The following is a 112,439-nucleotide window of genomic DNA, read 5'->3' as shown; positions in this document are numbered from 1 at the left end:
CGGACGCGTGGCGATCCGCCTCAAACGGGATAACCGTCAGCACCGACATGAACAGCACTGCCGCCGCACGCCCCAAGTGGACTCCTGAACTCGCCGAGCGCTACACCGACCTCAGCGCGAAGCTCGAGCAACTGGTTCCCTGCCTGGAGGTGCCGCTGCACCTGCCTTGGATCGACGCGATCAACCGCCTCAAGCGCGAGCGCGGCGCCAGGATCATGGCGCACAGCTACCAGTCGCCCGAGATATTCCACGGCGTGGCCGATGTCACGGGCGATTCGCTGGCGCTGGCGCAGGCCGCCGCCGATTGCGATGCCGAGATCATCGTGCTGTGCGGCGTCCATTTCATGGCGGAGAGCGCCAAGATACTGGCTCCGGACCGCCGGGTGCTGATCCCCGACCTTGAGGCTGGGTGCTCGCTGGCCTCATCGATCACCGCCGATGACGTGCGTGCCCTGCGCGCGCAACACCCGGGCGTGCCGGTGGTGAGCTACGTCAACACCTCCGCGGCGGTGAAGGCCGTGTCCGATGCGTGCTGCACGTCCGCCAACGCGGTGCAGGTGGTGGAGGCCATGGGCAGCGAGAAAGTGATCTTCCTGCCGGACCGTTTCCTGGGTGCGTACGTCGCATCGCAGACCGACGTGGAGCTGGTGCTGTGGAACGGCGCGTGCGAGGTGCACGAGCAGTTCACCGCACAGCAGGCGCGCCACACCCGCGAGCGGTTCAACGCCCGGCTGGTCGCCCATCCCGAGTGCCCGCCCGATGTGCTGGCCGAGGCGGACTTCGTGGGTTCCACCAGCGCGATGGGCCGCTGGCTGGAGAAGGAAAAGCCCGAGCGCGTGGCCCTGATCACCGAGTGCTCGATGGCGGACAACCTGAAGGCGCAGTTCCCGGCCATCGACTTCGTCAAGCCATGCAATCTGTGCCCGCACATGAAGCGCATCACGCTGGAGAACATCCACGCATGCCTGCTTGAGCTGAAGCACGAAGTGCATGTTCCCGCCGATGTCGCGGCCGACGCACGCCGTGCCCTGGAGCGGATGCTGGCGGTGGGCCGCCGCGAACGGGTGTGACCGTGCCCGCCCCGATCATCGTGGTGGGCGGCGGCATCGCCGGCCTGGCCACGGCGTTGGCGGCCGCGCCGGCACCGGTGCTGCTGCTGACCCGTAGTGCTGGCAGTCGCGGCGCCGCGAGCGCGCTGGCGCAAGGGGGCATAGCGGCCGCCGTGGGCGCGGGCGACAGTCCGGCGGCCCACGCCCATGACACCTGCTCCGCAGGCAGCCACCACAACGACCCCGCCATGGTCGATGTGCTCACCTGCGGTGCAGCCGATGCCGTGGAATGGCTGCAGCAGCTTGGCGTTGCCTTCGATCGCGACGCGGGCGGCGGGCTGCAACTCGGCCGCGAAGGCGGACACGACCGTCCGCGCATCGTCCACGCCGGCGGCGACGCCACCGGTGCGGCGGTGATGGCCGCACTTGTCGGGGCCGCGCGCCAGGCCCCGCACATCGAACGCCAGTCCGGGACCGAGGTGGATGGGCTGATGCTCCGCAGTGGTCACGTCTGCGGTGTCTGCGTCACCCGCGCCGATGGCTCGCAGTCGGCACTGGAAGCCCGCGCGGTGGTTATGGCCACCGGCGGCATTGGCGGCCTGTTCGCGCATACCAGCAATCCTGCCGACGCCGATGGCAGCGGACTGGCGCTGGCCATTGCCGCGGGAGCCGCTACGCGCGACCTGGAGTTCGTGCAGTTCCACCCCACCGCGCTGGCCGTGCCCGGCCTGCACAGCCTGCCGCTGGTAACCGAGGCGCTGCGCGGTGCCGGTGCCCGCCTCCTGGATGCGCACGGACAGCCGTTGATGGCGGGAGTGCATCCGCTGGCCGATCTGGCACCTCGCGACATAGTGGCGCGGCAGGTGGGCGCCGCATGTCAGGAAGGCGGTGCCTGGCTGGATGCGCGCAACGTCGGCGATGCCTGGCCGCAGGCATTCCCCACCGTGCTGGCCGCCTGCCTGGCGCATGGCATCGATCCGCGCGTCCAGCCCATTCCCGTCGCGCCGGCGGCGCATTTCCACATGGGCGGCATCTCTACCGATGCCGATGCCCGGACGTCGCTGCCGGGGCTGCTTGCGGTAGGTGAAGTGGCGTGCAACGGCGTGCACGGCGCCAACCGCCTGGCCAGCAACTCACTGTTGGAAGGCGTGGTGTTCGGCCGCCGGCTAGGCGAACGACTGCATGGGTTGGCGGAAGCGCCGACGGGCGGCCGTTCGTTCAAGTTCCTGCATCGCGGGCCATCGCTGGATACCCCCCAACTCACGCGACTGCGTGACCTGATGACGCAGGCCATGGGGCCAGTCCGCACCGGCGCGCTGTTGCAGGTCGCACTGCGGGACTGTGATGCCCTTGCACACGTCGGCTGGCAGGGGGCCTTGGCCCGCGCACTGGTCGCGTCCGCGCTGCGCAGGCAGCGCAGTCTCGGCGCGCATTTCCGTGACGACGGCCCCACGGCCGGGTATGCGACCAAAGGCGCGTGGCGCGCGGCCTGAACGGCGCCTCCCCAGGCGGTACTGCGTGAGAGTCAATGCCGGCGCGGCCTGTAGCAGTACAGTTGTGCAGAAACTGGAAAAACAAGCGTTTGACCTACGCATCCGTACGGAAACTGGCCATTGACGCAAGTCAGTACGCCCTAGAAAGTTTGTCGCCAGAATCGCGTCTTTCCACGGTGAACTCCCCCATGACCAGACCGTCCTCGCTCGACCGCGAGCAGCTGCTTTCCTGTGCCCGCGGCGAGATGTTCGGACCCGGCAATGCGCGCCTGCCCGCGCCGCCGATGCTGATGTTCGACCGCATCACCCACATCGCCACCGAAGGCGGCCAGTACGGCAAGGGCGTGATCCGCGCCGAACTGGATATCACTCCGGACCTGTGGTTCTTCGAATGCCACTTCCTTGGCGACCCGGTCATGCCGGGCTGCCTGGGCCTGGATGCCATGTGGCAGCTCACGGGCTTCTACCTGCCGTGGCTGGGCGCCCCGGGCCGCGGCCGAGCGCTGGGCGTGGGCGAAGTGAAGTTCAGCGGCCAGGTGCTGCCCGACGCCAAGGTTGTAAGCTACGAGATCGACATCCGCCGCGTGATGCGCGGCAAGCTGGAGCTCGTGATCGCCGACGGCCGCACCCTGGTGGACGGCCGCGAGATCTATGTCGCGAAGGACCTGCGTGTGGGCCTGTTCTCCTCGACCGAGGGTTTCTGAAATGCGTCGCGTCGTCGTAACCGGCCTGGGCATCGTGTCGTGCCTGGGCAATGACCTGGACAGTGTGTCGGCCTCGCTGCGCGACGGGCGCGCGGGCATCACCTTCCAACCTGACTATGCCGAAATGGGGCTGCGCAGCCACGTTGCCGGCGTGCCAAAGATCGACCTCGATGCCGAGATCGACCGCAAGCAGAAGCGTTTCATGGGCGATGCGGCGGCCTATGCCACCGTGTCCATGCGCGATGCCATCGCCGACGCCGGCCTCACGCCGGAGCAGGTGAGCCAGGTGCGCACGGGCGTGATCGCCGGCTCCGGCGGTGGTTCGCCGCAGTGGCAGATCGAAACCGCGGACCTGATGCGCAACCGCGGCGTCCGCAAGGTCGGCCCGTACATGGTCCCGCGCACGATGTGCTCCACCGTGTCGGCAGCGCTGGCCACCGCGTTCGCGATCAAGGGCGTCAGCTACTCGCTGTCGGCCGCGTGCGCCACGTCGGCGCATTGCATTGGCGCGGCCGCGGACATGATCCGCTACGGCGCGCAGGACATCGTGTTCGCCGGCGGCGGCGAAGAAGTGCATTGGGGCATGACCTGCCAGTTCGATGCGATGGGCGCGCTGTCCACCTCGTTCAACGAGACGCCGGCCAGTGCCTCGCGCCCGTACGACGCCGACCGCGATGGCTTCGTCATCGCCGGTGGTGGCGGCATGCTGGTGCTGGAAGACTACGAGCACGCCAAGGCGCGCGGCGCGAAGATCTACGCCGAACTGCTGGGCTACGGCGTCACCTCCGATGGTGCCGACATGGTCGCACCGTCGGGCGAGGGCGCCGTGCGCTGCATGCAGATGGCGATGACCGGCGTCGACCGCCCCATCGACTACCTCAACACCCACGGCACCTCCACGCCGCTGGGAGACGTGACCGAACTGGAAGCGCTGCGCAAGGTGTTCGGCGATGCCGTGCCGCCGCTGTCGTCCACCAAGGCGCTGTCTGGCCACTCGCTGGGCGCGGCGTCGGTGCATGAGGCGATCTACTGCCTGCTGATGATGCGCGATGGCTTCGTGGCCGGTTCGGCCAACATCAGCACCCTCGACGAGCGCGCGGCCGGCTACCCGATCGTGCGCGAGAGCCGCGATGCCAAGCTGGACACCGTGATGTCCAACAGCTTCGGCTTCGGCGGTACCAACGCGGCCCTGGTGTTCGGCCGCGTCTGATGGCTCAGGCGGCGACCGGGCGCATGCCCGGCTCGCCGTGCCAGTACCCGTTGCGATGGCCGATGCGCGGCGGCGCCGTCAGGCTGTTGCGCGCCAGGTCGAAGTGGCGCACCACGGTTTCCATGCCCTCGGCCTGCGGATACAGGCGCAGGACGTCCACGCCCAGTGCACGCAGGTCCGGCAGTTCCGGGCCCAGGTCGGTGATCTCCTCGCCCTGCACCTGGATGCCATTGATGCGCAGGAAGGGGCGTCCCTCGCGCGTGGCCAACGGCAGCCCGTCCGGGTAGTCGATGCAGCGGAAGCCGCACTGGTCCTTGGCGATGTCCAGCGCGCGCGCGGTGAAGCAGCGTGCCGAATACGACAGGGGCAACCGGCCCCACGCGATCACCTCCAGCTCGGGCATCGTGCGGCCGTCCTGCGCATACGCGTCTTTCAGCTCGCGGATGAGCGTGTGGCCCTGTTCCACGCCCGGCACCCAGCGGCGCAGCCCATCCTCGGCCAGCATCGCCAGCGCGCGGTGGTTGTACACGTTGAGCGCCGGCCCGGCGACGAATGGCGTGCCGCGCTCGCGGCACAGCTGCACGGCCGACAGGTCGTTGGCCTCCACCCAGAAGCCGCCGTGCGAGATGAGCCGGTTGAGCACGCTCAACTCCGACTCCGCCTCGATCAGTGCCAGCGACGACAGCACGATCTGCTTGCCGGACGCGGCCAGCTCTTCGGCCAGCCCGATCCACTCGACGGTGCGCAGTTCGCGCCGCTTGCTGCACACGGTTTCGCCCAGGTAGACGATGTCCAGCGGCCACTCGATGGCCTCGCGGTAGAAGGCGAGGGTGCGCTCACGCGGCCAGAAGTACTGCATCGGGCCAAGGCTCAGTTTCATCATGTCGTCCTCAATGCCACGCGCGGTGGTACGGGCCCAGCGTGGTCTGGTGGCCTTCGGCGTGGCGCGAGAGCTCGGCTTGCCACTCCGGCTGCAATTGCCAACGCGCCTCGTCGGCGGCCAATCGGTCCAGCGCCTTGCGCCAGGTGCGGGTGACCGAGGTGACGTAGGCCACCCCACGCTGCCGCCCCTCGATCTTCAGCGCGGTGACGCCCGCCTGCTTCAGGCGCGGCAGCAGCTCCATGGTGTTGAGACTGGTCGGCTCCTCCAGCGCGTGGAAGATTTCGTTGCCGACATCGAAGCGGCCCTTGCAGACCGTCGGGTAGCCGGCCGGCTCTTCCGGCTTGAATTCATCGATGAGCACGTCGTTGAGGCGCACGCTGCGACTGCCATCGACGTGCTCGTCCCAGCGCACGAACTTCGCCGGCGAGCACACGCCGTGGCGGTTGGGCGAGGCGCCGGTTACGTAGCTGGACAACTGGCAGCGCCCCTCCACCATGATGCACAGGCTGCCGAAGGCGAACACCTCGATCGCCACGGGTGAGTTCTGGCACAGCCGCTCCACCTGCTGGATGGACAGCACTCGAGGCAACACGGCGCGGCTGATGCCGAAACGCTCGTAGGCGTAGCGCAGTGCCGGCGCGGTGGTGGCCGATCCCTGCACCGAAAGGTGGCGAGGCAGCCCGGGATGCGTGCGCGCGGCGTAATCCAGCACGGCCATCTCCGCGGCGATGATGGCATCGCAGCCCAGCGTGGCGGCCTTGTCCACCGCCGCATGCCAGTCCTTCAGCCGCGCGCTGTCGGGGTAGGTGTTGAGCGCCAGGTACACCTTGGCGTTCTTCGCGTGTGCATAGCGGATGCCCGCACCCAGTTCCTCATCGCTGAAGTTGAGTCCGGGGAAGGCGCGCGCGTTGGTCTGGTCGCGAAAGCCCGCGTAGACCGCGTTGGCACCGGCATCCACCGCGGCCTGCAGGGCCGGCAGGTTGCCGGCGGGACACACCAGTTGCATGTGGGGCTTCCAGCTGGGGAAGCATGCATGGTCTTGCGCGGGGACAGCGGCGTCATTGATTTGCGTCAATCGCGTGGACGCCAACTGAACGGGCCCGAAGCCACCGGCCTGGCTTAAGCCGTCCATAAGGCGGCCGCGGTGGAATGCGCTCGTGGGCAGCCCGCCCGCTTCTGGAGAGATGACATGAAAGCTGCTGTTGCCACGCTCGCTCCGCTCCTCGCCGTAGTCGCCGCGCTGGCCGCCCCCAGCGCCTTTGCCGGGCCCAAGTGCACCGATGCGCCGCGGGGCAAGTGGATGTCTGAGAAGACCATGCAGGACCGCATCACCAAGGCCGGCTACACGATCGACAAGTTCAAGGTGTCCGGCACCTGCTACGAGATCTACGGCAAGGACAAGGCCGGTCGCAAGGTGGAGATCTACTACGACCCGACCGACGGCCGCGTGGTCAAAGAGCGCGACGACGACTGACGGAGGCCCACGATGAGCACCATCCTGCAACACGGTGCCGGCCAGCAGGCGGGCACCCCCGGACGCACCGTCAAGGTCTGGGACCCGTTGGTCCGGCTGTTCCACTGGTCGCTGGCCGCGTGCATCTTCGGCGCGTTCCTGGTGGAGGAGGGCGATACCGCGCACCAGTGGTTGGGCTACACCGCGCTGGGGCTGATCGCCTTTCGCGTGTTGTGGGGCCTGGTCGGCACGCGGCATGCCCGCTTCAGCGACTGGGTGCGCGGCCCCCGTGCCGTCGGGACTTACCTGCGGGAGCGACTGAGCGGTCGCTCGCAGCGCCGGCTGGGCCACAACCCGGCTGCGGCGGTGATGATCCTGCTGCTGATGGCCGGCGTCGCCGCGGTGGGCCTCACCGGATGGATGCAGACCTGGGACGCCTACTGGGGCGCCGAGTGGCTGGAAGAACTGCACGAGGCGCTCGCCTACGGCCTGCTCACCCTGATTGGGGTCCACGTCCTCGCCGCCATCGTGGAAAGCCTGCATTACCGGGAGAACTTGATCGCCGCGATGGTGCACGGCCGCAAGCGGGCGCTGGACGATGACGCCCAATGAGCTGCAGCGCTTTCCGCGGCCCACAGCCACCCGCGCGTGCCTTTCGCCCGCCCATCGCGGCGGGCGGAGGCAGGCGCGGCCAATTGCGCCAGATCAAGGCAGCCTGCGGACCGCAGGCCTAGCGTGACCCCATGCGCATTCTCCTCGCAGAAGATGACCGTGCCCTCGGCCAGGCCCTGGCCGACGGCCTGCGCCACCTCGGTCACGCCGTCGACTGGGTGGAGGACGGCCAGCACGCGCTGCACGCGTTCGACACTGCGCCTTATGCGGCGGCGGTACTCGACTGGAACCTGCCGCGAATGAGCGGCGTGGACGTCATCGCCACGCTGCGGCGCCGCGGTGACCGAACCCCCGTGCTGCTGCTGACCGCGCGCGATGCCATCGATGACCGCATTGCCGGGCTGGACTGCGGCGCCGACGACTACGTGGTCAAGCCCGTGCACCTGGCGGAGCTTGCGGCCCGCGTGCGTGCGCTGCTGCGGCGCTCCGGTGGTGATGCGGCACCGCTGCAGAAGCTGGGAGCACTTGAACTCGATCCCTCCACCCGCAGCGCGCGACTGGCCGACGCCCCGTTGGAGCTGTCGCCGCGCGAGTACGCCCTGCTTGAATCACTGGCCGCGCATCCGGGCCGTGCACTCTCGCGCGCGCAATTGGAGGAGGCGGTCTACGGTTGGGGCGAGGAAGTGGCCAGCAACGCCATAGAAGTCCACGTGCATCACCTGCGTCGCAAGCTGGGCCCGGGTTGGGTGCGCACCCTTCGCGGCGTGGGCTATGCCCTGTACCCGCCCGATGTCACACATGCAGATGACGAGGGCGTGCAGTGAAGCGCCCGTCGCTCCAGCGCCGCCTGTTGTGGTTCGTGGGGCTGCCCGTGGTGGCCCTGTGGCTGGGCGCGGGCCTTTGGCTGGCCCAGGGCGCCCGGCATGAAACCGCCGAGATGTTCGACCGGGAGCTGGAGCGCACCGCCGCCAGCGTGCTCGCGGTGATCGCCTCGATGCCCGATGCGGCCCTCATCCAGCATGATCGGCTGGACGTGTTGGAAGATGACGACGAAGGCCCGCGCCCCGAGATCGTGGTCCGCGATCGCAACCGCCGCGTGCTGCTCGACGCCTCAAGCCTCCCGCCGCTGGATGTCGACCACGGCGAGGCGCATTTCCACACCCTCCAGCACGATGGCGAGACCTGGCGCGTGCACCAGCGCTGGGACACCGCGCGCCGGCATTGGATCCAGGTGGCGGCGCCGCTGCACGATCGCGACGAGCTGCTGTGGGCGTTGGCGCAAGCCACGCTGGTGCCGCTGCTGGGGCTGCTGGTCCTGCTTCCGCTGGCGACATGGCTGGGACTCCGCGGCGGCCTGGCGCCGCTGCGCGCCGTGTCGCGCGCGATCGACGCCCAGCCCGCGCGCACGCCCACCCTCAGCCGCGATGACGTTCCCGGCGAATTGCTGCAGCTGACCCGCGCCATGGATGCGCTGGTCGGCACGTTGAACGCCGCGCTTGCGCGCGAACGCCGCTTCACCGCCGACGCCGCGCACGAACTGCGCCACCCCTTGTCGGTGCTGCAACTGGAGCTGGACCTGGCCGAAAGCGCCGCGGATGACACCGTCCGCCAGCAGCACCTGCAGCGGGCACGTGATGGACTGCAGCGCATGGAGCGGCTGGTGGCGCAACTGCTGACCCTTGCGCGCGTGGAGTCACTGGAGGCGCTGCCGGATGCCGCCGCGCTGCCGCTGGCCGCGCTGGTCCGCAAGGCGGTGGCCGAGGCCGGTGAGCGCGCCATCCCCCGCGGCGTTTCGCTCGCGCTGTCCGTTCGCGATGGCCGTGCGGCGCCCGACCTCGGGCGGGCCGTCGCGGAACCCGGCGACCTCACCCAGGACGCAATCCGCGTCCAAGGCAGCGACGGTCTGCTCGGGATCGCCGTGTCCAACCTGATCGACAACGCCATCACCCACGGACGCAAGCCCGGTCGCGTGGAAGTGGGCGTGAGCACGACGGAAGGTTGGGCCGAAGTAGCCGTCGAAGACGATGGCCCCGGCATTCCCGAAGAACAGGCCCAGCGTCTGGGCGAACGGTTCCTGCGCAGTGCCGGCAGCGGCAGTGGGCTGGGCTTGTCGATCGTGCACGCGATTGCCACCTTGCATGGCGGTTCGCTGGCGGTGGGGTCGTCGTCGCTGGGCGGTGCGCGCCTCGTGCTGCGGCTGCCGCTGTACGGCCGGTCGCGTTGATTTGGGTCATGGCCCGCCCTGTGGGCTCGTGACATGTTGGTAACAGACGTGGGCAGCGAGCCCACCCGAAATTGGAGGTTCACGATGTTGTCTCCACTCCGCTTCCGCCGTGCCACGTTGGCGGCGCTCGGCATGGCCATCACGGTCGCGCTGTCCGCCGGCCCTGTGCTGGCTGCGCCCGCTCCGCAGGATGGTCATGCCGCACACGCGCAGCATGCAGCCGCCCCGCCGGCCGACGCGCATGCCCAGCACGCGCACGACACGGCGGCGACGCCCGTACCGCCCGCCGGCCAGCGCTGGGCCACGGACGCCCCGCTGCAGGACGGCATGGGCCGCATCCGCCAGGCCGTGACCGCGCTGGAGCACTACCAGCACGGCCACCTCGACCAGACGCAGGCCACCAATGCCACCCGCCTGATCGACGCGGCGGTCCAGGACATGATCGCCAACTGCAAGCTGGCGCCCGATGCCGACGCCGCGTTGCACGTACTGATCGCGAAGTTCGTCCGCGGCGCGGATGCCGTGCGCTCCGGGCGCGACGTGTCCGGTTCCATCAAGTCCATGCAGGACGCACTGGCGCAATACCCGACCCAGTTCGACGACCCCACGTGGGACGTCAACCCCGAGGACTGAGCGGGCAGGGGCGGGCCGTGGTAGGTGCCACGGTCCGCCCTGCTTCATCTGCCGATGCCGGCCGCGTGCAGCCAGGCCGACGCACGGCGACCCGTCGCGCCTTGTTCCGGCTCAGCCGGTGACTGCCGCCTCCGGCGCGCGCATCACCGCTGACCACAAGCCATCCACCCGCTTCTCCACCGCCGCATCCAGCTGGATCGGCTTGCTCCACGTGCGCGTGGTCTCGCCCGGCCACTTGTTGGTGGCGTCCAGCCCCAGCTTCGAGCCCAGGTTCGGCACCGGGCTGGAGAAATCCAGGTAATCGATCGGCGTCTTGTCGATGATCACGCTGTCGCGCGCCGGGTCCACGCGCGTGGACACCGCCCAGATCACCTGCGACCAGTCGCGCACGTCGATGTCCTCGTCGGTGACGATCACGAACTTGGTGTAGGTGAACTGCCGCAGGTACGACCAGATGCCCATCATGATCCGGCGCGCATGGCCGGGGTACTGCTTGCGGATGCTGACCACTGCGATGCGGTACGAGCACGCTTCCGGCGGCAGGTAGAAGTCCACGATCTCCGGGAACACCTTGCGCAGGATCGGCACGAACACGTCGTTCAGCGCCATCGCCATCACCGACGGTTCGTCGTGCGGCGCGCGGCCCATGTAGCTGCCCTGGTAGATCGCGTCGCGGCGCAGGTGCATCCGGGTGATGGTCATCACCGGGAAGTGGTCCTGCGCGTTGTAGTAGCCGGTGTGGTCGCCGAAGGGGCCTTCCAGCGCGGTGTCGTCCGGCGCGATGAAGCCTTCCAGCAGGATCTCGCAGCCGGCCGGTGCATCCAGCCCGGTGGCGGCGCTGTGCCACACCCGCGTGCGCTCGCCGCGCAGCAGGCCGGCGAATTCGTATTCGGACAGCGTGTCCGGCACCGGCGCCACCGCAGCCAGCGTGGTCGCGGGGTCGGCACCGATGGCCACCAGCAGCGGGAAGGGCTTGCCCGGGTGCGCGGTCTTCCAGTCGGCGAAGTCCAGCGCCCCGCCGCGGTGCGGCAGCCAGCGCATGATCAGGCGGTTCGGCCCGATCACCTGCTGGCGGTAGATCGCCACGTTCTGGCGCTTCTGCCGCGTGCCGCGGGTGATCACCAACCCCAGCGTGATCAGCCGCGCTGCATCCTCCGGCCAGCAACGCTGGATGGGCAGGCGCGACAGGTCGATGTCGTCGCCCTCAAGCGTCTCGTACTGGAACGCCGCTTCGCGCATCCGCTGCGGTGCCACGTGCGCCAGCTGCGCCAGTTCCGGCCAGGTGCCCAGCGCCTCGCGCAGGCTCGACGGCCAGCGCGGCTCCTTGATCGCGGCCAGCAGCTCGCCCAGCTCGCGCAGGCTGGCCAGCGGCCGCCCGGCGAGTGCCGCCTCGATGCGGTCGCGGTGGCCGAACAGGTTGCCCAGGTACGCATGCTGCGCGCCCACCGGCTGCTCCATCAGCAGCGCGGGACCGCCGGCCTGCAGCGCACGCAGGCTCAGCGAAGTGGTTTCAAGTTCGGGATTGACCGGCTCGCTGACGCGGCGCAGGCGCCCCGTGCGTTCCAGTGCGCCGAGGAATCCGCGCAGGTCGTGGAAACTCATGAACTGGCTCCCGGAATGTTCCGCGCGCCAGTGGCTGCATCCGAACATTCGGAAAGGTCCATACGCGGAACAAGACCAGACGCCGCGCCGGTAGATTCCGGTACCACCAACGTGCCCGTGGCCAGCACCTCACTCAGCGCCCGCTGCCACGGCTCTATGTCGACGCCACGCGCGACACGCCACGCCGGATCAAACAACGTCTGCTGATAGCGCGTGCCACGGTCGCACAGCAAGCTGACGATGCTGCCGCGCTCGCCGCGCGCACGCATGTCGCTGGCCAGCTGCAGGCAGGCGACGAAATTGGTGCCCGACGAACCGCCGTAGCGGACCCCCAGCACCTCCTCCAGCAGCAGCGCCGCCGCAATCGAGCCGGCATCCGCCACCTCGACCACTTCGTCCACCACGTCAAACAGGAAGCCCGGCTCGACCCGCGGCCGGCCGATGCCCTCGATCAGCGTCGGCTGGCTGGCCACCGCACCGCGGTCACGCGTGCGCCAGCCATGCACGTAGCCGCTGCCGGTCGGCTCGGCCACGCACAGCCGCGTGTCCAAGCGCCGGTAGCGCAGGTAGCGGCCGATGGTAGCGGAGGTGCCGCCGGTGCCCACGCCACACACGATCCACGTCGGCTCCGGCTGCGGCTCACGACGCAGCTGGCCGAGGATCGACTCGGCGATGTTGTTGTTGCCGCGCCAGTCGGTGGCGCGTTCGGCCAGCCCGAACTGGTCCAGGTGGCACGCGCCATTGGCCGCATGTTCGGCTGCGCGCGCGTGCACCTGCGACGGGTCGTCCACCAGGTCGCATTGCCCACCCAGCGCATGCACGTCGCGGATCTTCTGCGGTGCGGTGCAGGCCGGCATCACCGCAACGAACGGCAGCCCCAGCAGCCGCGCAAACCACGCCTCGGAAATCGCGGTGCTGCCCGACGAGGCATCCACCACCGTCTGCCCCGGATGCAGCCGCCCATTGCACAGCGCGTACAGGTACAGCGAGCGCCCCAGCCGGTGCTTCAGGCTGCCCGTGGGGTGGCTGGCCTCGTCCTTGAAGTAGAACGCGATGTCCGGGAAGCCCGGAAAGTCCAGCCGCAACAGGTGCGTATCCGCCGAGCGCGTCGCCTCCTGCTCCAGCAGGGCTAAGGCGTTGCGTACCCACGCGCGGTCGTCAGCGGGGCTTGCAGCAGCGGCGATGTTGTCCATGTCGTGGTGGTGTCCGTGCGATGGCAGAACGTCGTGGTTGCCGTTCAATCCATGATGGGCCTGATGCCGTGCGTCTGTGGCGTAGCCTCAGCCCTTCGCCAGCAACGCCCGCAGGCGCGCCGCCAAATGGTCGAAGTACAGGTCGATGTAGCTGATGTCGTTCTCGCGGTCGATCAGGTACGGGTTCATCAGCGTGTGGCGCAGGATCATCAGCTTGTCGTTGCCCTCGCCATCCAGCGTCGCCACGTCCAGCCCCAGCGCGTCGAGGATGCGGTGCGTCTCTTCCTCGCCCAGCGCCTCCGGCCGCAGCGTGGTCACCGAGCCGAAGAACTGCTTGTTCTGCAGCGGCTGGCGCGGATCGCAGCGCAGTTCGTCATGCACGCGCCGCACGAAGGCATTGGCCACCGCCACGTCGCGGTTGCCCGCCGGGTTCAGCGCGAAGCACACCAGGTTGCTGTCCGGCGGGAACGGCACCACCGCCTGCACCACGCCCGCCATCTCCTCGGCAAAGCGCAGCGCCCGCGCATGGAACGCTTCCGCCGAGCGGATGGTCTGCGCCGGCAGCAGGCCGAAGTGAGCGTGATCCAGCGGCAGCACCTTGTGCGTCACGTATACCCCGGCCACCGCAGCACCGGACTTCGAACCTTCGGGGATGAACTGCCCGAGGCTGCGGTAACGGCCGAGATAATCCTTGGGCGCATCGCCGTGGAAGACGTAATCGGCTTCCTCCGACAGCAGCGCCACCGCGCGGTGGTCGCGGCAGATGAAAGCGCCCGCGCCATAGGGCAGGTAGCCCAGCTTGTGCGGGTCAACGGTGACCGAGTCGGTGTCGCCCAGCGCGGCCACCGCCGCATACACATCGGGCGAGGGGAAGGCGCTGAAGCCTGACGCCACCTCGTCGCGCGTGCGCAGGCTGCCGTCCTCGTTGCGGAACAGCGTGGCCAGGTACCCGCCCCACGCCGCGTCCACGTGCACGCCAAAGCCCAGCCCGCGCGCGGCAAAGCGCTCGCGTGCCGCCACCAGGCCATCGATCGGGTCCACGGTGCCGTACTCGGTGGTGCCCATCACGGCCACCGCCAGCAGCACCGGCTGGCGCTCGCGCAGGCAGCGCTCCAGCGTTTCCTCCAGCGCATCGGTATCCACGCGCATGCCGCGCTCGGGCAGCAGCTCCAGTTGCGCACGGCCCAGGCCCAGCAGCTTGCAGCCCTTGCTCCACGAGTAGTGCGCGGTGATCGGCGCCAGCACCTTGGGGACCTGCAGCGTGGGGTGGGTGGCGAAGAAGTCCGCCAGCCCGCGCTGCTCGATGCGCTCCTCGCGCACGCGCGCCTGCCACAACTTGCGGTCGGCCGGCGACGCCTGCGCCAGCCACTGCTGCCACTGCTCCACCAGCAAGGTGGATTCGCGCGGGGCGAGGTTGAACGCGCCCCAGGTATCGTCCGGCAGCGCCAGGTCGGGCACGCCCGCCGCCTGCAACGCCACCGGGAACGCCTTCAGCGCCAGCGCCAGGCGCAGCGCCTGGTAGTTGGCCACCGTGCCACCCGAGGTCAGGTGGCCGAAGGCGCAGTCCGGCCGCGCCGGGTCATGCACGTAGCCCAGCATGCGCGCCAGCTGCAGGCCCACCTGTACCTCCAGCTCCACCGTCACCGGCGCCGCATCCTCGGACACGTTGTTGGGGTTGTAGGGCAGGGTCAGGATCTGCGCCGCCAGCCCTGGCAGCAGCAGGTCGCTGGCCATGTGGCCGATGTAGCGCGGGCTGTGGAACGGCACCGACTTCTTCAGCGCCGCCGACAGCTGGTGCAGCTCGCGGCGCATGCGCGCCTCGAACGCCAGGTACTCCGGGTGCTGCGCCGCCGCCGTGGAGATCGCCGGCGGATCTTCCGGGTGGAAGTTGCGGCGCCAGTACACGTGGTCGCGCAGGAACTCCACCACCAGCTTTTCCAGCAGGGTGTCGTTCTCGCCGTAGGGGCCCAGGAAGCAGGCGTCGATGGTGTGGCGGCCGTCGCTGGCCGCCTCGGGCGCCTTCAGTTGCGCACTCATGACAGCACCTGCTGCAGCCAGCCCAGCGGATGGTGCGCGCGTGCGATGGTGTACATCGTGCCGTAGGTGGCCAGCGCGCCCAGGTAGAAAAGAACGCGGCCGCCCAGGGAGCGGGCACGCGTCAAAGCGAAAACACCGAGCACGATGTAGACCACCAGCAGGATGACCTTCACCGTCAGCCAGCCGTTGGCGAACATGCCCGTGCCATGCAGGATGGTCAGCAGCATCAGCGCCGCCGTCAGCAGCGCGGTGTCGATGGTGTAGCTGGCCCACTTCACCGGCAGCGACAACGGCCAGCGCATGCCGGCCAGCACGAATGCGCCGCGCAGCGCGAACAGCGCACCGCTCAGCATCACCAGCCCGATGTGGGCGGCCTTGATCTGCGGATAGAACTCGATCATGGAAACGTCAGTCCCTTCATCAATCCGTGCCGGCGCGTCCCGCCGGCGAGCCCTTGCTTTACAGCGGCCTCAGCCCGGCTTGCCATCGGCGCGCGGCGCCAGGTAGATGCGGCCGATGCGCGCCACCCACGGCACGAAGGCCAGCAGCCAGCCCACCGCCGCCGCGGCCTGCCAAGCGGAGCCATCGGGCATGACCTCGGCGAACACGCGCACCACCGCCACCGCCTGGATGGCCCAGAACGCGTACCAGGCCACCCCCGGCATCACCATCGGCCGGCCGGAGTGGCCCTGCGTGACCCGCGTGACCATGGCGATCAGCACGCTGCCGAAGAACCCGATGAACAACGCATGCGCCGGCGCCCGGCCCAGCATGTACACGCCCGTGAGCAGGTAACCGATGCTCTGCGTGGCATACAGCGCCACCGCCACCGGCAACCACGCCAGGCCAATGAACAGCACCGACAGGATCCGCGGCGCCTCGCCGCGCGGCCACCAGCGCCACAGCGCCAGCACGAACAGCCCCAGCAGCGGCACGTCCGCCACCCACAGCCAGCCGTAGGCGTGCACCAGCTCCAGCGCCAGGTGCAGCAACAGCAGCGGCCACGCCGCCGCCAGCAGCCACAACGGCCGCCACGCCACGTAGCCCTTGACCACGTTGCCGGCAAAGAACGGGAACATGCGGTGCGCCACCGTGAAGTACACCGGCAGCAGCAGCCCGAACGTGCCCATCTTGATGCTGACGAAGGCCCACAGGGGCGACGCGCCCAGCATGAAGCCCAGCCACGCCAGCATGCCCACGAAGCCCAGCACCAACCCCGCGAACGCCGAACGCGCGTGCCACGTGGTGCCCTTCTCACGCCACAGCAGCGGGCCCAGCGTGGTCAGCCCGGCGGCCCAGCCGCCCAGCGTCAGCCACAGGCCCACGGTGATGCCCACCTCCCAGCCCATGACGCCCAGCAGCGTGGCCAGCTGGCCGCCAAACAGCCCCAGCCCCACCGGCCGGAAACGCCAGCGTTCGAACTCCGGCTGGCCCATCCACTTGGGGAAGGTGGTCAGCAGGAACCCGAAGATGAAGCTGGGCAGCATCTGGTACTGCATGACGAAGGCGTGCATCCATCCCGCGTACGGCTGCGGCTGGTGCATGGGCAGCAAGGCCGGCCAGCGCGTGCCGACCAGCCACAGCGCCCACCACAGCATGGCCAGCAGCAGGTTGCTGGACCCGATGAAGAACATCAGCCGATGGGGCGCCCAGACCAGCGCCTTGGGCGACAGGGAGGAAAGGGCAGGGGCGGGATGGGTGTCCATGGGCCCAAGTTTGGGCGCGGGGGAGGGGGGGTGCCTTGATGCAGGTCAGATTGGGAGTGGGGGTGGGCGTGCTATCCGGCAGTTCTGCGGGGATAACCGGATATCGTTGCACTTCGTCGGAGTGGCTTGGCTGGGGCCTGTGGTCGCAAAGCCAAGCGTTGAGGGTAATCTGCTGATCTGCAGAGCAATTTTCGCGTTGACCCGAGACAGGGGCGCGCCAACCATCCGCTGATATCAACCCAAACCGGGTTCTAGATTGTCTTAGCTACGCAACGGACTTAGTCGGGATCATGGATAAAAGCCAAGCACTTTCCCTGCTCAAAGGCGCGCTCTCAGAGATTGCCGACAATCGGGGCTTTGCCAAGACAGACCATTTCTCTGGCCTTCGTGAAGTCGACGCAAAGGTCCGAGAGGTGCGCATGGTTCTTGAGGGTATAGACAACCTGCCAAGGTCACTGCTTGATTCGATGTCCAATGACCTGGACTTCCAAGCAAACAGTCGTCGCGTTCGCTTAGAAGCACTAGCTGGTTACGTTAGGAGCGCGATTAAGTTCACTGATACGGGAGCGTTTGAAAAGCCAAAGAAGGTCATTCATGCGCCACCGGACTTTTCTCCCCTCACATCGTCAATGCCTGGACTCACGGAGGAGATCAGTCGGCGCTGGCGAGAGGCCCAAAAGTGCGTTCATGTCGAGGCATTCACCTCTGCCGTGATCCTGATGGGTAGCATTCTTGAGGGTCTGCTTCTTGCTCGCGCCCAGCGCTCGGCATCAGTGGCTTACCAGTCTGCTCGGGCACCTAAAGACAAGAGTGGCACTGCCATTGCCATTCCAAACTGGACGCTTAGCACCTTGATTGACGTAGCAACGGACGTGGGCTGGGTAAAGACCGATCGCGGCAAGTTTGGCCATGCTCTGCGCGAGTCTCGAAACGTCGTCCATCCATGGCAGGCTGTTGCGAGCCGAGCTGACTTTGATGCAGCCACATGCAAGACTTCTTGGCATGTGCTGGACGCATCGGTGGCCGACCTCTTGGGGTCGCTTTGAGTGCAGCTAATGGTTTTCCCAAACCGAAGCCGCTTCCCGGCTCGGCTTAACTGATGAATTGAAACTGAGCTATGACATCACAGGCATTCCAGGCGTTCGAGTTCGCCATTCAAGACGCCAACGACCTACTCAGTCACTTCGATTCCCTCAACAAACAGCCTCCGCCGCCTAACGCAGAAGTCCTCAAGCGCGCCAGTTTGGTGATGGCATTGGCCGCCCTTGAGACCTACATTGAGGACCGAATCGTTGAGGCGGCTGGTATGGTTTCTGGCGGGACGGCCAACGGCGGCCGGCTAGCGGAGTTCTACATCTCGTCGTTGCAGAACGACCTCAAGTACTTTCATACCCCAAGTACTGACCGCGTCCGCGCCATCTTCGACAAGTTCTTGGGGATTGATGTAACCGAGGGTTGGGTCTGGAACCACTACGATCCTTCCAGAGCACGGGCCGAACTGAATCGCCTTGCCAAGAAGCGAGGAGATATTGCCCATCGTTCGTTGCGGCCACGGGCTAGTCAACCTGACGCCCACGCAGTAACTCGCGAGGATCTCCGCAAGCACATTCGGTTCATCTGTGATTTGGTTGCCGCAACAGACAAGTATCTGGCGGCAAAGCTCTAGCGCTTGACTCGGATTGCGCCCGTATCCATCGGTCGAGACGCTGCCATCCCCGCGACGCGGTCATGGTGAACGGCGGGGTGCCCTACCTCAACGGAGGAGTCCCCGACCCCATCGAGGCAACGGCCGACGGGGTGCGAGGCAGTTGCCGACCGGATACGAGGGAGTCGTGAACTGGGTGCGAGGCAGTGGTCGACTGGGTCGAGGCAGTCCCCGACCGGGTGCTAGGCAGTCTTGGACTGGGTGCAAGGCAGTCGCCCACCGGGTAGGAGGTAGTCGCCGACTGGGTGCGAGGCAGTCCCCGACTGGGTGCAACGCAGTCCCCAACCGGTTACGACTCAGTCGCCGACTGGGTACGACCCAGTCACCGACCCCATTCCCCCCAACGGCCTATGCTGTCCGTCCACCGCGCCGATGGGGTTCGCCATGCAAACGATGCTGCAAGCCGAGATTCCCGCGTTCCTGGTTGAGCTAGAGGACGCCTTCAACCAAGCCATGGTCTCCAATGACGTCGAGCAGATCGCCCGCTTCGTCACCGACGACTGGATCCTGGTGACGCCCGAGGCCGGTCCCATCCCGGGCGCCCGCGTCCTGGGCGTCATTGGCTCGGGCATGTTGACCCACGCCACCATGACCAAGGTGGCCACGCATGCGTGCGTGGTCGGCGACGTGGCGTGGATCACCGGTCGCGGTCAGAACACCGGCACCTTCAAGGGCGAGCCCATGGCGGCCGACGAGTACATCACCGACATCTACCGCCGGGTCGATGGGCAGTGGCGCTGCATGGTGACGCACCTCACGCCGGCGGGTCGTGGACCGCAGCCGGGGGCCTGACGGTCCAAGGGGAATTGGATATCCCGAGGCCTCGCGGACCCTGGCGAAGGGGTCGTCGACCTCAGCGGCACCGGCGAGGGCCTTCACCCATGCAGGTGAGCGAGGACGGCCGCCCCCGCGGGTAAGGTCACCCCGACGGGAACGGCAGCGCACCCGCATGGGAGCCCCCACACCCCGGCAGCCAGGAGGTGGTCATGTTTAAGCACCTGTACGTTGCAGCGTCCCTGAGCATGCTACTGGGCAGCGGGGCGGCCCTCGCCCAAACGCCCGAGGGTGAGCGGGCGCTGGCATGGGCGCACGAGGACGCGGGTCTTACCTGGGCGCCCTGTCCGGAGTTCCTCCCCAAGGGCTGCGCCATCGCGGTGCTTCATGGCGACCCCACGAAAGACAACGCGGACATTCTGATCCGGGTTCCCGCAGGCGCCCAGATTCCGCTCCACTGGCACACGTCCGCGGAGCGCATGGTGATGGTGTCCGGGGAACTTGAGGTCACGTATGAAGGCCAGGAGGCCACGACGCTCAAGCCGGGTACCTATGCTTACGGACCCGCCAAGCGGCCGCACAAGGGGCGTTGCACTGGCAGCGTGTCGTGCGTGCTTTTCGTTGCGTTTGAGTCGCCGGTAGACGCGGTGCCTGTGAACGGTACGGCAAAGTAAAGTCTTGCTGTCAGTTGATCAGGTGGGGGCCCCGCAGCGCGGGGCCCTCCGATTGCCATCTCACCGCAGCCCGCTGTTCGCTCGGTTGAATTTCAGCGGAGGATCGGTGGCTGCTCCTTGTCCTCGCGGTGATGGCACATGCGCTTTGCGCAATGTCGCAACTGATCCACGTCGATGCCGATGCGCTTTGCAAACTCGGCGAACCGGCCAGTAAGCACGCGTTCGCTAAGCAGGCAGCACAGGAAATCCTTCACGCCATCCCCGTCCCGGCCTGGACCGCCGTCGCCCGGTCGCGGATCGCCCGGCTGTGGGACGCGGCCGATCACCGCCGAGAGCAGTTGCTCGCGCGTGAATCGTGCCCCGCGTGAGGCATGGCCCTCGGCGACCAGATGGAATCGGTGCGCGCCGTTCTGCGTGGCCACCACCGCCGCCTCGAACAACCCGACATCGGTCTCATGCAGCGCCACCACGGTGGTCGACTGGTCCGGGAGCGTCACGGTCGCGTTGATGGTCGGGTGCGTGGCCAGCGGCCGCCCATACTCCGTGAGCCGCGCGCGCAGGTACAGCGTCGAACCGGGCGCACTGCCGGTCTGGCTCAGTCTCGCGCGCATGTTGAGGTTGGAACGCGCATGGAACAACGCATGGAACGGCAGGCGCGGGGCCTGGCCAGGGGCCGAAATCGCGCCGGGCATGTGCGTCAGTTTGGCGGCGTCGCCCCGGCCCATCAGCGCCAGCAGCAGTTGCCACTCGCCCTCCCAATGCTCCTTGCCGTCCACCAGGACCGGAAGCGTCACGCGCAGGCTGCGCGAGGCGGAGCCGGGCCGATAGGTGTCTGGCGGGAGCTGGGGTACGCCGACAATGGTTCCGTCCGGGGCCTGCAAGGCAATCGCAAGGAACTGCGGCGCCCGGGTCAAGGCGACGGCATCGAAGGCAATGTCGGAACGGGTGATCGAGAAGGGCACGCGCGCAATCTCGCCGAAACCCACCGAGCCCTCTGGATCGCGGACGATGTCGCGATTGAGGACGCCGGCGAGGATCTGGATGAAGAACTTCTCCAGCAGGAACTCATCGTCCTGTGCAAGGGCGCCGGTGACCAGCATGAACCCGCCCGAGTCGTCGGCGATGGCGCGGAGGATGTCGTTCTGGACATTGGCCGCGTCGGCAACGCCCACGGCATAGACCCGGTCGGTGATCAGGTCCTGGACCTCGGCGATCCGCGGCGAGCGATCCTCGATGCCGTCGGTGAAAACGACGATCGAATTGGTGTCGAAGTCGCCTGCGATCGGCGAGGCCCCGATGAGACTTGTCGCCTGCTGGATGCCGGCGCCGATGCACGTGTGGGGATAGGCGTCGGGCGGGCCGTGCTGGGTGATCTTCAGCCGGACATCGTTGCGCACGCCCGATGTGAGCGCACCGGCGACCTCGAGGTCACGGACGGTCTGGGCGGCATCGGAAAAGGCGACCATCGCCACGCCATTGTCGTCGTACAGCTGGTCGACGAAGGTGGTGGCGGCGTACTGCAGTACCTCGAGGCGCATGCGGTTGTTGCCGGCATTGGCGAGCATGCTGCCTGACTCGTCCAGCACCAGGGTCACCGAGGCCCGCGGCCGCCGGACGGAGTTGGCGACGATGGGGACATCGTCGTCGCGCCAGACCTCGTCGCCGAACGCGTTGTGTGCGACGACACTCATCGTGCCCTGGTCGAGCGTCCCGGGTGCCTGGCCGGTGTATTGCACCCACACCCTGAACTGGTCCGTCGGAAAGTCGCTGCCGGGGAACGAGTAGGGGCTGGGGTCTGCCAGGGTGAAAGGCCCCGATGTGATGCTTGCCTGGAACATCAATGTGCCGCAGCCCGTGATCCGGAACAGCGCTGCGCGGTGGGTCGTATCGCCCTCCGGCACGTCGTTGAAGATGACCTGCGGCGTTTCGAGCGCAATGGTGAGCGGATCGCCCGACACGAATCCCGCCATGCCCTGTGCCTGGGCACCGGCCAGCAACAGGTCGTCGGGGTGGTACACGTAGCCCAGCGCGGTGTGGCTGAGCATCGACGCGGGCGTCGCGCCGCCGTGCATCGGTGAGTTGAGGTCGACGAAGGCGTGGCTGCCCTCGTCGCAGCTGGTCGAGGCCACCGAGTACTGCTCGAACGTCGGAGCCGGGTGGTTGAGCTGCCAGATGGCCCACAGGCGGTCGACATTGCAGTGGTGGAGATAGAACAGGGGATCGTCCGGGGAACGGCCGCCCGCCATCGATCCGCCAGTCCAGGTGTGGCCGGGAACGTGTGTGCCGCATTCGATCGCCCGGAATGCAGTGAAACTATTGGTGTTGAGCTCCGCCAGCACGTTGGCCAGGCTTGGGAGGACGACGCCGGCGGAGTCGCTCCGCCGCGTATAGTCCCAGTGGTCGAAGCGGCCGCCGCTGTTGTTGCGCCCGCCGAAGAAGGATTTCCACGGCTCCACGTCCAAGTCGCGTGAGTCCGAGCGGGTCCAGTCCCAGTACGGCAGACTGACCCTGTCGTCGAAAAGCCGCAGCTCCGTCTCCAGCCGGAGCAGGAAATGGCGATGCCACGGCAGGAAGGCGGGTCCCCAGTGGATACCGTGATTGAAGTGCTCGTCATGCTCCCCCGCGAAGTTGGAGATGACACCGCGGCTGAAGACGTCATTGAACGCGTCCGCGAGCCGTTCGCGCTCGACCGGGGTCAGGTCGACGAAGTTCTTTCGGCAGCGCATCACCGCTCTCCTTGCTTCTTGCCCGGCTTGGCGCCCTCGGCCTGGCTCAGGTACGCCTTCGCTGCTTCGAGCAGGGAATCACGCGCCGGCACATAGGCGTTCTCCGCGAGCACATACCCGCCCGAGTTCTTGAAGAAGCGGCGACGGGTGCCGTCGATCCATAACTCCTCATGGTCGGGCCCATGCACGATCCGGACGGTGTGTCCGTCCACTTCGTGTTCGCTTGAATCTTGCTTGTGCGTCTTGCCAGCCATGGCTCGTCTCCGCCCTAGTGCTCGCCTGGTCTACCGGAAGCGCGGTGCCCGGCCAGGCGCATAGTCCTGGGCATCGCACGGGACTGCCGCCATCGCGGCATTCAAGGGCACTCGAAGGCAACCGCATCGCACAGGCACTGCCGGGTCCTGCGGGTGCGTCTAATCCAGAACCACGTCCTGCAACCAAGGCGCCGGTCAGTCTCTACTGCCAAACAATGTTGAACGGCGGTATCGCACCGGGGGGCCTTGAGCGGTTCGTCGCTTGAGGACGACGCGCGCGCGATACCAATAGGGCGCCGATCCGCACTACTTTTGGTGCCTGGGTGAAGATCGATCACTCCCGCGCGGACGACGGCCGGGTCACCGTGCTCGACCGCACAGCAACCGTTTCCGCCCCGCCCGTATCTCTTCTCTTCATCGACTGGAGGGGAGTCAGGCATGGACCGAGCTGGGCAGGTAAAGGGAGTGAACGCGTGCAGGGGGACGGGTACGGCATCCGTCTGCTGGCTCGCCAGCGCTCTGAGCTTGTGGGGTGCGGTGGCGTTTTGGCCTCTGAGCGCCTATGCCACCGCCCCCGACGACGAGTGCCGGCTCGCCAAGGCCGTAGACGAGGCCCCGCTGGTACAGGTGCCCTTTGAAGTGGTGGACGGCCGCATCTACGTGCAGGCCCACGTCAACGCGCGCGGCCCGTTCCGCTTCGCCGTGGATACCGGCGCCAGCGGGGTAGGGCGCGCCGACGCCAGCCTGGTGGCCGCGTTGGACTTGGCGGTGCATGGGCAGACGACCACCTCCGATGGCGTGCAGTCAGCCACCGTCGACACCACCCACTTCGACTCCCTCGCGTTGGGCGGACTGGTCCGCACCCACGTGGAGGTGATCACGCGCGATTACGGCAGCCGCTCATCGGTGCAGGCGCGCTTTGCCGGCATCCTGGGCCGGGAGTTCTTCGCCGACGGGCTGCTGGTGATCGATTACCCGCGCAAGCGCCTGTCCTTCAGCCGCACACAGGGTATTTCCCCCACGGACACCAATGCGCTTGCGTACGAGCGCGCCTTCCGCGTGCCGGTGACCATCGGTGACGTGCAGACGCTGGGCAACCTGGATACCGGCGCCAACGTGGCGTTCGTGCTGCCGCAGTCGTTGTACGAGCGCGTGGGCGGCGGCCCGCTGGAACCGGGCGGGCAGGGGCAGCTGACCAACGGAACCATTGCGATGCACAAGGCCACCTTGGCGGGACCCATCCGCATCGGCAGCGTGAACTACGCCAACGTGGAGGTGCGCGTGTCCGACCGCTTCCCCGAGCTGCTGGTGGGCGCGCATGCGCTGCAGGATGCGGTGTTGATGATCGACCAGCGCTCCCAGCGGGTGGCGCTGTGCAGGTGACCGGCCTAACTGCGGACCCTTTGTTATTGTCGCCACTGCACGCCCCGGACCGGGGCGTGCCCAGGCACGCAGGGGGCGCTTCATGGATGCAGTGGTGTTCGCATTGGGGTTTGGTGTCATCGCCTTCGCGGTGGCGGCGGTGGCTACGCGGGCAGACCGTCGGCTGACGCTGGCCTCCGCGCTGCTGTTTGCGGTTTACCTCGCACTGGATGACCTGGTGACCGGGTTGCCGTCGGCAGTGCCGGCGCTCAACTTCCTGCCCGGTGACTGGAACTGGGAGGGCAAGTTTTTCAGCATCGCGCTGGCGGTCGGCGTCATCGCGATCTTCGGCCTCAGTCGCGACGCGGTGGGGCTGACGCTGCGCCAGCGCAACCTCAAGTCTTCGCTGGTGGTGGCGGCGTTGTACCTGCCGTGGGCCGCCGCGCTGGGGCTGATGTTCAAGCCCGGCCTGTCGGCGGAGACGCTGGCCTTCCAGGCCACCATGCCCGGCATCGCCGAGGAACTGGCACTTCGCGGCGTGGCGCCAGCGTTGCTGCTGGGGTTGTGACGCGGCAAGCCCGGCGTGGTCGGCGTGCCGTGGGCGGTGGTTGCGGTCAGCGGCATCCTGTTTGGGGTGTGGCATGCACTGGGCTACTCGGACGGCGCATTCTCGTTTGATCTCACGTCCGCACTGCTGACCGGTTTCGGCGGGCTGGTGGCGTGCTGGCTGCGCTTCAACAGCGGCAGCCTGCTCCTGCCGGTGCTGTTGCATGGCGCGGCGAATGTGTTGTTTCACCTGATGCCTTGGATGGTGGCGTGATGGCAGGGACAAAGTGGGCTCTGGGTGTGCGAGCGCTTGCCTTGCTGCTGATGGTGCTTGCCGTGTTCCTGGTGTCGGCCGCCACGCCATACCAGACGCAGAGCATCGTGCTGCTGCAACCTGATTTCGTGTTGAAGGAACGCGTTCCTTCCATCGACTCGTTGAGCGGCTATATCAAGTCGGTGCAGGCGGCGACGGAAGCGACGATGGGCCGTGAGGCGCCGATCCCGGCCAATGGTTTCGTGGTGCTTGCCGTGCGTCCAGGTGGGCGCTCGATGGTGTGGTTGGACTTCCAGCCGGAGCTGCCAGACGCCGTCGCGGCGCGGCTAACCCAAGCGATCCAGGCGGTGCCACCGTTTGAGGCACGCGGGGGCGTAGTGGTGTTTGCGCTGAATGCAACGCTGTGGGATGCGCCTGCCGCGCAGGGTTTCCCGAATCCCTCCGCATGGCGCAAGGCCATGGAGGGCCGCAGCGAACCGATGGAGATTGGCGATCTTGTTGACAAGGTGTGGCCCTGAAGCCGAGCCGTCACGCGCGAGGGGGGAACCGCCGTCCTGCGGGGCAGGGGGGCTCGCACGGACCACCCCGGCCATGGCAGAGTGGCTCCGGGGCCGGGCCTTGGTATTCAGGGTCCCGGGATTGCCGGAAATCGATGCGCTAGGGGGCGCGAGGTTTCGGGTATAAGGCAACACTTCGGGGAAACAATGGGCAATCGTTCTTCACGCAAGTTCGGCATGACCCGGACCATCAGTCTGGCGCTTGCGACGTTGGCCAGCTCGGCCGTGCTTTACAGCGTTTATCAGGTGGCCGCGGGCCACAGCGCGTTCTCTTGGGCGTGGCTGGTGGCGCTGCTGCCTGCGGTGTACGGGACGTACCTGCTTGGCACCTGCGCACTGGAAGGACGCCGGCCGATGACGGTTCAAGCCACGCCCGAACCGGAAGCCGCGGGCTGACGCGGCGGCCCTGCCGATGGCGACAGGGCGGTGCTATCGTCGCCCGTCGCCGGCAATGGATGCCGGGCAAGGGAGAAACACCGTGAATTCATGGAGCCGCCCGCTGGGCCTGGCCCTCATCGCGCTTGCCTCGGGCCTGCTGCCCGCCCACGCCGCGCACAACGACCCGAAGGACGTCGCGGCCATCCACCAGGTGATGGAGCAGTTCCGCACCTCCATCATCAACAAGGACAAGCCGACCTTCGTCAGCCTGTTCTATTCCGACAACCCCCAGCACGTGGTGTGGCAGTTCGTGGTCGACGATGCGCGCCTGGCACACGTCAAGCAGACCAAGCCCGACGCCATCAAGGCGCGGCACATCCCGGACAACAACTACCTCACCTTCATCGACGGCATCACCAAACCCGGTGCCCGGCCAGTGGAGGAGACGTTCGACAACGTCGTGGTCGACACCGACGGTGAGGTCGCGTCGGTCGCCTTCGACTACGCTTTCCTGGCCGAGGGCAAGCAGACCAACTGGGGCCGCGAGATGTGGCACCTGGTACGCGTCGAGGCGGGTTGGAAGATCATCTCGGTGATCTACACCATCCGTGATCCGTTGCCGAAGTAATTCCCGCAGCCCACCCCGGAGCACCCATGAAGCGCGTGACTGGCATTGGCGGCATCTTCTTCAAGGCCCAGGACCCCAAGGCGCTGGCCGCCTGGTACAAGGCGCACCTAGGCATCGACGTGCTGGACTGGGGCGGCGCCGCGTTCCAGTGGAAAAATGCGGACAACCCCGATGGGGTGGGCACCACGATCTGGAGCCCGTTCGCGGCGGACACCACGTACTTCGGGCCCAGCCAGTCGCCTTTCATGGTCAACTACCGCGTGGACGACCTGCATGCGCTGATCGCGGCGTTGCGCGAGGAAGGCGTGCAGGTGGAAGGCGAGGTGCAGGAATCCGAGTACGGCACGTTCGGCTGGGTCATGGACCCGGAAGGCAACAAGCTGGAGTTGTGGCAGCCCCCTGCGGGGCAGTAACGGAGACGCGTGATGAAGAGGAATGTCGCCCGCGGTGCCTGCCTGTGCGGTGCGGTGCGCTTCCGCGTCGAGCTGCCGTCCACGTGGATGGCGCATTGCCATTGCACCTATTGCCGACGCGCGCATGGTGCCGCGTTCGTAACGTGGGTGGGTTTCCGCAGCGTGCAGTTCGCCATCGAGTCCGGTGCGGAGCTGGTGACGTGGTATGAGTCCAGTCCCGGTGCGCAACGCGGGTTCTGCAGCCGCTGTGGCAGCCCGATGTTCTTCCACTCCACGCGCTGGCCGGGTGAAATGCACGTGGCGCGCGCGCTGTTCGCCGATCCGCTGGACCGCGAGCCCGCCAGGCATGTGTTCTATGACACGCACGTGCCGTGGGTGCAGCTGGGCGATGACCTGCCGAAGAAGGACGCGCCGCCGAAGTCCAAGTAGTCGTCTGCGGCATGCGCAGCGCGGATAATCGCCGCCTCGCCACTATCACGAGGTGCCCATGTCAGGTCCCGCCCGCGCTGGTCTGTTCGTCTACGCCAAGGACGTGGAGCGCCTGACCGCGTTCTATGCCGAACTGCTCGGCATGGTCCGGGCGCACGCCACGCCCCAGATGACTGTGCTGCGTTCGTTCGACCTGCAGTTGGTGGTGCACGCCATGCCACCGGAGCGCGCGGCGCAGGTCAGCATCGCCACGCCACCCGTGCCGCGTGACGATGCGGCCATCAAGTTCTTCCACACGGTGCCCAGCCTGGCGCAGGCGCGCGAAACCGCCGCGGCCTCGGGCGGTGCGGTGTGGCCGGAGGAATATCGTGGCCCGGGCTTCACCGTGTGCAACGCGGTGGACCCGGAGGGCAACATCTTCCAGGTGCGCGAGAACGCCACGACCTGAAACCAGAAAGGCCCCGCATCGCGGGGCCTTTCTCTTTACAGCTCAGGTGCGGTCAGCCCGGCATCCGTCCAAACTTGCCGCCGTTTAAATCGGCGATGGCCTGGATGATCTCCTGCTGGCTGTTCATCACGAACGGGCCGTAACCCACCACCGGCTCGTCGATCGGCTCGCCCGCCAGCAGCAACAGCTTGGCGTCGCTGTTGGCCTCGATGCTCACGCCGGTGCCGTCGGTGGCCAACGTCACCATCTGGGTTTCGCGCAGCACGGCCACGCCGTTGACCTGCACGGTGCCGGCCAGCACCACCACCTGCACGGTCCAGCCCTCGGGCTGCGGCAGCTCGATCGTCTTGCCGGCGTTGAGCCGCACGTCCCACACGTTCATCGGGGTGAACGTGTTGGCCGGGCCCTTCGCGCCGTCGTACGCGCCGGCGATTACACGCACGCGGCCCGCATCACCCGCCAGCGCCACTTCGGGGATGGTGTCGGCGGTGATCGCCTGGTAACCCGGCGCGGCCATCTTGTCCTTGGCCGGCAGGTTGACCCAGAGCTGCACCATTTCGAACGGGCCGCCGCTCCTGGCGTAACCGGTGGAGTGGAACTCCTCGTGCAGGATGCCGCTGCCGGCGGTCATCCACTGCACGTCGCCGGCGCCGATGACGCCGCCCTTGCCGGTGGAGTCGCGGTGTTCCACTTCGCCGGCATAGACAATCGTGACGGTCTCGAAGCCGCGGTGCGGATGCTGGCCCACGCCGCGCCGCTGGGTGGTCGGCTCGAACACCGTGGGGGCGGCATAGTCCAGCATCAGGAAGGGGCTGCGCTCGGACACGTCACTTCCCGTGTAGCCGAACAGGCCGTGCACCGGGAAGCCGTCGCCAACCCAGTGGCGGGCGGGGGCGCTGCGGGTGCCGAGGACCTTCTTCATGGGGTGCTCCTGTGTGGGGCGGACTGGAGTCCGATGGAGTTACTTTAGTTGACGACGGCGGTGGTGGTAGTCGGTCAAATTCAATCGGATCGTTCCACTACGGCAACGATGGAGCGCACGCCCCGGACGACGGAACCAACGGCCGCCGGATTGCAGGCGGCAGAACCCGCGCTGTACCCTGACGCCCGCATGCTCCGCCGTCTCCGCCACCTCGGTCTGTTCAGAACCACACTGCTCGTGCTGCTGGCACTGGGCATGGCGGTGCAGCCGATGCTGGGCGCGGTCAGCAAGCTGCACGGCGCCGAACATGCGGCCATGGCCGACCTGGCGCCCGATCACGGCCATGCCCATGCCGACGATGCCGACCACGGGCACGACGACCAGACGCCCGACCCCGACCATGTGAAAGGCACGCACGTGCTGATGCACCTGGATGCGGGCTTGGCGGTGGCTTTGCCGGATTCCGTGGTCCGGGTGCCGGCGCGCATCCTGGCCTCGCCGCCTCTCGTCCTGGGGGCCGTTGACGACCTGCCGGTCGCCGCGCCCCACCTGCCGTTCCGTCCACCGATCGCCTGACGCTGTCCTGCAGCCGCCCTGCGGCTGCGTCGTCGTGTGTGTTCATCGGCTCCGGACGGAGGTCATTCCGTGTTGTCTCTACATCGTTGCAAGGGGCGGTGCCTGCTGGCGCTGTCCTTGGCTTGCTGGGCGCTGTCCAGCCCTGCCCAGACCCGTCTGACCGCCGACGAAGCGGTCAGGCTGGCTGCGTCCCAACCCCATGTGCGCGCCGGGCTCGAGGCCGGCGTGGAGCGAGCCCGCAGCGACGTGCTGGCCGCGCGCACGTGGGAGAACCCCACGCTCGAGCTGGAGCAGGAGCGGGAGGACAGTGCGGCTGGCGCACCCGCTCGCGAAACCAGCGTGCTGCTGTCGCAACCATTGGAACTGGGAGGGCGCCGCGGTCTGCGCCGCGATGCCGCCGAGCAGGGGGTGATAGCGGCCGAAGTGGCGGCGGACCAGGAGCGCGCCCGGTTGCGCGCTGACGTGCTGCGCGAGTACTACGCGGCGGTCGCTGCCGAGCGGCGGGGACGCTCGCAACAACGGATGGCCCAAGGCCTGGAGGCATTAGCCACCACCGCAGGCCAGCGGCGCGCGGCGGGAGACCTGTCCGGTTACGAGAGCCGCCGCATCGCGCAGGCCCACGCGCAGGCGCAGGCACGCGCCGCCGAGGCCGCGGCAGACGCACAGGCCGCGCGTGCACGCCTGGCCGGGCGCGTGGGCGAAACCGCGCTGACCGCCGAACTGGATCCGCAGCTGCCGCGGCCGGTGTTGCCGAGCGTGCAGGACGAGGCCCGCAGCGCCGAACTTGATGCACTGCGCGCGCGCCGCGACCACGCCGAAGCCCAGGCCCGTGCCGAACGCCGCTTCGCGCTGCCGGTGGAAGTGGGCGTGGGCACCAAGCGCACCGAACACGGTGGCGTGCGCGACGAGGCGCTGCTGCTGCAGGTCGGCGTGCCGTTGCCGCTGTTTGACCGCAACCAGGCGGAGCGGGCGCGCACTGCCGCCGAAGCCCGCCAGGCCGACGCCGACTACCAGCGCGTGCTGCTGGAAACACGTGCGCGGCGCGCGGCAGCCGTCGAGCAGGCCACGCGTCTGTCGGCCTCTGCGCGCAGCCTGCTCGATACCGCCGTGCCCGAGGCCGAGCACCTCACCGCCATCGCCCGCGCCAGCTACGCCGAAGGCGAGTTGGATCTGGTCGGTCTGCTCGATGCCTATGCCGCCGAGGCGGACGTCATCGACCAGGCGCTGCAGCAGCAGGCCCGCGCGCTGGACGCGCAACTGGAGCTGGAGCTTCTGGCGCCAGTGACCCCTTCCCAATCCGAACCATCCTTCGAAGGAACCCAACCATGAAGCTGCACACCCTGACCGCTGCCCTGGCCGCCACCCTGCTGCTGGCCGCCTGCAACGACCCGGCCCCGACCGCCGCCACTGCCGAGCCGCCCAAGACCGAAGCCGCCGCGCCCGCCGATGCCGCCGCGCAGACCGAAGCCGTGTACGGCGACGAAGCGCCGGTGGCCATCGAGGCCGAAACGCCCGCCGGACACACTGACGACCACGCGCACAACGCGGACGGCAGCCACCCGGAAGGTGTGGAGCACGCCGACGCCAAGTCCCAGGACGACCACAGCCACGCCGAAGGCGAAGGCGAGCACACCCACTGAGTCCGCTTGAAGGTCCCGCCCGGCACGGGCGGGTCCGCCCCCTTTCTTCTCCCGGTACAGCCATGCGCCGCATGTCCCTTTCGATGAACCCTTCCTCCTTCCGCGTGCGGTTGCGCGTGCTGCTGGCCACTGGCCTGGTGGTGCTGACGCTGGGTGCTTGCCAGCGCGATGCGACGACTGCGCCGGCCGCGCCGGAGCCGCAGGTGTACACCCACGCGGGCCCGCAGGCGGAACTGTTCGTCGAGTTCGCGCCGCTGGTGGCCGGCGGCAAGTCCACCTTCGCCGCGCACTTCACCCGCTTGTCGGACTACAAGCCGGTCACCGAGGGCAAGGTGGACGTGATCCTCACCGGCGGCGGCGCGCCCACCGAGCGTTTCCGCATTTCCGCGCCGCGCGCGCCCGGCATCTTCGCGCCGACCGTGGTGCCGCGTGCCAGTGGCCGTCGCAACCTGACCCTGGTGCTGGCGGCACCGGGTCTGCAATCGCGCCATGACCTGGGCGAGGTGGTGGTGCATGCCGATGCCGCCGCCGCGCTGAAGGCCGGTCACGCGCCCGGCATGCAGGAAGGCGAGATCGGCTTCCTGAAGGAGCAGCAGTGGACCACCGATTTCGCGGTGGAAGCGGTGCAGCCGCGCGAACTGCGCGAGTCGGTGAGCGCGCCGGCCACGGTGCAGGCGTCAGGCAACGGCGCTGCCGAGGTGGTGGCGCCCGCGTCCGGCACGCTGCGTGCGGCAGGAGCGTTCCCGTCGCTGGGCATGCGCGTGGCGCGTGGTCAGACGCTGGCGATGCTGGTGCCGCGCCTGGGGGGCGACGCCGACGTGGCGTCCTTGCAGGCGGCGTTGTCCAGCGCGAGCAGCCAGGCCACGCTGGCCGATGCCGAGGCCGCGCGCATGCAACGTCTCCACGCGCAGGAAGCGGTTTCGCTGCGTCGTTTGCAGGAGGCACGTGCCACCCAACAGGTCGCGGCGGCGGAACTGCGCGCGGCGCGGCAGCGCTTGTCGCAGCTGGGCGATGGCAGCAGCGGCATCGCATTGAAGGCACCGGCCAGCGGCACGCTCGCATTGGTGAAGGTGGCCAACGGCGCGGCGGTGGAGGAGGGAGACGCGCTATTCCACATCGTTGACCGACGCGAGCTGTGGCTGCAGGCCAACGTCGCCGAGGTCGATGCGGCGCGACTCGAGCGCCCCGATGCCGTGGCCTTCGACGTGCCCGGCTTGGATGCGCCGGTCGAAATCCGCGCCGGCGTCAACGGCCGCCTGGTAGGCGTGGGTGGGATGATCGACCCCGAGAGCCGCAGCGTGCCGGTGATCTTCGCGTTGTCCAACCCGGATCCGCGCATCGCGCTGAACCAGGCTGTGCAGGCGCGTGTGTTCACGGGTAGTACGCGCTCGGCGCTGAGCGTGCCCGCGAGCGCCGTCATCGACGACGGCGGGCAGCGCGTGGTGTACGTGATGCGCGGTGGCGAGTCGTTCTCGCGCGTGCCGGTGCGGCTGGGGCTGCGCGACGGCGACCGCTACGAAGTGCTGGAAGGCGTGAAGGCCGGTGACCGCGTGGTCAGCCGCGGTGCGATGCAGGTCCGGCTGGCGGCGGCGACACCCGAGGCCATGGGCCACGGCCACGCGCACTGAGGGCGCTGGAATGATCGCGAAACTGATCGAGTGGTCGCTGCGCAACCGCGTGTTCGTGCTGTTCGGCGCCTTGTTGCTGCTGGGCTGGGGCGCGTATGAGGCCCGGCGCATGCCGGTGGACGTGTTCCCCGACTTGACCGCGCCGTCGGTGACGGTCGTGGCCGAGGCGCACGGCATGGCACCGGAGGAAGTGGAGACGCTGATCGCGTTCCCGCTGGAAACCGCGCTCAACGGCGCGCCCGGCGTGCGCCGCGTGCGCTCCAACAGCAGCATCGGCATCGGCGTGGTGACGGTGGAGTTCGACTGGGGCACGGATGTGTACCAAGCGCGCCAGATCGTGGCCGAACGGCTGGCGACGGTGCGCGGGCAACTGCCGCCGGACTTGCCCGAACCCACGTTGGCGCCGATCACCTCGATCATGGGCGAGATCATGTTCATCGCCCTGCACTCCGACCGGCACACACCGATGGAGTTGAAGACCACCGCCGACTGGGTGCTGCGCCGGCGCTTGCTGGCGGTGCCGGGCGTGGCCGAGGTCATCCCCAATGGCGGCGAGACGCGCCAGTTCCAGGTGGTGGTGGACCCGCTGCGCTTGGCCACGTTCGGCGTGACCCTCGACCAGGTCATGGAAGCGGTGGGGCAGAGCAACGAGAACACCTCGGCCGGCTTCTACGTGGAGAACGGCCAGGAGTTCCTGATCCACGGCCGAGGTCGGGTGCGTGAGGCGGCCGAGGTGGGCGAAGTGTTCGTCGCCCAGCGCGGTGAACGCCCGGTGCTGGTGCGCGACGTGGCCGAGGTGCGCGTGGGCGCCGCGCCGACGCGTGGCACCGCGGCGTTCAACGGCCGGCCCGCGGTGGTCGTCGGCATCCAGAAGCAACCCGGCGCCAACACGCTGGCACTGACACAGGACATCGACCGCGTGCTGGGCGATATCCAGGCCTCGCTGCCGGAAGGAATGAAGGTCAGTGCCAACCTCTTCCGCCAGTCCGACTTCATCGAAGTGGGCATCGGCAACCTCGGCAAGGCCATCGTCGAGGGCATGGTGCTGGTCATCGCGATCGTCTTCGCGTTCCTGCTCAGCGCGCGCGCCACCGGCATCACCCTGCTGGCGATTCCGTTGTCGCTGGTGGCGGCCATCCTGGCGATGAAGGCGGCTGGCATCGGCATCAACACGATGACCCTGGGCGGCATGGCCATCGCGCTGGGCGCGCTGGTGGATGACGCCATCATCGTGGTGGAGAACATCGTGCGCCGCCTGCGCGAGAACGCGTCGCTGGCCGAGACCGAGCAGCGGGGCGTGATGCAGGTGGTGTTCGCGGCCACCCGCGAGATCCAGGGCTCGGTGGTGTTTGCCACCATCATCATCGTGCTGGTGTTCCTGCCGATCTTCTTCCTGACCGGGGTGGAAGGGCGGCTGATGCAGCCGTTGGGCTTCGCCTATGTGGTGTCGCTGCTCGCTTCGCTGGCGGTGGCGGTGACCGTGACGCCGGTGCTGTCCAGCCTTTTGCTGCCGCGTTCGCGGATCATGCGCGAGACGCGTGAGCCACGCCTGTCGCAGTGGATGAAGGCGAAGTACCAGCCCATGTTCGAGGCCAGCCTGCCGCGCTGGCGCGCGATCGCGATCGTGTCGGTGGTGGGTACGGTGCTGACGCTGGTCGCGCTGCTGGCGGCGGGCCGCGCGTTCCTGCCGGACTTCAACGAGGGCAGCCTCACCGTCAACGTGACCACGCTGCCGGGCACGTCGCTGCCGCAGTCCGACGCCTTGGCCGGGCGCGTGGAGAAGATCCTGCTGGCCCAACCGGAGGTGGTCGCTACCGGCCGTCGCACCGGCCGCGCCGAACTCGACCCGCATGCGCAGGAGATCTACGCGTCCGAAATCGAGGTGACGCTGAAGATGGGCGATCGAAGCAAGGAGGAGCTGCTGGCGCACCTGCGGGGCGAGTTCTCCGGCATTTCCGGCGCACAGGTGGTGATCGGCCAGCCGATCTCGCACCGCATCGACCACATGCTCTCGGGCACCCGCGCCAACATCGCCATCAAGCTGTTCGGCAAGGACCTGTACGAGCTGCGTCGGTTGGGCCAGCAGATCGAGGACCAGGTCAAGGCCGTGCCCGGCGCGGTGGACGTCAACCTGGAACAGCAGTCCGAGTTGCCGTTCGTGACCGTGGACTTCGACCGGCAGGCGCTTGCGCGCTACGGGCTGACAGTGCGCGAAGCCAGCCACGTTATCGAGACCGCGTTCTTCGGCAGCACCGTCTCCCGAGTGCTGGAGGGTGATGCCAACGTCGACCTGGTGGTGTGCCTGCCCGACAGCGCGCGCGCCAGCGTCGAGACCATGAAGGCGCTGCCGATCGCCACCCCGGAGGGCGCCAACGTGCCGCTGTCGGCGCTGGCCAGGGTGGAGCGCAACCGTGGCCCCAACCAGATTGGCCGCGAGAACGTGCAGCGCCGCATCGTGGTGATGGCCAACGTCGCCGGGCGCGACCTGTCCGGCGTGGTGGACGACGCCCGCGCCCGCATCGAGCGCAACGTGCCGCTGCCCGCGGGTTACCACGTGGAATACGGCGGCCAGTTCGAAAGCGCGGCCGCCGCTTCGCGCACGCTGTTGCTGCTCGGCGCGGTCGTGGTGGTGGGCATCTTCCTGCTGCTGTACCTCGCTTTCTCCAGCACGCGCGACGCCCTGCTGGTGATGCTCAACCTGCCCCTTGCGCTGCTGGGCGGCGTCGCGGGCGTGTGGCTCTCCAACGGCGTGCTGACCGTGGCGTCGATCATCGGCTTCATCACCCTGTTCGGCATCGCGACGCGCAACGGCGTGATGCTGATCTCGCACATCCACCACCTTGCCCGCGAGGAGGGCGTCACCGACCCCGTGGCCCGCGTGCGACGAGGCGCCGAAGAACGCCTCGTCCCCATCGCCATGACCGCCCTCGCGACGGCCCTGGCCCTGGTCCCGCTCGCCTTGTCCGCTGGCCAACCCGGCAGCGAGATCCAGGCCCCCATGGCCATCGTCATCCTCGCCGGGCTGCTCAGTTCCACCGTCCTCAACATGCTGGTTCTCCCCGCCCTCTACCTGCGCTTCGGCGAGTACGGCGCTAACCACCAAGGCAAGGCCCTTGCTTCTACCGATCGCAGATAACGCTGGGTGAGGAGGCGGGGCGCGTGGGGTATTGCGTAGAAGCCGGCCATGGATGGCCGGCGGCGCGACTCGCGGCAGGATGCCGCGACGGAGCGCCGAAGCAATGCCCCGCGCGCCCCGCCTCCGTCCCCCTCACTCAAACCGCACCAACCGCCCAAAAAGAAACGGGGCCCAAAGGCCCCGTTTCCCTACCACTCCTGAATCGTTGAATCAGGCAGCTTCGCGAGCCGCAATGGCCGCACCCGCCTTCTCACGCTGCGGCAGCACCCACTGCCGGAACACGAACCACGCCATCAGGCCAGCGCCGACCGCGAAGATCGTGTCGCCCGGCACGCGCATCCACACCAGCATGTCGACGATCGGCTTGCCCATAAAGTCGGCCGAGCGCGCATACCAGTAGCCATTCTCCAGCACCGCCTGCAGCTGCAGCACGCCCAGCGGCAGCAGCGTCAGCAGGGCCATCAGGCTCAGGCCGATGTTGAACGTCCAGAAGGAACTGCGCAGCAGGCTTTCGCTCCACAGCGACTCCGGCTTCAGGCCACGCAGGCAGAACAGCATCAGGCCGATGCCGAGCATGCCGTACACGCCGAACAGCGCGGTGTGGCCGTGCAGCGCCGTCAGGTTCAGGCCCTGCATGTAGTACAGCGCCAGCGGGGTGTTGATGAGGAAGCCGAACAGGCCCGCACCCACGAGGTTCCAGAAGCTCACCGCCAGGAAGAACATGATCGGCCAGCGGTAACGCTCCATCCACGGGGTCGAGCGGCTGTGGCGCCAGGTCTCGAACGCCTCCATGCCGATCAGGGCCAGCGGCACCACTTCCAGCGCCGAGAAGCTGGCGCCCAGCGCCACGACCGCAGTGGTCGTGCCGGCGAAGTACAGGTGGTGGAACATGCCCAGCACGCCGCCAGCCATGTACACGATGGTGGCGAACAGCACGTTGATCGTGGCGGTCTTGCCGCGGATCAGGCCCAGCTTGACGAACAGGAAGCTGATGACCGCGGTGGCGAACACTTCGAAGAAGCCTTCCACCCACAGGTGCACCACCCACCAGCGCCAGTAGGTGACCAGCGAGATGTGGGTGTGTTCGCGCCACATCAGGCCGGCGCCGTACAGCAGGCCGATGGCCACCACCGACATGAACAGCAGGCCCACGATCGACGACATCTCGTCCTTGCGCTTCAGTGCCGGCCACAGGGCGCGGCCCATCAGCACCAGCCACAGCAGCAGGCCGATGAACAGGAAGATCTGCCAGAAGCGGCCGATGTCGGTGTATTCCCAACCCTGGTGGCCAAACCAGAAGTTGTACTGGATGCCCATCTTCTGCATCACCGCGAACCACTGGCCCGCGAAGGCGCCGACGACGATGACGATCAAGCAGGTGAACAGGAAGTTGACGCCAAAGCGCTGGAACTTCGGCTCATGCCCGGAGATCGCCGGGGCGATGTACAGGCCGGTGCCCAGCCACGCGGTGGCGATCCACAGCACGGCCAGCTGCGTGTGCCAGCTGCGGGTCAGCGAGTAGGGCAGGATCTCGGCGATGGCGAAGCCGTAGGCTTCCTGGCCTTCCACCTGGTAGTGCGCCGTGGTGGCACCCAGCAGGATCTGCACCAGGAACAGCGCGATCACCACCCAGAAGTACTTGGCGGTGGCCTTCATCGACGGGGTGATCTTCAGGCCCTTCAGCGGGTCCTGGGCCGGCGGGACCGCATGCTCTTCCTTGCTGTGCCAGGAGGCGTAGTGCCAGGCCAGCAGACCGATGCCCGCGATCATGAACAGCACGCTGAACACCGTCCACATGAACGAGCTGGGCGTGGCCGTGTTGCCCACCAGCGGATCGTACGGCCAGTTGGCCGTGTACGACTTCACGTCATCCGGACGGTTGGTTACCGCGGCCCACGAGGTCCACCAGAAGAACGCGGCGAGCTTCTCGCGGCTCTCCTGGTCGGGCACCGTGTTGTTCTTCATCGCGTAGGTTTCGCGAAGATCGGCGGTGGCCGGATCGTTCGAGAACACGCTGCTGTAGTGCGCGGCCACCGTGGCGATGGCCTGGGCGCGCTGGTCGCTCACCGTGATGGTGTTGGTCGCCGGGTCATGCGTGTTCTTGCGCAGTTCCGGCTTGACCAGCGCCTGGATGCGGGCCTGGTCGGCCTCGTCCAGGTTGGCGTAGGGCAGGCCGGTCTCGGCGCGGGAGCGCAGTTCCAGCATGGCCACCGCTTCGCGGTGCAGCCAGTCGGCCGACCAGTCCGGGGCGACCAGGGCGCCGTGACCCCAGATGGAGCCCAGCTGCTGGCCGCCGGTGGTCTGCCAGACCTGGCGGCCACGTTCGAAGTCGGCCTTGGTGAACAAGGTCTGGCCGCTTTCGGTGACCACCTTGTCCGGCATCGGGGGTGCCTTCTGGTGGATGTCGCTGCCCATGTAGAGCAGCACGCCGAAACTGGCGAGCAACAGCGCCGCCAGCCCCAGCCATAACTTACGGGTGGTATCCATGAAACAACTCCTTTGCGAAGTGGCGCCATGGTCGGCTTGGGGGCCTCCCACGGCACTGACCTAGATCAATCCGGACTAGTTTCAGACCAATTCGGGGGCGTAGGCATGCGCGCGTGCCCCATCACACGCGAGCGTGCGATGGAAGCAGTTGGCAGTTCGAAGGACCCTGGGCGCACCCCGCGGAGCGCGCCAGGGCCGAGGTTAGCTGCGCAGGACGGGCGCAGCCAGTGTCGCCAGCCGCACCATGTCGAGGATTTCCATCTCGCGGCGGTCGACGTTGATCAGGTTTTCCTGCTGGAAGCGGCGCAGGACCCGGCTCACCGTTTCCGCGGCCAGGCCGAGGTAGTTGGCGATGTCCGCACGCGGCATCGGCAGGTGCAGGCGCGAGGCCGAGTAGCCGCGCGCGGCATAGCGTCGCGACAGGGACACCAGGAAAGCGGCCATGCGCTCGTCGGCACTGAAGTCGCCGGCGCGCACCGCCGCCTTGCCGATGTCGGCCGAGAGCAGCTTGAACAGGTGCTGCTGCAGGCCCGGCATGCGGGTGGCCAGCAGGGCGATCTGCGGGAACGAGAACCGGCACAGGGTGACCGTGTCCAGCGCCACTGCGTCGCACGGGTAGCGGTCGTCATGGATGCCGTTCAGGCCGATGACCTCGCCCGGCAGGTAAAAGCCCAGCACCTGCTCGCGGCCGTGGCCATCGACCATGCTGGTCTTGACCGTGCCGGCACGCACCGCGGCGATGGCATTGAAGGCATCGCCTTCACGGAACAGGGTGGTGCCGGCGTGGAACGGGCCGACGTGCTCCACCAGCACGTGCAGGTCGCGCAGGGCGGCCTTGTCGTAGCCCTGGGCCATGCACGCGCTGGAGAACGCGCAGGTGCCGCAGAACTCGACGGTGTCGTTGTCGTCCGAGATTGGCGCGGCGGCCACCGGACTGGTGCGCGGCGGCCGGTTCAAGCCGGAACTCCCACGGTCAGATGGCGCGCGAGAATCGCGCGGGCGCGGCACTGGGTTGCTGGAGGTATCGGTCGAAGCACATGGCAATGATACGCAAGAGCAGCCGCCCTGAGGGAGTGGCACGGATCCGGTGGGCCTCGATCCGCACCAGGCCATCGTCCACCAGCGGCTGCAGGCGCTCGTAGGCGTCGGCGAAGTACTCGCGGAAATCGATGTCGTAGCGGCGTTCCAGCGAGGTGATCGGGATCTCGCCCTGGCACATCAGGCACTGGATCAGGTCGGCGCGCAGCAGGTCGTCCTCGCTCAGGCGCATGCCGCGCCAGACCGGGAGGCGGCCCTCGTCCAGCGCGATCTGCCAGCTCGGCAGGTCGCGCGGGTTCTGGCTGAAGCTGTCGCCGATGTGGCTGATGGCGCTGACGCCCAGGCCCACCAGGTCGCTGTCGGCGTGGGTGGTGTAGCCCATGAAGTTGCGGTGCAGGCCGCCACGCTGCTGCGCCAGCGACAGTTCGTCATCGGGCAGGGCGAAGTGGTCCATGCCGATGTAGTCGTAGCCGGCCGCGGTCAGCTTCTCGATCGCCAGGCGCAGCAGGTCGAGCTTCAGCTCGGCGCTGGGCAGGTCTTCGGCGTTGAGCTGGCGCTGCGGCTTGAACATCTCCGGCAGGTGCGCGTAGCTGTACACGGCCAGGCGGCTGGGGCGCGCCTGCACCACGGTGTCCAGCGTGCGCTCGAAGCCGGCGAGGTTCTGCTTGGGCAGGCCGTAGATCAGGTCGACGTTGACCGAGCGCATGCCGTGGTCGCGGCAGGCGTTGATGATGGCGACGGTCTCTTCGACCGACTGGATGCGGTTCACCGCTTCCTGCACCTCGGGGTCGAAGTCCTGCACGCCGAGGCTGGCGCGGTTGAACCCAGCCGCCGCGAGCTGGGTGACGTCGTCGGGCTTGATGAAGCGCGGGTCCAGCTCGATGGAGATGTCGCGGTCGCGCGCTTCGCTGAAGCGGAAGTTGTTCCGCAGCACGTCCACGGTCTCGTGCAGCTGCGCCGGCGAGAGGAAGTTGGGGGTGCCGCCGCCGAAGTGCAGTTGGATGACCTCGCGGTCGCGGTCGAACAGCCCGGCCACCAGTTCGATCTCGCGGTACAGGCGGGCCAGATAGGCCGCGCCACGCGCGAGGTCGCGGGTGATGATCCGGTTGCAACCGCAGTAGAAGCACGGGCTCATGCAGAACGGCACGTGCACGTACAGCGACAGGCGGCGGGGAATGGGGTCCCCGTTGCTCAAGGCAGCCGCGTCGCGCAGTTGTGACTCGCCGAAGTTCGCGTTGAACTGCGGGGCGGTGGGATACGACGTATAACGCGGACCAGGCCGGTCGTAGCGGCGCAGGAGGTCGGCGTCAAAGGGCGGGATCACGGGCATGGACCGTACGCTAAGCGCTTGAAACGCGGGGTGCTTTGATTTGGGTCAAACCGGTTGGTTGGGGGTGCCTCCAGGCACCCTGTCGAATCATCCAGCCCGGGTTGGGTGGCGCCACCGTTCGGTGCTGCGGGCCATGAGCCTGGCCACGACGGCTTCCGGGCGCTTCAGCCAGTGGAAGTGGTCGGCGGTGGCACCCAGTTGGGCGCCGTCCAGCACGTCCGTGCTCACGTGCGATGCGGCCAGCTTGGACAGCAGGAAGCCCAGAGAGGAGGGTGGCGCCAGTGGGTCGCGGGCCATGACCACGGCGTGAACCTCCAGCGCCGAGGCGGCCAGCGCCTGCTCAAGGTCGGCGTCCAGCCCCCGGGCCGCATAGCGTCCGGACAGGCCGCTGCGGGCCCAGTCACGAATCAGCCCACGCGCCTCGTTGCCGCCAAAGCCGATGCGCCGCCCGGGCAGGGCGCCGAAACGGTTGGCCAGCCATGGCAGGAATCGATAGGCAAGTGGCAGCCACCAGCGCATGGGCACAGGGAAGGCGCGCCAATAGGGGGCCCCACTGGCCACCAGCCACAGGCGGTGAACCTGATGCGCGGTCAGGCCGGCATAGCAGCAGGCGAGCTGCCCGCCAAGGCTGTGCCCGCCCACGATCCGCTCCACGCCGGGCACGCGAACGACGATGGCGGCTTCACTGGCGGGAATGTCGTGGGCCAGCAGTTCGCGGTAGCCCCAGTCCTGCGTGCGGCCGGCGCGCAGCGAACTGGTGCCGTGGCCACGCCATTCGTGCACGAACACCGCAATGCCCTGTGCCGCCAGCACCTCGGCCAGCGGTACGTAGTGACGGGCGGCAATGCCCAACGCGGGCAGCCACAGCAGCGTGGCTACCGGCTTCGCGGGCACGCGCGCAAGCAGAGTCCACGCATGGCCGTCGGTGGATTGCACCGGGAGTTCCTGCGCATCGACAGTTGGGGCAGCGCTGGGCAGCACCGGGCTCACCCCGCGGCTGCACCGAAGTGGTCGAGCACGATCACCTCACCCTTGCCCGGGCGGTAACCCCGAACCAGCGCGCGATGCACGTAGTCGGATGCCTCGCGGCAGGCCAGGGCCAGCGGCTTGCCAAGTGAAAGGCCTGCCGCCATGGCCGAAGCCAACGTGCACCCGGTGCCGTGGGCCTCCAGTTGCAGGCGAGGATGGGGGATCTCATGCACGCCGTGGACGTCGGCCAACAGGTCGATGATGGCGTGGGGAGCCGCCTGCACCGGCAGGTGGCCGCCCTTGAGCAGCACGGCGCGAACACCCGCATCGAGAAATTTCGCGCAGGCGGCGTGCATGGTTTCGATGGTCCCGATGGGCTGGTCCAGCAGCAGCGACGCTTCCGGCAGGTTCGGCGTGATCACGCTGGCCAACGGCAGCAGGCGCTGGCGCATGGCATCCAGCGCATCCGGCTGCAACAGCCGCGCACCGGAGGTGGCGACCATCACCGGGTCCAGCACCAGGTGAGGCGGACGGTGGTGCTCCAGCGCGTCAGCCACGGCGTGGATCACGTCGGCGGTGGCGAGCATGCCGAGCTTCACCGCCTGCACGTTGAAATCGTCGAAGCACGCGTCAATCTGCGCGCGCAGGAAGCCCAGCGACGGCACTTCCACCGCGGTAACCCCCCGGGTGTGCTGCGCGGTGAGTGCGGCGATGGCACTCAAACCGTGCACGCGGTGCGCCGCGAAGGTCTTCAGGTCGGCCTGGATGCCTGCGCCTCCGCCGGAATCGGAGCCGGCAATGGTCATGGCGCAGGCGGGACGCGGGTCGGTCACGCAGTCTCTCCGTTGGGGCAGGTGCCCATGATGCCCGGTTCGACTGCCAATATCAGGCCGGCGCGCTCAGTCGCCCGCGTCGTAAGCACGCTCCCGCAGCGCCCACAGATAGCGGTAGGCCACGTACCCAAGACCCGTCACGCCGGTCAGCGCGGCGGGCACCAGCAGCGCGTCGTAGCCCATTCTGGTGAACAGCAGGGCCCCAATCACCGCGCCGGTGAAGAAGCTGCTGATGATCAGGATGCACAGCAGCAACCTGCGCCTCTGCAGGTGCATCCCGCGCAGCGCGTGGCCGAGGCCGATGCCCAGGTCGGTGAACATGCCGCTGAGATGGGAGGTGCGGATCACCGCACCGCTGTAGGTGGTGGCCATTGCGTTTTGCACGCCGCACGCCATCGCGGCCAGCAGCGCACCGATGATCTGCTGCTGCTTGAAGAGCGGGATGGCCGCCAGCAGCAGCACCGATTCGAGCGCCAGCGTCACCCCGTAGCGTCGCCCCAGCCGCAGCGTGCTGTCCTGGATGATCATGCCGCTGAGGGCGGCGCCCGCCATGAAGGCCACGGCAACGCCGCCCAGGTGCATCGCCGCGCGCAGGTCCCCGCGCGCGAGCGCGGCGCCGAGCAGGGTGGTCGTGCCGGTGAGGTGGGTCACCGCCTGGTGTTCGAATCCGAGGTAGCCGACCACATTGACCATGCCCGCGACGCCGGCCAGAAGGCCGGCGCCCAACCACACCCAGCGTGGCAACTCGATCCCCATTCCGCGTGGCCCGCTAGAGCACTTCCGAGGCGTAATCCGCCAAGCGTGAGCGCTCGCCACGACGCAGGGTGATGTGCGCGCTGTGCGGCCAGTGCTTGAACCGGTCGACCGCATACGTCAGGCCCGACGTGGTCTCGGTCAGGTATGGCGTATCGATCTGCTCTACGTTGCCCAGGCAGATGATCTTGGTGCCGGGGCCGGCGCGGGTGATCAGGGTCTTCATCTGCTTGGGCGTGAGGTTCTGCGCTTCGTCCAGGATCAGCCAGCGACTGAGGAAGGTGCGGCCACGCATGAAGTTGAGCGAGCGGATCTTGATGCGGCTGGCGAGCAGGTCGTTGGTGGCTGCCCGGCCCCAGCTGCCGCCATCCTGGTTGTGGGTGAGCACTTCAAGGTTGTCGGTGAGCGCGCCCATCCAAGGCGTCATCTTTTCCTCTTCGGTGCCGGGCAGGAAACCGATGTCCTCGCCCACGCTGACCGTGGCGCGGGTCATGATGATTTCGCGGTAGCGTTGCTGGTCCATGGTCTGCGCCAGGCCCGCGGCGAGCGCCAGCAGGGTCTTGCCGGTGCCGGCGGTGCCCAGGAGGGTGACGAAGTCGATCTCCGGGTCCATCAGCGCGTTGAGCGCGAAGTTCTGTTCCCGGTTGCGCGCGGTGATGCCCCACACCGAATGCTGGTTGTGGCGGAAGTCGTCGACGATCTGCAGCACCACCTTGGCGTCGGTGACGCGGGCGACTTTCATCTCCGACTCCCCGTCACCTGGCAGGTACAGGAACTGGTTCGGATACCAGTCGTCGTCAGGGTTGCGCGTGATCTCGTAGTAGGTGCGACCCTTCTCGGTCCATGACTTCAAGTCCTTGCCGTGGCGTGACCAGAAATCCTCCGGCAGGGCGGTGGCGCCGGTGTAGAGCAGGCTGAAATCGTCCAGCGCGCGATCGTTCTCGTAATCCTCGCTGGCGATGCCCGCGATGGACGCCTTGATCCGCAGGTTGATGTCCTTGGAGATGAACACCACCGGCACGCCGGGGTTGCCTTCCTTCAGCGACAGGATCGACCCAAGGATGTGGTTGTCGGGAATCACCGCGCCGAAGCGCTTGCCAGCGTCGAAATCACGGGTCTGGAACAGGAGGCAACCCGTGCTCTGGTCGCCACGCAGCTGCAGTCCCTGTGGGTGCACCAGAGGCACGCCTTCGTGGATGTCGGTGGCTCCTGACGCCTCGATCACCTCGTTGAGGAAGCGGCTGACCTGGCGGGCGTTGCGGCTGGCTTCGGAGTTGCCCTTCTTCGCGTTGTCGAGTTCTTCGATGACCTGCATCGGCAGGAACACATCGTGCTCGGCAAATTTGAACAGCGCGGTCGGGTCATGCATGAGCACGTTGGTGTCGAGCACGTAGATCCGCTTGCTTCGTGTCATTCCAGGCCTCGTGGCGATGGGCGGCTGCGCGGTAGGCAGCGTCGCGTTATGGCAGTGGGGTCTTGCAGGTAGGGCAGTGCACTTCGGGACGGGCGCGTTCTCCTGGTCCGCGCGCACGACAAAGCCACCACAGGCCCGCGGGGCGGGGTGGTGGGCTGATGTGGACAGGCGAGGTCACTTCGTTGCGGAACCCTTGGTTTTGGTGCCCGGCTTCATGGAGCCTTGCAGTGCGTCCAGGACGGCCTGGGCATGGCCGGCGACTTTGACCGGTCGCCATGACTGCACTATTACGCCATTCGGGTCGATCAGGAAAGTACTGCGTTCGATGCCGACGTACTCCCGCCCATAGAGCTTCTTGGGCTTGATCACGCCAAAGGCGTTGCAGACGGCTTCGTCCGGGTCGCTGACCAGGTCGAACTTGAAGCCTTGTTTGGCGCAGAAGTTCTGGTGCGACTTGAGAGAATCACGCGAGACGCCCAGCACGGTGGCGCCGAGCTTCTGGAACTTGGGCAGCAGGGCGTTGAAGTCGAGGCCCTCGGTGGTGCAACCCGGCGTGCTGTCCTTCGGGTAGAAGTAGAGCACCAGCCACTGGCCCCGGTAATCGCCCGTGCGGGCAGGCGCGCCGCTGGACAGCGCAAGGGGCAGGTCAGGGATGCGGTCGCCGGTATCGAGCATGGCCGTCCTCAGAACTTCATCGGGTCCATGATGGCGTCGAGGTTCAGGTGGTCGCAGAACTCGAGGAAGTCATCGCGCAGCGCGGCGATGTGCATGCTCGCCGGGACGCCGATCGTCACCTGCGCGGAGAACATGTCGGCACCCGTCTGCATCGCGCGGTAACGCGAGCAGTGCAGGCTCTCGATCGTGATGCCCTGGCGGTCGAAGAAGTCCGCCAGCTGGAACAGGATCCCCGGCTTGTCCGCCGCCACCACCTCGACGATGTACGGCAGCAGGTTGGACTGAATCTGCTTGGGGCCGGTGCGGTACCACACCAGCTTGATGCCTTCCTCGCGCTCCAGCCGCGACAGCATGGCCTCGAGCTTGGCGACGGAGTCCCACGAGCCGACGGCCAGTGCGGTCACGGAGACATCGCGGCCGACGGTCGAAAGGCGCGCATCGACGAGGTTGCAGCCACTGTCCGAGATCCGCCGGGTCACTGACAACAGCGGCGACTCCGGATGCGTCGTGTAGGCGTTGATCAGGAGGTGGTTTTCGTTCGGCGACGGCCGGGCGGCGGAATCGGTCAAGGCGGCGCCTGCTGGGTGAGCTTGGGCTCGGGTGGCTGAACGGCAGCCCGAAGGGCGCCGCATATGGTGGAGCAGGATACTTGCCCGCGCTTGAGGGTCGCAAGCCGAGCACTCCGCGGCCCCGCAGGTTGAACGGCGGCCGACGTTTCCGTGGCAACCGCCATGGACGGCTCAGCCCATCCCGATTAGCATCGCAGGGCTAACCCACGCGCCCGTGCGCGTCCACCCGATCCACGCGAAGGCCTCACCTTGCGACTTTCCGGCAGCATCACCGCGCTGGCCACGCCGTTTGGCGTCACTGGCGAACTTGACCTCGAGGCATGGCACCGCCTGTTGGCGCAGCAGCTCCACGGCGGCACCCAGGCCATTGTCGTCGCTGGTTCCACCGGCGAGGCCAATGCCCTTTACGATGCCGAATTCGACATCCTGCTGCGCACCGCGGTCGAAGCGGTCGGCGGGCGCATCCCGGTGCTGGCCGGCACTGGCTTGTCCAATACCGCCAAGACCATCGAGCAGACCCGCCGCGCCGCCGCGCTGGGTGCCGATGCTGCGCTGGTCGTCACCCCGCCTTACGTGCGCCCCACGCAGGGCGGCATGGTGGCCCACTACCGCGCCATCGCCGAAGATGGGGCCCTGCCGGTGGTGCTGTACAACGTGCCCGGCCGCACCGGCAGTGACTTGTTGCCCGAAACCGTGGCCGAGCTGTACCAGCACCCGCGGATCATCGGCATCAAGGAAGCGCGCAACGAGCCCGAACGCATGGAGGCGCTGCTGGCCTTCAAGGGTGAGGCGTTCACCGTGCTCAGTGGCGACGACCCGACCGCCTGCCGCGCCATGCTGGCGGGTGCCGACGGCGTGATCTCGGTCGCGTCCAACGTGCTGCCACGCTCGTTCCGTCGCCTGTGCGACCTGGCCCGCGGCGGTCATGCCGCCGAAGCCGAGGTGTGGGATGCGCGCCTGGCGCCGACCTACGATTTCTTCGGCATCGAGCCCAATCCCATTCCGGTGAAGGCGCTGCTGGAGATGGCCGGCATTGGCCATGGCCTGCGCTTGCCGCTGACCGCGCTGTCCAGCGCCCATCGCGATACCGCCACCCGAGTCGCCGGCATCGTCCGCGAACTGGAATCCGCCTGCCGCGACACCGTCCCGGCCTGAAAGCAGGAGTAGTACATGCGTTTTAACGTTTCGATCGGTCGTGTGGCGATGGGCAGCGTGGTCTTGGCTGCCGTTGTGGCTGGCAGTGGCTGCGGCTGGTGGCGCGACAGCAATAAGCTGTATGCGGACGACGCTGCCAAGCGACCGCTGGAAGTTCCGCCCGAGTTGGATCGCGGGGTTGCGACGCCCAGCGGTGCCTCGGTGACTGCGTCTGGCACCGTTGGCACTCAGCCCATGCCGGCGGGCAGCGCGGTTGCGGCCACGGGCTTTACCGTGGGCGGTACCCGTGACGATACGTTCACCAAGGTCGGCGAAGCACTTGCCAAGGTGGAAGGCGTGACCATCGCCAGCCGAGCGCAGTTGCTCGGCGCGTTTGACGTCAATTACGGCGGCAGCAACTTCCTGGTGCGCGTCACCGCGGTGGAGGCGGGCGCCTACGTGTCCGCGGTGGACCCGCGCGGCGTGCCCGCCACCGGCGAGGCGCCGGCCAAGCTGGTCGCCAGCCTCAAGGAAGCGCTGGGCGGCCGCTGAGGCGGCAACTGCGATCCGCGCGCCTCACTTAGGTCGGGCGCGCGGTCCGGCACCAGGATGGTCGGTCCCGTTTGGGGTCGTCTCGGCTCTTGTATCTACGCCGGAAACAGAAACGGGTGCCTCCGGGCACCCGTTCTTGTTTCGCAACCGGGAACCTGGCGCGGCGCGGTGGCTCAGCGCTCCAGCAGTGGCAGCTTGCCCGTCTTGCCGTCCCACTCGGCGGCGTCGGGCAGCGGATCCTTGCGCGCATTGAGCACCGGCCACTCCTTCGCGAGTTCGGCGTTGAGGGCGACGTAGCCTTCCTGTCCGGCGGGCACGTCATCTTCCGGGTAGATCGCGTTGGCCGGGCACTCCGGCTCGCACAGGGTGCAGTCGATGCACTCGTCCGGATCGATCACCAGGAAGTTGGGGCCTTCGTGGAAACAGTCGACCGGGCACACCTCCACGCAGTCGGTGTACTTGCACTTGATGCAGTTCTCGGTGACGACGAAGGGCATTGCGGTGTTCCGTGGGGATTTGTGCTGAGCGCAGTTTAACGTTTCGGTGCGGCTGAACCCAAATATCAGTCGTGCACCGATCGGGCGGTTGGCATCGCACGCGGGGTGCTGCAACTGCAAAAAGAAAAGCCCGCGCTTGCGGCGCGGGCTTTTCGTGCGATCAGATCGCGAATTGGCGCTCCCTACGAGATTCGAACTCGTGTTTTAGCCTTGAGAGGGCCACGTCCTAGGCCTCTAGACGAAGGGAGCTGGAGTCACGCCAGGACTTACGTCGAAGCGTGGCCTGCTAGTATAGGCGGCTCCGTGGCCTTAGGCAACGGGTCGTTCACCACCCGGTCAGCGATTCCCTTATCCCAGCGGCAATCCCCGCCCTTGATGCAGCCAACCGACAAAACCCCAGCCGTTTCGCCGCGCTCCATTCCGCGCGACCAGCACAATGTCTCGCGCAAGGACGTGAGCCCCAACGCACTGCGCGTGCTCTACCGGCTGCGCGAGGCCGGCTTTGGCGCCTACCTGGTGGGTGGCGCGGTGCGCGACCTGCTCGTTGGGGGGCACCCCAAGGACTTCGACGTGGCCACCGACGCCACGCCGGAACAGGTCAAGCAGTTGTTCCGCAACTGCCGCCTCATCGGGCGCCGCTTCCGATTGGCGCACGTGGTGTTTGGCCGCGAAATCATCGAAGTGGCCACGTTCCGCTCCAATGCAGATGACGGCAGTGGCGACCGCGAGGTGCACGACGGCGGCCGCCTGCTGCGCGACAACGTATACGGCACCATCGAAGAAGACGCGGTCCGCCGCGACTTCACGGCCAACGCGCTGTACTACGCCATCGAGGATTTCTCGGTGCGCGATTACGTCGGTGGTTTCGAGGATGTGCGCAACAAGGTGCTGCGCCTCATCGGTGATCCTGAAACCCGCTATCGCGAGGATCCGGTGCGCATGCTGCGTGCTGTGCGCCTGGCGGCCAAGCTGGGCTTCGAGATCGAGCGCGACACCGCGGCGCCCATCCCGGTGTTGGCGCCCCTGCTCAAGGAGTCGGCACCCGCGCGGTTGTTCGAGGAGTGCCTGAAGCTGTTCCTGTCGGGGCAGGGCGTGGCCAGCTTCGAAGCGCTGGAGCGGCATGGGCTGCTGCCGGGGTTGTTCCCGGAGACCGCGGCGGCGCTGAAGTCCAATCGTAGTGGCGCACTGCGTCGCATGGTGCTGGCTGGTCTGCGCAATACCGATCAGCGGGTCGCCAACGACGAGCCGGTGTCGCCCGCATTCCTGTTCGCGCTGCTGCTGTGGCCGGCTTATTGCCGGGCGCTGATGCAGCTGCAATCGCAGGGCATGCACACGGTGGAGGCACAGCGACGCGCTGCTGATCGTGTCACCGTGCACCAGCTCGACACCATCGCGCTGCCCCGCCGCTTCTCGCTGCCGATGCAGGAAATCTGGCTGCTGCAGACCCGCTTCTCGCAGCGCCAGCGCAAGCGTGTGTTCCGGCTGCTGGCCCACCCGCGTTTCCGCGCCGCTTTCGATTTCCTTGCGCTGCGCATGGCTGCGTCGGACGAGCATGCCGCGGACGTGGCTTTCTGGCGCGAGGCGCAAACCCAGCCGGGCGATGCGTTGGCCGCGCAGCTTGACAGTACCGAGGCCCCCGCTGCGGAGGGCGAGGGTCGTGCCCCGCGCAAGCGGCGGCGCCGTCGTCGCAACGGGGCTGCCGGCCACGGCGGCGACTTCGGTACGCCGGAGTCCGCTGGCGAGTGAGCGCTCCCGCGCTGGCGGTCATTGGCCTGGGCGGCAATATCGGTGATGCCGGGGCCATCCTGCGGGCGGCCTTCGACGCCATCCACGGGCTGGACGGCACCCGTGTCCTGCGCCGCTCGCGGCTGTATCGCACGCCGGCCTGGGGCGTGACCGGACAGGCGGATTTCGTCAATGCTGCGGCGTTGGTGCAGACGTCGCTGCCGCCGATGACACTGCTGCAAGCGCTGCTGCGGTTGGAGCGCGAGGCCGGGCGCCAACGCAGCGCCGATGGGAGCGACCGCTGGGGGCCGCGCACGCTCGATCTGGACCTGCTGCTGTATGGCGACTCCGCCATCGACCAGCCCGGCCTGCATGTGCCCCACCCACGCCTGGCAGAACGCGCCTTTGCGCTGGTGCCATTGGTGGAAGTGGCGCCGGATGCGATCATTCCGGGAGTCGGCCCTGCCGCGCACGCCCTGGCGGCCCTGGTGACCGACGACATCCATGCGCTGGACAACCATGCCCGGGAAAGCGATCCGTTCGCGACGCGGGCTTCCGACCACCAGGGACCGGACTGACGCCATGTACACCTCGACCCCGCACGACAAACCGTGGACCGTACCGGCCCTGGCTGACGCCAAGCGCGACGGCCGCAAGCTGGTGATGTTGACCTGCTACGACGCTGGGTTTGCGCGCGCGCTCGATTCGAGCGGTATTGACCTGGTGCTGATTGGCGACTCCCTGGGCATGGTGGTGCAGGGGCACGACAGCACGCTGCCGGTCAGCGTCGAAGACATCGCCTACCACACCGCCTGCGTGAAGCGCGGTCTGTCGAAGGCGCTTCTGGTTGCCGACCTGCCGTTCCAGGCCGATGCCACCCCAGAGCGAGCATTGGATGCTTCAACGCACTTGCTGCAGTCTGGCGCCGCCATGGTCAAGCTCGAAGGCGCGGGTCACAAGCTGGACGTGATCCGCTTCCTGGTCGAGCGCGAGATTCCGGTCTGCGCACACCTGGGGCTGACCCCGCAGTCGGTGCTCCGACTCGGGGGCTACAAGGTGCAGGGACGTGATGACGCCACCGCGGCCAAGCTGCGCGACGACGCGCGGGCCGTGGCCGACGCGGGTGCCGCGCTTCTGGTGCTGGAATGCGTGCCCAGCGCGCTTGCGGCGCAGATCACCGCCGACCTGGCCATCCCGACCATCGGCATCGGTGCGGGCCCGGGTTGTGACGGGCAGGTGCTGGTGCTGCATGACCTGCTGGGCGTGGACAGCGGCCATCGCCGGCCGCGCTTCGTCAAGGATTTCCTGGCCGAGGGCGGCTCCATCCGGGGCGCGATGCAGGCTTTCGCCGAGGCGGTGCGCAACGGCACCTTCCCCGACGCCGAACACTCATACGCCTGATCGACCCAGGCAGCACCGGAAGACCCAAATGATGATCGAGACCGTCCAGGATCTGGCGACGCTGCGTGCCCGCGTGGCCGAGTGGAAGCGCGCGGGACTGCGCGTGGCGCTGGTCCCCACAATGGGCAACCTTCATGCCGGCCATTTCTCGCTGATCGAACTGGCGCGCCAGCATGCCGACCGGGTGGTGGCCAGCGTGTTCGTGAACCCGACCCAGTTCGGGCCCAACGAGGACTTCGCCCGCTACCCGCGCACCCCTCAGGCCGATGCCGAAGGCCTGGCGGCTGCGGGGTGCCACGCACTGTGGCTGCCCTCGGTGGACACCATGTACCCCTATGGCGCGGACGCCGCCGTGGGCGTGCGGGTACCCGACGTCACCTCGACGCTGGAAGGTGCCCACCGTCCTGGCCATTTCGATGGAGTGGCGACTGTCGTGTCGAGGCTGCTGCTGCAGGTGCAACCCGATGTGGCCGTGTTTGGCCGCAAGGATTACCAGCAGCTGGCCGTGATCCGTTACATGGTTCGCGACCTGGCGTTCCCGGTGGAGATCGTTGCCGCCCCCACCTTTCGCGCTGACGACGGGCTGGCCCTGAGTTCCCGCAACCAGTACCTCTCGGGCGATGAGCGGGCCCGCGCCCCCGCCATCCACCAAACCCTGCAGGCCATGCGCGGGGCGGTGCAGGGTGGAATCCCTTACGCCGAAGTGGAGGAGAAGGCGGCGGCCGCGCTGGCCGACGCTGGTTTCCAGGTGGATTACGCCGTCGTGCGCACCCCCGATCTACGCGAGCCGACGGACGGGGAAGGTGGTCCGCGGGTGGCCCTGATCGCCGCTCGGCTGGGCGGCACCCGGCTTATCGACAACCTGGAATTCGACACCTGACCCGCCTCGCGGCGCCCTGGCCTGCTGTCGGCTGAACCGGTTCGCGGCGGATGTTGCATTGCGCCATCGGCTGGTAGAATCCTGCCTTCGCCCGCGACCCCACTGCGGATTGAGTACGAACATGCAACTGACCCTGCTCAAGGCCAAGATCCACCGTGCCACCGTCACCCACGCCGAGCTGCATTACGAAGGCTCCTGCGCGATCGACGGCCGCCTGCTCGACATTTCGGGCATCCGCGAGTACGAGCAGATCCACATCTACAACATCAACAGTGGTCACCGCTTCTCGACATACGCGATCCGCGGTGAGGAAGGCAGCGGCATCATCTCGGTCAACGGCGCCGCGGCGCATTGCGCCCAGGTCGGCGACCTGGTGATCATCTGCGCCTATGGCGCCTGCGATGAGGCCGAGGCGGCCAAGTACAAGCCGACGCTGGTCTACGTGGATCAGGACAATCGCCTGACCCACACCAACCATTCGATCCCCGCGCAAGCCGCCTGATCGACCCATGGCAGGGGCAAACGGGCTGGGCGAACTCGCAAGCCACGCGGCCCGTCTGGAGGGGGTAAGCACCGCCTCCCTGGTCGCGGCGGATCCGGGTCGCGCTGCCGGTTTCGCCCTGCGCGCGGGCCCGGTCTACGCCAATTTTGCCCGCCAGCGCTACGACCGCGAGGCGCTTGAGGCGCTGTTTGCCCTGGCCGAATCGCTGGGCACCCCGGAGCGTCTGCGCGCGCTGTTCGCTGGCGAGCCCGTCAACCAGACCGAAGGCCGCGCTGCGCTGCACACCGCGCTGCGGGGTGACCTGACCGGCACCGAGTCCGGCCGCCAGGCCCATGCCATGGCGCTGGAGGTCCGCGAGCGCATGCGTGAACTGGCCGACGCGCTGGCGGAGAGCCAAGTCACTGACATTGTCAGCGTGGGCATTGGCGGCTCCGACCTCGGGCCCCGGCTGGTGGTCGACGCGCTGGCACCGGTGGTGGGCGGGCGCTTCCGCGTGCACTTCCTGTCCAACGTGGATGGCGCCGCCGCACAACGGCTGCTTTCCCGTCTCGAGCCTGCGCGCACTGCGGTACTGCTGATATCCAAGACCTTTGGCACGCAGGAGACGCTGCTCAATGGCGCCATCCTGCGCGCCTGGCTGGGTGACGACCGTCGTCTGTACGCCATCACCGCCAACCCGCCGCGGGCCACGACCACCTTCGACATCCCGCCCGAGCGCGTGCTCCCCATGTGGGACTGGGTGGGTGGTCGCTATTCGCTTTGGTCGGCGGTTGGTTTCCCGATCGCGTTGGCGATTGGCATGGACCATTTCGAGGCGCTGCTGGGTGGCGCCGCGGGCATGGACGCGCATGTGCTGTTGACGCCGCTGCGCGAGAACCTCGCGGTGTGGCATGCGATGACCGCCGTATGGAATCGCAATGCACTCAGGCTATCCACCCAGGCAGTGCTCCCCTACGACGAGCGGTTGAAGTTGTTGCCCAATTACCTGCAGCAGCTGGTGATGGAAAGCCTCGGCAAGTCGGTGAGGCTGGATGGCTCGCCGGTGACCGTGGATACGGTGCCCGTGTGGTGGGGCGGCGCGGGCACGGACAGCCAGCACAGCTTCTTCCAGGCCCTGCACCAGGGCACCAATGTCGAACCGGTGGATTTCATCGGCATCGCGCGTCCCGATCACGATCATCCGGGCAACCATCTGGCGCTGCTGGCCAACCTCTTCGCGCAGTCGGAAGCGTTCGCGAACGGACAGAGCAGCGATGATCCGCACCGCAGCTATGCAGGGCAACGGCCGAGTACGCTGATCCTGCTTGACGAGCTGACCCCGCAGTCCCTCGGCGCGCTCATCGCCATGTACGAGCACAGCGTCTACCTGCAGGGGCTGGTGTGGGGCATCAATCCCTTCGACCAGTTCGGCGTGGAGCTCGGCAAGCAGGTCGCCAACCGGCTGCTGCCGGCGCTGGAAGGCGAGCACGTAGCGGACGACCCGGTCACCGCGGCACTGATCAGCGAGTGGCGCGAGCGGGCTTCATTGGCGCGCTGATCCGTGCATAGCGACCGCGGCGCCTGAGCGCGCACCGGTTTGACTCAGGCAACACCATGGCGCTGCAGCGCCCATGCCACGTGCTCGCGCACCAGCGCGCTGTCGTGCCCGCGCCGCGACTCCAGCGCCACCACCACCTCGGGCGATGTCGGCGCATTGCCCAGCGCCACCGCGATGTTGCGCAGCCAGCGCTCATGTCCGCTACGGCGGATCGCCGTGCCTTCAGTGCGACGCAGGAACTCCTCCTCGGTCCAGGCGAACAGCTCCGCCAATGTCGCCTGGTCGAGGTTGTTGCGAGCGCGGAAATCCGGTTCGTCGCTGCGCTTGGCGAACTTGTTCCATGGACACACCAGTTGGCAGTCGTCGCAGCCGAAGATGCGGTTCCCCATTGGCACGCGCAGCTCTTCGGGAATAGGGCCGTCGTGCTCGATGGTGAGGTAGGAAATGCAGCGTCTGGCATCCAGCCGGTACGGCGCGACGATTGCCTGCGTGGGGCACACCTCGATGCAGCGGGTACAGGTGCCACAATGTGCCGTGGCCGGTGGATCCACGGGTAGCGGCAGGTCGACGTAGATTTCGCCGAGAAAGAACCACGACCCCCCATCGCGATCGATCAGGCAGGTGTGCTTGCCGATCCAGCCGAGCCCTGCATTTCGCGCCAGGGCGCGTTCCAGCACCGGCGCGGAATCGACGAACACGCGGTAGCCGAAGGGGCCGATCTCGGCGGCGATGCGCTCGGCCAGTTTCTGCAACCGCTGGCGCATCAGCTTGTGGTAATCGCGCCCGAGTGCGTAACGGGCCACGTAGGCCCGCTCGCCTGCGGCCAACGTTTGCCACGCCTCCGCGTCATCACGGCGGCCGTAATCGAGCCCGACCGAAATCACACGCAGCGTGCCGGGGAGCAGTTCGTCGGGGCGCGAGCGCTTGTCGCCATGGTGGGCCATCCAGCCCATGGAGCCGTGCAGCCCCTTCGCCAGCCAGTCTCTCAGGTGGACCTCGTCGGCATCCAGTTCGATGCCTGCGACACCGAAATGCTGGAACCCGGCTTCTTGCGCAAGCGCGCGCAGGCGCGGCGCCAATGCGTCGAAATCGGTCGCTGTGTGGGCGGGCGGGGCAGGGAAAGGGCTCACGGCGAGGGCAGTATAGAATCGCGGCATGTCCGACGCTCCCCTGTATGCCGTTGAAGCCGTGCGCGCGGTCGAGGCGCGGGCCAGTGCGCGCCTTGGCGATGCAGCACTGTTGATGGCGGGGCAGGCCGCGTGGCAGGTGGTGCTCGACCGCTGGCCTGACGCCATGCGCATCCTGGTGGCCTGTGGCCCCGGCAACAATGGCGGCGATGGCTACGTGCTGGCGCACCACGCGTTGGAGGCTGGTCGGGATGTGCGGGTGGTTCGCTTGCCGGGCCATGCACCGCGCGGAGCCCTGGCGGTGCACGTCGCCCAGGACTATGCCCAGGCCGGCGGCAAGGTGGTCGAGTGGTCCGGCGAGTTGCCGCCCGCGGATCTTGTCGTGGATGCGATGTTCGGGATTGGCTTTGCGGGCGCGCCCCCAGGTGACGCGGTTGCGCTGTTCACGGCGATCGGGCAGGCGAAGGTGCCGGTCCTGGCCTTGGACGTGCCCAGCGGCGTGGATGCCGACACCGGTGCCGTCGCGTCCTTGGCGGTCCGCGCCGATGCGACGATCGAATTCCTCCTGCGCAAGCGCGGCCTGGTAACAGGCGCGGCGCTGGACCACGTGGGCGACTGCCTGCTCGCCGACCTGTGCGTCACGGAAGCCGATGTTGCGGCCACGTCGCCTGCTGCCGAGTTGATGCGGGCTCCCTCGCTGACTTCGCGTCTGCCGCGGCGTTCGCGCGAAAGCCACAAGGGACGCCACGGTCGCGTGTTGTGCCTGGGGGGTGAACTGGGCCACGGCGGTGCGATCCTGCTGGCCGCCGAGGCCGCGTTGCGCGCTGGCGCGGGTTTGGTGGATATCGGCACCCGTGCCGAACACGTGACCGCGATGTTGTCGCGCCGACCCGAAGTCATGGCGCACTGCGTGGATACTGATGATCCTGCGCTTCGCGGGCTGGTTGAAGCCGCGGACGTCATCGCGCTGGGACCCGGCCTCGGGCAGGACGCGTGGGGCAGGGCCCTGTTCGAGGCATCGCTCGCGTCTGGCAAGCCCCTGGTGCTGGACGCCGATGCGCTGAATCTGCTCGCATCCATGCCGCAACCGCTGCCGGACTGCAGCGTGTTGACCCCTCATCCCGGTGAAGCTGCCCGACTGCTGGGCAGCGATGCCCACGACGTGCAGCGTGACCGCTACAGCGCCGCGCATGCCTTGGTGCAACGCTTCAACGCAGTCGTCGTCCTCAAGGGCGCCGGCACCGTGGTGGCTGCGCCGGGTTCCACGCCGCGCGTGGTCGGTGCCGGGAATCCCGGCATGGCTGTCGGCGGAATGGGCGATGTATTGACCGGCGTGGTCGCGTCGCTGCGCGCGCAGGGACTTTCCGCGTTCGATGCGGCCAGCTTCGGGGCGCTGCTTCATGCCGTTGCGGGTGACGCCGCGGCGGCAGTCGCGGGCCCAATCGGACTGCTGCCCAGCGACCTGATGCCCGAATTGCGCCGCCTGCGCAATGCGAAGGAGTAATCGTGACGGAACTTGAGTTGGTCGACGCGGACGCGACGGCTCGCCTGGGTGAGGCCTTGGCCCGCTCGCGACCAGCGCATGCCGTGGTGCACCTGCGCGGCGACCTGGGCGCTGGCAAGTCCACGCTGGCCCGGGCGCTGCTACGCGCATTGGGCGTCACGGGCACCATCCGCAGCCCGACATACACGCTGGTCGAGCGCTACCCCCTGCGCGGCGGGGGCGAGGCATGGCATCTGGATCTATACCGCATCGGCGACCCGGCGGAGCTCGAGTTCCTCGGGCTGGATGCCGACGAGGTCACCCTGTGGCTGGTCGAATGGCCCGAGCGTGGCCGCGGCGCCCTGCCAGCAGCCGATCTGGTAGTTGAGTTGACGGTCGCAGGCGAGGGGCGCCGGGCGGTGCTGCGGCCCTTGACCCCCTCTGGTGCGGTGTGGGTTGAGGCGGCGTCGCGCCATGAGGTTGGCCCTGACTCCTGATCTGTTCACTAGGAAGTTGGGGCAGGTTGCGGATCTATAAGGGAAAAAGGGCTTGCAATCCATGCGGCGGAGTGATTGACTTGCCCCCATGCGAGTGAAAGGGGCCACCGTACAGAAGTTCCTGCTTGGCACGGCGCTGCTGACAGCGCTGGCCTGGAACTTCGCACATGCCAGTGAAATCAAGGGCTTGGAGCTCCGTAACGGCGCCACCGGCACTCGTGCCGAGATTGCCCTGGATAAGGCGGCCGAATTCAAGGTCATCAGTCTCCAGGAGCCGGACCGGCTCGTGGTCGACTTGCCCGCGTCCGCGTTGGGCAAGGGCGTGGCCATGCCGGCCGGTGCCGGCGTGGTGAAGTCCGTTCGTGTGGGGCAACCCGCGCCGGGCACCGCCCGCATCGTTTTCGACCTTGCCGAAAAGGTTGCCGTGCTCAAGCCACGGCTGGAACCAGTCGCCAGCGGCGCCACCCTGGTGCTGGAATGGCCGGGCGACGGCTTGGCCATGGGCAAGGTGGAGTCGCCACCGGCCAGTTCCGTGGCGTCCGCAGTGGTCCCCGCTCCCGGAGCGGCCAAGCCGCAGGCGCCGGCCGGCGCTTCAACCCCGGCTCCCGTGGATCAGGCCGCGGCTTCGTCCGCGGCAACGACCCGCTTGATTTCGCAGATCGCCTCGGCATTGCCCGCTGGCAGCGCCACCACCTCCAATGCAGCGTCCGTACAGCGTCCTGCGTCGCCGGGAGAAACCGGTACGTCGGGCTCCACTACGTCCTCGGCCACATCCACGTCCTCGGTGCCCGGCGCCACGCGCGTGGCGACCGGGGTACCGACCCGCGTCGCATCGGGTACCGCTGCGCCAGCGGTCACTTCTTCGGCAACTTCCGCCGTGAAACCCATTGCAGATGACGAGGCCTCGCGCGCCGCGGCCGTGAAGACGCTGCAGGACGTGATGACGGGCCGCGGTGCCCGCCCGCTTGTCATCGCCATCGATGCCGGCCATGGCGGTCAGGATCCGGGGGCCATGGGAATGAATGGCACCCGCGAGAAGGACGTCACGCTGGCCATCAGCCGCGAACTGGCGCGACAGATCAACGCCACGCCCGGCCTCAAGGCCTACCTCACCCGCGACCGGGACATGTTCCTCCCGTTGCCGCAGCGCGCCCATCTCGCGCGCGCGGCCAAGGCCGACATGTTCATCTCCATCCATGCCGACGCCGCCGAGAACCGCAGCGCCGATGGTTCCTCGGTGTACGTGCTCTCCCTGAAGGGTGCGTCGTCGCAGCGTGCTCGCTGGCTGGCCAACAAAGAGAACTCCTCCGATCTGATCGGCGGGGTGCGCCTTGAGAAGGCCAACAACACGCTGGCCTCGGTCCTGCTCGACCTGACCCAGTCCGGCCACATGCGCGCCTCTGAGGAGGCGGCCGATCACGTGTTGAGCGGCCTCAAGCGCGTCGGCAACAACCACAAACCGCACGTGGAGCGCGCCAACTTCGCGGTGCTGCGAACTTCCGACATGCCGTCGATGCTGGTGGAAACCGCCTTCATCTCCAATCCGGAAGAAGAGCGTCGCCTCAATGACCCGGCGTTCCTGCGCAAGATCGCGGGGGCGGTCGTGGATGGGGTCAATACCTATTTCACCCGGCAACCACCGCCCGGCACCTATTACGCAGCGCGTGCGCGGGCCACCGAAGTGGCATCGGCCGGTGCCGCAGCGGCGGGCGGAAGCCCCTGAGTCCAAGCGGGCGCCGGTCGCGACAGCGATTCCGGCTATCATCATCGTTGGCCTTTTGACGACGCCGTCCAGACGTCGCCCCCCACGTGCCCATCCGCCAACTGCCTGACACCCTGATCAACCAGATCGCCGCCGGCGAAGTCGTCGAACGACCCGCGTCGGTGGTGAAAGAACTCGTCGAGAATGCCCTCGATGCCGGTGCCAGGCGCGTGGACATCGACCTGGAAGAGGGCGGTGTCCGCCTGATCCGCATACGCGATGACGGCTTTGGCATCCCAGCCGAGGAACTCCCCCTGGCGGTGTCGCGCCACGCGACCAGCAAGATCGCCTCGCTGGATGACCTGGAGGGCGTGGCGACGCTGGGATTTCGCGGCGAGGCATTGCCGTCCATCGCCTCGGTCAGCCGGTTCCTGTTGGCGTCGCGACACCGAGCGGCCGAGCACGGCGCAGCGCTGGAGATCGACGGTGGTCGCGTAGGGCAGGTGATGCCCCGCTCGCATCCGCAGGGCACCACCATCGAAGTCCGGGACCTGTTCTTCAACGTGCCCGCGCGCCGCAAATTCCTGCGCGCTGAGCGCACCGAGCTGGGACACATCGAGGATTGGCTGCGGCAGCTGGCACTGGCCCGACCGGACGTGGAGTTGCGCGTCTCGCATAACGGCAAGCCCTCGCGGCGCTGGAAGGGCGAGGGCGACCTTCTGTCCGAGGTGCGCCTGCATGAGGCCTTGGGCGAGGAGTTTGCCCGCAATACGTTGCACGTCGACCACGCCGCAGCGGGCTTGCGCCTCCATGGGTGGATTGCACAGCCGGCCTACAACCGGGCCAGCGCCGACCAGCAGTTCCTGTACGTCAATGGACGCGCGGTACGCGACCGCAGCGTGGCGCACGCGGTAAAGCAGGCGTATTCGGACGTCCTGTTCCACGGGCGCCAGCCGGCCTACGTGCTGTTCCTGGTGCTTGACCCGCGGCGGGTCGACGTCAACGTGCATCCGGCCAAGCACGAGGTGCGCTTCCGCGATGCGCGGCTGATCCACGACTTCGTCTATCGCACGCTGCACGAGGCTCTGGCGGGGACGCGCGCGGGCGTGGTGGTCGGGGGGGCGACGGGCATGGACGGGCAAGCTGCTGCCGTCATGCTGGGGCAGTCTGTTCCCGGAGCCGGGACAACGCCGGCGAGTCTCGCCTTCGGCGCGCCGGGAGCGGGTGGCGGTGCCGGTATCAGCTGGAACCGGCCACAGGCCCCGTTGGGCTTGCCGGTGGAAGAAGTGCGTGCGTCGTACGGTGCGCTGTACGGCGCCCCCTCCGCGACCGTGGCGTCGGCCACCGCCAATCACATGCCCCTGCCCAGCAACGGCGACGCCAGCTTGCCGCCCCTGGGCTACGCCATCGCCCAGTTGCACGGCATCTACATACTGGCTGAAACCGGCGACGGCCTGATCGTCGTCGACATGCATGCCGCGCACGAGCGCATCGGCTACGAGAAGCTCAAGACCGCGCACGATGGCGAAGGCCTGCGCACGCAGCCGCTGCTGGTGCCTGCCACCCTGGCGGTGGCCGAGCGCGAGGCCGACGTCGCCGAGCGCGAAGTCGATACGCTCGCCGCGCTTGGGTTCGAGATCACCCGCAGCGGCCCGCAGTCGCTGACGCTGCGCAGCGTGCCCGCGCTGCTGGCCCACGGTGACGTGGAGGCGTTGCTGCGCGATGTGCTGGCCGACCTGCGCGAGCACGGCGAGTCACGACGTGTAGCCGCGGCTCGCGATGAGCTGCTGGCGACGATGGCCTGCCACGGCGCCGTTCGCGCCAACCGCCGCCTGTCACTGCCCGAAATGAACGCCCTGCTCCGGGAAATGGAAATCACCGAGCGCTCCGGCCAGTGCAACCATGGCCGTCCGACGTGGGCGCGATTTACCCTTGCCGATATTGATCGCTGGTTCCTCCGAGGACGCTGACATGCGCCTGACTTCTCGTTCGTGGCATCGCGCGCTGCTCGCGATTGCCTTGCTTTCGTCCGCATTCTTGCCCGGCTGTGGCGACAAGGAAGAGGCCGCCCCCGCCACGCCATCGGCCGAGGACGTGGCCTTCAATGCCGCGCAGCAGGCATGGCGCGAGCAGCGCAAGGCGGACCTGACCAAGCCCGACGGTTGGACCAGCCTGATTGGCCTGCACTGGATCGACCCGGGGTCGCACTACATCGGTAGCGACGCCGACAATGGCATCCGCCTGGCAAGCGGGCCGGCGCACCTGGGCCTGCTGACGCTGAAGGGCGACACCTTGCGCTTTGCGGGCGAGTCCAAGGTGGCCATCACCCTGGACGGCCAGCCCCACAAGGGCGCGGCCACGCTCCGAAGCGATGCAGACCCGGCCGGTCCCACCGTCATCGGCTTCGACGAGGGCAAGGGCATCGCCACGGTGATCAAGCGCGGCCAGCGCTACGCGCTGCGGGTGAAGCATGCCGACGCGCCGACGCGAGTCGGGTTTGCCGGATTGGATTACTGGCCTGCGGACCGCGCGTGGCAGATCCCCGCGCGGTTCATTGCGCACCCGGCGGGCAAGACCCTGGACGTGGTGAACATCATTGGCACCACCGATGCGATCGCCAACCCAGGCGTCGTGGAATTCCAGCGCGACGACAAGACCTTCCGGCTGGAAGCGCTGGATGAGGGCGACGGCAAGTTGTTCCTCATCCTGGCGGACCGTACCAGTGGACAGGGCAGCTACGGGGCGGGTCGTTACCTGTACGCCAACATGCCGGATGCGCAGGGCCAGGTGCTGCTGGACTTCAATCAGGCCTACAATCCTCCCTGCGCGTTCACCTCCTTCGCTACCTGCCCGCTGCCGCCGCTGGAAAACCGGCTGGATCTGCAGATCACGGCCGGTGAGAAGGCCTACGCCAAGAAACTCTGACCCACCGGTCCCCTCCGCCGCCCTTGCTCCCCTAGACATGTCCCGACGCCTCAACGCCCTTGGCCTGATCCTTGGTTCCGCCACCCTGATCTCGGCGATGGCGTGGGCGGCGACGGACGCTCCCCGGGTCACGCCTGCTCCGACGCGTGCGACGGTATCGGCAAAAGGCACACCTGCGGCATCCGCCACACCTGCAATGGCGACAAAGGCCGCGACCACCGCGCCCGTGCCACTGCTGTGGAAGGTCTCCGACCGCGACAACACCCTGTACCTGCTGGGCTCGCTGCACCTGCTCAAGCCGAGCGACTATCCGCTGTCGGGCGATGTCGACCGCGCCTTCGCAGACGCCGAGAAGGTGGTGTTCGAAGTGGCGCTGGAGGAACTCGCCGATCCCGCCACCGCGCAGAAATTCCTGCTGGCGGCCGGTTATGGCGACGAACGCCGCCTGAGCACGGTGGTGCCGCCGGTCCTGCGCGAGAAGCTGGATCGCCTTCTTGCGCGACAGGGCAGCTCCATCGCGGCCATCGACCGGTTTGAACCGTGGTTCGTGAATCTCTCACTGACGCTGGGGATGGCCGGTGCACAGGGCTTCCAGGCGGAGATGGGCCTGGACCAGCATCTGGCCCGCCGCGCAATCGAGGCCGGCAAGGCCACGGGCGCACTGGAAAGCATCGACTTCCAACTAGGCGCCTTGGATGCCTCGCCGATGGAAGAACAGGTGGCCGGCCTCGTGGACTTTGTAGACCGCTTTGCCGAAATGCCGGCCGTGTTGACCGAACTGCATGACGCCTGGCGCAGCGGCGACACGGGACGGCTGGAGCAGCTCACGCGTGTGGAGATGCAGGAAAAGGCCCCGGCCTCGTACCGCATCATGAACGTGCAGCGCAACGATGCCTGGATGCCCCAGTTGCAGGCCATGCTGGATGGCCAGGGCCAGGACGACGACGTTCTGGTGGTCGTGGGCTCGCTGCACCTGTTGGGCAGCGATGGCGTCGTCGAGAAGCTGCGAGCGAAGGGCTACGCGGTGGAGCGCGTCTGTTCCGCCTGCAGCGCGACGGGCATTGGCCGTGCGGCCGCAGAGTCCGCCGCCGGGGCCGGCGCCAGCGCCCAGGGCCGCTGATTCCCCGGCATTATTCGCCGAAGTGCGGCCCCTGAGCCGCCACCGGCGCGACCATCACGATGCAATCCACCGGGCACGCGGGTATGCATAACTCGCAACCGGTGCACAGCGGCTCGATCACCGTGTGCATGTGCTTGGAAGCGCCGATGATCGCGTCAACCGGGCACGCCTGGATGCACTTCGTGCAACCGATGCAGTCGGCTTCGATGACCAGCGCAACCAACGCAGCCTTGTGCTCGCCACGGGCGCGGTCGTAGGGGATGGGCGACATGCCCAGCAAGTGGGCCAGCGCGTGCGCGCCCGCATCGCCACCGGGCGGGCAATGATCGGGTCCTGCCTCGCCGGTGGCCATGGCGTGGGCGTACGGGCGACAGCCCGGATAGCCGCACTGGCCGCACTGGGTCTGCGGCAGCAGGCGGTCCAGACGCTCGGTGAGCGCCTCAAGGTCCGTCGTCCGGGGGGATGCCGTGGCCATCGGTCCAGTCGCGCCGGTCGACTTGGGGCCGGCGTGAACTTCCTCTGCGATCAGAGGCTCAGCGAACCGGCATGCCCGGCTGCACGCCGCTGTCGGCATCCAGCAGGTGCAGGCTGCCGCCATCGAAGCCGGCGGACAGGATCATGCCTTCGCTCAGGCCGAAGCGCATCTTGCGCGGCGCGAGGTTGGCAATGAACACCACGTTGCGGCCCACCAGCTTTTCCGGCTCGGCGTAGGAACCGCGAATGCCGGAGAAAATCTGGCGCTTGCCCAGTTCACCGGCGTCCAGTTCGAAACGCAGCAGCTTGTCCGATCCCTCCACGAACTCGCACGCCATCACCTTGCCCACGCGCAGGTCGAGCTTGGCGAAGTCGTCGATGCCGATGTAGGCCGGCGCGCCGTCAACCGCCGGTGCCCCAGCGCCCCCTGCCGTCTTCGCGTTGGCCTTCGCTGTGTCGTTGCCAGCTGCTTTCTTTGCCGTTTCCTTGGCTTCGCTTGGTGCGGTCGCAGCGGAGGTGGTGGGGGCGGACTGCAGGGATTCCTTGCTGGCTTCGATCATGGCTTCAATCTGTTTCGGGTCGATGCGGGTGAAAAGCGGGGTGTATTCGTTGATGCGGTGGGCGATCAGCGGGACCTGCAGGTCCTGCCAGCCGGTGACGGGCGCCGCAAGGAATGTCTCGGCCTGTGCGGCCACGCGCGGCAACACCGGCTTGAGCGCCGCGGCCAACACGCGGAACAGGTTGATTCCCTGCGTGCACACCGTGTGCAGCTCGGCGTCGGCACCTTCCTGCTTGGCCAGCACCCACGGCTTGGTGTCGTCGATGTAGCGATTGGCCTCGTCCGCGAGTGCCATCGTCAGGCGCAGCGCCGTGGCAGCTTCATTGCGGGCATACGCCTCGGCGATTGGCGTCAGCTGGGCCACGAAGCGGTCGTACATGGCCGCATCGGGTAGGGACGAGGCCAGCTGGCCGCCGAAACGCTTGCCGATGAACCCTGCGCAACGGCTCGCCAGGTTCACGAACTTGCCAACCAGGTCCGAGTTCACCCGCGCCACGAAGTCGGCGAAGTTGAGGTCCAGGTCGTCCACGCCGCCGGAGGTCTTGGTGGCGAAGTAGTAGCGCAGCGCCTCGGGATCCAGCCCGTGCTCGAGGTAACTGCGGGCCATGATGAAGGTGCCACGCGACTTCGACATCTTGGCGCCGTCCACGGTCAGGTAGCCGTTGACGTGGAGGCGCGTGGGCGCGCGGTGGCCGGACCCGTGCAGCACCGCCGGCCAGAACAGGCCGTGGAAGTTGACGATGTCCTTGCCGATGAAGTGGTGCATCTCCGCCTTGCTGTCCGGGCGCAGAAAGCTGGCGAAATCCAGTCCCGCGCGCTCGCACAGCGCCTGGAAGCTGCTCAGGTAACCGATGGGCGCATCCAGCCACACGTACAGGTACTTGCCCGGGTGACCGGGAATCTGGAATCCGAAGTAGGGCGCATCGCGCGAGATATCCCACGCGCGCAGGCCGCCTTCGGCGTCCAGCCATTCCAACAGCTTGGCCTTGGTACCGGCGGTGGCCACCTCACCGGACAGCCAGCCGCGCAGGAACGCCTCGAACTGGCCCACCTCGAAGAAGAAATGCTCCGACTCGCGGATCACCGGCGTGGCGCCCGACAGCACCGAGTGCGGGTCCTTCAGCTCGGTGGGCGCGTAGGTGGCGCCACAGTTCTCGCAGTTGTCGCCGTACTGGTCGGCCGCGCCGCAGTTGGGGCAGATGCCCTTCACGTAGCGGTCGGGCAGAAACATGCCTTTCTCGGGGTCGTACAACTGCGCCACAGAACGGCGGGTGATGTGCCCGTTCTCCAGCAGGCGCTGGAAGATCGCCTCGGTCAGGACGCGGTTGCCTTCGGAGTTGGTCGAGTCGAAATGGTCGAAGGCCACCCCGAAGTCGGCGAAGTCGCGTTCGTGGGCCACCTGGATGCCAGCGATGTAGGTTTCCGGCGTCATGCCGGCCTTCTCCGCCGCCAGCATGATCGGCGTGCCGTGGGTGTCGTCCGCGCACACGAAATGGACCGTGTGGCCCGCCATGCGCTGCGCCCTCGTCCAGATGTCGCCCTGGATGTAGCCCACCAGGTGGCCCAGATGGATCTGGCCGTTGGCATAGGGCAGGGCGCAGGTGACGAGGTGCTGGAGGGGCATGGGCGTGGGCAGCGTGGCGGGTCGGAGATTATCGCATGGGGGTTGAGCCTTGATCCGCATGGGCTCGGTTGGTCATACCCGCCGTGATCGGCCCGCGGGCACCCAAACGCTGCCGCCATGACCGCCACAAAAAAGCCGGCCACGGGGCCGGCTTTGTTGCTGGATTGGATGTGGGTTAGCGGCGAACCCAGACCTGCGTGCGGCCGAGCAGCGAGAAGCCCATGAAACCACGCACTTCCAACTTCCTGCCGCCCTCGATGGGCCGGATCTTCACCGAGTAGACCTTGCCGGTGGCGGGGTCGAGGATCTGCCCGCCTTCCCAGCCGTCACCCTTCTTCTTCACGCCCCACATCATGACCATGCCCTTGACCGGCTTGCCCTTGCGATCGCCTGTGCACTTGTCGCAGACCGGGTTCGGGCCGCGATCGGAATGCAGGATTTCGGCGACGCGAGCGGCCAGCGAGCCATTGGTGGTCTCGTAGATTTCCACCACGGACTTCGGCTTCTTGGTCTTGTCGTCGATGGTGGTCCACGAGCCGACCGGTGAGGTCTGCGCGAACGCGGCGGCCGAGAGGGCCAGCAGCGGCAGTGCAATCAGGAGCGTAAACAGTTTGTTGCGCATCGGTCCCCTCCCAGGGATTCGTGGATTCTGGCCCCCGGCCAGGCCGGGCGGGCATGATCTTTTATACAGAATTCGTCGGCGTATGGAAGCGCCTCACCATGACTCCATCCAAAAAAGAAGCCCGGCATGCGCCGGGCTTCAAATTGGGAACGCAGGTACAGGCGGTGCTTAGTTGAACTTGTAGTCAAACTGAACGAACACTTCCCGGCCGATCGGGCTGTAAGCGCGCCAGAAGTACGGGTAGGTGTAGAACGTGTCGTCCTCCGGAGCCAACTTGTCGAACAGGTTGTTCACGGTCACGCCCACGGTGGCCTTGGGCGTGATCTTCTTGCTCAGGCCGGCGTTCCACACGATGTAGGGAGCGATGCGGCCGGTCTCGGCCCAGTTGGGCGCCGAACCCCAGCGATAGCCGTACAGCGAAGCGCCCCAGTCGTTCCTGTTCCATGTGGCAGACCAGTTGATGCGGCTGCGGAAGTCGAAGTTCTGGAGCGAGTCGCGGTACTGCTGCACGCCGTCGCCCGGGAACTCTTCGAACTCCTGCTTCAACGTGTGCGACCACTTCAGGCCAAAGCGGAAGTCGCCCAGGCGGTCGGTGTCCAGACGATAGTCCACGGCGGCGTCGATACCCTCCACCGCGTTGTAGCTCTGGTTGATTGGGTTCAGTCGAATCTCCTCGATGCGACCATCGTTGGGACCACCGACCGTACGCGTGACAAAGCTCAGGAACTGCTGGCAGCCTGCCGAGTTCGAGTCCACAGCCGACCCGTCGCGATCCGTACCGAGACGGCAAGCAGCCTCGTTGCGGAGCAGGTAGCCGGTGCCCACGTCGGACACCGCGCTGTCCAATTCGATGTGGTAGTAGTCGGCCGAAACCGAGAAGCCTTCGAACGCGTCCCACACAATGCCGGCGGTCCAGGACTTGCCCTCTTCCTCTTCCAGGAAGGCATTGCCCTGGCGGGTGCCGAACACCTGATAGTTGTACGGCGTCTGGGACGCGCAGGTGGTCAAGCTCAGGCCATCCCGACGGCACTGGTATTCGTCGAACACGCCGGTGAAGAAGCCGGAGGTGTCGGCGAAAACGTAGTGCATGTCCGGCGCGCGGAACGACGTGGCATAGGAGCCGCGGACGAGGAGCCCGTCAAGCGGACGCCATTCCAAACCGGCGTTGTAAGTGACAGCGTCGTCAACCTGGGTGATGTCGTCGTACTTGTCGTAACGCCCTGCCAGCTGCATGGTCAGGCTGTCGAGGATCGGAACCGAGAACTCCAAGCCGAAGGCGTAGCGGTTGCGCTCGCCGCCGCCGCCGGTGCCGGTCAGGTTGTAGATGGCGGTCGCGGGATTGGCGCCCGGGAGAAGTCGCGGATCCGGAGTCAGGGTGTATTCCTGCCTGCCGGCTTCCAGGACAGCAGCCATTCCGACGGCACCTGCGGGCAGTTCAAACAGGTCGCCACTCAGGACGAAGTTGGCCTGGGTGACGCTGGATTCGGCCTCGGTCTTCACCATCGTGCTCAGCGACTGATAGGTCGTCGGGTCGATGGGGTTGAAATAGCGCTGCAGGTTGGTGCGGTAAATCGGGTAGCGCGTTGAGCCTACCAGCTGGGTTCCCAGCTGCGGGCCGAGGAAGTAGTCGAACAGCGGCTGCCGCAGAAAGCGCGGGCGGTTGATCTCGACGTCGTACTCCGAACGCGAGAGGGTCGCATCCCAGTCGAAACGCTCACCCAGCCTGCCGCGCAGGCCCACGGCGAAGTCCCAGGAAGACTCGTCGTTTTCGGTCTGCTGCGGCCCGATTTCGGCCGGAGTGAAGATGCGCTGGCCATCCACGATGCGGCCAAACTGCGGGTCGAAGTACAGCGGGGTGCTGAAGAACTGCGTTGCCGATGCCGTATCAGCCTGCGAGTTCCAGACATTCAGGCTGGCAAACCCTTGCAGGCTGTCGGTGAAGTCCATCACTCCGTAAAGGTATGCGGAGGCGTTCTGCAGCGAGTTACGGATCTGCTGGGTGGCGGGGTAGCCGAAGTAGCCGCAGCCCTGGCCGAGGTTGTTGGGGAGCTGGAAGCGTTCGAACTCGTCGAAGCCGCCGCACGTTGCGTCGGCACCGAACGGCCACAGACGGTTGTTGGTCGCGGCCTGGCGGTTGCGCAGGCGAATGCCCTCAACCGGAGTCGGGTTGGCGGTGGACGGGTCGTCGCGGTACGAATCCATGAAGTCGCGCTGGCGCGCAAAGAGTTCTTCGCGGGCGACGTACTGCATGGCGTAGGTCAGCGACCAGTTTTCGCCCACCTTGCCGCCGGTCCATTGGATGTCGGCAGAGTCGCCGCCACCGCGGGTGGTCGTGCCGGCGCGCAGGCGCAGGTCGTTGCCGTCGTAGTTTGTCTTGAGGATGATATTGACCACGCCGGCAACCGCGTCGGAGCCGTAGATCGCCGAGGCGCCGCCCGACAGGATCTCGATGCGCTCGACCGCCGCACGCGGGATTGCGTTCAGATTCACGAAGTTCGACTGGCCGTTGTACGGCAGCGGATAGTCAGCAGCGCGGCGGCCGTTGATCAGGGTAAGCACGCGACCCGGGCCAAGGCCACGCAGGTCGATCACGCTGGCGTTCGGAGTGAAGCCGCTCTGTGTGAGCTCGTTCTGAACGGAGCCAGTCACCTGGGTCAGCGTGTTCAGCGCTTCCGCCACGGTCGTGAAGCCTTGGGTCTCGAGGTCCTTGGACGTCAACACCGTGACGGGGGCAGGGCCTTCAATCTGGGCCTTCTTGATTCGCGAACCCGTGACGACGACGCCTTCGACGGTCGTGGCTTCTTCCTTCTTCTCGGTGGTCTCCTGGCTCGCTTCCTGAGCCATGGAGGTGCCTGCCATCGATACGAGAAGAGCTCCCATTAGCGCCGAAGTCAGCCGGCTGCGCTCAAGCCTCTTGTTACGCGTCACCACGATCATTACATCCCCCCAAAACGAATTAATAACGAATTTTTGACAACCAGCTTAGGGCTGGCATGCCGACGTTAACATGCGGTTAAGTCAAAAACACATCATCGTCACAAAATTCCGGTAGGGAGTTGGAGCGCCTATGGCCCGGAATGATTTGCTCGACCAAGCGCCAAGCTCGGGTCATCAAAGCTGGGTAGCGGTACTTCGGGGGATGTGCGGGGGCTGGACTGGCGGGGGCAGAGGGAGCGGTACAATCCTTGCCTCTGATGACTGGTCAGCGGGGCACGCGTTCGACAATGGGCGTTGCGGAACTGGAAAAGCGGCTGGGCGGCCTTCGGGTTCCCGAACTGGATGTTGACTTGGGGGCCTTTGCCCGGGTGCGAGTCGCCGTGTCTGCAAGCGCGGCCGCCGTCGAGGTCGTGGCAGACATTCCGGTGGGTTGGCTGAAGCCCTGGGCCGAAGAGGCAATTGCCCAAGCCTTGGCGGCGGACGGCTATGGCTTGAGCCGCCTCGAGATCACGCAGAGGATTGCCGCCCACGCGGTCCAGCCCGCGCTGTCGCCGCTGCCGAACGTAAAGAACATTATTGCCGTGGGGTCGGGCAAGGGCGGTGTCGGCAAATCCACGACCGCGGTCAACTTGGCGGTCGCCCTGTCCCAGGACGGCGCTAAGGTCGGTCTGTTGGATGCCGACATCTACGGTCCCAGCATCCCCACCATGCTGGGCCTGCACGGGCGGCCGGACAGCCCGGACGGAAAGTCGATCGAGCCGCTTCGTGCCCATGGGGTTGTCGCCATGTCGATCGGCCTGCTCGTGGACCAGGACACGCCCATGATCTGGCGCGGCCCGATGGCGACATCGGCCCTGTCGCAACTGCTGAACGACACCCGCTGGGGTGAACTGGACTACCTGATCGTGGACCTGCCGCCGGGCACCGGTGATATCCAGCTCACGCTGGCTCAGAAGATCCCCGTGGCGGGGGCCGTGATCGTGACGACGCCACAGGATGTGGCGACGCTGGATGCCCGCAAGGCTTTGAAGATGTTCGAGAAGGTCGAAGTGCCGGTGCTGGGCCTGGTCGAGAACATGGCCGTGCATGTCTGCAGCAACTGCGGGCATGCTGAGCACATTTTCGGCGAGGGCGGCGGCCGGCGGATGGCCGAGCAATACGGTGTGCCTCTGCTCGGCAGCCTGCCGTTGGACGTTGAGGTGCGCGAGCTGGGCGATAGTGGCCACCCCATTGTGACCAAGGCGGCAGAAACGGCCACCGTTCATGCCTATAAAGTGGCCGCTCGTCGGCTAGCGGTTCAGCTTTCAGGTAGACCTCAGGTTGCAAGGCCTTTATCCGTCTCGCTTTTGTCCTGAAGTCGGCCTCGATCGAGTGCTGCAGTGCAGCATGCGGCCGGGGCAGCTATCCCCCTAGATTCGGATGGCGCGGCTAGTGTGGCCGCGCTTTCCTGTTCTTACCTTCGGGGGTAGTTCCAGATATGAAGCATTCAATCCGCACCGCGGCCCTGGCCGGCGCAGTTGTCGCCTCTCTCGGCCTGTCGTCCGCGGCGTTCGCCGGCGGTCGTCCTGACCTCGTCATCTCCGGCCTCAATGCCGGCCGTGCCCACCAGGCCAACGAACTGCTGGTGAAGTTCCGTGACGGCACCACTGCCGCGCAGCAGACCGCCGTTCGCCAAGGATTGGGCGCCTCCAAGATCGACGTCGTCCGTGCCGGCAACAGCCAGCGCGGCGAACTGGCGCTGATGCGCCTTCCTGCCGGCCGCGATCTGTCCGCCACGGTCAGCGCCCTGAGCCGCAACGCGGCTGTCGAATACGCCGAGCCGAACTGGATCTACACCCATTCCGCCACCTCCAACGACACCTACTACACCAACGGTTCGCTGTGGGGCATGTACGGTGACGCCTCGTCGCCGGCCAACCAGTACGGTTCGCAGGCCGCCGAGGCGTGGGGTCGTGGCCATACCGACTGCAGCAACGTCGTGGTCGGCGTGATCGACGAAGGCATCTTCTACAACCACGAAGACCTGGCCGCCAACATCTGGACCAACCCGTACGATGCGGCTGATGGCGTCGACAATGACGGCAACGGCTACGTCGATGACACCCGCGGTTGGGATTTCGACGGTGGCAGCAACAACATCAACTCCGGCGGTGCCAATGATGACCACGGCACTCACGTGTCGGGCACCATCGCGGGTGTGGGTGGCAATGGCAAGGGCGTGGCAGGCGTGTGCTGGAGCGGCGTGAAGCTGATCAGCGCCAAGTTCCTGGGCCGCCGCGGCGGCACTACCGCCAACGCGATCAAGGCGGTCGACTATTTCAATGACCTCAAGAGCCGCCACGGCCTGAACATCGTTGCCACCAACAACTCGTGGGGCGGCGGTGGCTTCTCGCAGGGCCTGTCGGACGCGATCACCCGCGCCAACAACGCCGGCATCCTGTTCATCGCCGCGGCCGGCAACTCGGCCTACGACAATGACGCCCAGGCCAGCTACCCGTCCAACTACCCGCAGGCCAACATCATCGCGGTGGCTTCGACGACCAGCACCGGCGGCCTGTCGAGCTTCTCGCAGTGGGGCGCGACCACGGTGGACATCGGTGCGCCGGGTTCGGGCATCTGGTCGACCGTTCCGAAGTCCAGCCAGGGCAGCGTGATCTCGGGTTATGCCAGCTACAACGGCACCTCGATGGCCACCCCGCACGTGACCGGCGCTGCCGCGCTGTACGCCTCTTCGCACCCGGGTGCGACCGCGGCCGACATCAAGGCGGCGATCATGGGCTCGGCGGTGCCGACTCCGTCGCTGCAGGGCAAGGTCGTCACCGGTGGCCGCCTGAACGCCAGCGGCTTCTGATCCCGTCTTCGGGGTGAGCGAAGGGCCCGGCGGATGCCGGGCCCTTCTTCTTTTGGGACACGACTGCCCCCGGCAGGGGCTAAACGTTAGAATCGGCGCTTCCGACCGCTGGGTGAGCCCCTCCGCATGAGCATCAAGTCCGACCGCTGGATCCGCCGCATGGCCGAACAACACGGCATGATCGAGCCGTTCGAGCCGGGGCAGGTCAAGACCGGGGCCGATGGCCAGCGGATCGTCAGCTACGGGACGTCGAGCTATGGCTACGACGTGCGCTGCTCGCGCGAGTTCAAGGTGTTCACCAACATCAATTCCACGATCGTCGACCCGAAGCACTTTGACAGCGGCAGCTTCGTCGACATCGAATCGGACGTCTGCATCATCCCGCCGAACTCGTTCGCCCTCGCGCGCACGGTCGAGTATTTCCGCATTCCCCGCGACACGCTGGTGGTCTGCCTGGGTAAGAGCACCTATGCCCGCTGCGGCATCATCGTCAACGTGACGCCGCTGGAGCCGGAGTGGGAAGGGCACGTGACGCTGGAGTTCAGCAACACCACCCCGCTGCCGGCGCGCATCTACGCCAACGAAGGCGTCGCCCAGATGCTGTTCTTCCAGTCCGACGAGGTCTGTGAGACCTCGTACAAGGATCGGGGGGGCAAGTACCAGGGGCAGGTGGGTGTCACGCTGCCTCGTACTTGAGCGCGGGCACACTCTTTGGGTAGCAATGCCCGGAAGGGGGGTAATGCCGTTCCCGTCGCGTTGAATCAAAACTCTGGATAGGGGGAGAAGGATGTTGAAGAAGTGCATTGCCGCGATGGGGATCGCGCTGGTATCGGGGGGCGCCGCAGCGTCACCGCCGCCGATCGAGGATTTCGTACGCCACCCGACTTACAGTACGGCCAAGATTTCACCAGATGGCCAGTATCTCGCGATGACGGTCGACCGGGGGGAGCAGGATGTCCTGACGGTGCTGCGTACCCGGGACATGAGCATCGTCAAGATCAATCAGCTGCCGGAACAGAAGAGCGTTGGTAGCTTCCATTGGGTCAGCCCAAACCGGTTGATGTTCAACTCCATTCGCAAGTTCGGCCGTTTCGCGCGGCCGTTTGGCACCGGTGAGTGGTATGGCGTAAACGCCGACGGATCCCAGCCGCGGGCGCTGGTGTTTTTTGGCACCCGTGACGTGACCCAGCGGGGCAAGCAAGTCAAGGGGAGCTTCAGCCTCCTGGATACGCTGGAGGACGATGACCAGAACGTCCTGATGTCGGTCAGTTACCCCCGTTCGGCCGATGGTGTCGGTACAGAAGTGGTCCTGTTCGACACTATCGCCGGTAGCTGGAAGACCGTGGCGAAGGCTCCGCGGGAGAACTGCAGCATCTCGCTGGATTCGCAGAAGGTGCCGCGATTCGCGGTCTGCTTCGATGATGAGGACGACCAGGGGCGCTACGAGAGCCACTCGGAGCTCTATCGCCGTGGCGACGACGGCAAGTGGACGCTGATCAACAGCTCCAAATCGTCCGGGAAGCGATTGAGCGTTGGCGGCGGCGGGGCGGGTGGACAGATCTATGCGACGCTGAGCGATGGCAAGGCGCCTGCGGCGTTCGGCGTTATCGACCCGCAAACCGGTCAATTCAAGACTCTGTTCCAGGATCCGGTTTCGGACCCCTCTGGATACATTGAGTCGGTGGACGGAAAGACCGTGCTTGGCGTTGTGACCGAAGCGGGTGCCCCGCGGGTCACGATGGTTGATGAGTCACACCCTGATGCCGAGCTCTATGCGTCCCTTGCCGCGGCATTCCCCGGGCAGTTCGTCAACTTCTCTGGCGGCACCGAGGACGGCAAGCAGGTGCTGGTCTCCGTCCGCAGCGACCGCAATCCGGGCGAGCTCTATCTCTACGACAGGGACAGCGGTAAGGCCCGCTTCCTGATGCAGGGGCGCAAGTGGCTTGACCCGGAGCGGATGGCTAGCGTCAAGCCTTTCTCGCTCACCACCCGTGACGGATTGAAGATTCACGGTTACCTGACGATTCCAAAGGGCAGCACGGGCAAGAACCTGCCGATGATCGTCAACGTTCATGGCGGCCCGATGGGGCCTCGTGATGATTGGGCGTTCAACTGGGAGACCCAGTTGTTGGCCAGTCGGGGCTATATGGTGATGCAGGTCAATTACCGCGGTTCCGGTGGGTTCGGCAAGGCGTTCCAGGACATGGCCTACGGCCAATGGGCGCAGGGCATCATGAACGACATCATTGACGCCACGCGCTGGACAATCGATCAGGGTTATGCGGATGCCAATCGGGTATGCATCTACGGCGGCAGCTTTGGGGGTTACGCGTCGCTGATGGCACCCGCTCGGGACCAGCAACTGTTCAAGTGCGCATTCGGTTACGTGGGACTCTACAGTGCCGACATTCAGATGAAGCTCAGCGACACCAGCCGGAGCGAGTCCGGCATGCGTTACCTCGTGCGCGCCTTTGGTAGCACTCAGGCGGAGCGGGATGCGATGTCGCCTGCGTTGCACGCGCAGAAGATCAAGCTTCCGGTGTACTTGGCGGCTGGCGCGCGTGACGCGCGTTGCCCGCCGGAGCATACCGAAGCCATGGCCAAATCCCTGACGTTGGCGGGCAATCCGCCCGAAGGCGTGATCATCCAGTCGGGGGAGATGCACGGCTTTTACAAGGAAGAAAACAACCTGCGCCTGTATACCGAGATGTTGAAGTTCTTTGATCGCCATATTGGCGACACCAAGACGGCCGTCGTAGCGCCCTGACTCAGGACCAGGGGAGGCGCTGCCTCCCCTGGCTCCCAGCGAATGGCCAGCTTCAGCGCTTTTCGTAGGTGACGAAGAACCCTTGTAGGTCGCCATTCTCGATGTATGGGACCACGCTGTGCACGCGGTAGCCACGCTGGTCGAACACCACGTGCGCGCGATTGAGCGAGTTGGCGGCGCCCTGGTTCCGGAAGCCCCAGGATGCATCAACCCAGATCGTGATGGTGGCCAGCTTGCCTTGCACGGCCTCGTCGGCGGCGACTTCTGGCTTCTTGCCGAAGAGGGCGGCGTTTGCCGGCGTGCTGGCAAGCGTGGAACAGGCGAGGATTGAGGCCAGGAATAGTCGGCGGATCATACGGGCTCCGGATCATCACGACGCCCACGGGGATCGGGCGCAACGTCGCAAGCATGCCACGTGGCGTCCAGGGTCAGCCGGGAAGCACGTCCCGAAGTCGCTGGATGCGATCGACCAGATCCTCTGCGCTGTAGGGCTGGGCATCGGCCATTCCCCAGACGGGCCGGGGCCAGGCAATGTCGGTGGTGTAGCGTGCGATCACGTGGATGTGCAGTTGCGGCACCATGTTGCCCAGCGCCGCCACGTTGATCTTGTGGGGTTTGAATGCGGCCTGGAGCGCGCGCGACGCGACCGTGATCTCGTGCATCAGCGTTGCCTGGGCCTCGTCGGTGAGGTCCACGATTTCCACGGCGGCTGGCACCCGGGGCACCAGGATCAGCCACGGGTGGTTGGCATCGTCCATCAGCAGTACATCGCACAGGGGTAGGTGTGCGACCGGCTGGGTGTCATTGGCGAGCTGCGGGTGCAGCTCGAAGTGGGTGGACACCGGGGACTTGTGGCTCATGGGGCGCCTCGCGGGTCAGTACACCGGCCGCAGCGTGCGCCGGAAGAAGGACAGGGTCCGCTCCAGCGCGAGCGTGGCACTGGCCTCGTCGTAGTCGGCGCGCTGGTCGCAGTTGAAGCCATGGCCAGCCGGGTAGACGTGGATCTCCGCGGTGGGCTGTTTGCTGCGATGCAGGTCGATGGCCTCTGCCGGGATGCTCGGGTCATGGTTGCCAAAGTGGAACATCATCGGCGCATCCAACTGCTCATCCAGGTAGGGCGTCGTGCGCGCCCCGTAGTAGCTCACCGCCGGCATGGACAGGCGGGTATTGGCCAGGAAAGCGACCGAACCACCCCAACAGTAGCCGACGACGCCCACCTTGCCGGCCTCCTGGACCACGTTGGCCGCGGCCTTGATGTCTTCCAGCGCCCGCTCCATGCCGAGTCGATCGACCAGGTCCTTGCCGCGCTTCACCCCGTCGGCGTCGTACTCCAGCTCCACGCCGTGCTCGAAATGGTCGAAGAATGCCGGCGCGATGGCCACGTAGCCATGCGCGGCGAAGGTGTCGCAGACATGGCGGATGTGGTGGTTGACGCCAAAGATCTCCTGCACGACCACCAGCGCGCCCTTGGGCGGAATGGGGGGCTCAGCGCGCCAGGCCTGGATCCGGCCGGTGGGGGTTTCGAGGGAGATCCATTGGCTCATGGTGTTGCTCCTGAACGGCTTTGGGAGATGGTACCCCCGCCCGGGGCCGGTCGGCAGCCCGGCAGGGCTATAATTCGCGGCCCCCGGCCCGGATACCGGCCGCTGCTTCCGTTGGTCCTTTCATGTCCCTGCAAAACCCCAAGGTCGGCTTCGTCAGCCTCGGCTGCCCGAAGGCACTGGTCGATTCCGAGCGCATCCTCACCCAGCTCAAGGTGGAGGGGTACGACATCGTCCCGACCTACGACGACGCGGACGTGGTGGTGGTCAATACCTGTGGCTTCATTGATTCAGCGGTCGCCGAGTCGCTGGACGCCATCGGCGAGGCCATCGCCGAGAACGGCAAGGTCATCGTCACCGGCTGCCTGGGCAAGCGTCCCGAGGAGATTCGCGCGGCGCACCCCGGCGTGCTGTCCATCTCCGGTCCGCAGGACTACTCCAGCGTGATGAGCGCGGTGCACGAGGTGCTGCCGCCCAAGCACGATCCGTTCATCGACCTGGTGCCGGACTACGGGCTGAAGCTGACGCCCAAGCACTACGCCTACCTGAAGATTTCCGAAGGCTGCAACCACCGCTGCAGCTTCTGCATCATCCCGTCGATGCGGGGCGACCTCGTGTCACGCCCGGTGGACGACGTGCTGCGTGAGGCGGAGCGGCTGGTGCGGGGTGGCGTGAAGGAATTGCTGGTGGTGTCGCAGGACACCTCGGCCTATGGCGTGGACGTGAAGTACGCCGAGCGCGAGTGGCGCGGCAAGGCCTACCAGACGCGGATGAAGGCGCTGTGCGAAGGCCTGGGCGAGTTGGGCGTGTGGTCGCGCCTGCATTACGTGTACCCGTACCCGCACGTGGACGACGTGATCCCGTTGATGGCGGAAGGCAAGGTGCTGCCGTACCTGGATATCCCGTTCCAGCACGCCAGCCCGCGCATCCTCAAGCTCATGAAGCGCCCTGGCGCGGTGGACAAGACGCTGGAGCGGATCCAGCGCTGGCGGTCCATCGCCCCGGACATCACCCTTCGCTCGACCTTCATCGTCGGCTTCCCCGGCGAGACCGAGGCCGAGTTCGAGGAGCTGTTGGACTTCCTCGACGAGGCTCAACTCGATCGCGTGGGCGCATTCGCCTATTCGCCGGTGGAGGGAGCCGCGGCCAACGCGCTGCCCGACGCAGTTCCGGAAGAGGTCAAGCAGGAGCGCTTGGCACGCTTCATGGAGCGTCAGTCCGAGATCTCCGAGGCCAAGCTTGCCGCCAAGGTGGGCACGATCCAGCGCTGCCTGGTGGATGCCATCGACGGCGATCTGGCCATCGCCCGCTCGATGGCCGACGCGCCGGAAATCGACGGCCTGGTGCAGATCCAGAACGGCTTCGAGGCTGGGCTGAAGGTCGGTGAGTTCGTCGATGTCGAGATCATGGGCAACGACGAGCACGACTTGTACGGCGAAGTGCCCTTCAACGATTGACGGCTGGGCCGCGCGTCGGCCCGCAGGAATTCAATCGGCGATGCGCTTGAGGTGCAGGTTTGCCACGCCTTCGTCGGGCCGGCCCTTGCTCCAGAAACCCCAATGCGTACGCAGCTCGTCCTTGCCTACGAAGGTAAAGGACGCGTTGTGCATGTGGCCGGCTTGGGCGGGATCGAAATTGGTGGCGCCATCGAACTCGAACCTTACCTGGTCGCCGTCGGCGACCTTGGCGCGCATGCGCGGGTGGTTGCCGCTGGCGCAATAGTGGGTGAGGACAACATCGCTGCCGTCGCGGACGTAGACCGTGCGCATCTCGTGCGGTGTTCCCGGGAATTGCGTTTCGACCACAGCGCTGCCACCGGCAGTGACTTCATAGCGGACCTGTGCGTCGGGCATCGAGTTGCCGTCCAAGCCGCTGGCGCTCCACGTGCCGGAAAGTGCCTTGAACCGGTCGAGCAGGTGTGGCGCCGGTACCTTGGCGTGGGTTCCCGTGTCCCGCACGGTCGTGCCTTGCGGCTCACCGGCAGTCGCCGACCCCGGGAGGGCAATGAAGGCAAGCATCAGGCTGGCGAGGATTCGCATGGTGGTCTCCAGTGGCCGCGGGCTGCCGCCCGGTGGGAGTCAGATCCTACGCCGCCGCCCGCCCGCAGCAACAGCCGTCAGTCGGCGTATTCCACGGCGATGATCACGTACCGCTGCATGCCGCCGGGCAACAGCGCTTCGAACTCGTCATCCAGGCGCTTCTTGAGCATCGCGCGGGCCAAAGGCGAGTCGATGCTGATCCACCCTTGGCGGGCATCGGTCTCATCCGGGCCGACGATGCGGTACTGCTGGCTTTCGCCGCTGGTGCAATGCTCGATCTCGACGCGTGCTCCGAAGAAGACGGCCTCAAGATCGGTGGGCCTGGACTCCACCACCCGCAACGCAGGCAGCCGCTTGCTCAAGTAGCGCACGCGGCGGTCGATCTCGCCCAACTGCTTCTTGCGGTAGGTGTACTCGGCATTCTCGGAACGGTCGCCTTCGGCCGCGGCGGCCGCCAGCGCTTTCACCACTTCCGGGCGGCGCACTTTCCACAGGTCATTGAGCTCCTCGCGCAGGCGTTCGAAGCCGTCGCGGGTGATCACCGCGGTCGAGGAAGGGGCAGGGGGGCGCCAACGGGACATTCGGAAGGACTACACAGATAACCGGCCCGAAACGGGCAAACACTCGAAGGGCCGCGCGGCGGGGCCCGCCGCTCGGCCGGGACTCACTTGGGCTCGCGCTTCAGGCTGTAGTTGAGCTGGCTCTCAACCGGCTTGCCGTCCTGGCCCAGCATGCGGATCTCGTCATTGGACACGATCTCGTAGCTGCGGTCCTGTTCGGCCTTGCTGTTGGGGTCCAGCAGGACTCGCTTGCCGCCGTCCTCGACGGTCCAGGTGCCTTCGACGACGTTCGGTGCGCCGGCTTCGCCCTTGTAGGTTTCGGTCAGCTTGAAGGGGCCATCGGCCATCAGCTCCAGCTTCGTGTCGATCCCAGGGCAGCTGGCGCAGGGCAGGGTGCCCGCGAACTTGCCCGGGAATGCCTTCATGTCGATGGTGCCGGCCTTAGCGGCGAGGTCGCTGTCCGACGCCTGCGCGGTCATTTCCGGTGCCGGGGCCGGTGCCGGCTCGACGACGGCCGCGGGTGCCGCCGGTGCGGGCTCGGCTTCCTGCCTGCATGCGGCCAGGGAAAGGGCCAGCAGGCCAAGCGCCAATGAGGGGACGATCCGGTTCATGGGTACGAAGACTCCTTGTTCGTATGTAGGTTGAGAAATGTTCAGCGGCGACTGCCGCCGAGTATGCCGCCCAGCAGACCCCGCAGGATCTGCCGGCCGATCTGGTTGCCGACGGTACGCGCCGTCTGCTTGGCCATGGTTTCGACCATGCCCTGGCGACGCTTGGTGCCGAAGACCACGTCTTTCACCGCTTGGCCGAATCCGCCTTCTTCGGCGTCGTCCTGCTCGCGAGTGCGGGCGGGCGGGGCATTGGCTTGTTCGCTCGCGCTTTCCGCCTTCCGCGCCAGCATTTCTGCCGCGGATTCGCGGTCCACGGTGGCATCGTACCGGGTCCCCACGGCACTGCCCGCACGCACCTGCGCGCGCTCTGCCTCGGTGATCGCGCCCATGCGGCAGCGCGGCGGCGCAATGAGCGTGCGCTCCACCGACATCGGGACGCCCTTGTCCTGCAGCATGGACACCAGTGCTTCGCCGGTGCCGAGCTGTGAGATGGCGTCGGCCACGTCCAGGTTCGGGTTGGCGACGAAGGTCTCGGCGGCGGTCTTCACGGCCTTCTGGTCGCGCGGAGTGAAGGCGCGCAACGCGTGCTGCACGCGGTTGCCGAGCTGGCCAAGAATGTCGTCGGGCACGTCGTCAGGAAACTGCGAGCAGAAATAAACCCCCACGCCCTTGGAGCGGATGATGCGTACCACCTGCTCGACGCGTTGCTGCAACGCCGGCGGCGCATCGTCGAACAACAGGTGGGCCTCGTCGAACACGAACACCAGTTTGGGCTTGTCCAGATCGCCCACCTCCGGCAGCGTCTCGAACAACTCGGACAACAGCCACAGCAGGAAGCTGGAATACAGCCGAGGCTTCAGGATGAGCTGGTCGGACGCGAGGATGTTGATCACGCCGCGGCCATCCTGCGTCGTGCGCATCAGGTCGCTTAACTCCAGCGCGGGCTCGCCGAAGAAGCGGTCGCCGCCTTCGCTTTCCAGTCGCAGCAGCGCGCGCTGTATGGCACCCACCGATTGCGTGCTGACCAGTCCGTAGGAGGTGGAGATGTCCTTGCGCTCGTCCGCCACCAGGCCCAGCAGGGCGCGCAGGTCCTCGAGGTCGAGCAGCAGCAGGCCGCGGTCGTCGGCAAGCTTGAACACGATGTCGAGCACGCCACCCTGCGTGTCGTTGAGTTCCAGGATGCGCGCGAGCAGCGTAGGCCCCATTTCGCTGACCGTGGTGCGCACCGGGTGTCCCAGCTTGCCGAACAGGTCCCAGAAGACCGTCGGATTGCCTTCGTTGCGATAGTCGGTGATGCCCAGTTGCTGAACGCGTGCCTGCAGCTTTTCGTTCAGCATGCCTGGCATGGCCAGGCCGGCGACATCCCCTTTCACGTCGGCCAGGAACACCGGCACGCCCAACCGGGAGAAGCCTTCCGCGATGGTCATCAGCGTGACCGTCTTGCCCGTGCCGGTCGCGCCGGCGACCAACCCGTGGCGGTTGCCGAACTTCGGCAACAGGTAGACATTGCCACTGTCCGGGGTGGTCACGGCCTTGCCGACTAGAATGGGGTCCATGTGCTCTTCCGATGGGCGGGTCGACCGATTCTATGACGCGGCGTGTGTTCAGCGAAGCAGCGTATTGGCGGTTGCCCTTCACTCGGTAACGGGGCTACCCTGCCAACCCCCCGCAGCGTGTGAGATCCATGTCCGATTTCGTTCGAATTCCGGTGGCGCTCGCCTCTTTGGCTGCAACCTTGGCATTGGCCATTTCCTTCCCCGCACTGGCTGCGCCAAGCAAGGCTGAGGTCGCCGTGGAGGCTCTCACCAAGCGGATGGAAACAGCGGAGGCTGACTACCGCAGCGCGTTGGTGCTGATCGCCAATGCAGATGCCCAAGGGCAAGTCCAGGCGGACAAGGCCATCGAGGATATGGAGGACGTGATCGACGCCTGCATGAAGCAGCGCGGTTGCTCGGTCTCCACCATGCTCGCCACATACAAGCGTCTGCTCAAGCTGGGTGCCGACGAGGCGGGTGGCGAATACGTGGTCCAGGCCGAGGACGATCACGGCGATCACACCTACCTGGCCAGCGATGTGCCCGAGGCGGCGCGGGCGGCGGCACTGCTCACGGGTCCGCGGCACAAGTTCGACCAGATGGTCGAATACAACCCCGCCGTGCAGGAGGCCATCCGCCGCTGGTTGACCGACATGCGCGGCGCGCTGCTCACCTCCTACGAGAACTACCAGTACATGCGCCACCTGATGTGGCCGCAGTATGAGCGCGCCGGACTGCCGGAAGCACTGCTGTTCGGGATCATGGCCAAGGAGTCCAATGGCCGCGTGCATGCCACCTCGCGCGCGGGTGCCGCGGGGCCGCTGCAATTCATGTACGCCACCGGCCGCCGTTTTGGCCTCGGCGACGACGGCACCGGCTTCGACACACGTTACGACCCACGCTCGGCCGCTGAGGCAAATGTCGCGTACATCAACGAACGACTGGCACAGCTCAACGGCAGCATCGAGATGTCATTGGCCGCCTACAACGGCGGCGAGGGGCGTGCGCAGCGGGTGTTCAACGGCAGTGGCGGTCGGACGTTCTGGGATGAATCGGTCTACAGCCAGTTCCCGCCTGAAACCCGGGATTACGTGCCGATGGTGATCGCCGCGGCGTGGCTGTTCCTCCACCCGCGCGAGTATGGCTTGAGTTTTCCGCGCGTGCGCCCCAAGCCGGCACCGCTGCGGCTGGAAAAGCCGGCGTCCATCTACCAGCTCACCATCTGCATGGGCAATCGTGGTGTGCGCGAAGGCTACATGCGGGCGCTGCGCAATTTGAATCCGCGATACGACGCCGACAGCTGGTTGCCCGCCGGCACCACGCTGAATGCGACGACCGACATGGTCGGCCTGTACAACCGCTGGTGCACGCAGGGGCGTCGCGCGGAGTTGGCGCGGATGCTGGTGCTCAGCGATCCCAAGCGCGCCATCGTGCGGACTGGCCCGGTGACGCCGGTTTATGACACGACCAGGCCTGTGCCGTCACCCGCAGCACCTGGCCCCGTCGGTGCGGCTACCGCCGCGGCCGTGGCGCCCAAGGACTACACCGTCCAGGGCGGCGAGACCCTCTTCTCGATCGCTCGCAAGTTCCAGTGCAACGTGGAGGAGCTTGCCAGCGCGAACGGGGTGAGTGGGCCGCGCTACGCGATCCGGCCGGGGCAGCGGCTGCGTCTGGTGGGCTGCAAGGGCTGACTGTCGTCAGCCATTGAGAGCGGCGAGGCGCTCGCCCAGCCGGACGGGCGTCTCGGCGCCCAGCCCGGCCGCAAGCTCCGCCACGCCCGGCGGTAGCAACACGATCACCGTGGAGCCGTAGTTGAAGCGCGCCATTTCGGCGAAGCGGTCCAGGGTAATGTCGGCTCCGCGGTAATCCTTGGTGGTCACCATGTCGCCATAGCGCGGGATTTCCACGCCGCTCCATACCGTCTCCACCCCGGACACCAGCAACGCGCCCACCATCACCAGTGCCATCGGCCCGAAGTCCGTGTCGAAGTGGCACACCAGGCGCTCGTTGCGGGCAAAGAGCCTCGGCACATTGCGCACCGCAGCCGGCCCCACGCTGAACAGGCGTCCCGGCACGTGCACGGTTTCACGCAGACGACCAGTCCAAGGCATGTGCACGCGGTGGTAGTCCTTGGGTGACAGGTATACGGTCGCGAACAGCCCTTGGTTGAACGGAGCGGCCGCATCGGCATCGCCCAGCAACTCGGCCGCCGTGAACGACTGCCCCTTGGCCTGGAAGATGCGTCCATCCTGGATGGGGCCGCACTGGCTGATGCGGCCGTCGGCGGGCATCAACAACGAGCGGGGATCGCCATCCGCCACGCGCGCCCCCGGCTTCAGCTCGCGGGTGAAGAACGCGTTGAACGTCGGATAAGCCGTCGGGTCGGGCTCGGCCGCCTCGGACAGGTTGACGCCGAACTTGCGGGTCACCGTGTCGATCAGCCACTGCTTCACCCAAGGCGTGCGCGAATAGGCCAAGGCGCGCGCCGTCGTCGACAGGGCGCGATGCGGCAGGACATAGGTCAGTGCGGTGACGAGGCTCATGGGGCGGTGGCTCGGGTCAGCTGGGTCAAGTCGGCGGCAATGGCCTTGGCGTCAAACGGCGGCTGCACCACGCCACTCATGCGACCTTGGGGGTCCAGTACGGCGAGGGTTGCGCTGTGGTCCATCGAATACTGGTCGGCGGGTGCGCCCTCGGGCGCCGGAGCCTTGGCGAATACCAGGCTCAGCGACCGGGTGAACGCTTCCAGCGCCGGGATGTCCGCCGTAGCGGCCAGCGTATCCCGGTGGAAGGCGTGGGCGTACTCACCGATGTGGTCGGGCGTGTCGCGCTCCGGATCCACCGAGACGAACAGGACCCGCGGGCGCTGGGTCTCGGGGATCGATTCCCACTGCTTCTGCGCGCCCGCCAGCGTCGACAGCGTGGTGGGGCAGATGTCGGGGCAGTGGGTGAAGCCGAGGAACACCAGCGTCCAGTGCCCCTTCAATTCGCCCGGAACGAGCGGCGTGCCGTCGGACTGGCGCAGCGAGAAGCCGGGTAGCTCCCGCGCCGGTTGGAACAATCGCACCGCCTGCGTCTGCGGGAGCGGGTTGTTCGGGCCGGGGCTGAACACATGGCGGGACGCCAGCAGGCCGAGGCCCGCCGCCAAGGCGACGACAACGATGATGAGCGTGGTGCGGTTGAGCATTGCGGTTCCGGGGGCGAGTGCGGGGGCATGATACCGGGCCTGGGGTGGCCCCCGGCTATAATCGCTGATTGCCCGCCTGACCCCGGATTCGCCCGTGCCCGCCGAGACCCCCACCTTCGAGCAGCTGACCATCATCGACCTGATCCGCCACGGCGGCAGCCGCTTCGCCGCGGCCGGGCTGACTTTTGGCCACAGCTTCGACAACGCCCTCGACGAGGCCACCCAGCTGGTGCTGCACGCGCTGCACATGCCGCACGACCTGAGCCCGGTCTACGGCAACTCGCGGGTGACCACGGAAGAAAAGCAAAAGGTGCTGGCGCTGTTCGACCGCCGCGTCAACGAGCGCATCCCGGCGTGCTACCTCACCGGCGAGGCCTGGTTCGCCGGCCTGAGCTTCAAGTCCGATCCGCGCGCGCTGGTGCCGCGCAGCCCGATCGCCGAGTTGATCGAGGCCGGCTTCGAGCCATGGCTGGGGGGGCGCGAGGTGCACCGGGCGCTCGACCTGTGCACCGGCTCGGGCTGCATCGCGATCGCAACGGGTCATTACCACCCGGATTGGGAAGTGCACGGCGTGGACATCAGCGACGACGCACTGGCGCTGTCGGCGGAGAACAAGGCGCGCCTGCACGCCGACAACGTCACCTTCATCAAGTCCGACCTGTTCAACGGGCTGAAGGGCGAGGTCTACGACCTGATCGTGACCAACCCGCCCTACGTGACCAACGACGAAACCGACGCCCTGCCGGCCGAGTACGCCCATGAGCCAGAGCTGGGCCTGCGCGCGGGCGACGACGGCCTGGACCTGGCGCTGAAGATCATGCGCGACGCCCCGGAGCACCTTAGCGAGCACGGCCTGCTGATCTGCGAGGTGGGCGAGGCCGAGCGCGCGCTGGTCGAGCTGCTGCCGGAAGTGCCGATGGCCTGGGTGGAGTTCAAGGTTGGGCAGATGGGCATCTTCGTGGTCGAGCGCCAGGACCTGGTTGAGCACCACGCCAGGATCAAGGCGCTGGCGGACGCGCGCTGAGCCCCGTTGCAGCGGCAACCGCCCCGGGTTGCTAAAGTCGCTTCTCCCGTTCGAGACTCCGCCCCCCTCGTGTCGAGCAACACCTTCGGCAAGCTGCTGTCCGTGACCACCTTTGGCGAAAGCCACGGGCCGGCGATCGGCTGCGTGATCGACGGCTGCCCTCCGGGCATAGCCGTCGCGCCGGAAGACTTCCGCCATGACCTGGCGCGGCGCGCCACCGGACGCACCCGCCACACCTCGCAGCGGCATGAGGCGGACGAGGTGGAAATCCTCAGTGGCGTGTACGAGGGCCTCACCACCGGTACCCCCATCGCGCTGCTGATCCGCAACACCGACCAGCGCAGCAAGGACTACACCAACATAGCGGCGCAGTTCCGCCCGGGCCACGCCGACTACACGTACTGGCAGAAGTACGGCGTCCGCGACCCGCGCGGCGGCGGGCGCTCCTCGGCGCGCGAGACCACCATGCGCGTGGCCGCCGGCGTCATCGCGAAGAAGTGGTTGGCCGAGCGCCATGGCGTGCGCATCCAGGGCTGGCTGTCGCAGATCGGCGACATCACCCCGCATGGCGTCGACCTGTCGGTGGTGGAGGACAACCCGTTCTTCTGGCCCGATCCACGCCAGGTGACCGAGTTGGAGCTGTACATGGACGCGCTGCGCAAGTCCGGCGATTCCGTCGGTGCGCGGGTGGACGTCATCGCCGAAGGCCTGCCGCCCGGCTGGGGCGAACCCATCTACGGCAAGCTGGACGGCGAGCTCGCCGCGGCGCTGATGAGCATCAACGCGGTCAAGGGCGTCGAGATCGGCGACGGCTTCGCCTCCGTGGCGCAGAAGGGCAGCCAGCACCGCGACCATATAGGCGCGGCCGGCTTCGCCAGCAACCATGCAGGCGGCATCCTCGGTGGCATCAGCACCGGCCAGCCGCTGCATTGCTCCGTCGCGTTCAAGCCCACCTCCAGCCTGCGCTTGCCGGTCGACAGCCTCGACGTGCACGGCAACGTGGTCGAAGTGGTCACCACTGGCCGCCACGACCCCTGCGTCGGCATCCGCGCCACCCCGATCTGCGAGGCGATGGTCGCGCTGGTGCTGATGGACCAGGCGCTGCGCCATCGGGCGCAGTGCGGGGACGTGGGCGAGGTGGCGCCGCGCGTGCCGGGTGGCAATTCCGCCCAGGGGCTTTCCCCGGCCGGAAAAGGCGGTTCGGCCACCGGCAAACGGTAGCGGCCAGTTGCCAGGCGCCTCCGCCCTTGGGCCCGGAGCGCGACCGTTCCAACTGCGCCGCCTGACGTTCCACCGGCCCCCTCCTTTCCAAGGGTGGCGATGGCGCACAATCGACGACCGACCGCCGCCGCCCGAATACGACTTACAAGGACACGCAACACCATGAGCAAGACCGCGAACGTAGCCGTCGTTGGCGCCACCGGTGCCGTGGGCGAGACCATGCTGGCCATCCTGGCCGAGCGCAAGTTCCCCATCGACAAGCTGCACGTGCTGGCCAGCGAGCGCTCGGCCGGCGGCATCGTCGAGTTCCGGGGGCGCGAAATCACCGTCCAGGACCTCGCGACCTTCGACCCCACCGGCGTCGACATTGCCCTGTTCTCCGCTGGTGGCAGCGTCTCGAAGGAGTACGCGCCCAAGTTCGCCGCCGCGGGTGCGGTGGTGATCGACAATTCCTCGGCCTTCCGCTACGACGATGACGTGCCGCTGGTGGTGTCGGAGGTCAATCCGGAGCAAGTGAAGAACCGCCCGCGCGGCATCATCGCCAACCCGAACTGCTCGACCATGCAGATGCTGGTGGCGCTGGCGCCGATCCACCGCAAGGCCGGCATCACCCGCATCAACGTGGCCACCTACCAGTCGGTGTCCGGCGCGGGCCGCTCGGCGCTGGAAGAGCTCGGCCGCCAGACCGGCGCTCTGCTCAACTTCCAGGACCCGGATCCCAAGCGCTTCCCGGTGCAGATCGCCTTCAACCTGATCCCGCACATCGATGACTTCCTCGACAATGGCTACACCAAGGAAGAGATGAAGCTGGTCTGGGAGACCCGCAAGATCCTGGGGGACGACAGCATCCAGGTGAATCCCACCGCGGTACGGGTACCGGTGTTCTACGGCCACTCCGAAGCGGTCAACGTGGAGACCAGTCAGAAGCTGTCGGTCGCCGACGTCAAGGCCCTGCTGGAAGCCGCCCCGGGCGTGGAAGTGGTGGATGAGCCCAAGGCCGGCGGCTACCCGACCCCGGTGACCCACGCGTCTGGCACCGACCCGGTGTACGTGGGTCGCATCCGCGAGGACTTCTCGCACCCGAACGCCATCAACCTGTGGATCGTGTCCGACAACATCCGCAAGGGCGCCGCCCTGAATGCCGTCCAGCTGGCCGAACTGGTGTTGCAGGAAGGCTGATCCGCGACGGTTTACATTGCGTGACCCTCCCGCGGCGGCTAGAGTCGCCGCGAGGAGAACCGGGGGATTGGATGTGAAGCCACTCGCGCAGAAGTCACTGCGGGTTGCACTGGCGTTGTCGTTGGCCATGGCCAGTGGCGCGGCGGCGGCGCTTGGGTTGGGCCAGATCGAGCTCAAGTCCAAGCTGGGCCAGCCGCTCGTGGCCGAGATCCCCGTCATTTCCAGCGACCCGGCAGAGCTGGAGCAGCTCCAGGCCGGGCTGCCGTCGCCGGACACGTTTGCCCGCATCGGGCTTCAGCTGCCCGACGAGTTTGTCTCCAGCCTGCAGTTCACGCCGGGCGTAGACGCGGCCGGCCGACCGGTCATCCGGGTCACCAGTGAGGCTCCCGTCACCGACCCGTTGTTGACCTTCCTGGTGGAAGTCGACTGGGGGCAGGGGCGCCTTGTGCGCGAGTATTCCGCGCTGGTCGACGCCCCCCGCACTGTCTCTGCGCCGGTGCAGCCCGCCATCCAGGAAGCCACGGTCGGCCCGGCCAACACCATCGAGCGCGAGCCGGTGGTGGCCAGCGAAGCCCCGGTGGAGGCGCCTGCAACGGACACCACGGCGGCGGCCAGCGCTGCGGAAGCCGAGCCGTCGGCGGATGACACCGCCATTGCCGCGTCGCCCGAGCCCGCACCTGCGCCTGCGCCCGTGGCGACGCCGGCCCCCGCGCCGGCGGCCGTGGCCCGCATGGGCTCCGAGTACGGACCGGTGAAGGCGGGCGACTCGCTGTCACGCATCGCTGAACAAGTGGGTGAAGGCTCTGGCCAGAGCCTGGACCAGACCATGATCGCGCTGCTCCGCGCCAATCCAGAGGCGTTCATCAGCGACAACATCAACCGGCTGAAGCAGGGTGCTGTACTGCGCGTCCCGACCGGTGATGTTGCCGCTGTCGATGCCGCGGAAGCGACGGCCCTGGTGCAGGCCCAGACCCAGACGTGGCGGGCCGAAACGCGCCGCGCCGTGCAGCAGCCGGGAGCCGCGGAAGGCCGCGAAGCCGCTGCGCCCGCCGTGGCCGAAGCCTCCCGACCCGCGGGCCGTCGCACGGCCGACGCCCGTCTCGAAATCGTTCCCCCCGGCGCCAGCAACGCCCAGCGCGCGGGTACTCAGTCCGGTATCCAGGCCGGTGGCGAGGGTGAAATGCTGCGACAGGAACTGCAACAGACCAAGGAAACGCTGGCAGCCCGCGAGGCCGAAGCGGCCGAGATGAAGGCGCGCATCGACGAGCTCGAGAAGCTGCAGGCGCAACAGCAGCAGCTGATCTCGATGAAAGACAGCGAGCTGGCGGCGGCACAGAAGCGTCTGGCCGATTCCAACAAGGCCGAAGCCAAGCAGCAGGCAGCCACCGATGCGGGCATGGGGCCGACCCCGTGGTTGCTGGGCGGTGCGGCGCTGCTGCTGGCGGGTCTGGTCGGCTGGTGGTTCAAACGGCGACGTGGGAATGCCACGGCGACTTCGTTCCGCGAAACCGTATCCACGCCCAAGGGGCCGTCCCTCGCGGATGCGTTCGGTGCCGGTGGACCGCTGCTCCGGGAGCCCGCTACGGCTCCTGCTGCACAGCCAGCGCCCCCTCCCGCCGCTCCGGCCCCGTCGCGGCGCGAGCCGGCATGGCACAAGCAGGCTGCAGGCGCAGCCCCCCGTGCAGATCGCGTGGCCGTCGCGGCCCCGGCAGTCGTTGGCGGGGCGGAGCGCCTCGAGTTGGCCCGTGCCTACATCGACCTGGGTGACCAGGAAAGCGCACGCAACCTCCTTGCCGAGGTGTTGGCCGACAGCGACGCCGCCGTACGCGAACGCGCGGAGCGCATGCTGCGGGAGCTTGGCTGACGGTGGTGGACGAAGCACCGGCGGCGGAGGCCATGCCGCTCCGTCGCTATGCAATGGCCATCGAATACGATGGCGGTGAGTTTTCCGGTTGGCAGCGGTTGACCAAGCACGGCGAGCCCGATCGCGAGGGTGAACCCACGCTGCAGGGCGCAGTCGAGGAAGCCCTTGGTTTCGTTGCAGGGCGTCCCACCGAAGTGGTCTGCGCCGGTCGAACGGATGCGGGCGTCCATGCGTCGACGCAGGTGGTGCATTTCGATGGTCCCGCCAACCGCGATCCGCGGAGTTGGGTACTCGGCGCCACCAGTCGCCTGCCTCCGGCCATCTGCGCGCGTTGGTGCATGCCCGTCGCGGACGATTTCCATGCGCGCTTCTCCGCGCGCGCCCGGCGCTACCGCTACAGCATCCTCAATCGCCCGGTGCGCCCGGCGCTGCGCCGCCAATACCTGTCATGGGAGCGGCGCCCGCTGGATGCCGACGCCATGCACCGTGCAGCACAGGCGTTGTTGGGCGAGAAGGACTTCTCCGCCTTCCGCACCGTGCATTGCCAGGCCCCGCACGCGCGGCGCGACCTGCAATTCATTTCGGTCACGCGCAGCGGCGACATCGTTGACGTGGAAGTGCAAGCCAACGCGTTCCTGCACCACATGGTCCGCAACATCGTCGGCAGCCTGTTGCCGGTCGGGCGGGGCGATCGTCCGGAGAATTGGCTCGGGCAGCTGCTGGAGGGTCGCGACCGCACCGTGGCCGGGCCCACCGCGCCTTCGGCAGGCCTGGTGTTCCTGGGCCCCCGCTATCCGGCGGAATGCGGCCTGCCTGCCGAGGTGACGCTGTGACCGCCAAGCTGGGTCGCACCCGGATCAAGTTCTGCGGCATGACCAGTGCCGACGACATCCGCGCGGCGGCGCACCTGGGCGTGGATGCAGTCGGACTGGTATTCGCCGAACGCAGCCGGCGGCGCGTCTCGCTCGAACAGGCGGCCGCGCTGCGCGAGGTGATCCCGCCGCTGGTGGACGTGGTGGCCCTGTTCATGGACAACCCCGCCGACGAAGTGCATGAGGTCATCGCCCGCCTGCGTCCCAGCCTGCTGCAGTTCCACGGCAGCGAGTCCGCCGCGTTCTGCGAGCAGTTTGGCTGGTCTTACCTCAAGGCAGTCGGAATGGGTGGGCAGGGCATGGCCGATGTAGAAGGGCTGTTCGACGCTCATCCCCGCGCGGCCGGGTTCCTCCTCGACAGCCATGCGCCGGGTGCCGCCGGTGGCACCGGTGAGCGCTTCGACTGGACTCACATCCCTTCCGTTGGAGGTCGCCCGCTGCTGCTGGCCGGTGGCCTGACCCCGGACAACGTCGCCGAGGCAATCCGCGCCACCCGCGTCTGGGGCGTGGACGTGTCCAGCGGCATCGAGTCTTCTCCGGGGGCCAAGGACACGGGGCTGATGCATCGTTTCGTCGCGGCCGTGCGCGCGGCGGATATCGACGATGGTCTGCCGCCCGCCGGCGGCGCATCCGCACACGATGGGGTACGCTAACTCCACGCCATGAAGACGTCGAATCGCCCCTCCGCTCCCTTCGGTCGCTCGCTGCGCCGATGGCGTCGCGTGCCTGCGGCGGCGGTGCGATAACGCACCACGCCTCTGGCGCCTGCCGATTGCAGGCGCACCGAACCCCATTGCCTTGCATCGCGTAGCCGGCGCACCCGCCGCGTTGCGCGTCCCGGTTCCGGAGATTCACGCGTGAACAATCCCACATCCCAAGCCGCACCTGCTGCGGCCATCGACTTCCATGCCTACCCGGATGCCAATGGCCATTTCGGCCGTTTTGGTGGCCGTTTCGTCGCCGAAACGCTGATCGGCCCGTTGCAGGAACTGGCCGCCGCCTACGACGCCGCGCGCGTCGATCCGGCCTTCATCGCGGCCTTCGAGAACGACCTTGCGCATTACGTGGGCCGCCCCAGTCCCATCTACTTCGCCGAGCGCCTCAGTCGCGAAAACGGCGGCGCGCGCATCCTGCTGAAGCGCGAGGACCTGGACCACACCGGCGCGCACAAGATCAACAACACCATCGGCCAGGCGCTGCTGGCCAGCCGCATGGGCAAGACACGCATCATCGCCGAGACCGGCGCTGGCCAGCACGGCGTGGCCAGTGCGACCGTCGCAGCGCGCCTGGGCCTGGAATGCGTGGTGTACATGGGCGCCACCGACATCGAACGGCAGAAGATCAACGTCTACCGCATGAAGCTGCTCGGCGCGACGGTGGTGCCGGTGACCAGCGGTTCGGCCACCCTGAAAGACGCGCTGAACGAGGCGATGCGCGACTGGGTAACCAACGTGCGGGACACCTTCTACATCATCGGCACCGTCGCCGGCCCCGACCCGTACCCGCGCATGGTGCGTGACTTCAATGCCGTCGTCGGCCGCGAAGCGCGCGCGCAGATGCTGGCCGAATACGGTCGTCTGCCCGATGTCGTCACCGCCTGCGTGGGCGGCGGCAGCAACGCCATTGGCATCTTCCACGCCTTCCTCAACGACCGCGACGTGCGCCTCGTCGGCGCCGAGGCGGCGGGCGAGGGCATTGCCACGGGCCACCATGCCGCTTCGCTGGCGGCCGGTCGCCCCGGCGTGCTGCACGGCAACCGCACTTACGTGCTGTGCGATGACGATGGCCAGATCATCGAGACGCACTCGGTTTCGGCAGGGCTCGACTACCCGGGCGTGGGTCCCGAGCACGCCTTCCTCAAGGACACGGGCCGCGCCGAATACGTGGGCGTCACCGATGCCGAGGCGCTCGCCGCCTTCCACCTGCTGACCCTGACCGAAGGCATCCTGCCCGCTCTGGAGTCCAGCCACGCCATCGCCCAGGCGCTCAAGCTCGCCCGAGAGCTGCCGAAGGATGCGCTCGTGCTGTGCAACCTCTCCGGCCGGGGCGACAAGGACGTGCACACCATCGCCGCGCGGGAGGGCATTTCACTGTGAGCCGCATCGACAGCAAGTTCCAGTCCCTCAAGGCCGCCGGGCGAAAGGCGCTCATTCCGTTCATCACCGCCGGCGACCCGTCGCTGGAGGCGACCGTGCCGGTCATGCATGCGTTGGTCGAAGCTGGTGCGGACGTCATCGAGCTTGGCGTGCCGTTCTCCGACCCCATGGCCGACGGCCCCACCATCCAGCACAGCTCCGAACGCGCCATCGCCCGCGGGGCCGGGCTGAAGTACATCTTCGATACCGTGCGTGCGTTCCGCGAGCGCGACAACGAAACCCCGCTCGTGCTGATGGGCTACCTGAACCCGGTCGAGATCCGTGGGCCCGCGGCCTTCGCCAATGCCGCCACCGATGCGGGAGTGGACGGCATCCTGCTGGTGGACCTGCCGCCGGAAGAGGCAGGGGAGTTCCGCGCGGGCTTCGCCCCGGTGGGGCTGGACCTGATCCTCCTGGCGTCGCCCACCACCTCCGACGCGCGCATCGCCCAGCTCTGCGCCGAAGGCGAGGGATACCTGTACTACGTCAGCTACGCCGGCGTGACCGGCGCCGACCATCTCGATACCGGCAGTGCCAGCGACCGCCTGCACGCCATCCGCGGCGCCACCCAAGTGCCCGTGGTAGCCGGATTCGGCATCAAGGATGCGGCCAGCGCCGCCGCCATGGCCCGCGAGGCGGACGGAGTGGTGGTGGGCAGCGCCTTGGTGACCGCACTGGCCGACCAAACCTCACCAGAGGCTGCCGCGCGGGCCGCCCGGGACTTCCTCGCGCCACTGCGGGCCGCGCTCGATGCAACTGCCTGATTCGCCAACCAAACCGGGTCGTACGGACAGGGCGTGACCCGGGCCTGTCGACCCCGCGATCCGGTGCGCTAAACTGACCCGCTCGCTCGGCGCCAGCTTCGGATGGCGGCGGGGCACCCATATGCCTGAACAGGGGAATACGCTACACATGTCCTGGCTCAAGAAACTCATGCCGTCCGGCATCCGCACCGATGCCGGTGCCAACGCCAAGCGGCGCAACGTGCCCGAGGGGCTGTGGGAAAAGTGCGACCGCTGCGGCGCCGTCCTCTATCGCCCCGAACTCGAGGAAAACCTCGAGGTCTGCCCGAAGTGCAACTTCCACATGCCCATCCGCGCCCGCGCGCGCCTGGCTTCGATCTTCGACGAGGGCACCACCACGGAAATCGGCGCCGACCTTGGCCCGACCGACGTCCTGAAGTTCAAGGACCAGAAGAAGTACTCGGACCGCATCAAGGCCGCGCAGAAGTCGACAGGCGAGCGTGACGCCATGGTCACCCTGGAGGGCAAGCTCAAGGGCCACGACCTGGTCGCCGCCTCGTTCGATTTCGCCTACATGGGCGGTTCGATGGGCTCGGTGGTCGGCGAGCGCTTCACCCTCGGCGCCGAACGCGCCCTGGCGCTGTGCTGTCCGTTCGTGTGCTTCGCCGCCAGTGGCGGCGCGCGCATGCAGGAGAGCCTGTTCTCGCTGATGCAGATGGCCAAGACCTCGGCCGCGCTGGGTCGCCTGCGCGACGCGGGCCTGCCGTACATTTCGGTGCTGACCCACCCGACCACCGGCGGCGTGTCGGCCTCGTTCGCCATGCTGGGCGACATCAACATCGCCGAGCCCGAGGCCCTGATCGGCTTTGCCGGCCCGCGCGTGATCGAGCAGACCGTGCGCGAGAAGCTGCCCGAAGGCTTCCAGCGCTCGGAGTTCCTGCTCGACCACGGTGCCATCGACCAGATCTGTGACCGTCGTGAACTGCGTGACCGCCTGGCCGTCCTGCTGACCATGATGATGCGCCAGCCGGCACCCCAGGACGACGCCGAGGCCGCTGCGTGAGCCGTCGCTACTTTGGCACCGATGGCATCCGTGGACGCGTCGGCGAAGGGGCCATCTCGGCCGATTTCGTCCTGCGCCTGGGCAACGCCTACGGGCATGTCCTGCGCGCCGCTGCAGAGTCGGCCGCGGGGCCGCGCGGATGGCGCAAGCCCGTGGTGATTATCGGCAAGGACACCCGCATCTCCAACTACATGTTCGAAGCCGCCCTGGAAGCGGGGCTGGTGGCCGCTGGCGTCGACGTGCAGCTGATGGGTCCCATGCCCACGCCCGCCGTCGCACACCTGACCCATTCCATGCGCGCTGATGGCGGCATCGTCATCTCGGCCTCGCACAACCCGCACTTCGACAACGGCATCAAGTTCTTCTCCGCCGAGGGCGAGAAGCTCGACGATGCCACCGAACTGGCCATCGAGAACGCCCTCGACCTGCCCTTCAGTACCGTTCCCTCGGAGCATCTGGGCAAGGCCGAGCGAACCCGCGACGCCATCGGCCGCTACGTCGAGGCCTGCAAGAACTCAGTGCCCAAGGGCTTCGACCTCGGCGGCATGCGCATCGTCCTGGACTGCGCCAACGGCGCGACCTATCGTCTCGGCCCGCTGGTGCTGGGTGAGTTGGGGGCCCGCGTCGATGCCATCGGAGTGGATCCCAACGGACTCAACATCAATGCCGGCGTCGGCTCGACCCATCCGGACAACCTGGCCGCGCGCGTGCGTGAAACCGGCGCCGACCTGGGCATCGCCTTCGACGGCGATGGCGATCGCGTGCTGTTCGTCGACGGCGACGGCGTGGTGCGCGATGGCGATGACCTGCTTTACGTGCTCGCCAGCGACTGGCAGGCCACCGGGCGCCTGCGGGGGCCGGTGATCGGCACGCTGATGACCAACTTCGGGCTGGAACAGGCGCTGGCCAGCAAGGGCATCGGCTTCGTCCGCGCGAAGGTCGGCGACCGCCATGTCCACCAGCAGTTGCTCGCCAACGACGGCGTGCTGGGCGGCGAGGCCTCGGGCCACATCCTGTGCTTGGACCGCACCAGTACCGGCGACGGCATCGTCAGTGCCTTGCAGGTGCTGGAAGTGCTGCAGCGCCGCGGCCTGGGCCTGCACCAGGCACTCGACGGCATGACCCGCGTGCCGCAGAAGACGGTAAACGTGCGCTACACCAAGGGCGCCGGCCAGCCTGCCGAGGCTGCGTCCGTGCAGGCCGCGCTGGCGGAGGCCCAAGCCGCCGTGGCCGGCCGTGGGCGCGCCTTCCTGCGCCCTTCGGGCACCGAACCGGTGGTCCGGGTCACGGTCGAAGCCGACGATGCCGCGCTGGTCCAGACGACCCTGGACCGCCTGTCCGCGGCCGTCCGCGACGCCGCCGCCGCGTGATCCACGTCAAGTCGTGGCGGTCGCATGCCGCCACACTGTCCTCATCCCATTCCGCGACCTGACCATGACCCAGCCCCAGATCCCCACCCTCGACATCCGCCGCTTCGACACCGACCGCGACGCCTTCGTGGCGGAGCTTGGTGCTGCTTACCGCGAATGGGGTTTTGCCGGCATCCGCGGCCACGGCATCAGCGATGAGCAGATCGCCGGCGCCTATGACGCCTTCCAGCGCTTCTTCGCGCTGCCCGAGGAGGTCAAGCGCAAGTACCACGTGCCAGGGGGTGGCGGCGCGCGCGGCTACACCCCGTTTGGCGTGGAAACCGCCAAGGGCGCGCAGCATTTTGACCTCAAGGAGTTCTGGCACGTCGGCCGCGAGATCGCACGCGACTCCAGGCATGCCGGCGTCATGCCGCCCAACCTGTGGCCGGAGGAAGTGGCTGATTTCCGCGAGAAGGCGTACGGCCTGTACACCGCGCTCGACCAGCTGGGATCGCGCGTACTGAGCGCGCTTGCCCTGCACATCGGCCTGCCGGAGAACTATTTCGCCGACAAGACCGACTCGGGCAACTCGATCCTGCGGCCGATCCATTACCCGCCGATCACCACCCCGGACGTCCCCAACGTCCGCGCCGGCGCGCATGAGGACATCAACCTCATCACGCTGCTGGTGGGGGCCAGCGCCGAGGGTTTGGAAGTGCTCTCGCGCAAGGGCGAATGGGTGCCGTTCACCGCCGACGCCGACACCATCGTGGTCAACATCGGCGACATGCTGCAGCGCCTGACCAACCACGTGTACCCCTCGACCACCCACCGCGTGGTCAACCCGCCGGGCGAGAAGGCCCGCCAGCCGCGCTACTCCACCCCGTTCTTCCTGCACCCCAATCCGGATTTCCTGATCGACGTGTTGCCCTCGTGCATCACGCCGGACAATCCCAGCCGCTATCCCGAGCCGATCACGGCCCAGGGATACCTGGAAGAGCGCCTGCGCGAGATCAAACTCAAGTAACGGCCACGCCCGGGCAAGCCGGAATCGGCGCGAGGTGGGGTAGAATGCCGCGCCCTTGCCGGGCGTCTACCGCGCCGGGCAAGAAAGAACACGCCACAGGGAGTCGCTGATGCGCCGCAAGATCGTCGCCGGAAACTGGAAGCTGCACGGCAACCGTCAGTTCGCCTTTGAGTTGCTGGACGCCGTCGTCCCGGCGAAGCAGGGCGTCGAACTGATCATCCTGCCGCCGCTCCCGTACGTGGGCGAACTGGCCGAGCGTTACGAAGCCAAGGGCCTGGTCTTTGGCGCGCAGGACGTCAGCATGAACGAGAAGGGTGCGTTCACGGGCGAGGTCTCGGCCGCGATGCTCAAGGACGTGGGCGCCCAGTACGGCTTGGTCGGCCACTCCGAGCGTCGCCAGTACCACGGCGAGACAAGCGAGCTGGTGGCCCGCAAGTTCTTTGCGGCCAAGGCCGGTGGCATCACGCCCATCCTGTGCATCGGCGAAACCCTCGCCGAGCGCGAGGACGGCAAGACCGAGTGGCGCCTGGAAGAGCAGCTGGCTCCGATCCTCGAGCAGGGCGGGGCGGCCGCGTTCGAAGGCGCCATCATTGCCTACGAGCCGGTGTGGGCCATTGGCACGGGCCGGACCGCCACCCCGGAGCAGGCGCAGCAGGTTCACGCGTTCATCCGTAGCGAAATTGCCGCGTACGATGCTAGAATCGCTGACTCGCTGCCGATTCTGTACGGCGGTAGCGTGAAGGCCGACAACGCCGCGACGCTGTTCTCGCAGCCCGACGTCGATGGCGGCCTGGTGGGCGGGGCCTCGCTGGTTGCCGCCGACTTCAACGCCATCGCTGCGGCGGCGGCTCCCTGACGAATCCTTGGACACCTACCGATGCTGTTGTTCCTCAACGTCATCTACGTGCTGGTCGCAGTCGCGATGGTCGCGCTCATCCTGATGCAGCGTGGCGCGGGCGCGCAGGCCGGTTCCGGTTTTGGCGGTGGTGCCTCGGCCACGGTGTTCGGTTCACGCGGCGCATCCAACTTCCTGTCGAAGTCGACGAAGTGGCTGGCCGTGGTGTTCTTCGGTATCAGCCTGTACATGGCGTGGCACGCGACGAACACCGCGACCGGCGCGTCGGGCGATGCCCAGGACCTGGGCCTGATGTCGCAGATGCCGGCCGCTCCGGCGCCCGCGCAGGGCGGTGCGGTTCCGGCAGCGCCTGCGGCGCCGACACAGGCCGTGCCTGCAGCTCCGGCCGCCACCGCTCCGGCGACCACTCCGGCTGCTCCGGCGCCCGAAGCGGCACCGGCTGAGCAGGGCAACCCGCCGGCAACGCCCCCGCAGGGCTGAGTTACACGTCAAAGGTTGTAGTCCGCCGGCACGGAAAAGCCGGTGGATGGTCTGTCACGACCAAGATCGAGTCGGCTACAATAGGCGGATTCGATGGCCAGGACGGCCAGCAGTAGCAAGCAATGCCCAGGTGGCGGAATTGGTAGACGCACTACCTTGAGGTGGTAGCGACTTAGGTCGTGGGGGTTCGAGTCCCCCCTTGGGCACCAACACAACGCGGTGTGGCACGCGCGACGGGCCGCATCAACGGCGAAGAATCGCCGAGCCAAGGCCGCAGCAGCGGCCATAGCTGAGAGAACATCGAGTGCTGGCCGAATACCTGCCGACCCTGCTGTTCATCGTCGTCGCCAGTGTCATCGGCGTCGCCCTCATCGTGGTGGGTAACACTCTGGGGCCCAAGCGTCCCACGTTGGAGAAGCTCTCTCCATACGAGTGTGGCTTCGAAGCGTTCGAAGACGCGCGCATGCAGTTTGACGTGCGCTATTACCTCATCGCCATCCAGTTCATCATCTTTGACCTGGAAATCATCTTCATCGTGCCCTGGGCCACCGTGTTCCGCGAACTCGGTGTGGTCGGCCTTGTCGAGATGGGCATCTTCGCCAGCATGCTGTTGCTTGGCTTCATCTACGTGTGGAAGAAGGGAGCCCTGGAATGGGAGTGATCCAGACCGTTTCCGGGCTGATGCACAACCCGCTGCCCGAAGGGCGGCTGGATGACATCCTCCTGCCGGAAGCCGACAACCCCGTGATGCAGCAGGGCTTCGTCACCACCAGCATGGACGTGCTGTGGAACTGGGCGCGCACCGGCTCGATGTGGCCGATGACGTTCGGCCTGGCGTGCTGCGCGGTCGAGATGATGCAGGCTGGCGCGTCGCGCCTGGACCTGGACCGCTACGGCGTGGTGTTCCGCCCGTCGCCGCGCCAGTCCGACGTGATGATCGTGGCCGGTACGCTGGTCAACAAGATGGCCCCGGCGCTGCGCAAGGTCTACGACCAGATGCCCGACCCGAAGTGGGTGATCTCGATGGGCAGTTGCGCCAATGGCGGCGGCTACTACCACTATTCCTACTCCGTGGTTCGCGGCTGCGATCGCGTGGTTCCGGTCGACGTTTACGTGCCGGGATGCCCGCCAACCGCCGAGGCGCTGGTGCACGGCATCCTCCAGTTGCAGAAGAAGATCCGCCGCGGCACCAACTTTGGCGACAACAAGCAGGGTGTGCGCTGACATGGCCGGCGTTTCCGCTTCCAACGAGACCGTGATGGACTTCGTCGCGCGTTTGCAGGCGCGCTTTGCCGATGCCGCGGTCACCGTCGCCACGCCGCGTGGCGAAGTCACGATCGACGTCGCTGCCGATGCCTGGCTGGAAGCGGCGCTGGCGTTGCGTGACGAGTTCGCTTTCGAGCAGTGTGTGGATGTCAGTGGCGTGGACTACCTGAGCTATGGCTCGGACGAGTGGGACACCGATGTCTCCTCGGAAGGTTTCTCGCGCGGCGTTGAAGGCAAGAGCGCTGGCCGTTTCAAGTGGGGTGAGCAGCCCAACGGCGCCGCCGCCACGCCGGAGCGTCGCTTTGCCGCGGTCGCGCATCTGCTGTCGGTGCAGCACAACCGTCGCGTGCGCCTGCGCACCTTCGCCGAGAACGACGACCTGCCGGTCGTTTCCACGCTGACCGGCGTGTGGCCCGGCACCAACTGGTTCGAGCGTGAGGCGTTCGACCTGTTCGGCATCATCTTCGAAGGCCACCCGGACCTGCGCCGCATCCTGACCGACTACGGTTTCGTCGGCCATCCGTTCCGCAAGGACTTCCCGCTGATCGGCAACGTCGAAGTCCGGTACGACGCCGACAAGAAGCGCGTGGTCTATGAGCCGGTTTCCATCGAGCCGCGCGTCGGCGTGCCGCGCGTGATCCGCGACGACGCGCGTTACCAGACCGCCGTGGGCGAAGCTGCCCAGCGTGCCGAGGTGAAGAAGTGAGCGTTCCTGCCTCCAGTGTGAACACCTCGGGCCTGAAGGCTGCCGAGATTCGCAACTACACGATGAACTTCGGCCCGCAGCACCCGGCCGCGCACGGCGTGCTGCGCCTGATCCTGGAAATGGACGGCGAAGTCATCCAGCGTGCCGACCCGCATGTGGGCCTGCTGCATCGCGGTACCGAGAAGCTGGCCGAGTCCAAGCCGTTCAACCAGTCGATCGGTTACATGGATCGGCTGGACTACGTGTCGATGATGTGCAACGAGCACGCCTACGTGCGCGCCATCGAGACCCTGATGGGGATCGAGGCGCCGGAGCGCGCCCAGTACATCCGCACGATGTTTGACGAGATCACCCGCATCCTGAACCATCTGATGTGGATCGGCTCCAACGCGCTCGACCTCGGCGCGATGGCGGTGTTCCTGTATGCATTCCGCGAGCGCGAAGAGCTGATGGACTGCTACGAGGCAGTCTCCGGCGCGCGCATGCATGCCACGTACTACCGTCCGGGCGGCGTGTACCGCGACCTGCCGGACCGCATGCCGAAGTACAAGGAGTCGCCGTGGCGCAAGGGGCAGAAGCTCAAGCGTTTCAACGAGTGGCGTGAAGGTTCGCTGCTGGATTACCTGGAGCGCTTCACCGAGGACTTCCCCAAGCGCGTCGATGAATACGAGACGCTGCTGACCAACAACCGCATCTGGAAGCAGCGCACCGTCGGCATCGGCGTCGTTTCGCCGGAGCAGGCGCTGGCCTGGGGCATGACGGGCGCGATGATCCGCGGTTCGGGCATCGCCTGGGACCTGCGCAAGAAGCAGCCCTACGCCAAGTACGCCGAAGTCGACTTCGACATCCCGGTGGGCGTCAACGGCGACTGCTATGACCGTTACCTGGTCCGCGTCGCCGAGATGCGCCAGTCCAACCGCATCATCCAGCAGTGCGTGAAGTGGCTGAAGGCCAATCCGGGTCCGGTCATCGTCGACAACTTCAAGGTCGCCCCGCCGTCGCGCGAAGGCATGAAGGACGACATGGAAGGCCTGATCCACCACTTCAAGTTGTTCTCCGAGGGCTATTGCGTGCCCGCCGGCGAGACCTACGCCGCCGTCGAAGCGCCCAAGGGCGAGTTCGGCTGCTACCTGGTGTCCGACGGTGCCAACAAGCCGTTCCGCGTGAAGCTGCGCGCGCCGGGCTTCGCGCACCTGTCGTCGATGGACGAAATCGTTAAGGGCCACATGCTGGCCGACGTCGTGGCGATGATCGGTACCTACGATCTCGTGTTCGGCGAGGTCGACCGCTGATCGCGGCGGCCGTTGAGGAACTGAACCAATGAAGGCGACTGGAAATTTCGAGGCCTGTCAGAACGTCGACCCGATGGTCGCGCTGTCCGACAAGACCCGTGCGCACATCGACCACTGGCTGACCAAGTTCCCGCCGGACCGCAAGCGTTCGGCCGTTTTGCAGGGCCTGCATGCCGCGCAGGAGCAGAACGACGGCTGGCTGAGCGACGAACTGATCGCCGCCGTGGCCAAGTACCTGGACCTGCCCCCGGTGTGGGCGTACGAAGTCGCCAGCTTCTACTCGATGTTCGAGACCCAGAAGGTCGGCCGCAACAACGTCGCCTTCTGCACCAACATCAGCTGCTGGCTCAATGGCGCCGAAGACCTAGTCAAGCACGCCGAGCAGAAGCTGGGCTGCAAGCTGGGCGAATCCACCGCCGACGGCCGCGTCTACCTCAAGCGCGAGGAAGAGTGCGTGGCCGCGTGCTGCGGCGCGCCGGTTGTCGTGATCAACGGTCATTACCACGAGAAGCTCGACACCGCGAAGGTGGACGAGCTGCTCGACGGGTTGAAGTGAGGCAGGGACAGATGGCGCACTCGCACCACGACTACTCGAAGGGCTACGGTCCGGTCGGCCCGGCCCCGCAGGAGCACAACGTCGTCTACACGACGCTGCACTACGACACCCCGTGGTCGTACGAGAACTATCTCAAGACGGGTGGCTACGCCGCGTGGCGCAAGATCCTGACCGAAAAGATGGATCCGGCCGCGGTGGTCGAGATGGTCAAGCAGTCCGGCCTGCGTGGCCGCGGCGGCGCGGGCTTCCCGACCGGCCTGAAGTGGAGCTTCATGCCCAAGGGCCCGGGCCAGAAGTACATCCTGTGCAATTCCGATGAGTCCGAGCCGGGGACGGCCAAGGACCGCGACATCCTGCGCTACAACCCGCACGCGGTGGTCGAAGGCCTGGCGATCGCCTGCTACGCCACCGGTTCGACCGTGGCCTACAACTACCTGCGCGGTGAGTTCCACCACGAGCCGTTCGAGCATTTCGAGCAGGCGTTGAAGGAAGCCTACGAGAACGGCTGGCTGGGCAAGAACGTGCTCGGCAGCGGCGTGGACGTGGACATCTACGGTGCCCTCGGCGCTGGCGCGTACATCTGCGGCGAAGAAACCGCGCTGATGGAGTCGCTGGAAGGCAAGAAGGGCCAGCCGCGCTACAAGCCGCCGTTCCCGGCCAACTTCGGCCTGTACGGCAAGCCGACCACGATCAACAACACCGAGACCTATGCCTCGGTGCCGGCGATCATCCGCAATGGCGGCGAGTGGTTCCTCAACCTCGGCAAGCCCAACAACGGCGGCCCGAAGATCTTCTCGGTCTCCGGTCACGTCGCCAAGCCGGGCAATTACGAGATCCGTCTCGGCACCCCGTTCGCCGACCTGCTGGCCATGGCCGGCGGCCTGCGTCCGGGCCGCAAGCTCAAGGCGGTGATCCCGGGCGGCTCCTCGATGAAGGTGCTGCCGGCCGACGCCATGATGGCGTGCACGATGGACTACGACTCGATCCAGAAGGCCGGTTCGGGCCTGGGTTCGGGCGCGGTGATCGTGATGGACGACACCGCCTGCATGGTGCGCGCAACGCAGCGCATCAGCCGCTTCTACTTCAAGGAGAGCTGCGGCCAGTGCACCCCGTGCCGCGAAGGCACCGGCTGGATGTACCGGATGCTGACCCGCATCGTCGACAAGACCGCGACGCTGGAAGACCTGCAGATGCTGCGCGCCGCCGCGGGCCAGATCGAAGGCCACACCATCTGCGCGTTCGGCGAAGCCGCTGCGTGGCCGGTGCAGGGCATGCTGCACCACTTCTGGGACGAGTTCGAATACGCGATCGTGAACAAGCGCTTCCTGGTCGACGACCAGCGCGCCGGCACCGTCGTGGAAAAGGTAGCCGCATGAGCGCACAGCCTGTAAATCCCAACGTTCCGCCGGATCACGTGTCGATCGAGATCGACGGCGTGGCGATGACCGCGCCCAAGGGCTCGATGATCATCCAGGCCGCCGACAAGGCGGGCATTCCGATTCCGCGCTTCTGCTACCACGACAAGCTGAGCATCGCGGCCAACTGCCGCATGTGCCTGGTCGAGGTCGAGAAGATGCCGAAGCCGGCACCGGCCTGCGCCACGCCGGTGATGGACGGCATGAAGGTTGTCACGCGCAGCGAGAAGTCGCTGAAGTCGCAGCGCAACGTGATGGAATTCCTGCTGATCAACCACCCGCTGGATTGCCCGATCTGCGATCAGGGCGGCGAGTGCGAACTGCAGGACCTGTCCATGGGCTACGGCCGCTCGGTCAGTCGCTTCGCCGAGCGCAAGCGCGTGGTGCCGGACGAGGACATGGGCCCGCTGGTCGCCACCGAGATGACCCGCTGCATCCAGTGCACGCGCTGCGTGCGCTTCACCGCGGAAGTCGCCGGCACCTACGAGCTGGGCGGCATGTACCGCGGCGAGAACCTGCAGATCGGCACCTTTGACGGCAAGCCGCTGACCACCGAGCTGTCGGGCAACGTCATCGACGTGTGCCCGGTTGGCGCGCTGACCAACAAGGTGTTCCAGTTCAAGGCCCGCCCGTGGGAACTGACCGCGCGCGAATCGCTGGGTTACCACGATGCGCTGGGCAGCAACCTGTTCCACCACGTGCGTCGTGGCGAAGTGCTGCGCACCGTGCCGCGCGACAACGAAGCAGTCAACGAGTGCTGGCTGTCCGACCGTGACCGTTATTCGCACCAGGGCCTGTACGCCAACGACCGTGCCCAGCAGCCGCTGGTCAAGGACGGCGAGGACTGGCGCGAGGCATCGTGGGACGAGGCGCTGGCCAAGGCCGCGCACATCCTGCGCAACAACGGTGGCGACAACCTCGGCATCCTGGCGCATCCGGCCACCTCCAATGAGGAGGGCGCATTGCTCGCCCGCCTGGCCAAGGCGCTGGGCACCGGCAACCTTGACCACCGCATCGGCCAGAACGACCTGAGCGACGCCGCCACCGCCGACATCTTCGGCATGCCGGTCGCGGACATCGAATCCGCGGACCTGGTAGTGATCGTGGGTTCCAACCTGCGTCACGAACTGCCGCTGGTGCACCAGCGCGTGCGCAAGGCGGGCCGCAAGGGCGCCAAGGTGCACGTGATCAACCCGGTCGATTTCGACTTCACCTTCGAAGTCGCCGGCAAGCAGATCGTCGCGCCGTCCAAGCTGGCGGGCGCGCTGTCCGACGCAGCTCTGGTCGATGCCGCGAAGGCTGCCAACCACGCCGTCGTGATTGTGGGCGCACTGGCCGAGAACGGTCCGTACGCCGCCACGATCCGCAAGGCCGTGGCCGCGTTTGCCGCTACCACCAACACCGCGGTATGCCGCATCCCGCAGGGCGCCAACGCCGTCGGCCTGTCCGATTACGGCGTGCTGCCGACCGCGCGTGACGCGCAGGCGATGCTGGCTGACGCGCGCGGCGCCTACGTCATCTACGGCATCGAGCCGGGCATGGACTTTGGCGATACCGCGACGGCCATGAAGGCGCTCAACGGTGCCCAGGTCGTGGCCTTCAGCCACTTCGCCTGCCGCTCGACCCGTGCCGTGGCCGACGTGATCCTGCCGATCGGCCTGCTGCCGGAAGTCGACGCCACGCTGACCAACCTTGATGGCCGCGACCAAGTCGCCGTTGCCGGCGGCAAGCTGCCGGGCGACGCGCGTGCCGGCTGGCGCGTGCTGCGTGCGCTGGGTGGCGAGCTCGCCGCCGAGGGCTTCGAGTTCACCGATCTTGCCGGCCTGCGTGCCGGTCTGCAGCGCCAGGAAGTCAACGTGGCCGCCGGCAAGGCGCCCGTCGTTGCTGGCGAAGGCCTGGAGATCGCTTCAAGCATCGCCATCTACCGCAGCGATGCGGTGGTTCGCCGCGCACCGGCCCTGCAGTCGCATCCGCTTAACGTCGAGCCGCGTGCCACGCTGCATCCGGAAGACGCCGCAGCCCTCGGCTTGGCCGATGGCGCGATGGCGAAGTTCCAGGCCGGGCAGGGCACCGCCGCATTGCCGATCGCGGTCAGTGACAAGGTCGCCCGCGGCACGGTGTGGGTGGAAAGCGGCCATGGTGCGACCGCGCCGATGGGCGCTGGCCGCGCGCAGGCGGGGAGGGCCTGATCCATGTGGGACACCATGATTGACCCTATCCGCACCTTCTTCGAGTCGTTCGGTGCCGTCGGCATCGTCGCCTGGATCGTGCTGAAGATCCTGCTGGTCGCCATGCCGGTGATCATCGCCGTGGCCTTCTACGTCGTCTGGGAGCGCAAGCTGATCGGCTGGATGCACGTGCGCCACGGACCGATGTACGTGGGCATGGGCATCCTCCAGGCCTTCGCGGACGTCTTCAAGCTGCTGTTCAAGGAAGTCATCCGCCCGACCAACGCCTCGCCGTTCCTGTACGTGCTGGCGCCGATGCTGGCGATGGTGCCGGCGCTTGCGGCGTGGGCGGTGATTCCGTTCGATGCAAAGCTGGTGCTGTCCAACGCCAACGCTGGCCTGCTGTACCTGCTGGCGATGACTTCGATGGGCGTCTACGGCGTGATCCTCGCCGGCTGGGCGTCCAACTCCAAGTACGCCTTCCTCGGTGCGATGCGCGCCTCGGCGCAGATGATCTCCTACGAGATCGCGATGGGCTTCGCGCTGGTCGGCGTGATGGTGGCCGCCGGCAGCCTCAACCTGTCCGAGATCGTGATGGCGCAGTCGGGTAATGCCGGCTTCCTGGAGTGGTTCTGGCTGCCGCTGCTGCCGCTGTTCGTCATCTATTTCATCTCCGGCGTGGCAGAGACCAACCGCGCGCCGTTCGACGTGGTGGAAGGCGAGTCGGAGATCGTGGCCGGCCACATGGTCGAGTACTCGGGTTCGCAGTTCGCGCTGTTCTTCCTGGCCGAATACGCGAACATGATCCTGATCAGCTTCCTGACAGCTATCTTCTTCCTCGGCGGTTGGCTGAGCCCGTTCCAGGGTTGGGGAATTCCGTTCCTGTCGGTGGATGGGTGGTGGTGGCTGTTTGCGAAGGTGTTCTTCTTCGCCAGCTGCTTCATCTGGTTCCGCGCTTCGTTCCCGCGCTACCGCTATGACCAGATCATGCGGTTGGGCTGGAAGGTGTTCATCCCGATCACCATCGCCTGGATCGTGGTGGTGGCGCTGATGGCGTACTACGGCGTCTTCGAGCCGGGGCAGTGAGGCAGACACAGGCATGAATCGCATCGTTTCCTACTTCAAGAGCCTGCTGCTGATCGAGCTGTCGCAGGGCCTTTGGCTGACGCTGAAGTACCTGTTCCGCCCGAAGTACACGCTCATGTACCCGATGGAGAAGACGCCGCAGTCGCCGCGCTTCCGCGGCATCCATGCACTGCGTCGCTACCCCAACGGGGAAGAGCGCTGCATCGCGTGCAAGCTGTGCGAGGCCGTGTGCCCGGCGCTGGCCATCACCATCGATTCGGAAAAGCGTGAGGACGGCACCCGCCGCACCACGCGTTACGAGATCGACCTGTTCAAGTGCATCTTCTGCGGCTTCTGCGAGGAGTCGTGCCCGGTGGATTCGATCGTCGAGACCCACGTGCACGAGTACCACTTCGAGCAGCGCGGCCAGAACATCCTGACCAAGCCGAAGTTGTTGGCCATCGGAGACCGCCTCGAGGCGGAAATCGCCGAGCGCCGCGCTTCCGACGCGCCGTTCCGCTGAGGGCCCGCCATGGATTTCCCAACGATTGCCTTCTTCGTGTTCGCGCTCATGGCCGTGGCGTCCGCCGTGGCCGTGATCAGCGTCAAGAACACCGTGCACGCGGCGCTGTCGCTGGTGCTGACCTTCTTCTCCGTGGCCTGTGTGTGGCTCATCGCGGGTGCCGAGTTCCTCGGCGTCGCACTGGTGCTGGTCTACGTCGGCGCGGTGATGGTGCTGTTCCTGTTCGTGGTGATGATGCTTGACGTCGATTCCGCGCCGCTCCGCGAAGGTTACGTGCGCTACCTGCCTGTCGGCCTGCTGGTGGCCGTGGCGATGCTGGTGGAGATTTTCATCCTGATCGGGGTGAAGGCGCAGGCGTCCATTCCGCTGACGCCCGACGCAGCCGACGTGGCCGGGATTTCCAACGTCACTTGGCTGGCCCGCGCGCTGTTCACCCGCTTCCTGCTGCCGTTCGAAGTGGCCGCCGTGATCCTGACCGTGGCGGTGATCGCCGCGGTGATGCTGACCCTGCGCCGCCGTCCCGGTGCCAAGCACCAGAATCCGGGTGACCAGGCGCGCGTGCGTCCGGGCGACCGCCTGCGCATGGTGAAGATGGAGGCGTCCAAGCCGGCCGTGCTCGAGGCCCGCGAAGTCGCCGCCGAGGAGGTGAAGTCGTGAACCTGATCGCCGGCCTGACCCCGGGCCACTTCCTCGCACTCGGCGCCGCCCTGTTCTGCATCAGCATCGCCGGCATCTTCCTCAACCGGAAGAACGTGATCGTGCTGCTGATGTGCCTGGAGCTGCTGCTCCTGGCCGTCAACATCAACTTCGTGACCTTCGCCCGCCAGTTGGGCGACGAGGCCGGCCAGGTGTTCGTGTTCTTCATCCTGACCGTGGCCGCCGCCGAAGCCGCCATCGGCTTGGCGATCCTGGTCACGCTGTTCCGCAACCGGCGCACGATCAACGTCGCCGAAATCGATTCGATGAAGGGCTGATCCGATGCCGGGCATGGAGTTCGCAATTTCCAAGTCGGTGCTGCTGGCCATTGTGCTGGCACCGCTGCTGGGCTCGATCATCGCCGGCCTGTTCGGTCGGCAGGTGGGCCGCGCGGGCGCGCACAGCATCACCATTCTGGGCGTGGCCGCCAGCTGCGCGCTGTCGGGCTACGTACTGTGGCAGCTGGTGGGGCAGGGCGCGGCACCGTTCAACGAGAACCTCTACACCTGGTTCCAGGTGGGTGGGTTCGAGGCGCATGTCGGCTTCATGGTCGACAAGCTCACCGCCATGATGATGGTGGTGGTGACCTTCGTGTCGCTGCTGGTGCACATCTACACCATCGGCTACATGGAAGAGGACCCGGGCTACCAGCGGTTCTTCAGCTACATCTCGCTGTTCACCTTCTCGATGCTCATGCTGGTCATGAGCAACAACTTCCTGCAGCTGTTCTTCGGCTGGGAAGCCGTGGGCCTGGTGTCGTACCTGCTGATCGGGTTCTGGTTCAAGAAGCCGACCGCGGTGTTCGCCAACCTGAAGGCTTTCCTGGTCAACCGCGTGGGCGACTTCGGCTTCCTGCTCGGCATCGCCGGCGTTGTTCTGATGTTCGGCTCGCTGGATTACGGCACCGTGTTCGCGAATGCGCCGACGATCAAGGGCGCGACCATCGCGATCTTCGATGGCCATGAGTGGTCGGTCGCGACCCTGATCTGCATCTGTCTGTTCATCGGTGCAATGGGCAAGTCGGCGCAGGTCCCGCTGCACGTGTGGCTGCCCGACTCGATGGAAGGCCCGACCCCGATCTCGGCGCTGATCCATGCCGCGACCATGGTCACCGCGGGCATCTTCATGGTGGCGCGCATGTCGCCGCTGTTCGAGCTGTCCGAGACCGCGCTGCAGTTCATCCTCTTCATCGGTGCCACCACGGCGTTCTGGACCGGCCTGATCGGCATCGTGCAGAACGACATCAAGCGCGTGGTCGCGTACTCGACGCTGTCGCAGCTGGGCTACATGACCGTGGCGCTTGGCGCCTCGGCGTACAGCGCAGGCGTGTTCCACCTGATGACTCATGCGTTCTTCAAGGCGCTGCTGTTCCTGGGCGCGGGCTCGGTGATCATCGGCATGCACCACGAGCAGGACATGCGCCGGATGGGCGGCCTGAAGAAGTACATGCCGATCACCTACATCACCATGGTCATCGGTACGCTGGCGCTGGTCGGCACACCGTTCTTCAGCGGGTTCTACTCGAAGGACACCATCATCGAGGCCGCCAAACACGTGTCCGAACAGCGTGGCTGGGTGGGGCAGTACGCCTACTGGGCGGTGCTGCTGGGCGCGTTCGTGACGTCCTTCTACAGCTTCCGCCTGCTGTACCTGACCTTCCATGGCAAGGAACGTTTCCACGCGACTCCGCCGGCGGATTACGTCGCGCCGGAGGCCGACAGCGACGAACACGCGGCTGCGCTCTCGCACGAGCATGACGCCAACGGCCACGGCCATGACCCGCACGGGCACGACGCCCATGGTCACGGCCACGCCCCGCACGAGTCGCCGTGGGTGGTGACGCTGCCGCTGGTGCTGCTGGCGATCCCGTCGATCCTGATCGGCTTCCTCACCGTCGGCCCGATGCTGTTCGGCACCGACTGGAGCGGCCACCACGAACAACTGCCGTTCTTCCTGGGCGCCATCGACCTCTCGGCGGCCCGTGACACCGTGCTCGCTGTCAAGCATGAGTTGTGGCATGGCCCGGTGGCGTTCGCGCTACATGGCTTCAAGGCGCCGGCGTTCTGGCTGGCCTTCGCTGGCTTTGCGTTGGCGACGTTCATGTACCTGCTCAAGCCTGAGCTGCCTGGCAAGGTTGCGCACGCCCTCAAGCTGCCGATCCGCATCCTCGAGAACAAGTACGGGATGGACGCGCTGTGGATCAACGGCTTTGCAGGCGGCGGCATCGCGTTGGGCAAGCTGTCGCGGATCATCGATTCGCGCGTGATCGACGGCGCCGCGGTGAACGGCAGTGCCAGCGTTGTCGATTTCACCGCCCGACTGGTCCGTCGTGTCCAGTCTGGTTACCTCTACCACTACGCCTTCGCGATGATCCTGGGCCTGATTGTGATCCTCGCCCTCCTCATCCGTAACTGGCACTGACGACAAGGACCGAGACGTGAGCCCCGAGCCCTTGCAGAGTTCGTTTCCCTTGCTGAGCCTCCTGATCTGGCTGCCGATCATCGGCGGCGCCGCCACCCTGTTCCTCGGTAACGAGCGGGCAAATGCCGCGCGCTGGTTCGCAACCGCGGTTGCCGCGGTGACGCTGCTGCTGAGCATCCCGTTGTTCACCGGCTTCGACATGGTCAGTCCGGCCATGCAGTTCGTCGAGAACCACGCCTGGATTCCCGCGTACAACATCCAGTACTCGCTGGGTGCGGACGGCATTTCGGTGGCGCTCATCGGCCTGACCACGCTGACGTCGCTGCTGGTGCTGATCAGTGCCTGGACCTCGATCGACAAGCGCGTCAGCCAGTACTACGCCGCTTTCCTGATCCTTGAAGGCCTGATGATCGGCGTGTTCTCCGCGCTGGATGCCATGCTGTTCTATGTCTTCTTCGAAGGCATGCTCATCCCGATGTTCATCATCATCGGCGTGTGGGGCGGTCCGCGTCGCGTGTACGCGTCGGTGAAGTTCTTCCTTTACACGTTCCTCGGCTCGGTCTTCATGCTGATCGGCCTGGTGTACCTGTACCTGAAGGGCGGCAGCTGGCAGCTGGCGGACATGTACAACCTGTCGCTGAACGCGACCGAGCAGATGTGGCTGTTCTTCGGATTCCTGATCGCCTTCGCGGTGAAGGTACCGATGTTCCCGGTCCATACCTGGTTGCCGGATGCGCACGTGGAGGCGCCCACCGCGGGTTCGGTGATCCTGGCGGCGATCATGCTGAAGATCGGTGGCTACGGTTTCATCCGCTTCACCCTGCCGATCGTCCCGGACGCCGGCCACGAGTGGGCATGGCTGGTGATCGCGCTCAGCCTGATCGCCGTGATCTATGTCGGCCTGGTTGCACTCGTGCAGGAGGACATGAAGAAGCTGATCGCCTATTCGTCGGTCTCGCACATGGGTTTCGTGACCCTTGGTACGTTCATCGCGTTCGGCCTGGTGCGTGACTTCGGCAACACCGACGCCGCCCGCTTGGGCATGCAGGGCGCGATGGTGCAGATGATCAGCCACGGCTTCATCTCGGGCGCGATGTTCACCAGCGTGGGCGTCCTGTACGACCGCATGCACAGCCGCATGATCAAGGACTATGGCGGCGTGGCCAACGTGATGCCGTGGTTCGCGGTGTTCTACGTGCTGTTCGCGATGGCCAACTCGGGCCTGCCTGGCACCTCGGGCTTCGTGGGTGAGTTCATGGTGATCATCGCCAGCTTCCAGAAGCACCCGCTGATCGCCTTCGCCGCAGCCACGACGCTGATCATCGGTGCCGGCTACACCCTGTGGCTGACCAAGCGCATCCTGTGGGGCGACGTGGGCAACAAGCACGTCGCCGAGCTGGAGGACATCAACGCCCGCGAAGCCTTCGTTCTGGGCGTGTTTGCCGCCGGCGTGCTGCTGCTGGGCGTATATCCCAAGCCGCTGACTGATCTGATGGAGCCGGCGATTGCGCAGCTCGCCACCCAGATCGCCTCGACCAAGCTTTAAGAAGGGCTGACGATGACCCTGCCTGTGACTGTTACCCACGACCAGCCGCTGGTGGCGGTGCGTTCCGTCGCCGAACTGGCGCCGCTCCTTCCGGAGCTGGTGCTGGTGGGCGGTGCGTTCGCGCTGCTGATGCTGGATCTGTTCCTGCCGGAGCGCCGCCGTGTCGTGACCCACCTCCTGGGCGTGGCGCTGCTGCTGGCTGTTGCGGCCATGGTCGCGAGCGGCGTGGGCGGTCAGGGGACGATCCTCAGTGGCATGTTTGTCCGCGACACCGCGGCCGACGTGCTCAAGGTCGGCATCGCGTTGGTTAGCGCACTGGCCATGGTGTACGCCTGGCCGTTCCTGCGGGAGCGGGGTCTGTACAAGGGCGAAGTCACCGTGCTGATGCTGTTCGCCGCCCTCGGCATGATGCTGATGGTGTCGTCTGCCACTTTGGTGATGGTGTACGTGGGCCTGGAAATGCTGGCGCTGTGTTCGTACGCGCTGGTGGTCACTGATCGTGACAGCCCGTTGGCCTCCGAAGCCGGCATCAAGTACTTCGTGCTGGGCGCGCTTGCTTCCGGTTTGTTGCTGTACGGCATGTCGCTGATTTACGGCGCCACCGGTTCCCTCGACCTGCACGCGATTGCCGCCGTGGCCGACGGGA

At 67.0% G+C, this 112,439-nt stretch carries 108 protein-coding genes and 2 tRNA genes (1 of these 110 running past the window's edge); 75 read left to right on the top strand and 35 right to left on the bottom strand.

Annotation, left to right across the window (positions count from 1 at the left end):
* The first annotated feature begins 47 nt into the window (after nt 1–47).
* The 4 genes from nadA to fabB all read left to right on the top strand — a co-directional run bounded on the left by nadA (nt 48) and on the right by fabB (nt 4,456).
* Entirely contained in the window at nt 48–1,070 is a 1,023-nt protein-coding gene (gene nadA / locus AC3ARF_RS09270) for a quinolinate synthase NadA (RefSeq protein ID WP_498927265.1), read from the top strand.
* A 2-nt stretch (nt 1,071–1,072) separates the two neighbouring features.
* On the top strand, nt 1,073–2,542 hold the full coding sequence (locus AC3ARF_RS09265) for an L-aspartate oxidase (RefSeq protein ID WP_498927263.1): 1,470 nt from the start codon (nt 1,073–1,075) through the stop codon (nt 2,540–2,542).
* A gap of 188 nt (nt 2,543–2,730) precedes the next feature.
* Nucleotides 2,731–3,246, top strand: coding sequence for a 3-hydroxyacyl-[acyl-carrier-protein] dehydratase FabA (fabA, locus tag AC3ARF_RS09260; RefSeq protein ID WP_498927261.1), 516 nt, complete (start codon nt 2,731–2,733; stop codon nt 3,244–3,246).
* Nucleotide 3,247: 1 nt separating this feature from the next.
* The gene (gene fabB / locus AC3ARF_RS09255; protein ID WP_498927259.1) at nt 3,248–4,456 is read left to right on the top strand and encodes a beta-ketoacyl-ACP synthase I; all 1,209 of its coding nucleotides are present in this window, start codon (nt 3,248–3,250) and stop codon (nt 4,454–4,456) included.
* Nucleotides 4,457–4,460: 4 nt separating this feature from the next.
* Here the strand turns inward: fabB and AC3ARF_RS09250 are convergent, their stop codons facing one another.
* The gene (locus AC3ARF_RS09250; protein WP_498927258.1) at nt 4,461–5,336 is read right to left on the bottom strand and encodes a U32 family peptidase; all 876 of its coding nucleotides are present in this window, start codon (nt 5,334–5,336) and stop codon (nt 4,461–4,463) included.
* A gap of 10 nt (nt 5,337–5,346) precedes the next feature.
* Complete coding sequence (gene ubiU, locus AC3ARF_RS09245; protein ID WP_498927256.1) at nt 5,347–6,345, bottom strand: ubiquinone anaerobic biosynthesis protein UbiU; 999 nt, start codon at nt 6,343–6,345, stop codon at nt 5,347–5,349.
* A gap of 183 nt (nt 6,346–6,528) precedes the next feature.
* On the opposite strand from ubiU, the gene AC3ARF_RS09240 reads away from it, so the two are divergent.
* From AC3ARF_RS09240 to AC3ARF_RS09220, 5 genes are all read left to right on the top strand, one after another.
* Nucleotides 6,529–6,813 carry a PepSY domain-containing protein gene (locus AC3ARF_RS09240; RefSeq protein WP_498927254.1) on the top strand — a complete coding sequence of 95 codons (285 nt, stop codon included), beginning with the start codon at nt 6,529–6,531 and terminating at the stop codon, nt 6,811–6,813.
* Nucleotides 6,814–6,825: 12 nt separating this feature from the next.
* Nucleotides 6,826–7,404, top strand: a complete 579-nt coding sequence (locus tag AC3ARF_RS09235) for a cytochrome b/b6 domain-containing protein (RefSeq protein ID WP_498927252.1) — start codon at nt 6,826–6,828, stop codon at nt 7,402–7,404.
* Nucleotides 7,405–7,535: 131 nt separating this feature from the next.
* Nucleotides 7,536–8,228 (top strand): response regulator transcription factor, encoded by a 693-nt coding sequence (locus AC3ARF_RS09230; protein ID WP_498927250.1) that lies wholly within the window; start codon nt 7,536–7,538, stop codon nt 8,226–8,228.
* On the top strand, nt 8,225–9,628 hold the full coding sequence (locus tag AC3ARF_RS09225; RefSeq protein WP_498927248.1) for a sensor histidine kinase: 1,404 nt from the start codon (nt 8,225–8,227) through the stop codon (nt 9,626–9,628). The genes AC3ARF_RS09230 and AC3ARF_RS09225 overlap by 4 nt, the downstream gene beginning before the upstream one ends.
* 84 nt (nt 9,629–9,712) lie before the next feature.
* Nucleotides 9,713–10,261, top strand: coding sequence for a DnrO protein (locus AC3ARF_RS09220; RefSeq protein WP_498927246.1), 549 nt, complete (start codon nt 9,713–9,715; stop codon nt 10,259–10,261).
* 111 nt (nt 10,262–10,372) lie between these two features.
* On the opposite strand, the gene AC3ARF_RS09215 is transcribed toward AC3ARF_RS09220, so the two are convergent.
* The 5 genes from AC3ARF_RS09215 to AC3ARF_RS09195 all read right to left on the bottom strand — a co-directional run bounded on the left by AC3ARF_RS09215 (nt 10,373) and on the right by AC3ARF_RS09195 (nt 16,799).
* Nucleotides 10,373–11,863 carry a UbiD family decarboxylase gene (locus AC3ARF_RS09215; RefSeq protein ID WP_498927244.1) on the bottom strand — a complete coding sequence of 497 codons (1,491 nt, stop codon included), beginning with the start codon at nt 11,861–11,863 and terminating at the stop codon, nt 10,373–10,375.
* Nucleotides 11,860–13,056 carry a PLP-dependent cysteine synthase family protein gene (locus AC3ARF_RS09210; RefSeq protein ID WP_498927242.1) on the bottom strand — a complete coding sequence of 399 codons (1,197 nt, stop codon included), beginning with the start codon at nt 13,054–13,056 and terminating at the stop codon, nt 11,860–11,862. Before AC3ARF_RS09210 ends, AC3ARF_RS09215 begins: the two co-directional genes overlap by 4 nt.
* 87 nt (nt 13,057–13,143) lie before the next feature.
* On the bottom strand, nt 13,144–15,093 hold the full coding sequence (locus tag AC3ARF_RS09205) for a pyridoxal phosphate-dependent decarboxylase family protein (RefSeq protein WP_498927240.1): 1,950 nt from the start codon (nt 15,091–15,093) through the stop codon (nt 13,144–13,146).
* The gene (locus AC3ARF_RS09200) at nt 15,090–15,494 is read right to left on the bottom strand and encodes a SirB2 family protein (protein ID WP_498927239.1); all 405 of its coding nucleotides are present in this window, start codon (nt 15,492–15,494) and stop codon (nt 15,090–15,092) included. The genes AC3ARF_RS09205 and AC3ARF_RS09200 overlap by 4 nt, the downstream gene beginning before the upstream one ends.
* Before the next feature lie 69 nt (nt 15,495–15,563).
* Entirely contained in the window at nt 15,564–16,799 is a 1,236-nt protein-coding gene (locus AC3ARF_RS09195) for an NnrS family protein (RefSeq protein ID WP_498927237.1), read from the bottom strand.
* A gap of 290 nt (nt 16,800–17,089) precedes the next feature.
* Here AC3ARF_RS09195 and AC3ARF_RS09190 point away from each other — a divergent pair, with 290 nt between their 5' ends.
* From AC3ARF_RS09190 to AC3ARF_RS09175, 4 genes are all read left to right on the top strand, one after another.
* Nucleotides 17,090–17,845: a hypothetical protein gene (locus tag AC3ARF_RS09190; protein WP_498927235.1), complete on the top strand. Its 756-nt coding sequence runs from the start codon at nt 17,090–17,092 to the stop codon at nt 17,843–17,845.
* A 71-nt stretch (nt 17,846–17,916) separates the two neighbouring features.
* Nucleotides 17,917–18,465, top strand: a complete 549-nt coding sequence (locus AC3ARF_RS09185) for a HEPN domain-containing protein (protein ID WP_498927233.1) — start codon at nt 17,917–17,919, stop codon at nt 18,463–18,465.
* 423 nt (nt 18,466–18,888) lie between these two features.
* Nucleotides 18,889–19,296 carry a nuclear transport factor 2 family protein gene (locus AC3ARF_RS09180; RefSeq protein WP_498927231.1) on the top strand — a complete coding sequence of 136 codons (408 nt, stop codon included), beginning with the start codon at nt 18,889–18,891 and terminating at the stop codon, nt 19,294–19,296.
* A 194-nt stretch (nt 19,297–19,490) separates the two neighbouring features.
* The gene (locus AC3ARF_RS09175; RefSeq protein ID WP_498927229.1) at nt 19,491–19,952 is read left to right on the top strand and encodes a cupin domain-containing protein; all 462 of its coding nucleotides are present in this window, start codon (nt 19,491–19,493) and stop codon (nt 19,950–19,952) included.
* A 92-nt stretch (nt 19,953–20,044) separates the two neighbouring features.
* Here AC3ARF_RS09175 and AC3ARF_RS09170 read toward each other — a convergent pair whose 3' ends face one another.
* Both AC3ARF_RS09170 and AC3ARF_RS09165 read right to left on the bottom strand, forming a co-directional pair.
* Nucleotides 20,045–22,678, bottom strand: coding sequence for a tyrosinase family protein (locus AC3ARF_RS09170; RefSeq protein ID WP_498927228.1), 2,634 nt, complete (start codon nt 22,676–22,678; stop codon nt 20,045–20,047).
* The gene (locus AC3ARF_RS09165; RefSeq protein ID WP_498927226.1) at nt 22,678–22,932 is read right to left on the bottom strand and encodes a hypothetical protein; all 255 of its coding nucleotides are present in this window, start codon (nt 22,930–22,932) and stop codon (nt 22,678–22,680) included. The genes AC3ARF_RS09170 and AC3ARF_RS09165 overlap by 1 nt, the downstream gene beginning before the upstream one ends.
* Nucleotides 22,933–23,469: 537 nt before the next feature.
* Between AC3ARF_RS09165 and AC3ARF_RS09160 the strand changes: the two genes are divergently transcribed.
* From AC3ARF_RS09160 to AC3ARF_RS09120, 9 genes are all read left to right on the top strand, one after another.
* Nucleotides 23,470–24,315 (top strand): aspartyl protease family protein, encoded by an 846-nt coding sequence (locus tag AC3ARF_RS09160; protein ID WP_498927224.1) that lies wholly within the window; start codon nt 23,470–23,472, stop codon nt 24,313–24,315.
* 82 nt (nt 24,316–24,397) lie between these two features.
* Complete coding sequence (locus AC3ARF_RS09155; RefSeq protein WP_498927222.1) at nt 24,398–24,862, top strand: hypothetical protein; 465 nt, start codon at nt 24,398–24,400, stop codon at nt 24,860–24,862.
* 15 nt (nt 24,863–24,877) lie between these two features.
* Nucleotides 24,878–25,114 carry a CPBP family glutamic-type intramembrane protease gene (locus AC3ARF_RS09150; protein WP_498927220.1) on the top strand — a complete coding sequence of 79 codons (237 nt, stop codon included), beginning with the start codon at nt 24,878–24,880 and terminating at the stop codon, nt 25,112–25,114.
* A 26-nt stretch (nt 25,115–25,140) separates the two neighbouring features.
* Nucleotides 25,141–25,632, top strand: coding sequence for a hypothetical protein (locus tag AC3ARF_RS09145; RefSeq protein WP_498927218.1), 492 nt, complete (start codon nt 25,141–25,143; stop codon nt 25,630–25,632).
* A 216-nt stretch (nt 25,633–25,848) separates the two neighbouring features.
* A complete protein-coding gene (locus AC3ARF_RS09140) occupies nt 25,849–26,067 on the top strand; it encodes a hypothetical protein (protein WP_498927216.1) in 219 nt (72 codons plus the stop codon).
* Nucleotides 26,068–26,149: 82 nt separating this feature from the next.
* Nucleotides 26,150–26,677: a Cif family virulence factor gene (locus AC3ARF_RS09135; RefSeq protein WP_498927214.1), complete on the top strand. Its 528-nt coding sequence runs from the start codon at nt 26,150–26,152 to the stop codon at nt 26,675–26,677.
* Between the two features lie 26 nt (nt 26,678–26,703).
* Nucleotides 26,704–27,090, top strand: coding sequence for a VOC family protein (locus AC3ARF_RS09130; protein ID WP_498927213.1), 387 nt, complete (start codon nt 26,704–26,706; stop codon nt 27,088–27,090).
* A gap of 12 nt (nt 27,091–27,102) precedes the next feature.
* Nucleotides 27,103–27,519, top strand: coding sequence for a GFA family protein (locus AC3ARF_RS09125; RefSeq protein ID WP_498927211.1), 417 nt, complete (start codon nt 27,103–27,105; stop codon nt 27,517–27,519).
* 58 nt (nt 27,520–27,577) lie between these two features.
* Entirely contained in the window at nt 27,578–27,967 is a 390-nt protein-coding gene (locus AC3ARF_RS09120) for a VOC family protein (protein ID WP_498927209.1), read from the top strand.
* Between the two features lie 52 nt (nt 27,968–28,019).
* On the opposite strand, the gene AC3ARF_RS09115 is transcribed toward AC3ARF_RS09120, so the two are convergent.
* Complete coding sequence (locus tag AC3ARF_RS09115; RefSeq protein ID WP_498927207.1) at nt 28,020–28,889, bottom strand: pirin family protein; 870 nt, start codon at nt 28,887–28,889, stop codon at nt 28,020–28,022.
* 189 nt (nt 28,890–29,078) lie between these two features.
* Here AC3ARF_RS09115 and AC3ARF_RS09110 point away from each other — a divergent pair, with 189 nt between their 5' ends.
* The 5 genes from AC3ARF_RS09110 (at nt 29,079) to AC3ARF_RS09090 (ending at nt 35,869) form a co-directional block, all read left to right on the top strand.
* Nucleotides 29,079–29,465, top strand: coding sequence for a hypothetical protein (locus tag AC3ARF_RS09110; protein WP_498927205.1), 387 nt, complete (start codon nt 29,079–29,081; stop codon nt 29,463–29,465).
* 69 nt (nt 29,466–29,534) lie between these two features.
* Complete coding sequence (locus AC3ARF_RS09105; RefSeq protein WP_498927203.1) at nt 29,535–30,794, top strand: TolC family protein; 1,260 nt, start codon at nt 29,535–29,537, stop codon at nt 30,792–30,794.
* Nucleotides 30,791–31,105, top strand: a complete 315-nt coding sequence (locus tag AC3ARF_RS09100; RefSeq protein ID WP_498927201.1) for a hypothetical protein — start codon at nt 30,791–30,793, stop codon at nt 31,103–31,105. The genes AC3ARF_RS09105 and AC3ARF_RS09100 overlap by 4 nt, the downstream gene beginning before the upstream one ends.
* 83 nt (nt 31,106–31,188) lie before the next feature.
* A complete protein-coding gene (locus tag AC3ARF_RS09095) occupies nt 31,189–32,733 on the top strand; it encodes an efflux RND transporter periplasmic adaptor subunit (protein ID WP_498927200.1) in 1,545 nt (514 codons plus the stop codon).
* A 10-nt stretch (nt 32,734–32,743) separates the two neighbouring features.
* Nucleotides 32,744–35,869, top strand: a complete 3,126-nt coding sequence (locus AC3ARF_RS09090; RefSeq protein ID WP_498927198.1) for an efflux RND transporter permease subunit — start codon at nt 32,744–32,746, stop codon at nt 35,867–35,869.
* 210 nt (nt 35,870–36,079) lie between these two features.
* On the opposite strand, the gene AC3ARF_RS09085 is transcribed toward AC3ARF_RS09090, so the two are convergent.
* The 9 genes from AC3ARF_RS09085 to AC3ARF_RS09045 form a co-directional block, all read right to left on the bottom strand.
* Complete coding sequence (locus AC3ARF_RS09085) at nt 36,080–38,356, bottom strand: nitric-oxide reductase large subunit (protein ID WP_498927196.1); 2,277 nt, start codon at nt 38,354–38,356, stop codon at nt 36,080–36,082.
* A 201-nt stretch (nt 38,357–38,557) separates the two neighbouring features.
* Complete coding sequence (locus AC3ARF_RS09080; protein ID WP_498927194.1) at nt 38,558–39,313, bottom strand: helix-turn-helix domain-containing protein; 756 nt, start codon at nt 39,311–39,313, stop codon at nt 38,558–38,560.
* A gap of 16 nt (nt 39,314–39,329) precedes the next feature.
* Nucleotides 39,330–40,724: an oxygen-independent coproporphyrinogen III oxidase gene (hemN, locus tag AC3ARF_RS09075; protein WP_498927192.1), complete on the bottom strand. Its 1,395-nt coding sequence runs from the start codon at nt 40,722–40,724 to the stop codon at nt 39,330–39,332.
* A gap of 87 nt (nt 40,725–40,811) precedes the next feature.
* The gene (locus AC3ARF_RS09070; protein ID WP_498927190.1) at nt 40,812–41,660 is read right to left on the bottom strand and encodes an alpha/beta hydrolase family protein; all 849 of its coding nucleotides are present in this window, start codon (nt 41,658–41,660) and stop codon (nt 40,812–40,814) included.
* Nucleotides 41,661–41,710: 50 nt separating this feature from the next.
* Entirely contained in the window at nt 41,711–42,526 is an 816-nt protein-coding gene (gene thiD, locus AC3ARF_RS09065) for a bifunctional hydroxymethylpyrimidine kinase/phosphomethylpyrimidine kinase (protein ID WP_498927188.1), read from the bottom strand.
* Nucleotides 42,527–42,592: 66 nt separating this feature from the next.
* Entirely contained in the window at nt 42,593–43,282 is a 690-nt protein-coding gene (locus AC3ARF_RS09060) for a YoaK family protein (protein ID WP_498927186.1), read from the bottom strand.
* Between the two features lie 13 nt (nt 43,283–43,295).
* The gene (locus AC3ARF_RS09055; RefSeq protein WP_498927184.1) at nt 43,296–44,693 is read right to left on the bottom strand and encodes a PhoH family protein; all 1,398 of its coding nucleotides are present in this window, start codon (nt 44,691–44,693) and stop codon (nt 43,296–43,298) included.
* 174 nt (nt 44,694–44,867) lie between these two features.
* Nucleotides 44,868–45,368: a peroxiredoxin gene (locus AC3ARF_RS09050; protein WP_498927183.1), complete on the bottom strand. Its 501-nt coding sequence runs from the start codon at nt 45,366–45,368 to the stop codon at nt 44,868–44,870.
* A gap of 8 nt (nt 45,369–45,376) precedes the next feature.
* Complete coding sequence (locus AC3ARF_RS09045; protein WP_498927182.1) at nt 45,377–46,000, bottom strand: glycine cleavage system transcriptional repressor; 624 nt, start codon at nt 45,998–46,000, stop codon at nt 45,377–45,379.
* A 186-nt stretch (nt 46,001–46,186) separates the two neighbouring features.
* On the opposite strand from AC3ARF_RS09045, the gene dapA reads away from it, so the two are divergent.
* Both dapA and AC3ARF_RS09035 read left to right on the top strand, forming a co-directional pair.
* Nucleotides 46,187–47,092 (top strand): 4-hydroxy-tetrahydrodipicolinate synthase, encoded by a 906-nt coding sequence (dapA, locus tag AC3ARF_RS09040; RefSeq protein WP_498927180.1) that lies wholly within the window; start codon nt 46,187–46,189, stop codon nt 47,090–47,092.
* A 15-nt stretch (nt 47,093–47,107) separates the two neighbouring features.
* Complete coding sequence (locus AC3ARF_RS09035) at nt 47,108–47,623, top strand: hypothetical protein (protein ID WP_498927178.1); 516 nt, start codon at nt 47,108–47,110, stop codon at nt 47,621–47,623.
* A 173-nt stretch (nt 47,624–47,796) separates the two neighbouring features.
* On the opposite strand, the gene fdxA is transcribed toward AC3ARF_RS09035, so the two are convergent.
* Together fdxA and AC3ARF_RS09025 are read right to left on the bottom strand one after the other, a co-directional pair.
* Nucleotides 47,797–48,120, bottom strand: a complete 324-nt coding sequence (fdxA, locus tag AC3ARF_RS09030) for a ferredoxin FdxA (RefSeq protein WP_498927176.1) — start codon at nt 48,118–48,120, stop codon at nt 47,797–47,799.
* Between the two features lie 173 nt (nt 48,121–48,293).
* A tRNA-Glu gene (locus AC3ARF_RS09025) sits at nt 48,294–48,369 on the bottom strand.
* 126 nt (nt 48,370–48,495) lie between these two features.
* Between AC3ARF_RS09025 and pcnB the strand changes: the two genes are divergently transcribed.
* From pcnB to pgi, 6 genes are all read left to right on the top strand, one after another.
* On the top strand, nt 48,496–49,866 hold the full coding sequence (gene pcnB / locus AC3ARF_RS09020; RefSeq protein ID WP_498927174.1) for a polynucleotide adenylyltransferase PcnB: 1,371 nt from the start codon (nt 48,496–48,498) through the stop codon (nt 49,864–49,866).
* The gene (gene folK, locus AC3ARF_RS09015; protein ID WP_498927172.1) at nt 49,863–50,423 is read left to right on the top strand and encodes a 2-amino-4-hydroxy-6-hydroxymethyldihydropteridine diphosphokinase; all 561 of its coding nucleotides are present in this window, start codon (nt 49,863–49,865) and stop codon (nt 50,421–50,423) included. Before pcnB ends, folK begins: the two co-directional genes overlap by 4 nt.
* Nucleotides 50,424–50,427: 4 nt before the next feature.
* Nucleotides 50,428–51,246, top strand: coding sequence for a 3-methyl-2-oxobutanoate hydroxymethyltransferase (panB, locus tag AC3ARF_RS09010; protein WP_498927171.1), 819 nt, complete (start codon nt 50,428–50,430; stop codon nt 51,244–51,246).
* A gap of 31 nt (nt 51,247–51,277) precedes the next feature.
* Nucleotides 51,278–52,126: a pantoate--beta-alanine ligase gene (panC, locus tag AC3ARF_RS09005; RefSeq protein WP_498927170.1), complete on the top strand. Its 849-nt coding sequence runs from the start codon at nt 51,278–51,280 to the stop codon at nt 52,124–52,126.
* Nucleotides 52,127–52,247: 121 nt separating this feature from the next.
* Nucleotides 52,248–52,628 (top strand): aspartate 1-decarboxylase, encoded by a 381-nt coding sequence (panD, locus tag AC3ARF_RS09000; RefSeq protein WP_498927168.1) that lies wholly within the window; start codon nt 52,248–52,250, stop codon nt 52,626–52,628.
* A gap of 7 nt (nt 52,629–52,635) precedes the next feature.
* Nucleotides 52,636–54,165 carry a glucose-6-phosphate isomerase gene (pgi, locus tag AC3ARF_RS08995; protein ID WP_498927166.1) on the top strand — a complete coding sequence of 510 codons (1,530 nt, stop codon included), beginning with the start codon at nt 52,636–52,638 and terminating at the stop codon, nt 54,163–54,165.
* 44 nt (nt 54,166–54,209) lie between these two features.
* Here the strand turns inward: pgi and queG are convergent, their stop codons facing one another.
* Nucleotides 54,210–55,322, bottom strand: coding sequence for a tRNA epoxyqueuosine(34) reductase QueG (queG, locus tag AC3ARF_RS08990; RefSeq protein WP_498927164.1), 1,113 nt, complete (start codon nt 55,320–55,322; stop codon nt 54,210–54,212).
* Here queG and AC3ARF_RS08985 point away from each other — a divergent pair.
* The 6 genes from AC3ARF_RS08985 to AC3ARF_RS08960 all read left to right on the top strand — a co-directional run bounded on the left by AC3ARF_RS08985 (nt 55,321) and on the right by AC3ARF_RS08960 (nt 63,019).
* Nucleotides 55,321–56,796: an NAD(P)H-hydrate dehydratase gene (locus tag AC3ARF_RS08985; protein ID WP_498927162.1), complete on the top strand. Its 1,476-nt coding sequence runs from the start codon at nt 55,321–55,323 to the stop codon at nt 56,794–56,796. The genes queG and AC3ARF_RS08985 overlap by 2 nt on opposite strands.
* Nucleotides 56,797–56,798: 2 nt before the next feature.
* Nucleotides 56,799–57,272 carry a tRNA (adenosine(37)-N6)-threonylcarbamoyltransferase complex ATPase subunit type 1 TsaE gene (tsaE, locus tag AC3ARF_RS08980; protein ID WP_498927160.1) on the top strand — a complete coding sequence of 158 codons (474 nt, stop codon included), beginning with the start codon at nt 56,799–56,801 and terminating at the stop codon, nt 57,270–57,272.
* An 88-nt stretch (nt 57,273–57,360) separates the two neighbouring features.
* Nucleotides 57,361–58,995 (top strand): N-acetylmuramoyl-L-alanine amidase, encoded by a 1,635-nt coding sequence (locus tag AC3ARF_RS08975; protein ID WP_498927158.1) that lies wholly within the window; start codon nt 57,361–57,363, stop codon nt 58,993–58,995.
* A gap of 86 nt (nt 58,996–59,081) precedes the next feature.
* Nucleotides 59,082–60,944: a DNA mismatch repair endonuclease MutL gene (mutL, locus tag AC3ARF_RS08970; protein ID WP_498927156.1), complete on the top strand. Its 1,863-nt coding sequence runs from the start codon at nt 59,082–59,084 to the stop codon at nt 60,942–60,944.
* Nucleotide 60,945: 1 nt separating this feature from the next.
* On the top strand, nt 60,946–61,899 hold the full coding sequence (locus AC3ARF_RS08965) for a DUF1684 domain-containing protein (protein WP_498927154.1): 954 nt from the start codon (nt 60,946–60,948) through the stop codon (nt 61,897–61,899).
* A gap of 37 nt (nt 61,900–61,936) precedes the next feature.
* Complete coding sequence (locus AC3ARF_RS08960; protein WP_498927153.1) at nt 61,937–63,019, top strand: TraB/GumN family protein; 1,083 nt, start codon at nt 61,937–61,939, stop codon at nt 63,017–63,019.
* A 10-nt stretch (nt 63,020–63,029) separates the two neighbouring features.
* On the opposite strand, the gene rnfB is transcribed toward AC3ARF_RS08960, so the two are convergent.
* The 4 genes from rnfB to AC3ARF_RS08940 form a co-directional block, all read right to left on the bottom strand.
* Complete coding sequence (gene rnfB / locus AC3ARF_RS08955) at nt 63,030–63,494, bottom strand: Rnf electron transport complex subunit RnfB (RefSeq protein ID WP_498927151.1); 465 nt, start codon at nt 63,492–63,494, stop codon at nt 63,030–63,032.
* 58 nt (nt 63,495–63,552) lie between these two features.
* The gene (gene metG / locus AC3ARF_RS08950) at nt 63,553–65,676 is read right to left on the bottom strand and encodes a methionine--tRNA ligase (protein WP_498927149.1); all 2,124 of its coding nucleotides are present in this window, start codon (nt 65,674–65,676) and stop codon (nt 63,553–63,555) included.
* 175 nt (nt 65,677–65,851) lie between these two features.
* Nucleotides 65,852–66,298 (bottom strand): DUF2147 domain-containing protein, encoded by a 447-nt coding sequence (locus AC3ARF_RS08945; RefSeq protein WP_498927147.1) that lies wholly within the window; start codon nt 66,296–66,298, stop codon nt 65,852–65,854.
* Nucleotides 66,299–66,466: 168 nt separating this feature from the next.
* Entirely contained in the window at nt 66,467–69,157 is a 2,691-nt protein-coding gene (locus AC3ARF_RS08940; RefSeq protein WP_498927146.1) for a TonB-dependent receptor plug domain-containing protein, read from the bottom strand.
* A gap of 365 nt (nt 69,158–69,522) precedes the next feature.
* Between AC3ARF_RS08940 and apbC the strand changes: the two genes are divergently transcribed.
* From apbC to AC3ARF_RS08920, 4 genes are all read left to right on the top strand, one after another.
* On the top strand, nt 69,523–70,590 hold the full coding sequence (apbC, locus tag AC3ARF_RS08935; protein WP_498927144.1) for an iron-sulfur cluster carrier protein ApbC: 1,068 nt from the start codon (nt 69,523–69,525) through the stop codon (nt 70,588–70,590).
* Nucleotides 70,591–70,712: 122 nt separating this feature from the next.
* A complete protein-coding gene (locus AC3ARF_RS08930) occupies nt 70,713–72,086 on the top strand; it encodes a S8 family peptidase (RefSeq protein WP_498927142.1) in 1,374 nt (457 codons plus the stop codon).
* Between the two features lie 126 nt (nt 72,087–72,212).
* The gene (dcd, locus tag AC3ARF_RS08925; RefSeq protein WP_498927140.1) at nt 72,213–72,782 is read left to right on the top strand and encodes a dCTP deaminase; all 570 of its coding nucleotides are present in this window, start codon (nt 72,213–72,215) and stop codon (nt 72,780–72,782) included.
* A gap of 91 nt (nt 72,783–72,873) precedes the next feature.
* Complete coding sequence (locus AC3ARF_RS08920) at nt 72,874–74,853, top strand: alpha/beta hydrolase family protein (protein WP_498927138.1); 1,980 nt, start codon at nt 72,874–72,876, stop codon at nt 74,851–74,853.
* A 52-nt stretch (nt 74,854–74,905) separates the two neighbouring features.
* Here the strand turns inward: AC3ARF_RS08920 and AC3ARF_RS08915 are convergent, their stop codons facing one another.
* The 3 genes from AC3ARF_RS08915 to AC3ARF_RS08905 form a co-directional block, all read right to left on the bottom strand.
* Nucleotides 74,906–75,208 (bottom strand): hypothetical protein, encoded by a 303-nt coding sequence (locus tag AC3ARF_RS08915; RefSeq protein WP_498927136.1) that lies wholly within the window; start codon nt 75,206–75,208, stop codon nt 74,906–74,908.
* 73 nt (nt 75,209–75,281) lie between these two features.
* Nucleotides 75,282–75,713, bottom strand: coding sequence for an HIT family protein (locus tag AC3ARF_RS08910; RefSeq protein ID WP_498927134.1), 432 nt, complete (start codon nt 75,711–75,713; stop codon nt 75,282–75,284).
* Between the two features lie 15 nt (nt 75,714–75,728).
* Entirely contained in the window at nt 75,729–76,397 is a 669-nt protein-coding gene (locus AC3ARF_RS08905) for a dienelactone hydrolase family protein (RefSeq protein ID WP_498927132.1), read from the bottom strand.
* 122 nt (nt 76,398–76,519) lie between these two features.
* On the opposite strand from AC3ARF_RS08905, the gene rimO reads away from it, so the two are divergent.
* Nucleotides 76,520–77,851 (top strand): 30S ribosomal protein S12 methylthiotransferase RimO, encoded by a 1,332-nt coding sequence (rimO, locus tag AC3ARF_RS08900; protein WP_498927130.1) that lies wholly within the window; start codon nt 76,520–76,522, stop codon nt 77,849–77,851.
* Nucleotides 77,852–77,881: 30 nt separating this feature from the next.
* Here rimO and AC3ARF_RS08895 read toward each other — a convergent pair whose 3' ends face one another.
* The 4 genes from AC3ARF_RS08895 to AC3ARF_RS08880 form a co-directional block, all read right to left on the bottom strand.
* The gene (locus tag AC3ARF_RS08895; RefSeq protein WP_498927128.1) at nt 77,882–78,433 is read right to left on the bottom strand and encodes a hypothetical protein; all 552 of its coding nucleotides are present in this window, start codon (nt 78,431–78,433) and stop codon (nt 77,882–77,884) included.
* A 77-nt stretch (nt 78,434–78,510) separates the two neighbouring features.
* Complete coding sequence (gene greB, locus AC3ARF_RS08890; RefSeq protein ID WP_036134944.1) at nt 78,511–79,014, bottom strand: transcription elongation factor GreB; 504 nt, start codon at nt 79,012–79,014, stop codon at nt 78,511–78,513.
* Nucleotides 79,015–79,097: 83 nt separating this feature from the next.
* The gene (locus tag AC3ARF_RS08885; protein WP_498927126.1) at nt 79,098–79,604 is read right to left on the bottom strand and encodes a copper resistance protein NlpE; all 507 of its coding nucleotides are present in this window, start codon (nt 79,602–79,604) and stop codon (nt 79,098–79,100) included.
* A 41-nt stretch (nt 79,605–79,645) separates the two neighbouring features.
* Complete coding sequence (locus AC3ARF_RS08880) at nt 79,646–81,160, bottom strand: helicase HerA-like domain-containing protein (RefSeq protein ID WP_498927124.1); 1,515 nt, start codon at nt 81,158–81,160, stop codon at nt 79,646–79,648.
* 128 nt (nt 81,161–81,288) lie between these two features.
* On the opposite strand from AC3ARF_RS08880, the gene AC3ARF_RS08875 reads away from it, so the two are divergent.
* Nucleotides 81,289–82,830, top strand: a complete 1,542-nt coding sequence (locus AC3ARF_RS08875; protein ID WP_498927122.1) for a transglycosylase SLT domain-containing protein — start codon at nt 81,289–81,291, stop codon at nt 82,828–82,830.
* Nucleotides 82,831–82,836: 6 nt separating this feature from the next.
* On the opposite strand, the gene asd is transcribed toward AC3ARF_RS08875, so the two are convergent.
* Together asd and AC3ARF_RS08865 are read right to left on the bottom strand one after the other, a co-directional pair.
* Nucleotides 82,837–83,682 carry an archaetidylserine decarboxylase gene (gene asd, locus AC3ARF_RS08870; protein ID WP_498927120.1) on the bottom strand — a complete coding sequence of 282 codons (846 nt, stop codon included), beginning with the start codon at nt 83,680–83,682 and terminating at the stop codon, nt 82,837–82,839.
* Nucleotides 83,679–84,326, bottom strand: coding sequence for an SCO family protein (locus AC3ARF_RS08865; protein WP_498927118.1), 648 nt, complete (start codon nt 84,324–84,326; stop codon nt 83,679–83,681). The genes asd and AC3ARF_RS08865 overlap by 4 nt, the downstream gene beginning before the upstream one ends.
* 94 nt (nt 84,327–84,420) lie before the next feature.
* On the opposite strand from AC3ARF_RS08865, the gene prmB reads away from it, so the two are divergent.
* The 28 genes from prmB to nuoN all read left to right on the top strand — a co-directional run.
* Nucleotides 84,421–85,350: a 50S ribosomal protein L3 N(5)-glutamine methyltransferase gene (gene prmB, locus AC3ARF_RS08860; protein WP_498927116.1), complete on the top strand. Its 930-nt coding sequence runs from the start codon at nt 84,421–84,423 to the stop codon at nt 85,348–85,350.
* 69 nt (nt 85,351–85,419) lie between these two features.
* Nucleotides 85,420–86,571 carry a chorismate synthase gene (gene aroC, locus AC3ARF_RS08855; RefSeq protein ID WP_498927114.1) on the top strand — a complete coding sequence of 384 codons (1,152 nt, stop codon included), beginning with the start codon at nt 85,420–85,422 and terminating at the stop codon, nt 86,569–86,571.
* A 162-nt stretch (nt 86,572–86,733) separates the two neighbouring features.
* Nucleotides 86,734–87,750 (top strand): aspartate-semialdehyde dehydrogenase, encoded by a 1,017-nt coding sequence (locus AC3ARF_RS08850; RefSeq protein ID WP_498927112.1) that lies wholly within the window; start codon nt 86,734–86,736, stop codon nt 87,748–87,750.
* Nucleotides 87,751–87,823: 73 nt separating this feature from the next.
* Nucleotides 87,824–89,614, top strand: a complete 1,791-nt coding sequence (locus tag AC3ARF_RS08845) for a motility hub landmark protein FimV (protein ID WP_498931822.1) — start codon at nt 87,824–87,826, stop codon at nt 89,612–89,614.
* A gap of 32 nt (nt 89,615–89,646) precedes the next feature.
* Nucleotides 89,647–90,447 carry a tRNA pseudouridine(38-40) synthase TruA gene (gene truA, locus AC3ARF_RS08840; protein WP_498927110.1) on the top strand — a complete coding sequence of 267 codons (801 nt, stop codon included), beginning with the start codon at nt 89,647–89,649 and terminating at the stop codon, nt 90,445–90,447.
* On the top strand, nt 90,444–91,139 hold the full coding sequence (locus AC3ARF_RS08835) for a phosphoribosylanthranilate isomerase (RefSeq protein WP_498927108.1): 696 nt from the start codon (nt 90,444–90,446) through the stop codon (nt 91,137–91,139). Before truA ends, AC3ARF_RS08835 begins: the two co-directional genes overlap by 4 nt.
* Before the next feature lie 243 nt (nt 91,140–91,382).
* Nucleotides 91,383–92,582 carry a tryptophan synthase subunit beta gene (gene trpB, locus AC3ARF_RS08830; RefSeq protein ID WP_498931820.1) on the top strand — a complete coding sequence of 400 codons (1,200 nt, stop codon included), beginning with the start codon at nt 91,383–91,385 and terminating at the stop codon, nt 92,580–92,582.
* On the top strand, nt 92,579–93,385 hold the full coding sequence (gene trpA, locus AC3ARF_RS08825; protein WP_498927106.1) for a tryptophan synthase subunit alpha: 807 nt from the start codon (nt 92,579–92,581) through the stop codon (nt 93,383–93,385). Before trpB ends, trpA begins: the two co-directional genes overlap by 4 nt.
* 148 nt (nt 93,386–93,533) lie before the next feature.
* Entirely contained in the window at nt 93,534–94,427 is an 894-nt protein-coding gene (accD, locus tag AC3ARF_RS08820; protein ID WP_498927105.1) for an acetyl-CoA carboxylase, carboxyltransferase subunit beta, read from the top strand.
* The gene (glmM, locus tag AC3ARF_RS08815) at nt 94,424–95,797 is read left to right on the top strand and encodes a phosphoglucosamine mutase (protein WP_498927104.1); all 1,374 of its coding nucleotides are present in this window, start codon (nt 94,424–94,426) and stop codon (nt 95,795–95,797) included. The genes accD and glmM overlap by 4 nt, the downstream gene beginning before the upstream one ends.
* A gap of 64 nt (nt 95,798–95,861) precedes the next feature.
* Nucleotides 95,862–96,803 carry an isopenicillin N synthase family dioxygenase gene (locus AC3ARF_RS08810; RefSeq protein ID WP_498927103.1) on the top strand — a complete coding sequence of 314 codons (942 nt, stop codon included), beginning with the start codon at nt 95,862–95,864 and terminating at the stop codon, nt 96,801–96,803.
* Between the two features lie 109 nt (nt 96,804–96,912).
* A complete protein-coding gene (tpiA, locus tag AC3ARF_RS08805) occupies nt 96,913–97,659 on the top strand; it encodes a triose-phosphate isomerase (protein ID WP_498927102.1) in 747 nt (248 codons plus the stop codon).
* A 21-nt stretch (nt 97,660–97,680) separates the two neighbouring features.
* Entirely contained in the window at nt 97,681–98,139 is a 459-nt protein-coding gene (gene secG, locus AC3ARF_RS08800; RefSeq protein ID WP_498927100.1) for a preprotein translocase subunit SecG, read from the top strand.
* 124 nt (nt 98,140–98,263) lie between these two features.
* Nucleotides 98,264–98,348, top strand: a tRNA-Leu gene (locus AC3ARF_RS08795).
* A 95-nt stretch (nt 98,349–98,443) separates the two neighbouring features.
* Nucleotides 98,444–98,800 carry an NADH-quinone oxidoreductase subunit A gene (locus AC3ARF_RS08790; RefSeq protein ID WP_498927098.1) on the top strand — a complete coding sequence of 119 codons (357 nt, stop codon included), beginning with the start codon at nt 98,444–98,446 and terminating at the stop codon, nt 98,798–98,800.
* Nucleotides 98,791–99,363, top strand: a complete 573-nt coding sequence (locus AC3ARF_RS08785) for a NuoB/complex I 20 kDa subunit family protein (RefSeq protein WP_498927096.1) — start codon at nt 98,791–98,793, stop codon at nt 99,361–99,363. Before AC3ARF_RS08790 ends, AC3ARF_RS08785 begins: the two co-directional genes overlap by 10 nt.
* A 1-nt stretch (nt 99,364) precedes the next feature.
* Nucleotides 99,365–100,111: an NADH-quinone oxidoreductase subunit C gene (locus tag AC3ARF_RS08780; protein ID WP_498927094.1), complete on the top strand. Its 747-nt coding sequence runs from the start codon at nt 99,365–99,367 to the stop codon at nt 100,109–100,111.
* Nucleotides 100,112–100,173: 62 nt separating this feature from the next.
* Nucleotides 100,174–101,403 (top strand): NADH-quinone oxidoreductase subunit D, encoded by a 1,230-nt coding sequence (locus tag AC3ARF_RS08775; protein WP_498931819.1) that lies wholly within the window; start codon nt 100,174–100,176, stop codon nt 101,401–101,403.
* Between the two features lie 28 nt (nt 101,404–101,431).
* A complete protein-coding gene (nuoE, locus tag AC3ARF_RS08770) occupies nt 101,432–101,959 on the top strand; it encodes an NADH-quinone oxidoreductase subunit NuoE (RefSeq protein WP_498927092.1) in 528 nt (175 codons plus the stop codon).
* 11 nt (nt 101,960–101,970) lie between these two features.
* A complete protein-coding gene (gene nuoF / locus AC3ARF_RS08765; RefSeq protein ID WP_498927090.1) occupies nt 101,971–103,335 on the top strand; it encodes an NADH-quinone oxidoreductase subunit NuoF in 1,365 nt (454 codons plus the stop codon).
* Entirely contained in the window at nt 103,332–105,563 is a 2,232-nt protein-coding gene (gene nuoG / locus AC3ARF_RS08760) for an NADH-quinone oxidoreductase subunit NuoG (RefSeq protein ID WP_498927089.1), read from the top strand. Before nuoF ends, nuoG begins: the two co-directional genes overlap by 4 nt.
* A gap of 15 nt (nt 105,564–105,578) precedes the next feature.
* Nucleotides 105,579–106,628 (top strand): NADH-quinone oxidoreductase subunit NuoH, encoded by a 1,050-nt coding sequence (nuoH, locus tag AC3ARF_RS08755; protein WP_498927087.1) that lies wholly within the window; start codon nt 105,579–105,581, stop codon nt 106,626–106,628.
* A 13-nt stretch (nt 106,629–106,641) separates the two neighbouring features.
* A complete protein-coding gene (gene nuoI / locus AC3ARF_RS08750) occupies nt 106,642–107,130 on the top strand; it encodes an NADH-quinone oxidoreductase subunit NuoI (RefSeq protein WP_036134978.1) in 489 nt (162 codons plus the stop codon).
* A gap of 9 nt (nt 107,131–107,139) precedes the next feature.
* Entirely contained in the window at nt 107,140–107,787 is a 648-nt protein-coding gene (locus tag AC3ARF_RS08745) for an NADH-quinone oxidoreductase subunit J (protein WP_498927085.1), read from the top strand.
* 14 nt (nt 107,788–107,801) lie between these two features.
* Complete coding sequence (nuoK, locus tag AC3ARF_RS08740; RefSeq protein WP_036135142.1) at nt 107,802–108,104, top strand: NADH-quinone oxidoreductase subunit NuoK; 303 nt, start codon at nt 107,802–107,804, stop codon at nt 108,102–108,104.
* A gap of 13 nt (nt 108,105–108,117) precedes the next feature.
* Entirely contained in the window at nt 108,118–110,247 is a 2,130-nt protein-coding gene (gene nuoL / locus AC3ARF_RS08735; RefSeq protein WP_498927083.1) for an NADH-quinone oxidoreductase subunit L, read from the top strand.
* A gap of 61 nt (nt 110,248–110,308) precedes the next feature.
* The gene (locus AC3ARF_RS08730) at nt 110,309–111,793 is read left to right on the top strand and encodes an NADH-quinone oxidoreductase subunit M (RefSeq protein ID WP_498931817.1); all 1,485 of its coding nucleotides are present in this window, start codon (nt 110,309–110,311) and stop codon (nt 111,791–111,793) included.
* Nucleotides 111,794–111,805: 12 nt separating this feature from the next.
* Nucleotides 111,806–112,439: the 5' portion of an NADH-quinone oxidoreductase subunit NuoN gene (gene nuoN / locus AC3ARF_RS08725; protein ID WP_498927081.1), read on the top strand. 842 nt of this gene lie beyond the right edge of the window; only the first 634 of its 1,476 coding nucleotides appear in the window; it begins with the start codon at nt 111,806–111,808; its stop codon lies off the right edge, out of view.

This window comes from Lysobacter sp. KACC 24251, from assembly GCF_057747755.1.
Note: the sequence above shows the minus strand (reverse complement) of the source record. Positions and strands in the feature narration are given on the sequence as shown.

What these genes read in the sequence shown, in the direction of transcription:
- AC3ARF_RS09155 (WP_498927222.1), top strand. Translation starts at nt 24,398, where the DNA reads ATGGATGCAGTGGTGTTCGCATTGGGGTTTGGTGTCATCGCCTTCGCG.
- AC3ARF_RS09090 (WP_498927198.1), top strand. Translation starts at nt 32,744, where the DNA reads ATGATCGCGAAACTGATCGAGTGGTCGCTGCGCAACCGCGTGTTCGTG.
- nadA (WP_498927265.1), top strand. Translation starts at nt 48, where the DNA reads ATGAACAGCACTGCCGCCGCACGCCCCAAGTGGACTCCTGAACTCGCC.
- greB (WP_036134944.1), bottom strand. Translation starts at nt 79,014, where the DNA reads ATGTCCCGTTGGCGCCCCCCTGCCCCTTCCTCGACCGCGGTGATCACC.
- AC3ARF_RS09165 (WP_498927226.1), bottom strand. Translation starts at nt 22,932, where the DNA reads ATGGCTGGCAAGACGCACAAGCAAGATTCAAGCGAACACGAAGTGGAC.
- AC3ARF_RS08920 (WP_498927138.1), top strand. Translation starts at nt 72,874, where the DNA reads ATGTTGAAGAAGTGCATTGCCGCGATGGGGATCGCGCTGGTATCGGGG.
- AC3ARF_RS09230 (WP_498927250.1), top strand. Translation starts at nt 7,536, where the DNA reads ATGCGCATTCTCCTCGCAGAAGATGACCGTGCCCTCGGCCAGGCCCTG.
- asd (WP_498927120.1), bottom strand. Translation starts at nt 83,682, where the DNA reads ATGAGCCTCGTCACCGCACTGACCTATGTCCTGCCGCATCGCGCCCTG.
- panD (WP_498927168.1), top strand. Translation starts at nt 52,248, where the DNA reads ATGCAACTGACCCTGCTCAAGGCCAAGATCCACCGTGCCACCGTCACC.
- AC3ARF_RS09125 (WP_498927211.1), top strand. Translation starts at nt 27,103, where the DNA reads ATGAAGAGGAATGTCGCCCGCGGTGCCTGCCTGTGCGGTGCGGTGCGC.
- nuoI (WP_036134978.1), top strand. Translation starts at nt 106,642, where the DNA reads ATGAATCGCATCGTTTCCTACTTCAAGAGCCTGCTGCTGATCGAGCTG.
- AC3ARF_RS09175 (WP_498927229.1), top strand. Translation starts at nt 19,491, where the DNA reads ATGTTTAAGCACCTGTACGTTGCAGCGTCCCTGAGCATGCTACTGGGC.
- AC3ARF_RS09045 (WP_498927182.1), bottom strand. Translation starts at nt 46,000, where the DNA reads ATGCGGCGCCCTTCGGGCTGCCGTTCAGCCACCCGAGCCCAAGCTCAC.
- AC3ARF_RS09110 (WP_498927205.1), top strand. Translation starts at nt 29,079, where the DNA reads ATGCTCCGCCGTCTCCGCCACCTCGGTCTGTTCAGAACCACACTGCTC.
- AC3ARF_RS09035 (WP_498927178.1), top strand. Translation starts at nt 47,108, where the DNA reads ATGCGTTTTAACGTTTCGATCGGTCGTGTGGCGATGGGCAGCGTGGTC.
- AC3ARF_RS08810 (WP_498927103.1), top strand. Translation starts at nt 95,862, where the DNA reads ATGACCCAGCCCCAGATCCCCACCCTCGACATCCGCCGCTTCGACACC.
- AC3ARF_RS08965 (WP_498927154.1), top strand. Translation starts at nt 60,946, where the DNA reads ATGCGCCTGACTTCTCGTTCGTGGCATCGCGCGCTGCTCGCGATTGCC.
- AC3ARF_RS09130 (WP_498927213.1), top strand. Translation starts at nt 26,704, where the DNA reads ATGAAGCGCGTGACTGGCATTGGCGGCATCTTCTTCAAGGCCCAGGAC.
- AC3ARF_RS09055 (WP_498927184.1), bottom strand. Translation starts at nt 44,693, where the DNA reads ATGACACGAAGCAAGCGGATCTACGTGCTCGACACCAACGTGCTCATG.
- AC3ARF_RS09100 (WP_498927201.1), top strand. Translation starts at nt 30,791, where the DNA reads ATGAAGCTGCACACCCTGACCGCTGCCCTGGCCGCCACCCTGCTGCTG.
- accD (WP_498927105.1), top strand. Translation starts at nt 93,534, where the DNA reads ATGTCCTGGCTCAAGAAACTCATGCCGTCCGGCATCCGCACCGATGCC.
- AC3ARF_RS08985 (WP_498927162.1), top strand. Translation starts at nt 55,321, where the DNA reads ATGTCCGACGCTCCCCTGTATGCCGTTGAAGCCGTGCGCGCGGTCGAG.
- metG (WP_498927149.1), bottom strand. Translation starts at nt 65,676, where the DNA reads ATGCCCCTCCAGCACCTCGTCACCTGCGCCCTGCCCTATGCCAACGGC.
- AC3ARF_RS09220 (WP_498927246.1), top strand. Translation starts at nt 9,713, where the DNA reads ATGTTGTCTCCACTCCGCTTCCGCCGTGCCACGTTGGCGGCGCTCGGC.
- AC3ARF_RS08745 (WP_498927085.1), top strand. Translation starts at nt 107,140, where the DNA reads ATGGATTTCCCAACGATTGCCTTCTTCGTGTTCGCGCTCATGGCCGTG.
- secG (WP_498927100.1), top strand. Translation starts at nt 97,681, where the DNA reads ATGCTGTTGTTCCTCAACGTCATCTACGTGCTGGTCGCAGTCGCGATG.
- AC3ARF_RS08905 (WP_498927132.1), bottom strand. Translation starts at nt 76,397, where the DNA reads ATGAGCCAATGGATCTCCCTCGAAACCCCCACCGGCCGGATCCAGGCC.
- AC3ARF_RS08895 (WP_498927128.1), bottom strand. Translation starts at nt 78,433, where the DNA reads ATGCGAATCCTCGCCAGCCTGATGCTTGCCTTCATTGCCCTCCCGGGG.
- AC3ARF_RS09085 (WP_498927196.1), bottom strand. Translation starts at nt 38,356, where the DNA reads ATGGATACCACCCGTAAGTTATGGCTGGGGCTGGCGGCGCTGTTGCTC.
- rimO (WP_498927130.1), top strand. Translation starts at nt 76,520, where the DNA reads ATGTCCCTGCAAAACCCCAAGGTCGGCTTCGTCAGCCTCGGCTGCCCG.
- AC3ARF_RS09195 (WP_498927237.1), bottom strand. Translation starts at nt 16,799, where the DNA reads ATGGACACCCATCCCGCCCCTGCCCTTTCCTCCCTGTCGCCCAAGGCG.
- truA (WP_498927110.1), top strand. Translation starts at nt 89,647, where the DNA reads ATGCCGCTCCGTCGCTATGCAATGGCCATCGAATACGATGGCGGTGAG.
- pgi (WP_498927166.1), top strand. Translation starts at nt 52,636, where the DNA reads ATGGCAGGGGCAAACGGGCTGGGCGAACTCGCAAGCCACGCGGCCCGT.
- panB (WP_498927171.1), top strand. Translation starts at nt 50,428, where the DNA reads ATGTACACCTCGACCCCGCACGACAAACCGTGGACCGTACCGGCCCTG.
- apbC (WP_498927144.1), top strand. Translation starts at nt 69,523, where the DNA reads ATGGGCGTTGCGGAACTGGAAAAGCGGCTGGGCGGCCTTCGGGTTCCC.
- AC3ARF_RS08940 (WP_498927146.1), bottom strand. Translation starts at nt 69,157, where the DNA reads ATGGCAGGCACCTCCATGGCTCAGGAAGCGAGCCAGGAGACCACCGAG.
- nuoE (WP_498927092.1), top strand. Translation starts at nt 101,432, where the DNA reads ATGAAGGCGACTGGAAATTTCGAGGCCTGTCAGAACGTCGACCCGATG.
- AC3ARF_RS09050 (WP_498927183.1), bottom strand. Translation starts at nt 45,368, where the DNA reads ATGCTCGATACCGGCGACCGCATCCCTGACCTGCCCCTTGCGCTGTCC.
- AC3ARF_RS08975 (WP_498927158.1), top strand. Translation starts at nt 57,361, where the DNA reads ATGCGAGTGAAAGGGGCCACCGTACAGAAGTTCCTGCTTGGCACGGCG.
- AC3ARF_RS09170 (WP_498927228.1), bottom strand. Translation starts at nt 22,678, where the DNA reads ATGCGCTGCCGAAAGAACTTCGTCGACCTGACCCCGGTCGAGCGCGAA.
- AC3ARF_RS08930 (WP_498927142.1), top strand. Translation starts at nt 70,713, where the DNA reads ATGAAGCATTCAATCCGCACCGCGGCCCTGGCCGGCGCAGTTGTCGCC.
- AC3ARF_RS09095 (WP_498927200.1), top strand. Translation starts at nt 31,189, where the DNA reads ATGAACCCTTCCTCCTTCCGCGTGCGGTTGCGCGTGCTGCTGGCCACT.
- AC3ARF_RS09190 (WP_498927235.1), top strand. Translation starts at nt 17,090, where the DNA reads ATGGATAAAAGCCAAGCACTTTCCCTGCTCAAAGGCGCGCTCTCAGAG.
- fabB (WP_498927259.1), top strand. Translation starts at nt 3,248, where the DNA reads ATGCGTCGCGTCGTCGTAACCGGCCTGGGCATCGTGTCGTGCCTGGGC.
- AC3ARF_RS08880 (WP_498927124.1), bottom strand. Translation starts at nt 81,160, where the DNA reads ATGGACCCCATTCTAGTCGGCAAGGCCGTGACCACCCCGGACAGTGGC.
- pcnB (WP_498927174.1), top strand. Translation starts at nt 48,496, where the DNA reads ATGCAGCCAACCGACAAAACCCCAGCCGTTTCGCCGCGCTCCATTCCG.
- AC3ARF_RS09115 (WP_498927207.1), bottom strand. Translation starts at nt 28,889, where the DNA reads ATGAAGAAGGTCCTCGGCACCCGCAGCGCCCCCGCCCGCCACTGGGTT.
- fdxA (WP_498927176.1), bottom strand. Translation starts at nt 48,120, where the DNA reads ATGCCCTTCGTCGTCACCGAGAACTGCATCAAGTGCAAGTACACCGAC.
- AC3ARF_RS08785 (WP_498927096.1), top strand. Translation starts at nt 98,791, where the DNA reads ATGGGAGTGATCCAGACCGTTTCCGGGCTGATGCACAACCCGCTGCCC.
- queG (WP_498927164.1), bottom strand. Translation starts at nt 55,322, where the DNA reads ATGCCGCGATTCTATACTGCCCTCGCCGTGAGCCCTTTCCCTGCCCCG.
- AC3ARF_RS08960 (WP_498927153.1), top strand. Translation starts at nt 61,937, where the DNA reads ATGTCCCGACGCCTCAACGCCCTTGGCCTGATCCTTGGTTCCGCCACC.
- AC3ARF_RS08945 (WP_498927147.1), bottom strand. Translation starts at nt 66,298, where the DNA reads ATGCGCAACAAACTGTTTACGCTCCTGATTGCACTGCCGCTGCTGGCC.
- dcd (WP_498927140.1), top strand. Translation starts at nt 72,213, where the DNA reads ATGAGCATCAAGTCCGACCGCTGGATCCGCCGCATGGCCGAACAACAC.
- AC3ARF_RS09060 (WP_498927186.1), bottom strand. Translation starts at nt 43,282, where the DNA reads ATGGGGATCGAGTTGCCACGCTGGGTGTGGTTGGGCGCCGGCCTTCTG.
- fabA (WP_498927261.1), top strand. Translation starts at nt 2,731, where the DNA reads ATGACCAGACCGTCCTCGCTCGACCGCGAGCAGCTGCTTTCCTGTGCC.
- rnfB (WP_498927151.1), bottom strand. Translation starts at nt 63,494, where the DNA reads ATGGCCACGGCATCCCCCCGGACGACGGACCTTGAGGCGCTCACCGAG.
- AC3ARF_RS08885 (WP_498927126.1), bottom strand. Translation starts at nt 79,604, where the DNA reads ATGAACCGGATCGTCCCCTCATTGGCGCTTGGCCTGCTGGCCCTTTCC.
- AC3ARF_RS09235 (WP_498927252.1), top strand. Translation starts at nt 6,826, where the DNA reads ATGAGCACCATCCTGCAACACGGTGCCGGCCAGCAGGCGGGCACCCCC.
- AC3ARF_RS09185 (WP_498927233.1), top strand. Translation starts at nt 17,917, where the DNA reads ATGACATCACAGGCATTCCAGGCGTTCGAGTTCGCCATTCAAGACGCC.
- AC3ARF_RS09210 (WP_498927242.1), bottom strand. Translation starts at nt 13,056, where the DNA reads ATGGACAACATCGCCGCTGCTGCAAGCCCCGCTGACGACCGCGCGTGG.
- AC3ARF_RS09215 (WP_498927244.1), bottom strand. Translation starts at nt 11,863, where the DNA reads ATGAGTTTCCACGACCTGCGCGGATTCCTCGGCGCACTGGAACGCACG.
- AC3ARF_RS09200 (WP_498927239.1), bottom strand. Translation starts at nt 15,494, where the DNA reads ATGATCGAGTTCTATCCGCAGATCAAGGCCGCCCACATCGGGCTGGTG.
- panC (WP_498927170.1), top strand. Translation starts at nt 51,278, where the DNA reads ATGATCGAGACCGTCCAGGATCTGGCGACGCTGCGTGCCCGCGTGGCC.
- AC3ARF_RS09240 (WP_498927254.1), top strand. Translation starts at nt 6,529, where the DNA reads ATGAAAGCTGCTGTTGCCACGCTCGCTCCGCTCCTCGCCGTAGTCGCC.
- nuoL (WP_498927083.1), top strand. Translation starts at nt 108,118, where the DNA reads ATGGAGTTCGCAATTTCCAAGTCGGTGCTGCTGGCCATTGTGCTGGCA.
- nuoH (WP_498927087.1), top strand. Translation starts at nt 105,579, where the DNA reads ATGATTGACCCTATCCGCACCTTCTTCGAGTCGTTCGGTGCCGTCGGC.
- AC3ARF_RS09205 (WP_498927240.1), bottom strand. Translation starts at nt 15,093, where the DNA reads ATGAGTGCGCAACTGAAGGCGCCCGAGGCGGCCAGCGACGGCCGCCAC.
- AC3ARF_RS08915 (WP_498927136.1), bottom strand. Translation starts at nt 75,208, where the DNA reads ATGATCCGCCGACTATTCCTGGCCTCAATCCTCGCCTGTTCCACGCTT.
- nuoG (WP_498927089.1), top strand. Translation starts at nt 103,332, where the DNA reads ATGAGCGCACAGCCTGTAAATCCCAACGTTCCGCCGGATCACGTGTCG.
- AC3ARF_RS08910 (WP_498927134.1), bottom strand. Translation starts at nt 75,713, where the DNA reads ATGAGCCACAAGTCCCCGGTGTCCACCCACTTCGAGCTGCACCCGCAG.
- AC3ARF_RS08875 (WP_498927122.1), top strand. Translation starts at nt 81,289, where the DNA reads ATGTCCGATTTCGTTCGAATTCCGGTGGCGCTCGCCTCTTTGGCTGCA.
- hemN (WP_498927192.1), bottom strand. Translation starts at nt 40,724, where the DNA reads ATGCCCGTGATCCCGCCCTTTGACGCCGACCTCCTGCGCCGCTACGAC.
- AC3ARF_RS08850 (WP_498927112.1), top strand. Translation starts at nt 86,734, where the DNA reads ATGAGCAAGACCGCGAACGTAGCCGTCGTTGGCGCCACCGGTGCCGTG.
- AC3ARF_RS08865 (WP_498927118.1), bottom strand. Translation starts at nt 84,326, where the DNA reads ATGCTCAACCGCACCACGCTCATCATCGTTGTCGTCGCCTTGGCGGCG.
- ubiU (WP_498927256.1), bottom strand. Translation starts at nt 6,345, where the DNA reads ATGCAACTGGTGTGTCCCGCCGGCAACCTGCCGGCCCTGCAGGCCGCG.
- AC3ARF_RS09180 (WP_498927231.1), top strand. Translation starts at nt 18,889, where the DNA reads ATGCAAACGATGCTGCAAGCCGAGATTCCCGCGTTCCTGGTTGAGCTA.
- AC3ARF_RS08775 (WP_498931819.1), top strand. Translation starts at nt 100,174, where the DNA reads ATGAACTTCGGCCCGCAGCACCCGGCCGCGCACGGCGTGCTGCGCCTG.
- nuoF (WP_498927090.1), top strand. Translation starts at nt 101,971, where the DNA reads ATGGCGCACTCGCACCACGACTACTCGAAGGGCTACGGTCCGGTCGGC.
- AC3ARF_RS09140 (WP_498927216.1), top strand. Translation starts at nt 25,849, where the DNA reads ATGACCCGGACCATCAGTCTGGCGCTTGCGACGTTGGCCAGCTCGGCC.
- AC3ARF_RS08780 (WP_498927094.1), top strand. Translation starts at nt 99,365, where the DNA reads ATGGCCGGCGTTTCCGCTTCCAACGAGACCGTGATGGACTTCGTCGCG.
- AC3ARF_RS09250 (WP_498927258.1), bottom strand. Translation starts at nt 5,336, where the DNA reads ATGAAACTGAGCCTTGGCCCGATGCAGTACTTCTGGCCGCGTGAGCGC.
- tpiA (WP_498927102.1), top strand. Translation starts at nt 96,913, where the DNA reads ATGCGCCGCAAGATCGTCGCCGGAAACTGGAAGCTGCACGGCAACCGT.
- AC3ARF_RS09120 (WP_498927209.1), top strand. Translation starts at nt 27,578, where the DNA reads ATGTCAGGTCCCGCCCGCGCTGGTCTGTTCGTCTACGCCAAGGACGTG.